87 protein-coding genes, 3 rRNA genes and 1 pseudogene (2 of these 91 only partly in view) are annotated in these 115,343 nt (G+C 70.3%); 69 read left to right on the top strand and 22 right to left on the bottom strand.

Translation table 11 applies throughout. The annotated features are described in order from the left end of the window. The 7 genes from lepB to ACQEU8_RS10095 form a co-directional block, all read left to right on the top strand. Nucleotides 1–96, top strand: the end of a protein-coding gene (gene lepB, locus ACQEU8_RS10125; protein ID WP_433099048.1) for a signal peptidase I. 636 nt of this gene lie to the left of the window's left edge; the window shows 96 of its 732 coding nt (coding positions 637–732); the start codon falls outside the window, past its left edge; its stop codon occupies nucleotides 94–96. A gap of 39 nt (nucleotides 97–135) precedes the next feature. After that, nucleotides 136–459: a DUF2469 domain-containing protein gene (locus tag ACQEU8_RS10120; protein ID WP_027735391.1), complete on the top strand. Its 324-nt coding sequence runs from the start codon at nucleotides 136–138 to the stop codon at nucleotides 457–459. A gap of 403 nt (nucleotides 460–862) precedes the next feature. Beyond that, entirely contained in the window at nucleotides 863–1,198 is a 336-nt protein-coding gene (locus ACQEU8_RS10115) for a YraN family protein (protein WP_433102287.1), read from the top strand. Continuing rightward, the gene (locus ACQEU8_RS10110) at nucleotides 1,198–2,814 is read left to right on the top strand and encodes a YifB family Mg chelatase-like AAA ATPase (RefSeq protein WP_433099046.1); all 1,617 of its coding nucleotides are present in this window, start codon (nucleotides 1,198–1,200) and stop codon (nucleotides 2,812–2,814) included. The genes ACQEU8_RS10115 and ACQEU8_RS10110 overlap by 1 nt, the downstream gene beginning before the upstream one ends. Before the next feature lie 263 nt (nucleotides 2,815–3,077). After that, nucleotides 3,078–4,235 (top strand): DNA-processing protein DprA, encoded by a 1,158-nt coding sequence (dprA, locus tag ACQEU8_RS10105; RefSeq protein ID WP_433102285.1) that lies wholly within the window; start codon nucleotides 3,078–3,080, stop codon nucleotides 4,233–4,235. 310 nt (nucleotides 4,236–4,545) lie between these two features. Then, nucleotides 4,546–5,400, top strand: coding sequence for an RNA polymerase sigma factor WhiG (gene whiG / locus ACQEU8_RS10100; RefSeq protein ID WP_099884626.1), 855 nt, complete (start codon nucleotides 4,546–4,548; stop codon nucleotides 5,398–5,400). A gap of 100 nt (nucleotides 5,401–5,500) precedes the next feature. Continuing rightward, nucleotides 5,501–6,040, top strand: a complete 540-nt coding sequence (locus tag ACQEU8_RS10095; protein ID WP_433102283.1) for a TetR/AcrR family transcriptional regulator — start codon at nucleotides 5,501–5,503, stop codon at nucleotides 6,038–6,040. Nucleotides 6,041–6,296: 256 nt separating this feature from the next. On the opposite strand, the pseudogene ACQEU8_RS10090 reads toward ACQEU8_RS10095, so the two are convergent. Further along, nucleotides 6,297–6,941 (bottom strand): annotated as a pseudogene (locus ACQEU8_RS10090) (murein hydrolase activator EnvC family protein); the annotation flags it as partial. Between the two features lie 612 nt (nucleotides 6,942–7,553). Between ACQEU8_RS10090 and rpsB the strand changes: the two are divergent. The 9 genes from rpsB to ACQEU8_RS10045 all read left to right on the top strand — a co-directional run bounded on the left by rpsB (nucleotide 7,554) and on the right by ACQEU8_RS10045 (nucleotide 17,611). Beyond that, nucleotides 7,554–8,468, top strand: a complete 915-nt coding sequence (rpsB, locus tag ACQEU8_RS10085) for a 30S ribosomal protein S2 (protein WP_433099043.1) — start codon at nucleotides 7,554–7,556, stop codon at nucleotides 8,466–8,468. Between the two features lie 148 nt (nucleotides 8,469–8,616). Beyond that, entirely contained in the window at nucleotides 8,617–9,453 is an 837-nt protein-coding gene (tsf, locus tag ACQEU8_RS10080) for a translation elongation factor Ts (protein ID WP_433099041.1), read from the top strand. Between the two features lie 197 nt (nucleotides 9,454–9,650). Further along, nucleotides 9,651–10,406 carry a UMP kinase gene (gene pyrH, locus ACQEU8_RS10075; protein ID WP_433099039.1) on the top strand — a complete coding sequence of 252 codons (756 nt, stop codon included), beginning with the start codon at nucleotides 9,651–9,653 and terminating at the stop codon, nucleotides 10,404–10,406. Between the two features lie 226 nt (nucleotides 10,407–10,632). Further along, nucleotides 10,633–11,190, top strand: a complete 558-nt coding sequence (frr, locus tag ACQEU8_RS10070) for a ribosome recycling factor (RefSeq protein WP_433099037.1) — start codon at nucleotides 10,633–10,635, stop codon at nucleotides 11,188–11,190. A gap of 39 nt (nucleotides 11,191–11,229) precedes the next feature. Further along, entirely contained in the window at nucleotides 11,230–12,417 is a 1,188-nt protein-coding gene (locus ACQEU8_RS10065; RefSeq protein WP_433099035.1) for a phosphatidate cytidylyltransferase, read from the top strand. Between the two features lie 68 nt (nucleotides 12,418–12,485). After that, nucleotides 12,486–13,592 carry a 23S rRNA (adenine(2503)-C(2))-methyltransferase RlmN gene (gene rlmN, locus ACQEU8_RS10060; protein ID WP_433099033.1) on the top strand — a complete coding sequence of 369 codons (1,107 nt, stop codon included), beginning with the start codon at nucleotides 12,486–12,488 and terminating at the stop codon, nucleotides 13,590–13,592. 177 nt (nucleotides 13,593–13,769) lie between these two features. Next, a complete protein-coding gene (locus tag ACQEU8_RS10055; RefSeq protein WP_433099031.1) occupies nucleotides 13,770–14,843 on the top strand; it encodes a thiamine ABC transporter substrate-binding protein in 1,074 nt (357 codons plus the stop codon). Then, a complete protein-coding gene (locus ACQEU8_RS10050) occupies nucleotides 14,819–16,525 on the top strand; it encodes an ABC transporter permease (RefSeq protein ID WP_433099029.1) in 1,707 nt (568 codons plus the stop codon). The genes ACQEU8_RS10055 and ACQEU8_RS10050 overlap by 25 nt, the downstream gene beginning before the upstream one ends. Next, nucleotides 16,526–17,611 (top strand): ABC transporter ATP-binding protein, encoded by a 1,086-nt coding sequence (locus ACQEU8_RS10045; protein ID WP_433099027.1) that lies wholly within the window; start codon nucleotides 16,526–16,528, stop codon nucleotides 17,609–17,611. Here the strand turns inward: ACQEU8_RS10045 and ACQEU8_RS10040 are convergent. After that, complete coding sequence (locus tag ACQEU8_RS10040; RefSeq protein ID WP_433099025.1) at nucleotides 17,598–18,524, bottom strand: NADP-dependent oxidoreductase; 927 nt, start codon at nucleotides 18,522–18,524, stop codon at nucleotides 17,598–17,600. The genes ACQEU8_RS10045 and ACQEU8_RS10040 overlap by 14 nt on opposite strands. 148 nt (nucleotides 18,525–18,672) lie before the next feature. Between ACQEU8_RS10040 and ACQEU8_RS10035 the strand changes: the two genes are divergently transcribed. Beyond that, on the top strand, nucleotides 18,673–19,371 hold the full coding sequence (locus ACQEU8_RS10035) for a TetR/AcrR family transcriptional regulator (RefSeq protein ID WP_433099023.1): 699 nt from the start codon (nucleotides 18,673–18,675) through the stop codon (nucleotides 19,369–19,371). Nucleotides 19,372–19,509: 138 nt separating this feature from the next. Here the strand turns inward: ACQEU8_RS10035 and ACQEU8_RS10030 are convergent, their stop codons facing one another. From ACQEU8_RS10030 to ACQEU8_RS10015, 4 genes are all read right to left on the bottom strand, one after another. Further along, on the bottom strand, nucleotides 19,510–20,763 hold the full coding sequence (locus tag ACQEU8_RS10030) for a hypothetical protein (protein ID WP_433099021.1): 1,254 nt from the start codon (nucleotides 20,761–20,763) through the stop codon (nucleotides 19,510–19,512). Beyond that, a complete protein-coding gene (locus ACQEU8_RS10025; RefSeq protein ID WP_433099019.1) occupies nucleotides 20,745–21,524 on the bottom strand; it encodes an ABC transporter ATP-binding protein in 780 nt (259 codons plus the stop codon). Before ACQEU8_RS10025 ends, ACQEU8_RS10030 begins: the two co-directional genes overlap by 19 nt. 169 nt (nucleotides 21,525–21,693) lie before the next feature. Further along, on the bottom strand, nucleotides 21,694–23,100 hold the full coding sequence (locus tag ACQEU8_RS10020) for an aspartate aminotransferase family protein (protein ID WP_433099017.1): 1,407 nt from the start codon (nucleotides 23,098–23,100) through the stop codon (nucleotides 21,694–21,696). Next, nucleotides 23,085–23,564, bottom strand: coding sequence for an Lrp/AsnC family transcriptional regulator (locus tag ACQEU8_RS10015; RefSeq protein ID WP_433099015.1), 480 nt, complete (start codon nucleotides 23,562–23,564; stop codon nucleotides 23,085–23,087). Before ACQEU8_RS10015 ends, ACQEU8_RS10020 begins: the two co-directional genes overlap by 16 nt. 180 nt (nucleotides 23,565–23,744) lie before the next feature. On the opposite strand from ACQEU8_RS10015, the gene ACQEU8_RS10010 reads away from it, so the two are divergent. Continuing rightward, nucleotides 23,745–25,178 (top strand): gamma-aminobutyraldehyde dehydrogenase, encoded by a 1,434-nt coding sequence (locus tag ACQEU8_RS10010; protein WP_433099013.1) that lies wholly within the window; start codon nucleotides 23,745–23,747, stop codon nucleotides 25,176–25,178. A gap of 87 nt (nucleotides 25,179–25,265) precedes the next feature. Here the strand turns inward: ACQEU8_RS10010 and ACQEU8_RS10005 are convergent, their stop codons facing one another. The 3 genes from ACQEU8_RS10005 to ACQEU8_RS09995 all read right to left on the bottom strand — a co-directional run bounded on the left by ACQEU8_RS10005 (nucleotide 25,266) and on the right by ACQEU8_RS09995 (nucleotide 27,480). Next, a complete protein-coding gene (locus tag ACQEU8_RS10005; RefSeq protein ID WP_433099011.1) occupies nucleotides 25,266–25,625 on the bottom strand; it encodes a zinc-ribbon domain-containing protein in 360 nt (119 codons plus the stop codon). Between the two features lie 71 nt (nucleotides 25,626–25,696). After that, nucleotides 25,697–26,446 carry a glycerophosphodiester phosphodiesterase gene (locus tag ACQEU8_RS10000; protein ID WP_433099009.1) on the bottom strand — a complete coding sequence of 250 codons (750 nt, stop codon included), beginning with the start codon at nucleotides 26,444–26,446 and terminating at the stop codon, nucleotides 25,697–25,699. Then, nucleotides 26,443–27,480 carry an adenosine deaminase gene (locus tag ACQEU8_RS09995; protein ID WP_433102282.1) on the bottom strand — a complete coding sequence of 346 codons (1,038 nt, stop codon included), beginning with the start codon at nucleotides 27,478–27,480 and terminating at the stop codon, nucleotides 26,443–26,445. The genes ACQEU8_RS10000 and ACQEU8_RS09995 overlap by 4 nt, the downstream gene beginning before the upstream one ends. Nucleotides 27,481–27,617: 137 nt before the next feature. Here ACQEU8_RS09995 and ACQEU8_RS09990 point away from each other — a divergent pair, with 137 nt between their 5' ends. The 7 genes from ACQEU8_RS09990 (at nucleotide 27,618) to ACQEU8_RS09960 (ending at nucleotide 36,014) form a co-directional block, all read left to right on the top strand. Further along, nucleotides 27,618–28,307, top strand: a complete 690-nt coding sequence (locus tag ACQEU8_RS09990; RefSeq protein WP_433099007.1) for a DUF4190 domain-containing protein — start codon at nucleotides 27,618–27,620, stop codon at nucleotides 28,305–28,307. Nucleotides 28,308–28,617: 310 nt separating this feature from the next. Continuing rightward, the gene (locus tag ACQEU8_RS09985) at nucleotides 28,618–30,141 is read left to right on the top strand and encodes a gamma-aminobutyraldehyde dehydrogenase (RefSeq protein ID WP_433099005.1); all 1,524 of its coding nucleotides are present in this window, start codon (nucleotides 28,618–28,620) and stop codon (nucleotides 30,139–30,141) included. 100 nt (nucleotides 30,142–30,241) lie between these two features. Beyond that, entirely contained in the window at nucleotides 30,242–31,483 is a 1,242-nt protein-coding gene (locus tag ACQEU8_RS09980) for a polyamine ABC transporter substrate-binding protein (RefSeq protein WP_433099003.1), read from the top strand. A 74-nt stretch (nucleotides 31,484–31,557) separates the two neighbouring features. Beyond that, nucleotides 31,558–32,706: an ABC transporter ATP-binding protein gene (locus tag ACQEU8_RS09975; protein WP_433099001.1), complete on the top strand. Its 1,149-nt coding sequence runs from the start codon at nucleotides 31,558–31,560 to the stop codon at nucleotides 32,704–32,706. After that, nucleotides 32,703–33,674, top strand: coding sequence for an ABC transporter permease (locus ACQEU8_RS09970; protein WP_433098999.1), 972 nt, complete (start codon nucleotides 32,703–32,705; stop codon nucleotides 33,672–33,674). The genes ACQEU8_RS09975 and ACQEU8_RS09970 overlap by 4 nt, the downstream gene beginning before the upstream one ends. Then, entirely contained in the window at nucleotides 33,674–34,522 is an 849-nt protein-coding gene (locus tag ACQEU8_RS09965; RefSeq protein WP_433098997.1) for an ABC transporter permease, read from the top strand. Before ACQEU8_RS09970 ends, ACQEU8_RS09965 begins: the two co-directional genes overlap by 1 nt. Nucleotides 34,523–34,589: 67 nt before the next feature. Continuing rightward, the gene (locus ACQEU8_RS09960; RefSeq protein ID WP_433098995.1) at nucleotides 34,590–36,014 is read left to right on the top strand and encodes an NAD(P)/FAD-dependent oxidoreductase; all 1,425 of its coding nucleotides are present in this window, start codon (nucleotides 34,590–34,592) and stop codon (nucleotides 36,012–36,014) included. A gap of 24 nt (nucleotides 36,015–36,038) precedes the next feature. Here ACQEU8_RS09960 and ACQEU8_RS09955 read toward each other — a convergent pair whose 3' ends face one another. Together ACQEU8_RS09955 and gabT are read right to left on the bottom strand one after the other, a co-directional pair. Next, nucleotides 36,039–36,608 (bottom strand): phosphatase PAP2 family protein, encoded by a 570-nt coding sequence (locus ACQEU8_RS09955; RefSeq protein ID WP_433098993.1) that lies wholly within the window; start codon nucleotides 36,606–36,608, stop codon nucleotides 36,039–36,041. 532 nt (nucleotides 36,609–37,140) lie between these two features. Continuing rightward, on the bottom strand, nucleotides 37,141–38,499 hold the full coding sequence (gene gabT / locus ACQEU8_RS09950; protein WP_433098991.1) for a 4-aminobutyrate--2-oxoglutarate transaminase: 1,359 nt from the start codon (nucleotides 38,497–38,499) through the stop codon (nucleotides 37,141–37,143). Between the two features lie 295 nt (nucleotides 38,500–38,794). Between gabT and ACQEU8_RS09945 the strand changes: the two genes are divergently transcribed. The 11 genes from ACQEU8_RS09945 to ACQEU8_RS09895 all read left to right on the top strand — a co-directional run bounded on the left by ACQEU8_RS09945 (nucleotide 38,795) and on the right by ACQEU8_RS09895 (nucleotide 54,662). Next, complete coding sequence (locus ACQEU8_RS09945; RefSeq protein ID WP_433098989.1) at nucleotides 38,795–41,071, top strand: ATP-binding protein; 2,277 nt, start codon at nucleotides 38,795–38,797, stop codon at nucleotides 41,069–41,071. 73 nt (nucleotides 41,072–41,144) lie between these two features. Further along, a complete protein-coding gene (locus ACQEU8_RS09940) occupies nucleotides 41,145–43,175 on the top strand; it encodes a PucR family transcriptional regulator ligand-binding domain-containing protein (protein ID WP_433098987.1) in 2,031 nt (676 codons plus the stop codon). A gap of 218 nt (nucleotides 43,176–43,393) precedes the next feature. Beyond that, nucleotides 43,394–44,848 carry an aldehyde dehydrogenase family protein gene (locus tag ACQEU8_RS09935; protein ID WP_433098985.1) on the top strand — a complete coding sequence of 485 codons (1,455 nt, stop codon included), beginning with the start codon at nucleotides 43,394–43,396 and terminating at the stop codon, nucleotides 44,846–44,848. A 145-nt stretch (nucleotides 44,849–44,993) separates the two neighbouring features. Beyond that, nucleotides 44,994–45,584 (top strand): TetR/AcrR family transcriptional regulator, encoded by a 591-nt coding sequence (locus ACQEU8_RS09930; RefSeq protein ID WP_433098983.1) that lies wholly within the window; start codon nucleotides 44,994–44,996, stop codon nucleotides 45,582–45,584. A 29-nt stretch (nucleotides 45,585–45,613) separates the two neighbouring features. After that, on the top strand, nucleotides 45,614–46,507 hold the full coding sequence (locus ACQEU8_RS09925) for a phosphotriesterase family protein (protein ID WP_433098981.1): 894 nt from the start codon (nucleotides 45,614–45,616) through the stop codon (nucleotides 46,505–46,507). A 178-nt stretch (nucleotides 46,508–46,685) separates the two neighbouring features. Continuing rightward, nucleotides 46,686–47,453 carry a metallophosphoesterase gene (locus ACQEU8_RS09920; RefSeq protein WP_433098979.1) on the top strand — a complete coding sequence of 256 codons (768 nt, stop codon included), beginning with the start codon at nucleotides 46,686–46,688 and terminating at the stop codon, nucleotides 47,451–47,453. Between the two features lie 114 nt (nucleotides 47,454–47,567). After that, entirely contained in the window at nucleotides 47,568–47,714 is a 147-nt protein-coding gene (locus tag ACQEU8_RS09915) for a hypothetical protein (RefSeq protein WP_433098977.1), read from the top strand. A 333-nt stretch (nucleotides 47,715–48,047) separates the two neighbouring features. After that, entirely contained in the window at nucleotides 48,048–49,367 is a 1,320-nt protein-coding gene (locus ACQEU8_RS09910; RefSeq protein ID WP_433098975.1) for a sensor histidine kinase, read from the top strand. Nucleotides 49,368–49,389: 22 nt separating this feature from the next. Further along, nucleotides 49,390–50,079 carry a response regulator gene (locus tag ACQEU8_RS09905; protein WP_433098973.1) on the top strand — a complete coding sequence of 230 codons (690 nt, stop codon included), beginning with the start codon at nucleotides 49,390–49,392 and terminating at the stop codon, nucleotides 50,077–50,079. Nucleotides 50,080–50,434: 355 nt separating this feature from the next. Beyond that, entirely contained in the window at nucleotides 50,435–52,360 is a 1,926-nt protein-coding gene (locus ACQEU8_RS09900; RefSeq protein ID WP_433102280.1) for an acyl-CoA dehydrogenase family protein, read from the top strand. Between the two features lie 76 nt (nucleotides 52,361–52,436). Beyond that, nucleotides 52,437–54,662: a hypothetical protein gene (locus ACQEU8_RS09895; RefSeq protein WP_433098971.1), complete on the top strand. Its 2,226-nt coding sequence runs from the start codon at nucleotides 52,437–52,439 to the stop codon at nucleotides 54,660–54,662. Here ACQEU8_RS09895 and ACQEU8_RS09890 read toward each other — a convergent pair. Continuing rightward, nucleotides 54,659–56,371 carry a translation initiation factor 2 gene (locus ACQEU8_RS09890; RefSeq protein WP_433098969.1) on the bottom strand — a complete coding sequence of 571 codons (1,713 nt, stop codon included), beginning with the start codon at nucleotides 56,369–56,371 and terminating at the stop codon, nucleotides 54,659–54,661. The two genes, ACQEU8_RS09895 and ACQEU8_RS09890, sit on opposite strands and share 4 nt — an antisense overlap. 275 nt (nucleotides 56,372–56,646) lie before the next feature. Here ACQEU8_RS09890 and dxr point away from each other — a divergent pair, with 275 nt between their 5' ends. The 6 genes from dxr to ACQEU8_RS09860 all read left to right on the top strand — a co-directional run bounded on the left by dxr (nucleotide 56,647) and on the right by ACQEU8_RS09860 (nucleotide 64,172). Continuing rightward, complete coding sequence (gene dxr / locus ACQEU8_RS09885) at nucleotides 56,647–57,942, top strand: 1-deoxy-D-xylulose-5-phosphate reductoisomerase (RefSeq protein WP_433098967.1); 1,296 nt, start codon at nucleotides 56,647–56,649, stop codon at nucleotides 57,940–57,942. Beyond that, nucleotides 57,939–59,243 (top strand): M50 family metallopeptidase, encoded by a 1,305-nt coding sequence (locus ACQEU8_RS09880; protein ID WP_433098965.1) that lies wholly within the window; start codon nucleotides 57,939–57,941, stop codon nucleotides 59,241–59,243. The genes dxr and ACQEU8_RS09880 overlap by 4 nt, the downstream gene beginning before the upstream one ends. 169 nt (nucleotides 59,244–59,412) lie before the next feature. Continuing rightward, entirely contained in the window at nucleotides 59,413–60,570 is a 1,158-nt protein-coding gene (gene ispG, locus ACQEU8_RS09875; protein WP_433098963.1) for a flavodoxin-dependent (E)-4-hydroxy-3-methylbut-2-enyl-diphosphate synthase, read from the top strand. Between the two features lie 276 nt (nucleotides 60,571–60,846). After that, nucleotides 60,847–61,692: a GNAT family N-acetyltransferase gene (locus tag ACQEU8_RS09870; RefSeq protein ID WP_433098961.1), complete on the top strand. Its 846-nt coding sequence runs from the start codon at nucleotides 60,847–60,849 to the stop codon at nucleotides 61,690–61,692. Between the two features lie 75 nt (nucleotides 61,693–61,767). Next, nucleotides 61,768–62,337, top strand: a complete 570-nt coding sequence (locus ACQEU8_RS09865; RefSeq protein ID WP_433098959.1) for a GNAT family N-acetyltransferase — start codon at nucleotides 61,768–61,770, stop codon at nucleotides 62,335–62,337. A 125-nt stretch (nucleotides 62,338–62,462) separates the two neighbouring features. Continuing rightward, complete coding sequence (locus tag ACQEU8_RS09860; protein ID WP_433098957.1) at nucleotides 62,463–64,172, top strand: proline--tRNA ligase; 1,710 nt, start codon at nucleotides 62,463–62,465, stop codon at nucleotides 64,170–64,172. Between the two features lie 59 nt (nucleotides 64,173–64,231). On the opposite strand, the gene ACQEU8_RS09855 is transcribed toward ACQEU8_RS09860, so the two are convergent. From ACQEU8_RS09855 to ACQEU8_RS09845, 3 genes are all read right to left on the bottom strand, one after another. Then, complete coding sequence (locus ACQEU8_RS09855) at nucleotides 64,232–65,185, bottom strand: aminoglycoside phosphotransferase family protein (RefSeq protein ID WP_433098955.1); 954 nt, start codon at nucleotides 65,183–65,185, stop codon at nucleotides 64,232–64,234. Nucleotides 65,186–65,246: 61 nt separating this feature from the next. Beyond that, on the bottom strand, nucleotides 65,247–65,726 hold the full coding sequence (locus ACQEU8_RS09850) for a ferritin-like domain-containing protein (RefSeq protein ID WP_433098953.1): 480 nt from the start codon (nucleotides 65,724–65,726) through the stop codon (nucleotides 65,247–65,249). After that, the gene (locus ACQEU8_RS09845; protein ID WP_433098951.1) at nucleotides 65,723–66,472 is read right to left on the bottom strand and encodes a hypothetical protein; all 750 of its coding nucleotides are present in this window, start codon (nucleotides 66,470–66,472) and stop codon (nucleotides 65,723–65,725) included. Before ACQEU8_RS09845 ends, ACQEU8_RS09850 begins: the two co-directional genes overlap by 4 nt. Nucleotides 66,473–66,860: 388 nt before the next feature. Between ACQEU8_RS09845 and rimP the strand changes: the two genes are divergently transcribed. The 9 genes from rimP to ACQEU8_RS09800 all read left to right on the top strand — a co-directional run bounded on the left by rimP (nucleotide 66,861) and on the right by ACQEU8_RS09800 (nucleotide 78,886). Beyond that, on the top strand, nucleotides 66,861–67,421 hold the full coding sequence (rimP, locus tag ACQEU8_RS09840) for a ribosome maturation factor RimP (protein WP_433098949.1): 561 nt from the start codon (nucleotides 66,861–66,863) through the stop codon (nucleotides 67,419–67,421). 2 nt (nucleotides 67,422–67,423) lie between these two features. After that, the gene (gene nusA / locus ACQEU8_RS09835) at nucleotides 67,424–68,446 is read left to right on the top strand and encodes a transcription termination factor NusA (protein ID WP_433098947.1); all 1,023 of its coding nucleotides are present in this window, start codon (nucleotides 67,424–67,426) and stop codon (nucleotides 68,444–68,446) included. 104 nt (nucleotides 68,447–68,550) lie between these two features. Then, the gene (locus ACQEU8_RS09830) at nucleotides 68,551–68,838 is read left to right on the top strand and encodes a YlxR family protein (RefSeq protein ID WP_433098945.1); all 288 of its coding nucleotides are present in this window, start codon (nucleotides 68,551–68,553) and stop codon (nucleotides 68,836–68,838) included. A gap of 154 nt (nucleotides 68,839–68,992) precedes the next feature. Then, complete coding sequence (gene infB / locus ACQEU8_RS09825; protein WP_433098943.1) at nucleotides 68,993–72,046, top strand: translation initiation factor IF-2; 3,054 nt, start codon at nucleotides 68,993–68,995, stop codon at nucleotides 72,044–72,046. Nucleotides 72,047–72,244: 198 nt separating this feature from the next. Beyond that, nucleotides 72,245–72,541: a DUF503 domain-containing protein gene (locus ACQEU8_RS09820; RefSeq protein WP_433098941.1), complete on the top strand. Its 297-nt coding sequence runs from the start codon at nucleotides 72,245–72,247 to the stop codon at nucleotides 72,539–72,541. A 132-nt stretch (nucleotides 72,542–72,673) separates the two neighbouring features. Continuing rightward, nucleotides 72,674–73,165: a 30S ribosome-binding factor RbfA gene (gene rbfA / locus ACQEU8_RS09815; protein ID WP_433098939.1), complete on the top strand. Its 492-nt coding sequence runs from the start codon at nucleotides 72,674–72,676 to the stop codon at nucleotides 73,163–73,165. Nucleotides 73,166–73,169: 4 nt separating this feature from the next. Next, the gene (gene truB / locus ACQEU8_RS09810) at nucleotides 73,170–74,096 is read left to right on the top strand and encodes a tRNA pseudouridine(55) synthase TruB (protein ID WP_433098937.1); all 927 of its coding nucleotides are present in this window, start codon (nucleotides 73,170–73,172) and stop codon (nucleotides 74,094–74,096) included. Nucleotides 74,097–74,405: 309 nt separating this feature from the next. Next, nucleotides 74,406–77,789, top strand: a complete 3,384-nt coding sequence (locus tag ACQEU8_RS09805) for a serine protease (RefSeq protein WP_433098935.1) — start codon at nucleotides 74,406–74,408, stop codon at nucleotides 77,787–77,789. Between the two features lie 152 nt (nucleotides 77,790–77,941). Further along, a complete protein-coding gene (locus ACQEU8_RS09800; RefSeq protein WP_433098933.1) occupies nucleotides 77,942–78,886 on the top strand; it encodes a bifunctional riboflavin kinase/FAD synthetase in 945 nt (314 codons plus the stop codon). Between the two features lie 176 nt (nucleotides 78,887–79,062). Here the strand turns inward: ACQEU8_RS09800 and ACQEU8_RS09795 are convergent, their stop codons facing one another. From ACQEU8_RS09795 to eccE, 3 genes are all read right to left on the bottom strand, one after another. Then, nucleotides 79,063–82,728: an SCO5717 family growth-regulating ATPase gene (locus ACQEU8_RS09795; protein WP_433098931.1), complete on the bottom strand. Its 3,666-nt coding sequence runs from the start codon at nucleotides 82,726–82,728 to the stop codon at nucleotides 79,063–79,065. Nucleotides 82,729–82,887: 159 nt separating this feature from the next. Further along, entirely contained in the window at nucleotides 82,888–83,592 is a 705-nt protein-coding gene (locus tag ACQEU8_RS09790) for a hypothetical protein (protein WP_433098929.1), read from the bottom strand. After that, the gene (gene eccE / locus ACQEU8_RS09785; protein WP_433098927.1) at nucleotides 83,592–84,971 is read right to left on the bottom strand and encodes a type VII secretion protein EccE; all 1,380 of its coding nucleotides are present in this window, start codon (nucleotides 84,969–84,971) and stop codon (nucleotides 83,592–83,594) included. Before eccE ends, ACQEU8_RS09790 begins: the two co-directional genes overlap by 1 nt. Before the next feature lie 250 nt (nucleotides 84,972–85,221). Here eccE and eccB point away from each other — a divergent pair, with 250 nt between their 5' ends. The 6 genes from eccB to ACQEU8_RS09755 all read left to right on the top strand — a co-directional run bounded on the left by eccB (nucleotide 85,222) and on the right by ACQEU8_RS09755 (nucleotide 92,957). After that, nucleotides 85,222–86,730 carry a type VII secretion protein EccB gene (gene eccB, locus ACQEU8_RS09780; RefSeq protein WP_433098925.1) on the top strand — a complete coding sequence of 503 codons (1,509 nt, stop codon included), beginning with the start codon at nucleotides 85,222–85,224 and terminating at the stop codon, nucleotides 86,728–86,730. Between the two features lie 86 nt (nucleotides 86,731–86,816). Further along, nucleotides 86,817–88,133 (top strand): type VII secretion-associated serine protease mycosin, encoded by a 1,317-nt coding sequence (gene mycP / locus ACQEU8_RS09775; protein WP_433102278.1) that lies wholly within the window; start codon nucleotides 86,817–86,819, stop codon nucleotides 88,131–88,133. Nucleotides 88,134–88,372: 239 nt separating this feature from the next. Then, nucleotides 88,373–88,912, top strand: coding sequence for a hypothetical protein (locus ACQEU8_RS09770; protein ID WP_433098923.1), 540 nt, complete (start codon nucleotides 88,373–88,375; stop codon nucleotides 88,910–88,912). A 1,926-nt stretch (nucleotides 88,913–90,838) separates the two neighbouring features. Beyond that, complete coding sequence (locus ACQEU8_RS09765; RefSeq protein WP_433098921.1) at nucleotides 90,839–92,074, top strand: S8 family serine peptidase; 1,236 nt, start codon at nucleotides 90,839–90,841, stop codon at nucleotides 92,072–92,074. A gap of 80 nt (nucleotides 92,075–92,154) precedes the next feature. Next, nucleotides 92,155–92,538, top strand: a complete 384-nt coding sequence (locus ACQEU8_RS09760; protein ID WP_433098919.1) for a WXG100 family type VII secretion target — start codon at nucleotides 92,155–92,157, stop codon at nucleotides 92,536–92,538. Nucleotides 92,539–92,633: 95 nt separating this feature from the next. Next, a complete protein-coding gene (locus ACQEU8_RS09755) occupies nucleotides 92,634–92,957 on the top strand; it encodes a WXG100 family type VII secretion target (protein WP_433098917.1) in 324 nt (107 codons plus the stop codon). A 101-nt stretch (nucleotides 92,958–93,058) separates the two neighbouring features. Here ACQEU8_RS09755 and ACQEU8_RS09750 read toward each other — a convergent pair whose 3' ends face one another. Beyond that, entirely contained in the window at nucleotides 93,059–93,322 is a 264-nt protein-coding gene (locus tag ACQEU8_RS09750) for a DUF397 domain-containing protein (protein ID WP_433098915.1), read from the bottom strand. A 90-nt stretch (nucleotides 93,323–93,412) separates the two neighbouring features. Then, nucleotides 93,413–97,384, bottom strand: a complete 3,972-nt coding sequence (gene eccCa / locus ACQEU8_RS09745) for a type VII secretion protein EccCa (RefSeq protein ID WP_433098913.1) — start codon at nucleotides 97,382–97,384, stop codon at nucleotides 93,413–93,415. 221 nt (nucleotides 97,385–97,605) lie between these two features. On the opposite strand from eccCa, the gene eccD reads away from it, so the two are divergent. The 6 genes from eccD (at nucleotide 97,606) to ACQEU8_RS09715 (ending at nucleotide 104,818) form a co-directional block, all read left to right on the top strand. Next, entirely contained in the window at nucleotides 97,606–99,132 is a 1,527-nt protein-coding gene (gene eccD / locus ACQEU8_RS09740) for a type VII secretion integral membrane protein EccD (RefSeq protein ID WP_433098911.1), read from the top strand. A gap of 93 nt (nucleotides 99,133–99,225) precedes the next feature. Next, nucleotides 99,226–99,516, top strand: coding sequence for a 30S ribosomal protein S15 (gene rpsO / locus ACQEU8_RS09735; protein ID WP_016470189.1), 291 nt, complete (start codon nucleotides 99,226–99,228; stop codon nucleotides 99,514–99,516). Between the two features lie 341 nt (nucleotides 99,517–99,857). Continuing rightward, nucleotides 99,858–102,104, top strand: coding sequence for a polyribonucleotide nucleotidyltransferase (locus ACQEU8_RS09730; RefSeq protein ID WP_433098909.1), 2,247 nt, complete (start codon nucleotides 99,858–99,860; stop codon nucleotides 102,102–102,104). After that, entirely contained in the window at nucleotides 102,101–103,495 is a 1,395-nt protein-coding gene (locus ACQEU8_RS09725) for a M16 family metallopeptidase (protein ID WP_433098907.1), read from the top strand. Before ACQEU8_RS09730 ends, ACQEU8_RS09725 begins: the two co-directional genes overlap by 4 nt. A gap of 43 nt (nucleotides 103,496–103,538) precedes the next feature. Further along, entirely contained in the window at nucleotides 103,539–104,291 is a 753-nt protein-coding gene (gene dapB / locus ACQEU8_RS09720) for a 4-hydroxy-tetrahydrodipicolinate reductase (RefSeq protein WP_433098905.1), read from the top strand. Between the two features lie 23 nt (nucleotides 104,292–104,314). After that, nucleotides 104,315–104,818, top strand: a complete 504-nt coding sequence (locus ACQEU8_RS09715; RefSeq protein ID WP_433098903.1) for a hypothetical protein — start codon at nucleotides 104,315–104,317, stop codon at nucleotides 104,816–104,818. 27 nt (nucleotides 104,819–104,845) lie between these two features. Here ACQEU8_RS09715 and ACQEU8_RS09710 read toward each other — a convergent pair whose 3' ends face one another. Continuing rightward, complete coding sequence (locus ACQEU8_RS09710) at nucleotides 104,846–105,415, bottom strand: hypothetical protein (RefSeq protein WP_433098901.1); 570 nt, start codon at nucleotides 105,413–105,415, stop codon at nucleotides 104,846–104,848. Between the two features lie 133 nt (nucleotides 105,416–105,548). Continuing rightward, entirely contained in the window at nucleotides 105,549–105,785 is a 237-nt protein-coding gene (locus ACQEU8_RS09705; RefSeq protein WP_433098899.1) for a hypothetical protein, read from the bottom strand. A 286-nt stretch (nucleotides 105,786–106,071) separates the two neighbouring features. Here ACQEU8_RS09705 and thyX point away from each other — a divergent pair, with 286 nt between their 5' ends. From thyX to rrf, 6 genes are all read left to right on the top strand, one after another. Next, nucleotides 106,072–106,809: an FAD-dependent thymidylate synthase gene (thyX, locus tag ACQEU8_RS09700; RefSeq protein WP_433098897.1), complete on the top strand. Its 738-nt coding sequence runs from the start codon at nucleotides 106,072–106,074 to the stop codon at nucleotides 106,807–106,809. A gap of 244 nt (nucleotides 106,810–107,053) precedes the next feature. After that, nucleotides 107,054–107,953, top strand: a complete 900-nt coding sequence (gene dapA / locus ACQEU8_RS09695) for a 4-hydroxy-tetrahydrodipicolinate synthase (protein ID WP_433098895.1) — start codon at nucleotides 107,054–107,056, stop codon at nucleotides 107,951–107,953. Nucleotides 107,954–108,127: 174 nt separating this feature from the next. After that, nucleotides 108,128–109,813 (top strand): ribonuclease J, encoded by a 1,686-nt coding sequence (locus ACQEU8_RS09690; protein ID WP_433098893.1) that lies wholly within the window; start codon nucleotides 108,128–108,130, stop codon nucleotides 109,811–109,813. A 419-nt stretch (nucleotides 109,814–110,232) separates the two neighbouring features. Continuing rightward, nucleotides 110,233–111,763 (top strand): 16S ribosomal RNA (locus tag ACQEU8_RS09685). Nucleotides 111,764–112,073: 310 nt separating this feature from the next. Then, nucleotides 112,074–115,198 (top strand): 23S ribosomal RNA (locus tag ACQEU8_RS09680). A gap of 87 nt (nucleotides 115,199–115,285) precedes the next feature. Next, nucleotides 115,286–115,343, top strand: a 5S ribosomal RNA gene (gene rrf / locus ACQEU8_RS09675) (it continues 59 nt past the right edge of the window). Together the 16S, 23S and 5S rRNA genes form the textbook arrangement of a ribosomal RNA operon.

Here is a 115,343-nt window from a genome sequence, read left to right as displayed (position 1 = left end):
GCCGTGATCGTGGGCGCCGTTCTGGTGCTGGGCGGTGCCGCGTACGGGCCGCTCGCGCGGCGCCGCGCAACTTCGGCCCGACGCCGCCCGGGGTGACGCACAATGGGGGGACGCACGGCTGAAGGGGAACATGCCATGAGCGCCGAGGACCTCGAAAAGTACGAGACCGAGATGGAGCTCAAGCTCTACAGGGAGTACAGAGATGTCGTCGGGCTGTTCAAATATGTGATCGAGACCGATCGGCGTTTCTATCTCACCAATGACTACGAGATGCAGGTCCACTCGGTTCAGGGCGAGGTTTTCTTCGAGGTGTCGATGGCGGACGCCTGGGTCTGGGACATGTACAGGCCGGCCCGGTTCGTCAAGCAGGTACGGGTGCTCACGTTCAAGGACGTGAATATCGAGGAGCTCAACAAGAGCGAGTTGGATCTCCCGGAGGACTCGGGCTTCAAGGGCTGAGCGAAGGCGCCAAGGCGGAGCCGAAGGCTTCAAAGGCTGAGCTGAACCGTTCCGCTGCCCTCCTTGCGGGGGTCGGCTGCTGGGTTCCGTATCGGTGGGCCTTACCCGGGCCCTCTCCGGGGCCGTCACCCGGTCGGGTGGCGGAGTTGTCCACAACCGCCGGGTTCTCCACAGAAAAAGAGCAAGATCCCTGAGCCGCCTCCGGTGCCGCCACAGTCGGTGTCGGAGGTGGTGCCGTATGAGTACCAGCGAAGTGCGGAGCAGCACACGTCCCGGCACGGAGCCGCGGGGCACTGGACACCGGGGCACGGGCCGACGGAGCGCCCGGCCGAGGAATACGGAAGGGCGAAGGCCGCCGGCCCCGGGCTGCGCGAAGGGCGGGCTCGGGCGGTACGGAGAGGACCTGGCGGCGCGGCGGCTGCGCGAAGCGGGCATGGCGATCCTCGAACGGAATTGGCGCTGCGCCGAGGGCGAGATCGACATCATCGCGCGGGACGCGGACGCCGTCGTGATCTGCGAGGTCAAATCACGCAGGGCCACCCCCTTCCAGCACCCCATGGAGAGCCTGCCGCCCGCGAAGACGGCCCGGCTGCGGCGGCTGGCGGCGCGCTGGCTCAGCGAGTGCTGGCTCGCCCGCTACGGACGCCCGCCGACCGGCGGAGTGCGGATCGACCTCGTCGGCATCGTGCTTCCGGACCGCGGTGCGCCCGTGGTGCAGCACGTACGGGGGGTCGGCTGATGGGATTCGCCCGCACGTGCGCGGTCGCACTCGTCGGGGTCGAGGGTGTCCCGGTCGAGGTCCAGGCCGATCTGGAGCCGGGTGTCGCTGCCTTCACCCTCGTCGGACTGCCCGACAAGAGCCTGACGGAGAGCCGGGACCGGGTGCGGGCGGCGGTGGTGAACTCGGGGGTGCCCTGGCCGCAGAAGAAGCTCACCGTCGGTCTCAGCCCGGCCTCGGTGCCCAAGGGCGGCAGCGGCTTCGACATCGCGGTCGCCTGCGCGGTGCTCGCGGCGGCCGAACGTATCGACCCGCGGGAGATCGCCGGGGTGATGATGATCGGCGAACTGGGGCTGGACGGCCGGGTGCTGCCGGTGCGCGGCGTCCTCCCCGCCGTCCTGGCAGCCGCCGACGCGGGGTACCGGCAGGTGGTCGTCCCCGAGCAGACGGCGGCGGAGGCGGCGCTGGTCCCGGATGTCTCCGTGCTCGGAGTACGCAGCTTGCGCCAGCTCATCGCGGTGCTGACCGACGGGCCGGTGCCCGAGGAGCCCGACCGTGGCGACGAGGGCCGGCTGGGCACCGTCCACGCAGGGCTCGCCGGACTGCCCGCTGCGGCACCCGGTCTGACCGGACTGCTGGGTGAGGAGCGCCCGGTCGACCTCGCCGATGTCGCAGGACAGCACCATGCGCGCCGTGCCCTGGAGATCGCCGCGGCCGGACGGCACCACATCTATTTCAAGGGGCCACCCGGCGCGGGGAAGACAATGCTCGCCGAGCGGCTGCCTGGGCTCTTGCCGCCGCTGAGCCGGAAGGAGTCGCTGGAGGTGACGGCTGTGCACTCGGTCGCGGGCGCGCTGCCTCCGGGGCAGCCGCTCGTCGACCGGCCGCCGTACTGCGCGCCCCACCACTCGGCCACCATGGCGGCGCTCGTCGGTGGCGGCTCCGGCCTGCCTCGTCCAGGTGCCGTCTCTCTCGCTCATAACGGCGTGCTTTTTCTGGACGAAGCCGCGGAGTGCGGGGCCCAGGTCCTGGACGCCATGCGGCAACCGCTGGAGTCGGGGTACGTCGTCGTGGCGCGGGCCGCGGGGATGATGCGCATGCCGGCCCGGTTTCTGCTCGTGCTGGCCGCGAACCCGTGTCCGTGCGGGCGGCACGGCAGCGACGGTGGTGGGTGCGAGTGTCGGCCCGCCTCGGTACGCCGTTATCGGGCGCGGTTGTCGGGCCCTCTGCTGGACCGCGTGGACCTCCGCGTCAACGTGGAGCCGCTTGCCCGCTCCGAACTGGCGGCGTTGGACGGCCGGGCGGAGTCCACCGCGGTGGTGGCCGGCCGGGTGCTGGAGGCCAGGGAGCGCGCCGCGGCGCGCTACGCGGACACACCGTGGAAGACCAACAGCGAGGTCCCGGGCCACGTTTTGCGCACCCGTCACCCGGCTCTACCCGGAGCGCTCTCCGACGCCGAGGACGATTTGGAACGCGGTCTGCTGACCGCACGGGGCCTCGACCGGGTGCTGCGGGTTGCCTGGACGGTCGCCGACCTCGCCGGTCACGCCAGGCCCACTCGGGATGACGTCAACTTCGCCCTGGAACTGAGGACCGGCATCCGCCGGGGCGTCCTGGTACCGGAGATCCCGGCATGACGGCCGAGCACGGGCGACCCGCTGCCCCGCTCGCGGGGTCGGAGAAAGGGAGCGTTCCCGGGCGCCGACGCGTTGTGGCGGAACCCCGGGGGCGCGCTGCCGGACGCCCCGCGCCGGCCGCGCAGCGCAAGGGGAAGTCTCGGGCCGGAGGTACGCGGACGGCTGCTCCGGTTCACCGGGAGCCCGCCGAGGCGCCGGGACCCTCGCAACCGGCACGGGCACCAGCATCGGCACATGTACCGGCTCAGGCTCCGGCGCCGGAGCTGGGGCCGACCCCCGCGGAGCCGGGGCAGTTCGAGCCCGAGCGTCTCGCGCGAGCGGCTCTTACCCGGATCGCCGAGCCGGGCGATGAACTCGTCGGGCGGTGGGTCGCCATATACGGGGCGTGCGAGGTGGTGGAGGCGTTGAGTGGGAATGGGCCGTCGCTCACCGGCGCCGGGGAGCGACGGTGGGCGGGTCTGCGGCTACGGGCCACTCGCGCCCGGCCGCACGGGGACCTGACCGCTATTGCCGGGATCGGAGGCCGCTTCGTCTGTCCGGGTGATGCCGAATGGCCGCGCCAGCTCGATGACTTGGGGCATGCCAGACCGTTCGGGCTGTGGGTGCGGGGCGCGCCGTCGCTGCGGGTGTGGGCACTGCGTTCGGTCGCCGTTGTCGGTGCCCGGGCCTGCACCGAATACGGCGCACACTGCGCGACCGTGCTGGGCGCGGGGCTCGCCGAACAGGGCTGGACGGTCGTGTCCGGCGCCGCCTACGGCGTCGACGCCGCCGCCCACAGGGGAGCCCTGGCCGCCCGGGGACCCACGGTCGGTGTGCTGGCGTGCGGAGTCGATGTCGGCTACCCGCCGGGCAACCAGGAGCTGATCCGCGCGCTGGGCGAGCGGGGGTTGCTGGTCGCCGAGCTGCCGCCGGGGGACCATCCGACCCGCAGCAGGTTCGTGCTGCGGAACCGGGTGATCGCCGCCCTCACCCGGGGAACGGTTGTGGTAGAGGCGGCCCTGCGCAGCGGGGCGCTGGTCACAGCCCGCCGTGCCCTCGGGCTTGGCCGGCATCTGATGGGGATGCCGGGCCCGGTCACCTCCGGGCTCTCCCAGGGCGTGCACCAACTACTGCGCGGCGAGGCCACAGTGGTCACCGACGCCGCCGAAGTGATCGAGCAGGTGGGCATGATGGGCGAACTGGCCCCTGAACGGCGCGGACCCGCCGTGCCGCGCGACGCGTTGAGCCCGATAGCGGCGCGAGTACTGGAAGCGCTGCCGGGCCGCGGGGCGAGCGATCCAGCGCGCATCGCATGCTCCGCGGGCGTCCCACCGGGCGAGGCCCTCGCCCGCCTTCACGAGCTGCGGGCGCTCGGCTTCGTCGAACGCGAGGGCGACCGCTGGCAGTTGACCCCGCGCCGCAAGGGGCACTCCATCGGGTGATGAGGCGGTGCTTGACCTGGGGCTATCGGGTGAAAGGCTGAGCTGTGCGCGCTCGCCGGGGCGGCACCGGGGCGGCACAGGCCCGGCAGGGCACCGCGCCCCGGCCCCGTGCCCGGTCATCCGCACCGCGTCTGCTTCCGGCCCTGGCGAGCCACCGCGGAAAGAAGCACGCCAGCGCAGAGGAGAATGAACAATACGTCGCACACTGCGACGTTGCGGTCACGCTACGCTCACATCATCTAGCAACGAGACGCACGATTCCGCACACCGACAGACCACCACTACCCAGCAGAACGGCTCAAGGCGACGTATGCCTCAGCACATCTCCGGGCCCGACCGCACCGCCGCAGCGGCCGCCGCAGCCGCGCGCACCGTGGTCGACGACGACACGCCCAGGACTGCGCCCAGCTCGCTGGATGAACTCTGGCGGTCCTACAAGGCGACGGCGGACAGCAGGCTGCGCGAACAGCTGATCCTGCACTACTCGCCGCTGGTCAAGTACGTCGCGGGCAGGGTGAGTGTCGGGCTGCCGCCCAACGTGGAGCAGGCCGACTTCGTCTCCTCCGGGGTCTTCGGACTCATCGACGCCATCGAGAAGTTCGACCCCTCCCGCTCCATCAAGTTCGAGACATACGCCATCACCCGCATCCGGGGCGCGATGATCGACGAACTGCGGGCGCTGGACTGGATCCCCCGCTCGGTACGGCAGAAGGCCCGCGCGGTGGAGCGCGCCTACGCCACTCTCGAGGCCCGCCTCCGCCGCAGCCCCTCCGAGGCGGAGGTCGCCGAGGAGATGGGCATCGAGACGGAGGAACTGCACGGCGTCTTCAGCCAGTTGTCGCTGGCCAACGTCGTAGCGCTGGAAGAGCTGCTGCACGTCGGCGGCGACGGCGGTGACCGGCTCAGCCTGGTGGACACCCTGGAGGACACCGCCGCCGACAACCCCGTCGAGGTCGCCGAGGACCGCGAACTTCGCCGACTGCTCGCGCGCGCCATCAACACCCTGCCCGAGCGCGAGAAGACCGTCGTGACGCTCTACTACTACGAAGGTCTCACCCTCGCCGAGATCGGCCAGGTGCTCGGCGTCACCGAGAGCAGGGTCAGCCAGATTCACACCAAATCGGTTCTGCAACTCCGCGCGAAGCTCGCCGACGCGGGCCGCTGACCTAGCCGGTCGCCCCGGAGCCGTGCAACTCTCGACCTCCTCTCCGTAAGCTAGTGACGTGCCCAGGATTCGAGCGGCCTCTGTGGCCGAGCACCGGAACATGCAGCGCGCGGCCCTGCTGGACGCCGCCAGGTCGCTGCTGTCCGAGGGTGGTACGGAAGCCCTGACCTTCCCCGCCCTCGCCCAGCGCACCGGCCTCGCGCGCTCTTCCGTCTACGAGTACTTCCGCTCCCGCGCCGCGGTCGTCGAAGAGCTGTGCGCCGTCGACTTCCCGGTGTGGGCCGCCGAGGTCGAGTCCGCCATGCGGGCGGCTGCGACGCCGGACGGCAAGGTCGAGGCGTACGTGCGCAGGCAGCTCGCCCTGGTGGGGGACCGCCGCCACCGCGCCGTCGTCGCGATCTCCGCCGGGGAGCTGGACGCGGGGGCCCGCGAGCGGATCCGCGCCGCACACGGCGGGCTGATCTCCATGGTCGTCGAGGCACTCGGCGAGCTCGGCCACGACCAGCCCCGGCTCGCCGCGATGCTGCTCCAGGGCGTCGTGGACGCGGGCGTGCGCCGTATCGAGCTCGGAGCCGCCGAGGATCCTGAGCAGATTGCCGAAGCCGCTGTCTCCATGGCGCTGAACGGCGTCCGGGGCTGACGGCCGAAGGCTGACCTCCCACTTCGCGGACACCGGCCGTCTCGGGGTCGCCGACGGCTCCGGCCACCCGCGCCGGGCCGCGCAGCCGCCGGTGCGCCCAGACAGCGCCCAGCGCGAGCGCGGACGCCGCCAGCCATCCGCTCGGTCCGCCTCCGGACCGGGGACCGCCCCCGGCCGCAGCCCACGACTCCGCGGTGAGCTCTTCTCTCTCCGTCCGCTCTCCCCTACCGGTGTCGGACCGGCCGGTGTCGGATCCCGGGATCGGCACTCCGCGGACCGGCAGCAGCCGGGAGGGGCCGCCGAGGAGGGCGGCGGGCAGGAGGGAGAGCGGGTCGAGATAGCGCTCTCCGCGCAGCAGCCCCCAGTGCAGGCAGGTGTGCGGACAGTGCCCGCCGCTCAGGACGGTGCCCACCCGCTCGCCGGCCCGCACCCGGTCGCCCTTGCGCACAGAGGGCCGTACCGGTTGATACGTCGTCCGCAAGGGCGGTCGCCCCGTCCCCGCGATCTCGATGGACACCACCCCGCGCCCCGCGACCCGGCCCGCGAAGGACACCCGGCCGTCCGCCACCGCACGCACCGGCCGACCCGGGACGGCCGCGAGGTCGACCCCGCGGTGACCCGCCCCCCACGGCTCGGGCGGCGGATCCCAGCCGCGGGACACCCACGGCCGCCGCGCCCCGTGAGCCCCCTCGACCGGCCAGGCCCGCCCGCCCACGGGGCGCCTGTCGGCGCGGTCCTCGGCGTGACCGCTGGCCGCCCGGTTGTGGTCAGCTCCCGCACCCGCGGGCGTGAGGAGATCATCGGGTGCGGGAGGTTCCATGGCCCAGGCCCTGTCGGGCAGGGCAGCCGCTCCCGTCGGCAACAGGGCGCCCAGCAGCGCCAGCAGCACGGTGACCAGCATCGCCCCGCACCGGGCGACGGCGGGCGCCACCCCGCAGCTGTCGGCGATCCGCAGCGCCCCGCCCCGCAGTGCCCCGCGCCAGAGTGCCCCGCGCCGTGGTGGGCCGTGCCGCCAGGAAGAACGGAGGCCGAAGCTCGCCCCGTCGTCCGGGAGCCTGTGCAGTTCCATGCGGAGAACGGTGGCGCGGTTTGCCGTCCCACGGGGATCTTGGCCAGGATCCGTGGATAACTGCCCGGTTGTGGACAACGCCGTCACCCGTGAGGGGACATAAGGGGCTCGCTGGCCGCCCGCCGAACCCGACCCCGCCGCCTCGGCCCCGGCTGGCCCCGACTCCGCCCCAGCACCTCGTCCCCGACTCCCCGCAGGCCAGCCAGGCTCCGGGCCCCCGCAGGGCACGGTGCCCCTCCCCGGTCCCGTACACTGCTGGTGCGGCCCGGGTGACCGGGCTGACTTCGCACGCTCCGCCACCCTCACCCGGTGGCCGCGCATCTCGGTCCCAGGAACGGTCCCGGTCCCCAGCCGGAGTTCCAGGGCGGCGCGCCAGGGGCGTCAGGCAAGCGGGGGCCGTCCGGCCTCCGCTGACGACAACCGAGTAACTCAAGGAGAACGGCCATGGCCGTCGTCACGATGCGGGAGCTGCTGGAGAGCGGCGTCCACTTCGGGCACCAGACCCGCCGCTGGAACCCGAAGATGAAGCGCTTCATCTTCACCGAGCGCAACGGCATTTACATCATCGACCTGCTCCAGTCGCTGTCGTACATCGACCGCGCCTACGAGTTCGTCAAGGAGACCGTCGCCCACGGCGGCTCCATCATGTTCGTCGGTACCAAGAAGCAGGCCCAGGAGGCCATCGCCGAGCAGGCCACCCGCGTGGGCATGCCCTACGTGAACCAGCGCTGGCTCGGCGGCATGCTGACCAACTTCTCGACGGTCTACAAGCGGCTGCAGCGCCTCAAGGAGCTGGAGCAGATCGACTTCGAGGATGTGGCCGCCTCCGGCCTCACCAAGAAGGAGCTGCTGGTCCTCTCCCGCGAGAAGGCCAAGCTGGAGAAGACCCTCGGCGGTATCCGCGAGATGCAGAAGGTGCCCAGCGCCGTCTGGATCGTGGACACCAAGAAGGAGCACATCGCCGTCGGCGAGGCGCGCAAGCTCAACATCCCGGTGGTCGCGATCCTCGACACCAACTGCGACCCCGACGAGGTCGACTACAAGATCCCGGGCAACGACGACGCGATCCGCTCCGTCACCCTGCTGACCCGCGTGATCGCCGACGCCGTGGCCGAGGGCCTCATCGCCCGTTCGTCGGGCGGCGCCGGTGAGGGCAAGGGCGAGAAGGCCGCCGGTGAGCCGCTGGCCGAGTGGGAGCGCGACCTCCTGGAGGGCGAGAAGGCCGCCGAGAAGCCGGCTGCCGAGGCCGAGAAGCCCGCCGAGGCCGAGGCCCAGCCCGCCGCTGAGGCGCAGCAGCCCGCCGCTGAGCCGCAGGCGGGCGAGGGCGAGCAGGCGGCGGCCCCCGCCGAGCAGGGCTGACCCACGGGCCACGTGGATCACGCGGGCCCCACTGGTTCACGGTGAGACGGCGGGGGCCGGGTGCCCCCGCCGTCCAGCCGTGAGCTGAGCCGGCCCCGCGTGACTCCGATCCAACCTCATCGACTTTCCGAGAAGAGATTCACAGACCATGGCGAACTACACCGCCGCCGACGTCAAGAAGCTCCGGGAGCTGACCGGCGCCGGCATGATGGACTGCAAGAAGGCGCTGGACGAGGCCGAGGGCAACGTCGACAAGGCCGTGGAGATCCTGCGCGTCAAGGGCCAGAAGGGCGTCGCCAAGCGCGAGAGCCGTACGGCCGAGAACGGCGCGGTCATCGCCCGGATCGCCGACGACAGCACCGCCGGTGTGCTGGTCGAGCTCAAGTGCGAGACGGACTTCGTCGCCAAGGGCGAGAAGTTCCTCGCCGTCGCCGAGGCCATCGCCACGCACGTCGAGGCCACTTCCCCGGCCGACATCGACGCGCTGCTCGCCTCCGAGATCGAGTCCGGCAAGACCGTCCAGGCGTACGTCGACGAGGCCAACGCCAGCCTCGGCGAGAAGATCGTGCTGGACCGCTTCGCCCAGTTCTCCGGCGCCTACGTCGGCTCCTACCTGCACCGCACCAGCCCGGACCTGCCTCCGCAGGTCGGCGTGCTGGTCGAGCTGGACGGGGCGAACGAGGAGATCGCCAAGGACGTCGCGCAGCACATCGCCGCCTTCGCGCCGGCGTACCTGACCCGCGAGGACATCCCGGAGGAGACGGTCGCCAACGAGCGCCGTATCGCCGAGGAGACCGCCCGCGAGGAGGGCAAGCCGGAGCAGGCCCTGCCGAAGATCATCGAGGGTCGGGTCAACGGCTTCTTCAAGGAGAACACCCTCCTCGACCAGCCCTTCGCCAAGGACAACAAGAAGTCCGTGCAGAAGGTCCTGGAGGAGGCCGGTGTCTCGCTGAAGCGCTTCGCCCGCTTCCGCGTCGGCGCCTGAGGATCCCGTTCCCGACGCATCCCGCAGGCCGGTTCTGTTCGCTCAGAGGTGGAGTACACCGAGCACCGCGCACAGAACCGGCGCGGGCCCGATAAGGTCGGGCACAGGGCAGTTGTGACGAGGAGGCCATTGCCGCAGAGGGAACCGTGAGGATCCGACGGCAATGGCCTCTTTCGTATGTGCACGAGGAGATCTCCATGACCTGCAATGACACCGGCAAAGACAGTGACAGGCGCCGGCGCTTCCTGCTGAAGCTCTCCGGCGAGGCGTTCGCCGGCGGCGGCGGACTCGGTGTCGACCCCGACGTCGTGCACAAGATGGCCCGGGAGATCGCCTCGGTCGTCCGTGACGGTGCCGAGATGGCCGTCGTCATCGGGGGCGGCAACTTCTTCCGCGGCGCCGAGCTCCAGCAGCGCGGTATGGACCGGGCGCGCTCCGACTACATGGGCATGCTCGGCACCGTGATGAACTGCCTGGCGCTCCAGGACTTCCTGGAGAAGGAGGGCATCGACTCGCGCGTCCAGACCGCCATCACCATGGGCCAGGTCGCGGAGCCGTACATTCCGCTGCGGGCCATCCGGCACCTGGAGAAGGGCCGCGTCGTCATCTTCGGCGCCGGTATGGGCATGCCGTACTTCTCCACCGACACCACCGCGGCCCAGCGCGCCCTGGAGATCAACGCCGAGGTGATGCTGATGGGCAAGAACGGCGTGGACGGTGTCTACGACTCCGACCCGGCGCGCAACCCGGCGGCGGTGAAGTTCGACGCGCTCGAGTACGGCGAGGTCATCACCCGCGACCTCAAGGTCGCCGACATGACCGCGATCACGCTCTGCCGCGACAACAAGCTGCCGATCCTCGTTTTCGAGCTGCTCGCCGAAGGCAATATCGCCCGTGCGGTCAAGGGTGAGAAGATCGGCACTCTGGTGAGCAACCAGGGCACCCGGGTCTGACCGGCTCGCCGACGGCCTCGTGGGCCCGGCAGGCCTGTGTTCGTACGGTGCCGTCGGCAACACCGTGGCGTAGGAACGGCACGGTACGGGGATGGACAACAGCCTGCCGGTCGGACACCGTGCAGGAATCAGGGCATCGCGGGGGCCGGGGCGGCCCGCGGGGCGGCCGTCAGCTCACAGCCCCGGATGAAGCAGTCAGGCTCATTCATCGAACCAGGAGCACGTGGTGATCGAAGAGACCCTCCTCGAAGCCGAGGAAAAGATGGAGAAGGCGGTCGTCGTCGCCAAGGAGGACTTCGCCGCTATCCGCACCGGCCGTGCGCACCCGGCGATGTTCAACAAGATCGTGGCGGAGTACTACGGCACGATGACGCCGATCAACCAGCTCGCGTCGTTCTCCGTCCCGGAGCCCCGGATGGCCGTGGTGACTCCGTTCGACAAGAGCTCGCTGCGCAACATCGAACAGGCCATCCGCGACTCGGATCTGGGCGTCAACCCGTCGAACGACGGCCATATCATCCGGGTGACGTTCCCGGAGCTGACCGAGGAGCGCCGCCGGGAGTACATCAAGGTCGCCAAGAACAAGGGCGAGGACGCCAAGATCTCCATCCGCAGCATCCGGCGCAAGGCCAAGGAGACCATCGACAAGGCCATCAAGGACGGCGAGGTCGGTGAGGACGAGGGCCGCAGGGGCGAGAAGGAGCTCGACGACACCACCGCCAAGTACGTGGCACAGGTGGACGAGCTGCTCAAGCACAAGGAGTCCGAGCTGCTCGAGGTCTGAGCTCACCGTCTCAAGGTCCGAGGTCGAAGGCTGCTATCTGTGAACGACTCATCCTGGGGAGTGCCGCAACCGAACGCGGGATACTGGGGTCCTCCCGACCAGGGCTCCGCCCCTTCGGCGATGCCCCGCCCGGGCGATGGTCAGATGTCCGCTTACGACGTGAGCGTCCCCGTGCACGGTGTGGGCGGCGACGCGTCGCAGACTCGGCCTATGCCCATTGTGTCCGACCCCGGAGGCCCCGGCGGTGCGGGAGACGGCCGCGACGGCCGGCGCCGTCCCGAAGGTCCCGGTTTCACAGATCCCGCCGGTCCTCCCGGTGATCCGCAGTCGCACGGCCGGCAGGGACCGGAGCACACCCCCCGGCAGCCGGCCGCCCCTTCGCCCGCCCCCGCACCGTCGGGGGAGGGCAAGAAGCGTGCGGGGCGGGATCTGCGCGCGGCGATAGGAGTCGGGCTGGGACTCGGCGCGGTCATCCTGGCCGCGCTCTTCTTCTACAAGCCGGCCTTCCTCGGCGTCATCGTGGTGGCGGTCGTGGTCGGGCTGTGGGAGCTGTCCTCCAGGCTGCGGGAGCGCAAGGGCATTCGTGTCCCGCTGGTGCCGCTGGCCCTCGGCGGCGCGGCCATGACCATCGCCGGATATGTACGCGGCGCGGAGGGCGCGTGGGTGGCCATGGCGCTCACGGCCCTCGCCGTCCTCGCGTGGCGGATGACCCAGCCGCCGGCCGACTATCTGCGCGATGTGACAGCAGGGCTCTTCGCCGCCTTCTACGTGCCTTTCCTCGCCACCTTCGTGGCTCTCATGCTGGCCGCGGACGACGGGCCCCGGCGGGTGCTGACGTTTCTGATCCTCACCGTGGTCAGCGACACCGGCGCCTACGCGGTGGGCTGGCGTTTCGGACGGCACAAGCTGGCTCCCCGGATCAGTCCGGGCAAGACCCGCGAGGGTCTGATCGGTGCGGTGTCCTTCGCCATGGTGGCGGGGGCGCTGTGCACCCAGTTCCTGATCGAGGACGGGATCTGGTGGCAGGGCCTGCTGCTGGGCCTGGCGGTCGCGGCCAGCGCCACCCTGGGCGATCTCGGTGAGTCGATGATGAAGCGGGACCTGGGCATCAAGGACATGGGCACCCTGCTGCCCGGCCACGGCGGCATCATGGACCGCCTCGACTCCCTGCTGCCGACGGCACCGGTGGTGTGGCTGCTGTTGGTGATCTTCGTCGGCGCGGGCTGAACCCTCCCGGGAGGGCTCCCACCGGCGAGGGCCGGGGGAGTCCGCGCGTCTGCGACACTGGTACGGCTATGCCTGCACCCGGAGAATTGACGTTCGTCGCCCCGCGCGGCGCGAAGAAGCCGCCCCGGCACCTTGCCGACCTCAGCCCTCAGGAGCGCCGGGAGGCGGTCGCGGAGATCGGGGAGAAGCCCTTCCGTGCCAAGCAGCTCTCGCAGCACTACTTCTCGCGGCTGGCGCACGACCCGCAGCAGTGGACCGACATCCCGGCCGCTGCGCGGGAGAAGCTGGCGGCAGGACTGCTGCCCGAGCTGATGAGTGTGGTGCGGCACATCAGCTGTGACGACGACACCACCCGCAAGACGCTGTGGCGGCTGCACGACGGGACGCTGGTGGAGTCCGTGCTGATGCGGTATCCGGACCGGGTCACCATGTGCATCAGCTCGCAGGCGGGCTGCGGGATGAACTGTCCGTTCTGCGCCACAGGCCAGGCCGGGCTGGACCGGAATCTGTCCACTGCTGAGATCGTCCACCAGATCGTCGACGGCATGCGTGCCCTGCGCGACGGCGAGGTGCCCGGCGGGCCGGCGCGGCTGTCCAACATCGTCTTCATGGGCATGGGCGAGCCGCTGGCCAACTACAAGCGGGTGGTGGGCGCCATCAGGCGGCTGACCGACCCCGAGCCGGACGGCCTGGGGCTGTCGCAGCGCGGCATCACCGTCTCCACCGTGGGCCTCGTGCCCGCGATGCTGCGGTTCGCCGACGAGGGCTTCAAATGCCGGCTGGCGCTCTCCCTGCACGCGCCCGACGACGAACTGCGCGACACTCTCGTACCGGTGAACACCCGCTGGAAGGTGCGCGAGGTGCTGGACGCGGCCTGGGAGTACGCGGCCAAGTCCGGGCGCCGGGTCTCCATCGAGTACGCGCTGATCAGGGACATCAACGACCAGGCATGGCGGGCCGACCTGCTCGGGCGGCTGCTCAAGGGCAAGCGGGTGCACGTCAACCTCATCCCGCTCAACCCGACCCCCGGCTCCAAGTGGACCGCCTCCCGGCCGGAGGACGAGGCCGAGTTCGTACGGACGCTGGAGATGCACGGTGTACCCGTGACCGTACGGGACACCCGGGGTCAGGAGATCGACGGTGCGTGCGGCCAGCTCGCGGCGACCGAGCGCTGACGTCTGGCCGAAGGTGCCTGACTGGTAGTGTTCGAACGGGCCGCCCATGCGGCCCGTGACAACCGAACAGCCGACAGGGGAGCGCTCACAGCGCTGAGAGTGCGGCCGTGCGTCCCGTACGCGCCGCAGACCCTCGAACCTCGCCCGGGTCATGCCGGGTAGGAAGTCGATGCACTGATGAACAAGCACGCGCGGCGCGCTGCCGCCGCAACCACCGCTGTCCTCACCCTCGCACTTCTCGCCACCGCCTGTGGCGGCTCGGGCGGCAGCAAGGACTCCAAGTCCGTCACCCTCGTCACCCACGACTCGTTCGCCGTCTCGAAGTCGGTCCTCAAGGACTTCGAGAAGCAGAGCGGTTACAAGGTCCATGTGCTGCGCGGCGGTGACGCGGGAGCCGCCGTCAACCAGGCCGTGCTCAACAAGGGCAACCCCCAGGGCGACGTCTTCTTCGGAGTCGACAACACCCTCCTCTCGCGCCCCCTCGACAAGGGCGTCTTCGCCCCGTACAAGGCCAAGGGGCTCGACAAGGTGCCCGCTCGGCTCCAGGCCGACCCGGACAAGCACCGGGTCACCCCCGTCGACACCGGCAATGTGTGCGTCAACTACGACCGCAAGTGGTTCGCCGACAAGAAGCTCGACCCGCCGCGCACCATGCAGGACCTCACAAAGCCGCGCTACAAGAACCTGCTGGTGACCGAGGACGCCGCCAGCTCCTCGCCCGGTCTTGCGTTCCTGCTGGCCAGCGTCGCGGAGTCCGGTGAGAACGGCTGGCAGGGCTACTGGAAGAAGCTGCGCGGCAACGGGGTGGAGGTCGCCAACAGCTGGGAGCAGGCGTACTACGACCGCTTCACCGGCTCCCGCGAGGGCAAGGGCGGCGACAAGCCGCTCGTCGTCTCCTACGCCTCCAGCCCGCCTGCTGAGGTCATGGGCGTCAAGAACCCGCCGGCGAAGGCGCCGACCGGTGTCGCCAAGGGCACCTGCTTCCAGCAGACGGAGTACGCCGGGCTGCTCAGCGGCGCCAAGAACACCAAGGGTGGCAAGGCGCTGCTGGACTTCCTGCTCAGCAAGCGGTTCCAGGAGGACCTCCCGCTGAAGATGTTCGTCAGCCCGGCCCGCGAGGACGCCCGGCTGCCGGAGCTGTTCACCAAGTACGGCGAGACCGTCGACGACCCCGCCACCGTCGCGCCGAAGAAGATCGCCGAACACCGTGAGCAGTGGATCAAGACATGGACCTCGCTCGCCGTGAAATAGCCGTCACCCAGGGGCGCGGCAGCGCTGCGCCCCGCCGGGGTGGCGGCAGCTGGGTGCGGCTCGGCCTGATGGCCGGGCCGGTGGCCTTCTTCGCGGTCTTCTTCGGCTACCCGGTGGCCGCCATCGTGGGCCGCGGACTGCGTGAGGGCGGACAGTGGCAGCTGGGCCGGATCGGGCAGGTGCTCACCGATCCCGACATCCTGCAGGTGCTCTGGTTCACCCTCTGGCAGGCCGCGGCCTCGACCGCGCTGACGCTCGCGCTGGCGCTGCCCGGCGCCTATGTGTTCGCACGGCTCGACTTTCCGGGCAAGCGACTGCTGCGCGCGGTGGTGACCGTGCCGTTCGTGCTGCCGACAGTTGTGGTCGGCTCCGCCTTTCTCGCGCTGGCGGGGCGCGGCGGGGTGCTGGACGGGTGGGTCGGGGTACGGCTCGACACCAGCGTGTGGGCGATCCTGCTGGCGCACGTCTTCTTCAACTACGCGGTCGTCGTGCGCACTGTCGGCGGCCTGTGGTCCCAGCTCGATCCGCGTCAGGAGGAGGCCGCGCGGGTACTGGGTGCGGGCCGGTTCGCCGCCTGGCGGCGGGTCACCCTGCCCGCACTCGCGCCGTCCGTGGCAGCAGCCGCGCTGATCGTGTTCCTGTTCACCTTCACCAGCTTCGGCGTCATCCAGGTGCTGGGCGGCCCGCGCTACGCCACGCTGGAGGTGGAGATCTACCGGCAGACGGCCACCCTGCTGGACCTGCCGACAGCGGCGGTGCTGACGCTCACCCAGTTCGCCGCGGTGGCCGCGCTGTTGGCGGTGCACGCCTGGTCGCTGCGCAAGCGGGAGACGGCACTCAGCCTCGTCCCCGCGGAGCACACCGCGCGGCGTCCGACGGGTGCCGGGCAGTGGGCGGTGCTGTGTTCGGTGCTGGGCGTGATGGCGTTGCTGACTGTTCTGCCGCTACTGGTGCTGATCCAGCGGGCTTTCGACGGGCCGGGCGGATACGGGCTCACCAATTTCCGTGCACTGGGGGCGCAACAGCCGGACAGTGCCACGTTTGTCGTCGCGCCTGTGGAGGCCATCGGCAACTCACTGACGTACGCCGCAGTTGCGACCGTCATCGCTCTGGTGGTGGGCGGGCTTGCTGCTGCTGCGCTGACGAGGCGCGCGGGGCGGCTGGTGCGTGGTTTCGACGCACTGCTGATGCTGCCGCTGGGCACCTCTGCCGTCACCGTCGGCTTCGGCTTCCTTGTCGCGCTGGACGAACCGCCGCTCGATCTGCGGTCCAGCTGGATCCTCGTGCCGCTCGCGCAGGCACTGGTGGGCGTGCCTTTTGTCATCCGCACCATGCTGCCCGTACTGCGCGCTGTGGACGTACGGTTGCGCGAGGCCGCTGCTGTGCTGGGTGCCTCGCCACTGCGCGCCTGGCGGGAGGTGGACTTTCCGCTGGTGCGACGGGCGCTGCTGGTGGCCGCCGGGTTCGCCTTCACTGTCTCGCTGGGGGAGTTTGGCGCGACCGTGTTCATCGCCCGCCCCGACACCCCGACCCTGCCGGTCGCGGTGGCCCGGATGCTGGGCCGGGCGGGGGAGTCCAACTACGGCCAGGCAATGGCTCTGAGCACCATCCTGATGCTCGTGTGCGCGGGCGTGCTGCTCGCGCTGGAGCGTGTCCGAACCGACCGCCAGGGGGAGTTGTAGATGCTGCGGCTGGACGGTGTGACCGTACGGTTCGGCGAGCGGACCGCGCTGGAGGCGGTCGACCTGGAGGTCGCCGAGCACGAGACGGTGTGCGTCCTGGGGCCCAGCGGCAGCGGGAAGTCCACCCTGCTGCGCGTCGTCGCCGGGCTGCAACAGGCCGACGCCGGCAGGGTGCTGCTGTCGGAACGGGACCAGACCGGGGTGCCGCCGCACCGGCGGGGCGTCGGCCTGATGTTCCAGGACCATCAGCTCTTCCCCCAGCGCGACGTCGCGGGGAACGTCGCCTTCGGCCCGCGCATGCACGGGATGAGCCGCACCGGGACCGAGCGGCGGGTCGCCGAACTGTTGGAGCTGGTGGGGCTGCCAGGCGCCGGGCGGCGTGCCGTCACCGCGCTGTCCGGCGGTGAGCAGCAGCGCGTCGCCCTGGCCCGCGCACTGGCGCCCGAGCCGAAGCTGCTGATGCTGGACGAACCACTGGGGCAGCTGGACCGCGGACTGCGCGAACGCCTCGTCGTGGAGTTGCGCGATCTCTTCCAGCGACTGGGCACGACAGTGCTCGCCGTCACGCACGACCACGGGGAGGCGTTCGCACTGGCCGACCGGGTCGTGGTCATGGAGGGCGGCCGCATCGCACAGACGGGCACCCCGCTGGAGGTCTGGCAGCGCCCTGCTTCGCCGTTCGTGGCCCGTTTCCTGGGCTTCGACAACATCACCGCGGCCACCGTCCACGGCGACACCGCGGTCACGGCCTGGGGCAAGCTCACCGTCCCGCAAGGCACCCCGCAGGGCACCACCCTGCTGCTCGTACGCCCAGGAGGGGTGCTGCTGCGCTCGCCGGCCGAGGGGCTGCGCTGCACGGTGGAGACCCGGACCTTCCGTGGCGGGGACGCCTCCACGGTCACCGTGCTGCTGCGCCCCCATGAAGGCCCGCCCCTGGAAGCAGCCTGCACACTGCGGGACGCTCCGGAAGTGGGCGCCGAAGTGGGGGCCATCTTCGACGCGCGGGAAGTGGTCGCACTGGGCGGCACGGACGAGGACGAGCCGAGCACCCTCAGCCCGGCCGCAGGACATATCACGGCACAGTGAGGACGATCTTGCCGCGTGCGTGGCCGCCCGCGCTGACCTCATGGGCCGTGGCGATCTCCTTCAGCGGGAACACCGCGTGCAGCGGCACGGTGAGGCGGCCGCGGTCGGCAAGCGCAACAGCCGTCGTCAACCCTGTCCAGCCGGGCGGCTCTTCGCCTCCCGAGTGGGAGAGCCGCACCCCGTGCCGGGCAGCGTCCAGATCGGCGACGGTCACCACGCGGTGCGGATCACCGGCGAGGGCCACCAGTTCGGGGAGGGAGCCTTTGCCCGCCGCGTCCAGCACCACATCGACACCGCGCGGAGCCAGCGGGGCCAGCCGGTCGGCCAGCCCTGGCCCGTAGGTGACCGGTACGACGCCGAGTCCGTCGAGGAAGGCGTGATTGCGTTCGCTCGCGGTACCGATGACAGTGAGGCCGCGCGCCTGGGCCAGCTGCGCGGTGATGGTACCGACGCCTCCGGCGGCACCGTCGATCAGCAGGGTCATGCCCTCGGCGGCACCCAGGGCGTCCAGCACTCGCGTGGCCGTCTCGATGTTGGCCCCGGCGCCGCCGGCTTCCTCGAAGCTCCACGACAGAGGCTTCGGCGCCCAGGCCTCCAGAACCGCGTACCGGGCCGCCGCACCTCCCAGTTCGGCGAACGGGACGACGCCGAAAACGGCGTCCCCCATGGCCGTGCCGGTCACCCCGTCGCCCACCTCGTCGACGATTCCGGCGGCATCCATTCCGGGGATGTGCGGGAATCGCAGGGGGATGAGTTCACGCAGCATCCCCGAGCGCAGATACCAGTCGGCAGGGGTGACACCGGTGGCTCGCACGGCGATCCGGATCCGGCCGGGGCCGGCGTGCGGCTCTTCGGCCTCTTCCAGGGAGAGCACCTCGGGGCCGCCGTAGCGGTGGTACTGCACAGCGAACATCGGACTGGCCTCCGTACGGGGGGAGTTCGGAAAGGGCTCGCAGCTGTCACCGCTGCGGAAGGCTGCCGCCTCAGTCGGGAGCAGCACCTACGACCGACGCTAACCCGCTAAATGGACGGTGCCTTCCACTTGTGGTCAAGTGAGAGACATGCCAGCCCAGTCGTCTCGGAAACCGGCCTCGTCCTCGTCCCGCACCGGCGTCCCGAAGCAGCGGGCGGACGCGCGGCACAACCGGGCCCGCATCCTCAGGGCCGCCCGCGAGGCGTACACCCGCGAGGGGACCGACGTACCCGCCAGCACGATCGCCCGCAGGGCAGGTGTGGGTGCTGCCACTCTCTACCGGCACTTCCCGACCCGCGACTCACTGATCGCGGAAGCGTTCTCCGAGCAACTCGCCCAGTGCGTCGCGGCACTCGACGACGCCCTTCGGGACGACGACCCCTGGCGCGGCTTCTGTTCCGTCCTCACCAAGGTGTGCCGAATGCAGGCTCAGGACCGCGGTTTCAGCGCCGCGTTCCTCTCGCAGTTCCCCGACACGGCCGACTTCCACCGTGAACGTGCCCGCGCCGAGAGGGGTTTGGCCCGGCTCGTGCGGCGCGCCAAGGATTCGGGGCAGCTGCGCGAGGACTTCGACCAGAGCGACGTCACCCTGCTGTTGCTGGCCAACAACGGAGTCGTGGGGCAGCCTCCTGAGGTCGCCATGGCCGCCTCGCGCCGGCTGCTCGCCCACTTTCTCCGCTCCTGCCGGGCGAGGGGCCAGGAAGCTGCGCTGCCGGAGCCTCCCGCGCCGCTGCGGCTTGACGACCTCCACGGCCATGCATACCGGCCGCCACATGGGACCGGCTGAGGGGCCGGCCGCCCCAGGGCGCAGACTGCCCAAGCGCAGCAGGGGGTGCCCCTGTCCGACGCTTGCGGGCTGCGGGTGGGTTGTGGCTGGTCGCGCAGTTCCCCGCGCCCCTTCGGGGCGCGCGCAGCGCCCGGAGCCTCACCGCGGCGGCACCGCCGCGAGCAGCCCCGCGGTCACGGCGAGCGCCGCGAACAGCACCGTGACGACAGCACCCCGCAGCAGCGTCACCGCCCGCCCCAGCCGCCGGGGCGCCCCGATCCGGTCCAGCAGCTCCCTCAGCGGGGCGCGGCCGCGCCGGGTCCTGGCGAGGGCTGCCAGCACGGCGCCGCCCACACAGCACCCGGTCAGCACGGCCGCCAGCCCCACCAGCGGGCCGGGAGCGGGTGTTCCGTCGTCGGCGAGCCGCGCACGGGCGAGGGCCACCAGTGCCGCCGCCACCGCGCTCAGTGCGCCGAGTGGCCGTCCCAGCAGGGGCGCCTCGCGGATCAGTGAGCGCCCCGCCAGCAGCCGTACCAGCCCCGGCCGAACCGAGCCCAGCAGATGCCCGCTCAGTGTCGTCAGGCCGGGACCGGCCAGCACCAGCCCGAACGCGGTGAGCAGCCACCCGGCGGCAAGCGGTGAGGCCGCCAGATCCTCGGCGCGTACCGCCCATCCCTCCGCCGCTCCGGCCCGCGCGGCGTAGGCGGCCAGGAGCAGGCCCCCGGCCGTCAGTGTGGTGCCGCACAGCAGCTCCGCCCAGCGGGAGGCGGCGGTCCAGTCCCGCCGCTCGGTGGCGGTCGCCTCGCCGACCCCGGCCCGTGTCTTGGAGCCCCGTGTCGAAGCCGGGACCGCAGTCGGGGCCAAGGAGTCCTCCGGTCCCGGAGCGCCCGCCCTCGCTCCCCGGGCGGCCGCGAAGGCGGCCAGCAGCGGGACGGCGCTCAGCAGGGTCACAACGGCGGGCGCAGGCAGCGGCTGCCCCGGCAGCGGGAGCCCGGCGGAGGGGCCGGGCAGCGCCAGCCCGTGCGCCGAGTCGTCGGCGCCGCCGATACCGCCGACGCCCCGTACGGTCACCAGCAGTGCCACCGCGCTGCCCGTCACGCTGGGTGCCGCGGTGGTGCGTGCGGCCAGCAGCGGCAGCCGGGCGGGACCCAGTCCGGCAGCGTCCAGCCCGGAGCGGGCCGCGGCCCGGGGCTCGGTACGCCCGAGGGCAGCGGCCAGCTGCGCGGTGACGGCGAGCGGGACCGTGCACCACAGCAGCCGTACCAGGGCAGCCGCCCGGTTGTCGGGGTGGTCCAGGGCGTAGGAGAGCGTCGCGAGCAGCAGCAGGCCGACGCCTGCGGAGGCGCACAGGAGCAGCAGCCGGAGCAGCAGCGCCAGAGGCGGCGCCGCGAGGGTCAGACGGAGAGTGAGCACGCTGCCGCGCCTTCCGGTCCTGCGGACGGTGCGGCCGGGCCGCCGGGGGTGGGAGTGCGTGCTCGCCGCCCGTCGGTGAGTGCGACGATGCGGTCGGCGAGCGCGGCGCCGGTCGCGTCCGCGGTGCGTGCTGCCTGGTCGAGCGTGAAGTCGTGGCTGGCGAGGAGGACGGTGATGCCGTGCGAGCGGGCGGCCGCAGTGAGCGCTCGCAGCACCTGGGCGCGGTCGCCCTGGTGCAGCGGCGCTGTCGGCTCGTCGGCGAAGACCACGTCGGGGGAGTGGACCAGTGCGCGGGCGACGGCGACGCGCTGCCGCTGTGCCTGGCGCAGTACTGCGGGCCGCTTGCCCGCGCAGTCGCCGACATCCAGCCGCTCCAGCCAGGCCCCTGCTGTGCTGCGGGCGGCGCGGTAGCCGCTGCCGTGCAGCAGGAGGGGGAGCGCGGCGTTCTCCCAGACGGTGAGTTCGGGAACGAGACGGGGGCTGCTGTCGATCCAGCCGAAGCGGTGCAGCCGCAGCCGCTCGCGGGCTGCCCGGCCGAGGGTGTGCACGGGGGAGCTGTTGAACCACACCTCGCCCTTTTCCGGCAACAGTTGTCCGGACAGACAGCGCAGCAGTGTGGATTTTCCGCTGCCCCGGGGGCCTGTGACGGCGAGGATCTCGCCTTCCCGGACACCGATCGAGACGCCCTGTAGCGCGGGCGAGCCGTCATAGGCGTAGTGCAGTCCTCGCGCCCAGAGCACGTCGTCCGGCGGGGCGGCCATGGGGCACCTCCACTCAACATCGCGGGCCGTCGTTCCCTCCGGAGGGTGAAACGAGGGGCGGGGGCATCGGTCACTGAACCGATGCCCCCGCCCCTCGTGCGGCCGTGTGGTGCGCTGGCCTGGGCTTCAGGCGTGGAGGCGCACTGCTGCGCTCTCGCCCGAGTGCGGCCTACAGCTTCGTCCAGGCCTCCGTCAGTACGGAGCGCAGGATCTGCTCGGCCTCGTCGAAGACCTTCTGGTCGGAGATCAGCGGCGGGGCGAGCTGGACCACCGGGTCGCCCCGGTCGTCGGCGCGGCAGTAGAGGCCGTTCTCGTACAGCGCCTTGGACAGGAAGCCGTACAGGACCCGCTCGGACTCCTCGTCCGTGAACGTCTCCTTGGTCGCCTTGTCCTTGACGAGTTCGATGCCGTAGAAGAAGCCGTTGCCGCGTACGTCGCCGACGATCGGCAGGTCGTGCAGCTTCTGGAGGGTGCTGAGGAAGTTGCCCTCGTTGTCGAGCACGTGCTGGTTGAGGCCCTCGCGCTCGAAGATGTCGAGGTTGGCCAGGGCGACGGCGGCCGAGACGGGGTGGCCGCCGAAGGTGTAGCCGTGCAGGAAGGTGTTGTCACCCTTGTAGAACGGCTCGGCGACGCGGTCGGAGATGACGGCGGCGCCTATCGGGGAGTAGCCGGACGTCATGCCCTTGGCGCAGGTGATGATGTCGGGCACGTAGCCGAACTTGTCGCAGGCGAAGATCGTGCCCAGCCGGCCGAAGGCGCAGATGACCTCGTCGGAGACGAGCAGCACGTCGTACTGGTCGCAGATCTCGCGGACCCGCTGGAAGTAGCCGGGCGGCGGCGGGAAGCAGCCGCCCGCGTTCTGCACGGGCTCCAGGAAGACCGCGGCGACGGTCTCCGGGCCCTCGAAGAGGATCTGCTGCTCGATCTGGTCGGCGGCCCAGCGGCCGAACGCCTCGGGGTCGTCGCCGTGGATCGGGGCGCGGTAGAAGTTGGTGTTGGGCACCTTGTGCGCGCCGGGGACCAGCGGCTCGAACGGGGCCTTGAGGGCGGGCAGCCCGGTGATGGACAGGGCGCCGTGCGGGGTGCCGTGGTAGGCGACGGCCCGCGAGATGACCTTGTGCTTGAGCGGGTTGCCGGTCAGCTTGTGGTACTGCTTGGCCAGCTTCCACGCGGTCTCGACGGCCTCGCCGCCGCCGGTGGTGAAGAACACCTTGTTCAGATCGCCGGGGGCGTGGTGCGCCAGCCGCTCGGCCAGCTCGACGGCCTTGGGGTGCGCATAGGACCAGATGGGGAAGAAGGCGAGGTCCTGGGCCTGCTTGTTGGCGGCCTCGGCCAGCTCGGCGCGGCCGTGCCCCGCCTGGACGACGAACAGGCCCGCCAGACCGTCGAGGTAGCGCTTGCCGTCGGTGTCGTAGATGTAGACGCCCTCACCGCGGGCGATGGTCGGAACCGGCGCGTGCTGGTACGACGACATGCGGGTGAAGTGCATCCACAGGTGGTCGTTCGCGGTACGGGAGAGGTCCTTGCTCCCCTGGCTGGCGTGACTGTCCTTGCTCACTTTTATCGCGTTCCCCATGTGTAGGTCTGCTTGCGCAGCTTGAGGTAGACGAAGCTCTCCGTCGACCGCACGCCCGGCAGGGTCCGGATGCGCTTGTTGATCAGTTCGAGGAGATGGTCGTCGTCGTGGCACACGATCTCGACCAGCAGATCGAACGAGCCCGCCGCGATCACGACGTAGTCGACCTCGTCGATCTCGGCGAGCGCGTCGGCGACCGGTTCGACGTCCCCGTCGACCGTGACGCCGAGCATCGCCTGGCGCATGAAGCCGACGGTCAGCGGATCGGTCACCGCGACGATCTGCATGACGCCCTGCTCCTGGAGTTTCTGGACGCGCTGGCGTACGGCCGCCTCCGACAGGCCCACGGCCTTGCCGATGGCGGCGTACGGACGCCGTCCGTCCTCTTGGAGCTGTTCGATGATTGCCAGGGACACGGCGTCCAGGGAGGAGGAGCCGGTTGTCTTCTTCGAGTCGCGAGCCACGGTTGCCACTGTGCATGAGACATCCTCCGTCGCGCAACCCTTCAGCGATGTAATCCGCAGCCAATCGGCTCACGAAAAACTGATTCCGTTGTTCGGCGACGTCAGGCGTATCGAAAACGTTGCTCTGCCGGTTAGGGTGGCAGTCTCACCCAATGGACAACGAAGCAGGAGGGGTGCGAAGTGACCACCGAGCTGCGTCGACTGCGCAACTACATCGACGGGGAGTTCAGGGACGCCGCTGACGGCCGGACCACCAAGGTGGTCAACCCGGCGACGGGTGAGGCGTACGCCACGGCACCACTGTCCGGCGCCGCCGACGTCGACGCCGCGATGGCCGCGGCCGAGGCCGCCTTCCCCGCCTGGCGGGACGCCACGCCCGGCACCCGTCAGCAGGCCATTCTCAAGATCGCCGATGCCCTGGAGGCACGCGCCGACGAGCTGCTGGCCGCCGAGTGCGAGAACTGCGGCAAGCCGCTGGAGCTGACCCGGCAGGAAGAGCTGCCGATGATGCTCGACCAGATCCGCTTCTTCGCGGGCGCCGCGCGGATGCTGGACGGCAAGTCGGCCGGCGAGTACATGGAGGGCCTGACCTCCTTCGTACGGCGCGAGCCGATCGGGGTGTGCGCCCAGGTGGCGCCGTGGAACTACCCGGCGATGATGGCCGTGTGGAAGTTCGCCCCCGCACTGGCGGCGGGCAATACCGTCGTGCTCAAGCCGTCGGACACCACGCCGGCCTCCACGGTCTTCATGGCCGAGGTCATGGGCGAGATCCTGCCCAAGGGCGTCTTCAACGTGGTGTGCGGCGACCGGGACACCGGCCGGCTGCTGGTCGAGCACAAGACCCCGGCGATGGCCTCGATCACCGGGTCGGTCCGGGCCGGCATGGAGGTCGCGGCCAGCGGCGCCAAGGACCTCAAGCGCGTCCACCTGGAGCTGGGCGGCAAGGCCCCCTGTGTGGTGTTCGACGACGCGGACATCCCGGCGGCCGTCGAGGGCATCAGGGACGGCGGCTTCTTCAACGCCGGACAGGACTGCACAGCGGCCACCCGGGTGCTCGTCCAGGAGGGCGTCTACGAGGAGTTCGTGCAGGCCCTCGCCAAGGCAGCCGCCGAGGTCAAGACCGGTGACCTGAGCGACGAGGACTGCTTCTACGGCCCGCTGAACAACCCCACTCACCTGGAGAAGGTGGAGGGCTTCATCAACCGCCTCCCGGCACACGCCAAGGTCGAGGCGGGCGGCGAGCGGGTCGGCGACAAGGGCTACTTCTACGCGCCGACCGTCGTCTCCGGGCTCAAGCAGGACGACGAGATCATCCAGAACGAGGTCTTCGGCCCGGTGATCACCGTCCAGAAGTTCACCGACGAGGCCCAGGCGGTCGAGTGGGCCAACGACGTGGAGTACGCGCTCGCGTCGTCGGTGTGGACGACCAACCACGGCACCGCCATGCGGATGTCCAAGGCGCTGGACTTCGGCTGCGTGTGGATCAACACCCACATCCCGCTCGTCGCCGAGATGCCGCACGGCGGCTTCAAGAAGTCCGGCTACGGCAAGGACCTGTCGACGTACGGCCTGGAGGACTACACGCGCGTCAAGCACGTGATGACGGCGCTGTGAGCCGGTCCCCTCGCTGAGAGCGGACACGCATCGGGGCCCGCATCCCACCGGGATGCGGGCCCCGTCGTACGAGTGCGAGCCGTTGACTCAGGACTGGTACGGGTTCTGTGGCTGCTGACCCGCGAAGGGGTTGCCGCTCTGTGCGCCCGGCTGCTGCGGGACGCCGCCCGTGCCCTGCCCCGGCGCCGGCTGCCCGGCCGGGGGCGCGCCCTGGGCCTGGGCCAGCATCTGCTCCGCGTTCTCCTTGGACACCTCGGACTGCGCTCCGCAGAAGGTGCACTGGAGCGAGTGCTTCGCAGGTGCGATCGGGAAGAGCGGAATGAAGAAGAGCGAGAACTTCGTCACGCGCTTACGCAGTGCGTGTGCAGCCGGGTTGCCACAGAAGCCGCAGAGCAGGTTCAGCATGGCCAGCTGCACCAGCTTGCTGCTGGTACCGAAAATGATCATGGCGGTTCCTTCACGAGTGCGTAGACGGCGAGTATGAGCCAATCACTCGTATGTGCCCGCCGAAAGCCACATCATGTAACAGCCCTGCCCCAACCCCGTTCACCGGGCGGCGACTCCAGGGCACTCACCAGTCGGTCGATGTGGTTGGTGGTGATCGCGTCGACGCCCATGGCGGCGAGCCGGCGCATGGTGCGTACCCGGTCGGCCGTCCACGCGGAGACCAGCCTGCCGTCGGCGTGCGCACGGGCGACCAGTTCCGAGGTGAGCAGCCCGAAGCCGTAGTTGAGCCAGCGGGGCCGAAGATCCGCCAGCAGCGTCGGCCGCACCGGGGCCGCGCGGTCCCAGCTGAGCGCCACCTCGGCGTCCGGTTCGGCCGCCCGCACCCGCCGCATCGCCTCCGGGCCGCCGCAGTAGTAGACGCGCTCGGTGGCGTCCGCCGCGCGCACCGCCGCGGCGGTGGCCCGTACCGCCGCCGGGTCGGGCAGGTCGATCAGCGTACGGACCGTACGTGTGACGGCCAGCGCCTCCGTGAGCGAGGGCACACCGTCGGCCAGCTCGGTCAGCCGCTCGTGGGTGAGGCCGGAGACGGCGGCGTCGTGCCGCCACAGCCGCTCCAGTGTGCGGTCGTGCAGCACCACGGGGACCCCGTCCCGGGTGAGCCGTACGTCCAGCTCCACCGCGTCGGCCCCGGCGGCCACGGCGGCGCGGAACGAGGGCAGGGTGTTCTCGCGTGCCACGAAGGGCGCGCCCCGGTGCGCCACCGCGGCCGGCCTGCCGCGCGGGGGGTACGGGGGTGGTGCCGCTGCTGCCTCGTCGGTCACCTGGGACGCTGCCAGGCGGCCAGATAGGTGTCGATCTCCTCGCACAGCCGGGCCTTGCCCGTCTCGTCCAGGAAGGACACCTTCACGGCGTTCCTCGCGAGCGTCGCGATGCCGGGGGCGTCCAGGCCCAGCAGCCGGGCGGCGATGCCGTACTCGGTGTTCAGGTCGGTGCCGAACATCGGCGGATCGTCGCTGTTGACGGTGACCAGGACGCCGGCCTTGACCATCTCGCTGATGGGGTGGCTCTCCAGTGTCTCCACGGCGCGGGTCGCGATGTTCGAGGTGGGGCAGACCTCCAGCGGGATGCCGCGTTCGGCCAGGTGCTCCAGCAGCCGGGGGTCCCGGACGGCGCTGGTGCCGTGGCCGATGCGCTCGGCACGCAGCGAGGTGAGCGCGTCCCAGATCGTCTCCGGGCCCGTGGTCTCGCCCGCGTGCGGGACGCTGTGCAGTCCGGTGGCCAGCGCGCGGTCGAAGTACGGCTTGAACTGCGGCCGTGGGACGCCGATCTCGGGCCCGCCCAGACCGAAGGAGATCAGCCCGTCCGGTGCCATCTCGGTGGCGATCCTGGTGGTCTCCTCCGCCGCCTCGAGACCCGCCTCGCCGGGGATGTCGAACGTCCAGCGCAGCACCACGCCCAGTTCCCGCTCGGCGGCGCGGCGGGCGTCCTCGATGGCCTCCAGGAAGGCGCCGTCCGGAATGCCGCGGCTCACGGAGCTGTAGGGGGTGACGGTCAGTTCCGCGTACCGGATCGACTGCCGCGCCATGTCCCGGGCGATCTCGTACGTGAGCAGACGTACGTCCTCGGCGTCCCTGATCAGGTCCACGACCGACAGATAGACCTGGATGAAGTGCGCGAAGTCGGTGAACGTGAAGTACTCGGCCAGCGCTTCCGGGTCGGCCGGCACCCCCGCCTCGGGGTGGCGTGCGGCGAGCTCGGCAACGATCCGGGGCGAGGCGGAGCCGACGTGGTGCACATGCAGCTCGGCCTTGGGCAGCCCGGCGATGAAGGCGGCCAGGTCGGAAGGAGCGGCCAGGTCGGAAGGATGGGACAAGAGAGACCTCCGGCTGAATTGCGGGTCCGGATCATCGTAGGCGTCCGCCGTCAGGAGCGGTGTCCGAGCTGCGGCATAGCATGAAGGGCAGGGAACGGGAGGAGAGGAGAGGGGACGCGATGGACGAGGGGGCAGGGCATCTGCCGCCTGCCGGAGCGCCCGGGCAGGCGAGCGGGGGGAGTGGTAACGGGCCGGGGGAGGAGAAGCCGCCCCCGATACCGCCCGCGCCGGACGGGCCGGGCCGCTCCTACGGCGCACAGCCCCCGCCCGGGTACGGCCGGCAGGGCGGCCAGTCCGGACAGGGGGCGCAGGGCGGATACGGCGGCGGACCGGCCGGTTACGGGGCAACCGGTGGGTACACGGGCTACAGCGGCCAGGCGGGCTACGGCGGCTATGGGGGTTACGGCGGTTACGGCGCCGGGGCGTACCCACCGAGCGGATACGGGTGGCAGGGGCCGCCCCCGCCGGTCGGCAAGTCCGTGGCTGCCATGGTGGTCGGCATCGCCAGTGTGGTGCTGGTGGTCACCTGCTGGGGCAGCTTCCTGGCGGTCTTCTCCTCCGTCGTCGCGCTGTGCCTGGGGGTCAGCGCCCGGCGCGGAGTGGAGCGGGGAGAGCTGGGCGGCGGCGGACAGGCGACGGCCGGGTTCATCCTCGGCATCGTCGGGCTGGCGCTTTCGGTGATCGTCAGCACGCTGCTTGTCCTCAGCCTGACGGTCTGGTCGGAGGACTCCTCAGGCGGCTCGGACGGGGGCAGCGGTGACTCCTACAACGCGCGGGGCTCGCACACACCGGTGCTGCTGACTCACTGAACGCCTCTTGGGGGCACGACAGTTCGGACAGGGCGGCCTTCCGCGGGATGCGGAAGGCCGCCCTTCGCCATGCTCTTCGGTCGGGCTCCGAGGCCGCCCCGCACGGGGCTCTCCCATCGCGAGGCGAAACCCACGCCGGAGTATCGATTCCGTGGCGTAATCAAAAGATAACTACGGAATCCCTTGTTGGATGGTCGAACGCCTGCCAGGATCAGCTGCCAACAGTGGCCTGGGCCACGGTGCCGCGTCAGCCGGTCCGTGCCCCCGAGCCACCGGAGTACGCCGCACGCAGTAGTGGTCAGGAGTCCCGATGGTCCAGCGCTTCGATGTGTCCGAACGGTTCGCCGCGGGCGCCCAATACGTCGCGGGCAGGCTCGGGCCCGGCACCTCGGGCCGCTCGCACGCGGTCGTGGACCCCGCGACCGGCGGAGAGCTCCACACGTTCGAGCTGGCGAGCGCCTCCGACGTCGACGCCGCTGTCCGCGCGGCCGACGAGGCCCTTCCCGGCTGGGCGGGTGCCACCCCCGCAGAGCGGTCCGAGGCCATGCACCGCTGGGCGGCTCGGCTGACCGAGCTGACGGACGAGTTCGTGTACGCCGAGTCGCTGCAGTGCGGCAAGCCGCTCAAGCTCTCCGCCGAGTTCGACGTCCCCGGCTCCTTCGACAACGTCGCCTTCTTCGCGGGTGCCGCCCGCCACCTCACCGGCGCCGCGGCAGCCGAGTACAGCGGCGAGCACACCTCGGCCGTCCGCCGTGAACCGCTCGGCGTCATCGGCTCCATCGCCCCGTGGAACTACCCGCTCCAGATGGCGGCCTGGAAGATCCTCCCGGCCGTGGCGGCGGGCAACACCATCGTCCTCAAGCCCTCCGAGCTCACCCCGTTCACCTCCCTGATGTTCGCGCAGGCCGCATACGAGGCGGGTATCCCGGCCGGCGTCATCAACATCGTCACGGGAGCGGGCCGGGACGCGGGAGAGGCGCTCGTCGCCCACCCCGGCGTGGCCATGACCTCGTTCACCGGCTCCACCGCCGTCGGCAGGCGCGTCGCCGAGATCGCCACCACCGCGTCCCGGCCCGCCAAGCGCCTCCACCTCGAACTGGGCGGCAAGGCGCCCTTCCTGGTGTTCGACGACGCCGACCTGGAGGCCGCGGCACACGGCGCGGTCGCCGGTGCGCTGATCAACACCGGCCAGGACTGCACCGCGGCGACCCGGGCCTACGTCCAGCGCCCGCTCTACGACGCGTTCGTCTCCGCCGTCGCCGACCTGATGAACGAGGTGCGCGTCGGTGACCCGTTCGCCGAGGGAACGGACCTGGGGCCGCTGATCTCGCACGCGCAGCGCGACCGGGTGGCCGGTTTCGTGGACCGGGCCCGCTCCTACGCCACCGTCGTCACCGGTGGCCGGGCGCCGGGCGGAGAGCTCGCCAAGGGCGCGTACTACCGGCCGACGCTGATCACCGACGCGCCGCAGGACAGTGAGGTCGTCCAGCAGGAGATCTTCGGACCCGTCCTCGTCGTCCTCCCCTTCGACACCGATGACGAGGGCATCGCCCTGGCCAACGACACCCCCTACGGCCTCGCCGCCTCCGCCTGGAGCCGCTCCGTCTTCCGCACCGGACGAGCCGCGCGGGAGCTCCAGGCCGGTTGTGTGTGGCTCAACGACCACATCCCGATCATCAGCGAGATGCCGCACGGCGGCTACAAGGCGTCGGGCTACGGCAAGGACATGTCCGCCTACTCCTTCGAGGAGTACACCCAGATCAAGCACGTCATGTCGGAGACGACCGGCGTCGTGCGCAAGGACTGGCACCGCACGGTCTTCGGCGACCGCTGAGCGCCCGTACGCACGACCCCGCCGTACCCCCGTCCCCTCCTCCGCACAACCCCCACACCCCCCACCCCTTCCCCGTTCTCCTTCCAGGAAGGCGGTCCCCATGGACCTGTACGAAGGACTGCCGGAGCCCGTCGCCAAGGCGTGGGAACGCGGTCTGACCAGTGGCCGCGCCGCGATGTCCCGGCGCAGGCTGCTGCAAGCCGCCTCCCTCGCCGCGGCCGGTTCCACCCTCGCCGCCTGCGGAATCCCGCCCGCGGCAGGCAGCAAGGGCGGCGAGGCCCCTGAGGACACTCCCGACCACTCCCGCAAGGAGAAGGTCCTCAACTTCGCCAACTGGCCGCTCTACATCGACGTCGACGAGAAGAACAAGAAGAAGCGCCCCACCCTCGACCGCTTCGAACGCGAGAGCGGCATCAAGGTCAAGTACGTCGAGGACATCAACGACAACAACGAGTTCTACGGCAAGATCAAGCCGCAGCTCGCAGCAGGCCAGGACACCGGCCGCGACCTGGTGTGCCTGTCCGACTGGATGGCCGGCCGCGTCATCCGGCAGGGCTGGGCGCAGCGCCTGGACCCGGCCAATCTGCCGCACGCCGTCACCAACCTGGAGGACCGCTTCCGCGCAGCGGCGCACGACCCCGGACGGCAGTACAGCTATCCGTGGGCGGGCACGGCCTGCATCGTCGCGTACAACAAGAAGGCCACCAAGGGGAAGAAGGTCACCAGCGTCACACAGCTGCTGGAGGACGAGTCCCTCAAGGGCCGGATATCCATGCTGACGGAGATGACCGACACCATCGGGCTGACCATGCTCGACATGGGCGTCGACTCCGAGCACTTCACCGAGGACGACTTCAACGCCGCGATCGCCCGCATCCAGAAGGCCGTCGACCGCAAACAGCTGCGCCGCTTCAGCGGCAACGACTACATGGACGAGCTCAACTCCGGCGACATCGCCGCCTGTCTGGCCTGGGCCGGTGACGTGGTGCAGCTCCAGCTCGACAACCCAGATGTGGAGTTCGCCGTCCCCGCGCGCGGCTACCTCTTCGGCACGGACGACCTGCTGGTACCCGCCAAGGCCCGGCACCGCGGCAACGCCGAGGCGCTGATCGACTACTACTACCAGCCCAAGGAAGCCGCCGAGCTGGCCGCGTGGGTCAACTACATCTGCCCGGTCTCCGGCGCCAAGGCCGAGATGGAGAAGATCGACAAGGAGCTGGCCGAGGCTCCGCTGATCTTCCCCGACGAGCGCATGATCGCCAAGGGCAAGAACTTCCGGCCGATGAGCGCCAAGGAAGAAGCACGGTACGAGGAGAAGTTCTCCAAGCTCATCGGGGCCTGAGCCGCCCGCGTCCCTGCCCGCCGGGCCTGCTCCCCTCCGCTGTGGGACCAGCCCCGCCTCCCCGAGGACCGGCCATGACCATCACTCTTTCCGGTATAGCCAAGACCTTCGGCGACTTCACCGCCGTCCACCCGCTAGACCTCACCATCCCGGAGGGCTCGTTCTTCGCCCTGCTGGGGGCCTCCGGCTGTGGCAAGACCACCACCCTGCGCATGATCGCGGGGCTGGAGGAACCGACGTCCGGCAGCATCCTGCTGGGCGACGACGACATCACCCATCTCCCGCCCCACAAGCGCCCCGTCAACACCGTCTTCCAGAACTACGCGCTCTTCCCACACCTGGACGTCGCCGAGAACATCGCCTTCGGACTGCGCCGCCGCGGGGTGAAGTCGGTGCGCAAGCAGGTCGAGGAGATGCTCGACCTCGTCCAGCTGGGCGATATGGCCCGCCGCAAACCGCGGCAGCTCTCCGGCGGCCAGCAGCAGCGCGTGGCCCTCGCCCGCGCGCTGATCAACCGCCCCCGGGTGCTCCTCCTCGACGAGCCGCTCGGCGCCCTCGACCTGAAACTGCGCCGCCAGATGCAGCTGGAACTCAAGCGCATCCAGACCGAGGTCGGCATCACCTTCGTGCACGTCACCCACGACCAGGAAGAGGCCATGACCATGGCCGACAGCGTCGCGGTGATGTACGGCGGACGCGTCGAACAACTGGGGGCGCCCGCCGAGCTGTACGAGAACCCCCGCTCGACATTCGTCGCCAACTTCCTTGGCACCTCGAACCTGATCGAGGCGGAGGTGGTCTCCCGCGACGCCGCCGACGCGGACCAGGTGCGCGTCCAGGTGGTGGGCGCCGACGCCACGCTCCGGCTGCCGACCGCCCGCTGCGCCGTCGAGGGCGTCGACGCGGGCACGAAGGTGCTGGTCGGCGTGCGGCCGGAGAAGATCTCCCTCACCCACACCGACGACCCGGACTCCGTCCCCCGGGACGTTCCTGCGGACCGCAACCGGCTCATCGGCCGCATCACGGACGCCAGTTACCTGGGAGTCTCCTGGCAGTACCTCGTCGAGACCCCGGCCGGCACCAGTCTCACCGTCTACGAGCAGAACGTCTCGCGCGACAGCAGGCTCACGCCCGGCTCACACGTCGTACTGCACTGGCGGCCCGCGCACACCTTCGCGCTGGACGCGGCCCAGGACGCGGCGGCCGGCGAGGAGGCCGTATGACTGCCGTAGCACCTCTCTCGTCCTCGGGACCCGCGTCGTCCGACGCCGCTCCCGGCACGGGGCACGACCCCGACGGTGCGGTCACCGACTCCGGTGCCGGACGCACCCGCCGCGGGCTGACCCCCTACTGGCTGCTGCTGCCCGCCGGGCTCTGGCTCGCCGTCTTCTTCGTCGCCCCGCTCTTCTACCAGGCGTCCACCTCCGTGCAGAGCGGCTCGCTGGAGGAGGGCTTCCGCGTCACCTGGCAGTTCTCGAACTACACCGACGCGCTGGGGACCTACGGCGAGCACTTCGTCCGCTCGTTCGGGTACGCGGCCGTCGCGACGGCGCTCTGCCTGCTCATCGGCTATCCGCTCGCCTACATGATCGCCGTACGGGCCGGCCGGTGGCGCAATCTCCTCCTGGTCATGGTGATCGCCCCGTTCTTCACCAGCTTCCTCATCCGCACCCTGGCCTGGAAGACGATCCTCTCCGACGGCGGCCCGGTCGTGGGCGCCCTCAGCGCCCTGCACGTCCTCGACGTCACCAGCTGGCTGGGACTGACCGGCGACGAGCGCGTGCTGGCCACCCCACTCGCGGTGGTCTGCGGACTGACGTACAACTTCCTGCCGTTCATGATCCTGCCGCTCTACAGCTCGCTGGAACGGATCGACACCTCGCTGCTCGAAGCCGCCCGCGACCTGTACGCCAAGCCCGCCACAGCGTTCCGGAAGGTGACCTTCCCGCTCTCGCTGCCCGGCGTGGTGGCCGGCACGCTGCTCACCTTCATCCCGGCGTCCGGCGACTACATCAACGCCCAGCTGCTGGGCTCGCCCAACGAGCAGATGGTCGGCAACGCCATCCAGAAGCAGTTCCTCAACGTCCTCGACTACCCGACGGCGGCGGCGATGTCCTTCATCCTGATGGCACTCATCCTGATCATGGTCAGTGTCTATATGCGCAAGGCCGGAACGGAGGAGCTGGTCTGATGTCCACCACCGCCCAAGCCTCTCCCCGCTCCGGTGCCCGCTCCCCGGCAGCCGCACCGGTGCGCTGGCTGCGCAGGAACGCCGTCGTACTGGTCGGGTGCCTCGCTCTGGCGTATCTGCTGGTCCCCAACCTGGTCGTCCTGCTGTTCTCCTTCAACAAACCCGCCGGCCGCTTCAACTACGCGTGGCGCTCCTTCTCGACCGACGCCTGGACCGACCCCTGCGGCGTCGCCGACATGTGCGGCTCGCTGGGGCTCAGCCTCCGGATCGCGCTGTTCGCCACGCTGCTGGCCACGGTGTTCGGTACGTTCGCGGCCTTCGCGCTGGCCCGCTACCGCTTCCGCGGCAAGAGCACCACCAACGCGCTGATCTTCCTCCCGATGGCCATGCCCGAGGTGGTGATGGGTGCCTCGGTCGGCACCCTCTTCCTCAACACCCGCATCGAGTTCGGCTTTGTGACCATCCTGATCGCGCACGTCATGTTCTGTCTGAGCTTCGTCGTGGTCGCCGTCAAGGCCCGCGTGATGAGCATGGATCCCCGCCTCGAAGAGGCCGCACGCGATCTGTACGCCGGTCCGTTCCAGACGTTCTGGCGTGTGACGCTGCCGCTCGCGGCGCCCGGCATAGCCGCCGGCGCCATGCTCAGCTTCGCCCTGTCGTTCGACGACTTCATCATCACCCAGTTCAACGCGGGTCCCTCGACAGTGACCTTCCCCATGTTCGTCTGGGGCGCGGCGCAGCGCGGGGTGCCGGTGCAGGTCAACGTGATCGGCTCGGCGATGTTCGTGCTGGCGCTCGCCATCGTGCTCGGAGGGCAGATCGCGGCCAATCGCCGCAAGAAGTCGTGAACGCGGGCGGGCCCCCTTCCGCGGCCCGCCGCCGTTCCCTCGTACGTACAACAAGGAGCCGATATCCGTGAGCGATGCCGTGGCTTCCCCAGCTGCCCTCCGCTCTCTCGCCGACGCCCGGCCGACCCCGTACTGGCTGGACGACCCCGACCACCGCCCCGCAGCCCGCCCCGCACTCGTCGGCGACGAACAGTGCGACCTGCTGGTCGTCGGAGGCGGCTACAGCGGACTGTGGACCGCGCTGGTCGCCAAGGAGCGCGACCCCGACCGTGACGTGGTGCTCGTCGAGGCGGAGGAGGTCGGCTGGGCCGCCTCGGGGCGCAACGGCGGCTTCTGCGCCGCCTCGCTCACCCACGGCTTCGGCAACGGCCTCGCCCGCTGGCCGGACGAACTCGAACAGCTGGAGCGGCTGGGGCTGCGCAACCTCGACGCCATCGAGGAAGCCGTCGCCCGCTACGCCATCGACTGCGATTTCGAACGCACCGGTGAGATCGCCGTGGCCACCGAGCCCCACCAGGTCGCCGAACTGGAGGAGTGGGCGCAGGGGGCACGCGCCCGCGGCATGGGGGAGGGGCTGACCCTGCTGGACCGCGACGCGGTGCGGGCCGAGGCCGACTCCCCGACATTCCTGGCCGGACTCTGGGACCGCAACGGCGTGGCCATGGTCAACCCAGCGCGGCTCGCCTGGGGCCTCAAGCGCGCCTGCGAACAGGCCGGCGTCCGCATCTACGAGCACACTCCGGCCACCCGGCTGGGCACCCGCGACGCCGAGGTCGCCGTCGCCACCCCGTACGGCCGGGTGTACGCCCGGCACATCGCCCTCGGCACCAACGCCTTCCCGTCGCTGCTGCGCCGGGTGCGGCACTACATCGCCCCCGTCTACGACTACGCCCTGATGACCGAGCCGCTCAGCGAGGAGCAGCGGGCCGCGATCGGCTGGCACAACCGCCAGGGACTCAGCGACAGCGCCAACCACTTCCACTACTTCCGTATCACCGTCGACAACCGCATCCTGTGGGGCGGTTACGACGTCCTCTACCACTACGGCAGCCGCATCTCCCGCGACTACCACCAGCGTCCCGAGACCTTCGCCAAGCTCGCCCGGCACTTCTTCCGCTGCTTCCCCCAGCTGGAGGGGCTCCGTTTCACCCACACCTGGGGCGGCGTCATCGACACCTGTTCGCGCTTCTCGCCCTTCTTCGGCACCGCCATGGACGGCCGCGTCAGCTACGCGGCCGGCTTCACCGGGCTCGGCGTCGGCGCCTCCCGCTTCGGCGCGGAGGTGATGCTCGACCTGCTCGCGGGCGAACGGACGGAGCGCACCGAACTGGAAATGGTGCGCAAGAAGCCGCTCCCCTTCCCCCCGGAGCCGGTGCGGTGGGCCGGGATCGGCCTCACCCAATGGTCGCTGGCCCGCTCCGACGCCCAGGCGGGACGGCGCAACCTGTGGCTGAAGGCGATGGACAAGGTGGGGATGGGCTTCGACAGCTGACCGGTGGTCATTCGCTGGGCGGTCTCATTTGCTGGGCGGCTGTCGCCCGGCGGGCAGCTGTCGTGCGCCGGGCCTGCGGTGGGCGGTGGCGGTGGCAGCGGCCAGCAGCAGTACGCCGAGGCACCAGCCGGCCGCCACGTCCAACGGCCAGTGGTAACCCCGCCACACCAGGCCGAGCCCGTTGCCGACGACGAGCGCGGCGACGAGCGTCCATACCGACGTCCGGGCAGCGCGCGAGAGCACCGCGTACAACAGGAGCAGCGCGCTGCCGAGTGCTACCGCTGTGGTGGCCGCGTGGCCCGACGGGAAGTAGCCACCGCCGCCCAGCGGGCCGGTGCGGTCCGTCCACGCCTTCAGGCCGACCACCAGCGGCGCCATCAGCCCCATGGCCACCGCGTAACAGAGCACCGGCCACCAGCTGCGGCCCCGCGAGCGCAGCAGCGACAGTGCCATCGCGACGGCGAGCAGCGGCAGGGCCACCGCCATGTTGCCCAGATCCGCCAGCGCCTCGGCGAGGGCCTGCGGCGGCCCCGCACGACGCATGGTCGTACCCAGCTCCTCGTCCCAGCCGATCAGCGCGCCCCGGGCGAGCACCTGCCAGGTGGCCAGTACCAGGACTAGACCGCACAGGCAGCAGGCCCACAGCAGCGGTGCGGAACGGGCTGTGCCGCGGACAGAACCGGTCGTGGACGTGGCCGGCCGCCCGGGAACCGGGGGGACAGTTCCGGGGCGGCCGCGTCGACCGGGTTTCCGCGGGCCCCGGGGGGTGTGGGACAAGCGGCTATCCGATCGGTGAGGAACGTGCGCGAGGGCACGACCGGGCCTGTCTTGGGGAGAGACCGGCTCGGGCCGGGATGCTGGAGGTGGCCCTCCGTACCTCCCGGCGATTGAGGAAACCGTACGGCAGCGGGACAGGGCCCGACAGGCGCATTACGCACCGGACATGGGCCCCGCACACATTCTTCACCGGTACCGCTCCCATGCTGGTCACAGCCCACTTTGCCGGCGCTCGAGCGGGCGTGCGCGCCCTCTGTCGCCGCCCTACGTTACAGGCCCGGGAAACGCGGAAGTGCGGGCGCCGGAACGCCCGCACTTCACTGGGACGGAGCTCGATGGAGCCCGTCGTTCACAGACCGGTGATGGCCTCCTCAAGGACGTCGAGGCCCTCGTTGAGCAGGTCCTCGCCGATGACCAGCGGCGGCAGGAAGCGCACGACGTTGCTGTAGGTGCCGGTCGTCAGGACGAGCAGGCCCTGCTGGTGGCACGCCTTGGCGAGCGCAGCGGTGGCCTCCGGGTTGGGCTCCTTGCCGCCCGGCTTCACCAGCTCGATGGCGAGCATGGCGCCGCGGCCGCGGACGTCGCCGATGATGTCGGACTTCTCGGCCAGCTTCTCCAGCCGCGGCTTCATGATGTCCCCGATGCGCCGGGCCTTGGCCGGCAGGTCGAGCTCGCGCATCGTCTCGATGGAACCGAGCGCCGCGGCGCAGGCCACCGGGTTGCCGCCGTAGGTGCCGCCCAGGCCGCCGCTGTGCGCGGAGTCCATGATGTCGGCCCGGCCGGTGACGGCGGCCAGCGGCAGACCGCCCGCGATGCCCTTCGCGGTGGTGATCAGGTCCGGGACGAGACCCTCGTCCTCACAGGCGAACCACTGGCCAGTACGGCAGAAGCCGGACTGGATCTCGTCCGCGACGAAGACGATTCCGTTGTCCCGCGCGAACTGCTGGATCCGCGGCAGGAAGCCCTTGGCCGGAACGATGAACCCGCCCTCGCCCAGCACCGGTTCGATGATGATGGCCGCGACGTTGTCCGGGCCGATCTGCTTGGTGATCTGGTCGATCGCCTGGGCCGCGGCCTCCTCGGCGCAGTTCTCCGGGCCGGTCAGCCAGCGGTACGGGTAGGCGACCGGAACGCGGTACACCTCGGGCGCGAACGGGCCGAAGCTGTGCTTGTACGGCATGTTCTTGGAGGTGAGCGCCATCGTCAGGTTCGTGCGGCCGTGGTAGCCGTGGTCGAAGACCACGACGGCCTGCCGGCCGGTGTGCGCCCGAGCGATCTTGACGGCGTTCTCCACGGCCTCAGCGCCCGAGTTGAACAGCGCGCTCTTCTTCTCGTGGTCGCCCGGCGTGACCTTGGCCAGCTCCTCACAGACCTGCACATACGGCTCGTAGGGGACGACCATCGCACAGGTGTGGGTGAAGTCGTTCAGCTGCTCCGTCGCCCTGCGTACCACGGCCTCCGCACTGTTGCCGACCGAGGTCACGGCGATGCCGGAGCCGAAGTCGATGAACGAGTTGCCGTCCACGTCCTCCAGGACACCGCCGCCGGCCCGCCGTGCGAAGACCGGCAGCACCGTCCCGATGCCGTTGGCGACCGATGCCTGCTTACGGGTCATCAGCTCCTGCGACTTGGGCCCGGGGACGGCGGTGACGACACGCCGCTCCTGGGGGAGGGCAGGCCCTCCGGACAGTTCCGTCTTTCCGGTCATAGCGCTCTCCTCGGGAGGAACGGGGGTCTGGCACTTCGCAGGCTAGGGGTACCCACGCGACCGACACATGCACCGCTCCGGAGAAGTACGGGGTGCGTGTTGGCCACAGCGGATATAGGGGGCTTGGGGGGAGGGGGTGGGGAGGGTGGGGGAGCGGGAGCAGGAGCGCCGGGCCGTTGCCGAGGACAGGCTGCGGCCGTGGGCCAACTGACGTGGTCGGCCGCTAGATTGGGTGCAGGAGGGTGTCGGCCCGGCAGGGTCGGCGCGTCGGGGCGTCAGGGAGCTGAGGCAGCACATGGACATGGGGCTTCCCCACCGGAAGCAGGGCACCGGCAGCACGCACCACACTGCCCCCATCCCCACCGATCACCCCCCGGAGCCCCCCGCCTCCGCCACGCCGTCCACCCCCTCCGCGCCGCCACCGCCCGCCGCCCCACCCGGCGGAAGCAGCGGCATTCCAGCCCCGCGCGGAGTGGAGGCCGGACCGCCGCCCATGCCGCCCAGCGCTCCCCAGGCCGGCCCCCCGCTGGCCGACTGGCTGCGACTGCCCCGCCCGGACGCCGCTCCCGGTATCTGGCGCTGCGGCTACACACCACGCCCCCCGGAAGACCCGGACCGCACCCCGGCCCGCCAACTCATCAGCGGCGCGCTGATCTCGTTCCTGATGGGGTGGCTGCTGTGGTCGCTGCTGTGGAACGGGTATCTGGGCAGCTATTGGAAGTGGCCCCTGCTTGCGGTCACGCCGGAGTCATGGAGGGAAGGGGAAGGCGACAGGGACCTGTTCCGCTGGGCGACGTCGCTGTACAGCGGCGCACTTCTCCTTGGCCTCGCCATCTTCTTCGGCCGCGTAGGCCGCTGGGACGAGCTCGCCCGCCGCGCCTGGGCCCGCATGACGGGCCAGGGCGGGCGGCAGTCGGGCGGGTTCGTGCCGGACGAGATGGCGGCGGGGCCGGCACAGGCGCCCGCCCCGCCACCCCACCTCGACCCCGTCACATGGCCGGAGCTGCGCTCCGGGGGCGCGAGTGAGGCGGCCGAGCGGCTGGCGGAGGAGTTGCGGGCGGGGCGGATGACGGATGTCGACCACGCCCGTATCGACCGGGCGTGGCAGACCGTGCGGGCCAGGCCGCAGCGGCTGGAGGCGTTCGTCGAGAGCGTGCTCGCGGAAGGCGCCGCGGCGTGCGGGCACCCCTCGGGCGCCCGGGACCTTCCGGTGCGGGCTGCCCGGCATGACTTGTCGCTGCGCCAGGTCCGCATCGGCCGGGCGGCCGACTCCGAGCGCAATCCGCACGAGTACCGGGGCGCGGGCATCGCGCTGGAGCCCTCGCTGCTGGGCACGTCGGCGCTGGCTGTGGGGCCGCCGGGGACGGGCAAGACGAGCAAGCTGGCCCGCCCGGTGGTGGAGTCCCTCTGTCTGCAGGCGCTGGCCGGGCAGGCGGCGGTGATCGCGGTGAGTCCGGCGGGCTCGCACTTCGTGCCCGATGACTCGTTCGACCTCGTCATCCGGCTCGGGCACCCCGCCTCCACCCACGATCTGGATCTCTACGGCGGTACGACCGACCCGGACGAGGCCGCCGGGATGCTCGCCGAGGCGCTGGTGGGTGACCTGGCGGCGACGCTGCCGGGCGGCGACAGCCGGCGTGCCGCGACGTCGCTGGCCCAGCTGATCGGCCCGTTCGCCGCGGTGCACGGCCGTTTCCCGACCGTTCCCGAGCTGCGCGAGCTGCTGGACGGTGCTCCCGGTGCCCTCGACGCGCTGCGGGACGACCTGCGCGCGGACGGGCAGCAGGCCCAGCTCCGGGAGCTCGATGCCTTCGAGCGGCAGTCCGGGCGGGCCGGGGACATCGCCGCGCTGCTGGCGGACCGGATCGCGCTGCTGGACAGGCCCGCTTTCGCCGATTTCTTCCTGCCGGAGGGCAGCCCCAAGGCGGACGGGCGGCGTCCGTTCTCGCTGCGGGCACTCGAACATCCGCTGCGGGTCCGGATCGATCTCCCGGAGCGGGGGCACGCGGAGGCGTCGCGCATTCTGGCCCGGCTGGTTCTGGCCCAGTTCACCGAGTGCGCGGTGGCGCGCGCTGACCAGTCGCTGTTCGCCTGTCTGGTGCTGGACGACGCCGCCCAGACCGTCACCCCGCAGGCGCTGCGCGGTCTCCAGCGGCTGCGCTCGGTGCACGCCGGCGTACTGCTGACACTGCGGGCGCTCGATGATGTGCCCGAGCCGCTCCGCGGTCCGCTGCTGGGCGCGGTGGGCTGCCGGATGGTGTGCGCCGGGGTCACGCCGTGGGACGCCGAACGGTTCGCGGAGGTGTGGGGCACCGAGTGGGTGCAGACCCGTACCGTCACCAACCGGCAGCTGGTCTCGGACGAGCCCGTCACCCGCGTCCTGCACGCGGTGCGGCGGCTGGCGACGGGGAAGCATGTGACGGCCGAGTCGGTGACCGTGCGCAGCGAGCAGCGGGAGCGCTGGTCGGCCTCCGACCTGGCGAATGAGCTGCAGCCCGAGCACGCGGTGCTCTCCGTCACCACGGTGCGTGGGGAACGTACGTCGCCGATCCTGACAAAGCTGGGGGAGTGATCCCCGGCCGGGAGCCGGTGCCGGAAATGTGAGGGACCGAATACCGGCCGACGGCTGTACGGTGAAGTGCGTTATGCCACCGACTCTTGCCACGCTCGTCCAGAACTCCGCGCTCCGCCTCTCCGTGCTCGCGGGGCACCACCGGCTGGACGCCGCCGTGCGCTGGGCGCACGCGAGCGAGCTCGCCGACCCGACTCCCTACATGGACGGCGGGGAGCTCATCCTCTTCACGGGTCTCAAGCTGGACGCGGACGACCCGGCGGCAATGCGCGCCTACGTGGAGAAGCTGGTCGGCAAGGGCGTGATAGGTCTCGGCTTCGCGGCGGGCGTCAACTACGACGGGGTGCCGAAGGCCCTCATCGACGCCTGCCGGGAAGCGGATCTTCCGCTCCTCGAGGTGCCCAGACGAACCCCGTTCATCGCGATCAGCAAGGCGGTCTCCGCTGACATCGCCGCCGAGCAGTACCGCGCGGTGACCGCCGGGTTCGACGCCCAGCGGGAGATGACCCGCGCCGCACTCTCCCGTGAGGGGCCCTCCGCGCTGCTCGCCCGGCTGGCCTCGCAGGTCGACGGGTGGGCCGCGCTGTACGACGCCTCCGGCTCGGTCGTCGCCACGGCTCCGGCTTGGGCGGTGCGCCGTGCGGCCCGTTTCGTCGGTGACGCCGAGCGGCTGCGGGACCGGCCGGCGCCCGCCAGCGCGGTGGTCAGCGAGGCGGACGCCGGGGACGACCGGGTCGAGCTCCAGTCGATCGGCAGCGGCAGACGCGCCAAGGCGGTACTGGCGGTGGGTACGGCAGCGCCGCTCGGTACGGCCGAGCGGTACGCCGTGAACTCGGCCATCGCCCTGCTGACCCTCACCATGGAGCGCTCACGTGCGCTGCAAGAGGCCGAGCAGCGGCTGGGTGCCGCTGTGCTGAAGATGCTGCTCGTCGGCGAGGGCGAGCACGCGCGCGCTGTGGCCGGACAGCTCTACGGAGGGCTGCTGGACGCCCCGATGCGGGTGATCGTCGCCGAACCGGCCTCGGCCGCGGCTGCGCGCTTCGCCCAGGAGGGCATCGCGGCGGCCCATACGGCGCAGGCGGCGCAGCAGTCGGCGGGGGCGCCCTCGGTGCCTGCGGCCGCCACCGTGCGTCCTTCGCCGCAGCCGCCCAGCGGCTACCTCGCCCGTGCCGGCGAGCCGTGCGGGCTGGCCGACCTCGCCGCCACGACCGGTACGCCCACCGCTGTCACGGCCTCGTCCGAGGCGGCGACGACCGCCGTGCCGAAGCAGTCCGTGAAGCCGTCCGCCAAATCGTCGCCGAAGCCGCCCGCTGCGCGGTCCTCGGCAGCGCAGTCGCCGACCGCGAAATCGTCCGCGAAGACCTCCGTGTCGCAGTCGCCCGCCACTGTCACCTCCGTCACGCCCGGCGCCTCGGCGTCGTCCGGAGTGGTGGTCGGCGGCGGTCCGCAGGCCGAAGGCCCCGACACCGGACGGCTGGGCCGAATTGTCTGGCCGCTGGAGGAACTCGCCGACGCGATCGAGACCGCCGCAGCCCGCAATGGCGAGGCGGTGCTCGTGGTGCCCGACGGGGCGCGACTGGTCGTGCTCGCGTCGGATGGCGGTGCCGCGGTGGCCGCGTGCGCGGAGTTCGCCGCGACGTCCTCCGCCGCGCAGCCCGGCCGCCGCCCTGGTGGCGGTGGCGAGGAGGGGCTGGCGATAGGTGTTTCGGCGCCCGTCGGGCTGTCCGCTGCCGCCGTCGCCTTCAAGCAGGCCGACCAGGCGCTGTCCGTCGCCAGGCGGCGCGGGGTGGCCCTCGTGGAGCACGAGGATGTGGCGGCCGGGTCGGTGCTGCCGCTACTGGCCGACGACGCCGTACGGGCCTTCGCCGACGGACTGCTGCGCGCCCTGCGCGAGCACGACGCGAACGGCCGGGGCGATCTGGTGGCCTCGCTGCGGGCCTGGCTCTCCCGGCACGGCCAGTGGGACGCTGCCGCCGCCGAGCTCGGTGTGCACCGTCATACGCTGCGGTACCGCATGCGCAGGGTGGAGGAGATCCTGGGCCGCTCCCTCGACGACCCGGACGTGCGCATGGAGCTCTGGCTGGCCCTGAAGGCCACGAGCTGAGGTCCCGCAGCGTACGGAAAGGGACGTACGAGCCCGGGCAGGGGAGCACCCAGGGGCGAATCACGTCCCGGCTGTACGTACGGGACAAGCCGTACAGCGACAATTCGTAGCACGGCGCCGCGCAACTACTACATCCCGGCAAAGAAGCGGGCGGGCTTCCACGCCCTACCGTGGAGCTGGAACCGAGCCACTCTCCCGCATCCGGAAGGCGATCCGCAGTGACGACAGCGACTTCTCCTCACGCATTCTGGCTCGCCGGCCGTAAGGCCACCGGCGACAGCACGCTCGACGTCACCTCGCCCTGGGACGGCAGGCACGTCGGCACCGTCAGCATTCCCACGTCCGAGCAGGTGGAGGAGGCCGTGGCCGCTGCCGCCGCGGTCGCAGACGAGTTCTCCGCCACCCCCGCGCACGTCCGCGCCGCGGCGCTCGACCACGTCACGCGCCGCCTCGTGGAGCGCACGGAAGAGATCGCCCAGCTGATCTCCGCGGAGAACGGCAAGCCCATGAAGTGGGCGCGCGGTGAGGTCGGCCGCTGCATCTCCGTCTTCCGCTGGGCCGCGGAGGAGGCTCGCCGCTTCAACGGGGGCGAGGCCCAGCGTCTCGACTCGGACGCGGGCGGCACCGGCAGGCTCGCCTTCACCCGCCGCTTCCCCTACGGCCCGGTGCTGGGAATCGCGCCGTTCAACTTCCCCCTCAACCTGTGCGCCCACAAGGTCGCCCCGGCGCTCGCCGTCGGCACCCCGATCATCCTCAAGCCCGCGCCCGCCACTCCGCTGTCCGGGCTGATCCTGGGCGAGCTGCTGGCCGAGACGGAGCTGCCGGCGGGCTCGTGGTCGGTGCTGCCGGTGCCGAACGACCAGATGCCTGGCCTGGTGCAGGACGAGCGGCTGCCGATCATCTCCTTCACCGGTTCGGCGCCGGTCGGCTGGTCCATCCTGGACTCCGCGCCGCGCAAGCGCGTCACCCTGGAGCTGGGTGGCAACGGCGCGGCTGTCGTACTGGCCGACTACGCCTCCGAGGCGGACCTGGACTGGGCGGCGCAGCGCATTGCCACCTTCTCCAACTACCAGGCCGGCCAGTCCTGCATCTCCGTGCAGCGGGTCGTCGCGGACGCCTCGGTCTACGACCGTCTGGTGCCCAAGGTCGTGGCGGCCGTCGAGGCGCTCAACACCGGTGACCCCTCCGACGAGTCCACCGATGTGGGTCCGCTGGTGAGCGAGGACGCGGCGCGCCGTGTCGAGTCCTGGATCGGCGAGGCCGTGGCCGCCGGGGCCAAGGTGCTGACGGGCGGCAAGCGGGACGGTGCGACAGTCGAGCCGACGGTGCTGGAGAACGTGCCCGCGAACACCCAGATCGGCTGCGAGGAGGTCTTCGGGCCCGTCATGTCGTTCGTGAAGGTGAACGGCGAGCATGAGGCGTTCGCAGCTGTCAACGACTCCAAGTACGGCCTGCAAGCAGGTCTGTTCACCCACGACGTGCAGGCTGCCTTCCGTGCGCACCGGGCGCTGGAGGTCGGCGGTGTCGTCGTCGGCGACGTACCGTCCTACCGCGCCGACCAGATGCCCTACGGCGGCGTCAAGGACTCCGGCGTCGGCCGCGAGGGTGTGCGGTTCGCGATGGAGGACTACACCTACGAGCGCGTCATGGTGCTCACCGGCCTCGACCTCTGAGCCTGTTCGCCTCTTCCGGAGGCGCACACTGCTGCCGGGCATCCCGCACAGCGCACAGCTGTCGGGGCGCCCGGCAGCGGCGTTTTTCCGGGCGCCTCCGGGGGCGGCCTGGATTTGTGTACCTACCAGTATGTACAGTACTGCCATGAGCGGTGCTGACACGGCCCACAAACTGATCGAGGCCACCCAGGAACTCCTGTGGGAGCGCGGTTACGTGGGCACGAGCCCCCGTGCCATCCAGCAGCGGGCGGGTGCCGGCCAGGGCAGCATGTACCACCACTTCGGCGGCAAGCCCGATCTGGCGCGGGCCGCGGTGCGCAAGAGCGCCGAGGAGATGCGTACGACAGCCGACGCGGATCTTTCCCGCGCGGGGAGCGCCCGGGATCGGGTACGCGCCTATCTGCGGCGGGAACGCTCGGTGCTGCGCGGCTGCCGGATCGGCGGGCTCGCCCAGGACCCGGATGTGGTCGCGGATCCCGAACTGCGCGCCCCTCTGCGGGAGACCTTCGACTGGCTGCGCGCCCGTCTGACGGGGGTGCTCGAGGAGGGGCGGGCGAACGGCGAGTTCGGACCGGGCTTCGATCCCGCCGGTACGGCCGCCACCATCGTCGCCGTCGTGCAGGGCGGCTATGTGCTCGCCCGCTCGGCCGGGGATCCAGGGCCGTTCCACGAGGCGGTCGACGGCCTGCTGCGGCTGCTGGACGCCCACGCGGCCGAACCCGGCTCCCCCTCGTGACGCGCGGCGACGGGGCAGCGGCCCCTGCCGTGCGCACCGTGGAGGGTGATCTGCCCGGCGCGGAGCTGGGCGTCTGTGACGCCCACGACCATCTGTTCCTGCGCAGCCCCCGGCTGCCTGGCGAAGAACTGTCCGACGCGGACGCCGCCGAGCAGCAGTTGCGGGCGTACGCCGAGCACGGCGGACGCGGCCTCGTGCAGTGGACGCCCTACGGACTGGGCCGCCGTTCCGGAGCACTGGTGGAACTCGCCCGGCGCACCGGAGTACGGCTGGTGGCCGCCACCGGGCTGCACCAGGCACAGCACTACGCCGAGGAGCCGCCGTCCGATCCGGCGGAACTGTTCGTGCAGGAGCTGACCGTCGGCATGCGGGGTGGTGTCTGCGGTGAGTCGCCCCGAGCGGGACTGATCAAGGTCGCGGGTGACTTCCACGGCCTCGGCCCGTACGCACGGCGGTCGATGGCAGCCGCAGCCGAGGCGCACCATGCCACTGGTGCGCCCATCGCCGTACATCTGGAACTGGGCACTGCTGCAACGGACGTACTGGCGTTTCTGTGCGACCAGCGGGAAGTGCCGCCTTCCAGTGTGCTGTTGGGCCATCTGGGGCGCTGCCCGGATGTGCGGATGCAGCGCGAGGCGGCGCGGTCCGGGGCGTGGCTGGTCTTCGACGGGCCCTCGCGCACACACCACGCCACTGACTGTCGCCTCTTCGACAGCCTGGCCGATCTGGTGCAGCAGGGCCATGGAAACCAGGTGCTGCTGGGCGGCGACACGGTCACCGCGACGGCCCGCGCGGAAACCGGGGTGCCGTATGTGACCCGCGTACTGCGGCCGCGCGTCGCCCGAGAGTTGGGCGAGCAGGTGGCCCGGCAGTTCTTCGTGGGCAACCCGGCACGCGCTTTCACCGTCCAATGGAAGAGCTGAGTACGACGGTGGATCCGCAGGGGTGTGACCCGGCGCCGGCCCTGGAAACCACGTCAGCAGACAGCCGGCACAGCAGCACCCGGCAGGGGCCGACAGGGCCCGCGAGCAACGGCGGACGCCGCCCGGACAGTACGACAGAGCCCGCAACAGCCATACGACGGAGCGAGGAACCCATCCGATGTTCGTCTTCGCGCAGTTCAGCGATATCCACCTCGGCCAGGACCGGGGCGACGGCGGCGCCCGCGCCCGTGAGCGCACCGAACGTGTGCTGGCCTACCTCGCCGGTCTGCCCGGCGAACTCGACGCCGTCCTGCTCACCGGGGACATCGCCGATCACGGCGAGGAGGCCGAATACACCCTCGCGGCAAAGCTGTTCGCCGATCACGGGGTGCTTCCGCTCATCTGCCCCGGCAACCACGACGCTCGCGGGCCCTACCGCTCCGTGCTGCTGAACGGTGACGCCTCCGATGTCTCGCCGGTCAACCAGGCGCACCAGTTGCTGGGTGCCACGTTCCTGATGTGCGACTCCAGCGTGCCGGGCAAGGGACACGGCTACCTCGACGACGCCACCCTCACCTGGCTCGACCAGGCACTGGCCGGGGCGCCCGAGGACAAGCCCGCCTTTGTCTGCTTCCACCATCCGCCGGTCGCGCTGCACGGCCAGTACGTCGACCCGATCCGGCAGTTCGGCGAGGAGCGGCTGGCGGAGGTCGTCGGCAGGCACCGCAATGTGGCGGGGCTGGTGTGCGGCCACAGCCACACCCCGGCAGTCACCACTTTCGCGGGGTTGCCGCTGGTCGCGGCGCCCGGCGTGGTCTCCACCCTGAAGATGCCCTGGGAGGGCGAGGAGGGCGGGCCCATCGACTACGAACTGCCGCCGATGGTCGCCTTCCACGTGCACGACGACGAGGGCAGGCTGACGACCCACTTCCGCGTCGTCCCCTGAGCCGTTTCGCCGTCCCGCGCCCCTGTGTGCCGTTCGACAGCACTACAGTGCCTTGAGAACGTGATTCCGGGGGACTCGTGTGCGATCCGCGAGTCCGACGTCCAGGGGGTGTGTATGCGTCTGCGCGAGGAGTGGCAGCGTCGCCGGATGGGCCGCACCCTGACTGTCGTCGTGGCGGCTCTCGCACTGCTGCTGTTGGTCGTCACTGTTGTGCTGATGCTCAGCGGCCACTCATCAGCGGCGACCAGTGCGCCGCGATGAGCGCAGCAGTGGCACGTTGTGAGTGCAGCAGTGCCATGCCATGAGTGCAGCAGTGCCATGCCGTGAGCCGAACAGCGCCACGCCCCGGGGCTGCTTTGCGGCCACGGCTCCCCCTGCCCGTCGCCGGCCCCCCGTCCCCCGGGCGTGGCGCTCTTCGTGACACCTGAAGTTACGCCGTCTCCGCCCGCAGGTCGTCACCGTACGGCGGTAAGTGGAAGCTGTCCTTCTGCGGTAGCGGACCACCCGTGTCGTACCAGAGAGGTAGGCAGCAGGCGCACTACACAGCGCGTCCGGTGGATGAGGCCGCCACCGACGGGTGGCTACCCTGCGACGATGCGGAGCACGACGGTCTGGACCCGACTGCGCGACGGAGCCGAGCGTGTGCCGGCCTGGGCATACGACAGCGCCATCGCGCTCGCCATCACGGCCGTCAGCCTGCTGCTGGGCAACGACCGGGTCCCGGCGGGCTGGTCGGGTCTGGACGGCCTGGGCGTGGCGCTGACCTGCGCGGTGAACCTGCCGCTCGTGGCCCGCAGGCGCATCCCGTTCGCGCTGTCCCTGGGGGTCTTCGCCATATGGACGGTGTATGTCGCGCTCGACTACTGGCCCGTCGTCAACACCCTGGGCCCGCTTCTCGCCCTGTACACCGTCGCGTCCATGCGGCCGCTGCGCGAGGCGGTGCTGTGCGCGGTGCTGCTGGCAGCGGTGTGGAACTTCGCGGGGACGACGGGGCAGGAGAGCTCCTGGGCCACCGTGCTGGGGCAGAGCGTGCTCTACACCTGTGTCATCTGCGGTTTCGGCTACCTGGCGCGCAAGTCGGCGCAGCGCAACGTGGAGCTGGCCCGGCTGACCGGCCAGCTGCGCCGTGAACGGGCGGGCGCCGAGCGGCGTGCCGTCGCCGAGGAGCGGGTCCGGATCGCCCGCGAGCTGCACGACGTGGTGGCACACCACATGTCGGTGATATCGGTGCAGGCGGGACTGGCCGGCTATGTCTTCGACACCGACCCGCAGACCGCGCGCGGCGCGCTCGGCACCATAGCCGACACCTCCGGGGAGGCCCTGGCCGAACTCCGCCGTCTGCTGGCCGTATTGCGGGTCGAGGGCGGCGACCGGCCGGGGGACGACGGCCCGCAGCTCGTCGGGGGCATTGAGGACCAGGCCGAGTTCGGCCCGGCACCCGGGCTCGACCAACTGCCGGACCTGACCGAACGGGTACGCGGCGCCGGCGTCCCCGTACAGTTCACCGTCACCGGCGAGCCCCGCCCGCTCGCGCCCGGCGCTGGACAGTGCGCCTACCGCGTGGTCCAGGAAGCCCTCACCAATGTGCTCAAGCACGCCTACCCCGCCGAAGCGGCCGTCACCGTCGCCTACGAACCCCGGCAGCTGACCGTGACGGTCACCGACGACGGGCGGATGAGCGCGGCCGGCGGGAAAGGGCGCGACAAGGGCGGCGAGAAGGGCCGCGAGCGGAGCACGGGCGGCGCGGACGGCCCGCGCACCCGGGGTCCCGTACCGCAGGGCGGCGGCTCGCCCCCTCCCGGCGGGCACGGCTTGATTGGGATGCGGGAGCGCGCAAGGATCTACGGGGGCCGGCTGGACGCCGGGCCACGGGCGAGCGGTGGATTCGAGGTACGGCTGATCCTCCCCGCCTGACGGCCGGAGGGGGACACACACGGTGACGACCAGGGTGCTCGTCGTCGACGATCAGGTGCTCATCAGGGCAGGCGTCGCCGCTCTGCTGCGTGCCGCACCGGACATGGAGGTCGTCGGCGAGGCGTCCGACGGCGACGAGGCAGTCCAACTCGCCGCCGAGCAGCGGCCCGACGTCATCCTCATGGACATCCGGATGCCCGGCACCAGCGGTATCACCGCGACCGAGCGGATCCTGGCGGCGAGCCCCGACCCCCGCCCCCGCATCCTGGTGCTGACCACCTTCGATCTGGACGAGTACGTGTACGCGGCACTGCGCGCCGGGGCGTGCGGTTTCCTGCTCAAGGACACCGGGCCGCAGCGGCTGCTGGCGGCCATCGCCGCCGTCGCGGAGGGCGACACCCTCTTCTCGCCGAGCGTCACCCGCCGCCTCATCGAGGCCTACGCCCCGCAGCCCGACCCCGCCACTCCGCCGCCCGAGACGCTCGACGTGCTCACCAGCCGGGAGCTGGACGTGCTCCGCCTGGTGGCGGGCGGCCTGTCCAACCTCGAGATCGCCGAGACCCTGGTGATCAGCGAGTCGACCGTCAAGACGCACCTCAACCGCACGATGGCCAAACTGGACATCGGCAGCCGCGCCCAGGCCGTCGTCCTAGCCTACGAAACCGGCCTGGTCACCCCGGGCCGCGGCCGAACAGGGGGCTGCGCCCCGTAACCGGCCAGGGGACGGGCCCCGTACCGGGCAGGGGAGACGCGCCCCGAAGGGGCGCGGGGAACTGCGCGAGCAACCACAAGCCCACCCGCAGCCTGCGTGACCGGGGCAGGCGCACCCCCTACTCAGCACAGGGGACCGGGCAGGGGCACCCCTACTCAGCACAGGTGAGGGGACCACAAGAGGCGCCGGGCAAGCACTGGCAGCGGCGCACGCGGAACCGCGTCTGTGCGCGGCGTCTGGTACGCCCCGCCGGAATCGGGTACATACGACCGAGTAGCACCCGTCGGTAGCCGTCAGTCGGCCGTCACCGTCCCGCACCGCGTATCCGCCTCCACACCGTTTCGAGGTGAGCGAGATGACCGTCTCCGAGCGTGAAGCACGCGAAGTCGCCGAGGCAGCCCGAGAGAAGGACTGGCGCAAGCCCAGTTTCGCCAAAGAGCTGTTCCTCGGCCGCTTCCGCCTCGATCTCATCCACCCGCACCCGGAGCCGTCGGCCGAGGATGTCGCACGCGGCGAGGAATTCCTGGCGAAGTTGCGCGAGTTCGCCGAGGCCAAGATCGACGGCGCGCTGATCGAACGCGACTCCCGCATCCCGGACGAGGTGCTCGCCGGCCTCAAGGAGCTCGGCGCGCTCGGCATGAAGATCAGCACCGAGTACGGCGGCCTCGGCCTCACCCAGGTCTACTACAACAAGGCGCTGGCGCTGGTCAGCTCCGCCAGTCCCGCAGTCGGCGCCCTGCTGTCCGCGCACCAGTCCATCGGCGTACCGCAGCCGGTGAAGCTGTTCGGCAGCCAGGAGCAGAAGGACGCCTTCCTGCCCCGCTGCGCGCGCAGCGACATCTCCGCCTTCCTGCTGACCGAGCCCGATGTCGGCTCCGACCCGGCCAGGCTGGCGACCACGGCCGTGCCGGACGGGGAGGACTACGTACTCGATGGTGTGAAGCTGTGGACCACCAACGGGGTGGTCGCCGATCTCCTGGTCGTCATGGCACGCGTCCCCAAGCCCGGCGCCGACGACCCGCGGCGGGCCGAGGGCCACAAGGGCGGCATCACGGCCTTCATCGTCGAGGCCGACTCCGAGGGCATCACCGTGGAGAACCGGAATGCCTTCATGGGGCTGCGCGGCCTCGAGAACGGCGTCACCCGCTTCCACCGGGTGCGGGTCCCGGCCGCCAACCGTATCGGCCCTGAGGGCGCGGGCCTCAAGATCGCGCTGACCACCCTCAACACCGGCCGGCTCTCGCTGCCCGCCACCTGCGTCGGTTCCGGGAAGTGGTGTCTGAAGATTGCCCGCGAGTGGTCGCAGGCGCGCGTCCAGTGGGGCAAACCGGTCGCGAAGCACGAGGCCGTCGGCAGCAAGATCTCCTTCATCGCGGCGACGACGTTCGCCCTGGAGGCGGTTGTCGATCTGTCCTCCCAGATGGCAGACGAGGACCGCAACGACATCCGTATCGAGGCAGCGCTCGCCAAGCTCTTCGGCAGTGAGATGGCCTGGCAGATGGCGGACGAACTGGTGCAGATCCGGGGCGGCCGCGGTTTCGAGACCGCCGAGTCCCTCGCGGCGCGCGGCGAACGCGGCGTCCCCGCCGAGCAGTTGCTGCGCGATCTGCGGATCAACCGCATCTTCGAGGGCTCGACGGAGATCATGCATCTGCTGATCGCCCGCGAGGCCGTGGACGCGCATCTGTCGGTCGCCGGCGACCTGATCGACCCGGACAAGACTCTCGCCGACAAGCGCAAGGCGGCGGTCGCCGCGGGCACCTTCTACGCCAAGTGGCTGCCCAAACTCGTCGCGGGCCCCGGCCGGCTGCCGCGTACGTACGCCGAGTTCGACAGCCTCGCCGCGCATCTGCGCTACGTCGAGCGCACGGCACGCAAGCTGGCCCGCTCCACCTTCTACGCCATGTCCAGGTGGCAGGGCCGGATGGAGACCAAGCAGGGCTTCCTCGGCCGCATCGTGGACATCGGTGCCGAACTGTTCGCGATGAGCGCCGCCTGCGTACGGGCCGAGAAGCTGCGGCGGGAGGGGACCGACGGGCAGGCCGCACACCAACTGGCCGACGCCTTCTGCCGGCAGTCCCGCATCCGGGTCGAAGAGCTGTTCGGGCGACTGTGGACCAACACCGACGAACTCGACAACAAGGTTGTCCGCGAGCTGCTGGACGGCTCCTATACCTGGTTGGAGGACGGCGTCATCGACCCCTCCATCGAGGGGCCCTGGATCGCCGACGCCACGCCCGGACCCGCCACGAGGGAGAACGTGCACCGCCGCATCCCGTAACCCGCTTCCCGATGCTCCCCTGGCGGCGCACCGGTGCACCCTGCCCATCACCGCTCACCCGCCCTAGAGTTGGGGCGTGAGCGAGAACCCGCGCAACACCGTCGACGGGCAGGTCAGCACCGGTGCGATCGTCCAGGCGGCCAGTATCGGAGCCGTGCACCACCACACGCACGCCGCACCGCAGGAGCCGACCGTGCCGCCGGTGCAACTGCCGGTCGAGGCGGCCTATTTCGAGGACCGGGACGCCGAGCGGGCCAGCGTCGCACAGGCGCTCGGGCAGCGCCGCGGGCGCCCCGGAGTGGTGCGGCCGCTGGTCGTCGCCGTGAGCGGGATCGGCGGCGTCGGCAAGAGCGCACTGGGGCTGCGGCTCGCGCACGAGACATACCGCGAGCGGGGGTGCGGCGCGCTGTACGTCGACCTGGACGACGTACGCCGGGACGGTGCCGTGGCCCCCGCGGACGTACTGGCAGTGCTGCTGCGCGCGCTGGGTGTGCACGAGCCGTGGCTGGCCAAGGACTTCGCGGGGCGCCGCCGTCAGTACGAGGAGCGCACCGCACGCCGCGAACTCGTCGTCGTCCTCGACAACGTCGCCTACGGCAGCGAGGTCGAACCCCTGCTGCCGGTCTCCTCCGAGAGTGTCGCCATCGTCATCAGCCGCAAGCGCCTGGTGGATCTGTCCGGCGCACTGGAGGTGCCGCTGGGCCCGCTGCCCGGCCAGGCGGCGGAAGGACTGCTGCACGCCGTACTGGACGGGACCCGGCCGGCCGGCGGTCCTGGCACGGTGGCCGAGATCGCCCGGATGTGCGGCGGACTGCCCGCTGCGCTGCACGTCGCGGGCCGGTATCTGCGCACCCACCGGCGCAGGCCGCCCGAGCGGCTGGTGGCCGCGCTGCGGACCGAGCTCGACGAGGAGGGCCTGCCCGTGGTCGAAGCCGTCTGGGACGCCGCCTACCGCGAGCTGAGCGCCCCCGCGGCCCGCCTCTACCGGCTGCTCGCCACACACCCGGGGCCGTCCTTCACCGCCGCGTCGGCCACGGCGCTGCTCGGCGCCCCCGACCCGGACACCGCCTACGACGCGCTGGGCGAACTGGAGCACGCCAGCCTGGTCGCCGTCTGGGACCGCGCACGGGAGGACGACAGCGCGGCACGGGACACCAGCGCGACGGAGCGCAACAGTGCCACGGAACGCGGCGGCGCCGACGACTCCGACAGTGCGACAGAACGCCTCCGTATGCACGATCTGCTGCGCGCCCACGCCCAGCGGCGCGCCCGCCGCGACAGTGACCCGGAGGAGGCGGCAGCGGCCCTGCGCCGGGTGGTGCGCTGGTACCGGCGGCAGGCCGAGCGCGCCGACGCCCTGCTCGCCGGCGGCCGGATGCGCTTCGCCACCCCCGTGCCCCCGCTGCCGTACGCGCCTGATGTGCCCTTCGCCGACAAGGCGGACGCGGCCCGCTGGATGCGGGCCGAAGAACCCGCGCTCTACGCGTGCGTGCACCTCGCGCACAACAGCGGCGACGGTGGCGACCCGGAGGGTGACGCCGACGCCTGGGGTCTGTGCGAGCCGATGTGGACGCACTTCATGGACCACCGGCACCACGCCGAGGCCATCGACGCCTTCCGCGCCGGGCTCGCCTCGGCACAGCGCGCGGAGCAGGTGGCGGCACAGGCCCGGATGCGCTGCCAACTGGCCCGCGCCCTGTGGGAGGTGGGCAGGCTGCCGGAAGCCCGCACCATGGTCGACCACGCCGTGCAGGCTGCGGCGATGCTGGAGGGGGAGCCCAAACTGCGCGCCTCCACGCTGGAATTCCGCGGACTGCTGCACTGCGCGGAGGGCGACCTGACGCGCGCGACAGAGCAGTTCATGGCGTCCCGCCGCATCCATGAGGAGATCGGCAACCCCTACGGCGTCCTGCTGCAGAGCTACCTGCTCGGCAAGACCCTCACCGACCAGGGCGAGCCGCAGCGCGCTGTCGAAGCGCTCGAAGGGGCTCACCGGATGGCCCTGGAACAGGACCGCGAGCGGATGACGGGGCTCACCGCCTACGAACTCGCCCGCGCACTGCGCCGGCTGCACACTGCCGCTGACGACGGGCGGGCTGCCGACAACGACCGGGTACGGGCGCTGTACGAGCGCGCACTGGCCAGCGCCCGCATCCGTGGCGCCGACCACGACGAGGCCGCGGCCCTGCACGCACTGGCCGACCTCGCCGCGGCGACGGGGGAACGGGAGACGGCCGAGGCGCACCGCGCCCGGGCCCACGCCATCGAGGCCCGCGCGGGCGGCCTGGTGGAGCACGGCTAACCGGTCAGCCCCTCGACGGGCGCTTCCGCGCCATCCGGTACGGGCTCCAGTACCGCGACCGCATGCTGTCCGCCCACCTCGCACCGCACCCGCTGCCCGCGGGGCACGCCAGTACGCCGCTTGGCGAGCCACATGTGCACCCCGCACAGCACCGCGACCGGATCGACGCCTGCGGAGACGGACTCCAGCCGTACGTCCAGCAGCCCGCCGCCCCGTACCCGCAGCACACACCGGTCCTCCGCCACCACCGCGGCGGCCGTACGGCACCCCGGGTACGCCGCGAGCACGCCCGCGCTCCACTCCGGAACCCCGGCAGTGCTCCGGTCCCAGTGCCGGTACAGCAGCCCGGCGCTCTGCACATGACGCAGCCCCGCCCAGTCCTCCTCGGCCGCCAGATGGTCACCAGGGCGGCCCGAGACCGGCCGCCGCACCACCCGCACGGTGCCCCCGCCCGCGTCACCGTCCGCGTCCAGAACCACGTCACCCTCCACGGCGAAGGCCCACGGCGCGGGTGACCGTCGCACCACCTCGGCCGGCAGCGGCAGCGGCTCCGGTTCGGCGGGCAGCGGAGGCGGGGTGAGGTCCAACAGCTCGTACAGGCGACTGCGCAGCTCCCGCACCGCGCTCCCATGCCCCGCGAACGCGTCCGCCGCCACCGCCAGCACGGTCTCGCACCGGTGCTCCGCCAGCGCCCGGTCGAGCTGGCTCCCGTACGGCAGCTGCTCGTCCAGCTGCGGCGCCGCGTCCAGCAGTCGCGCCATGGGCGTACCGGGCAGCAGCTCCGTCCCGCCGTCGTAGGCGCCCAGCACGGGGAGGCCAAGTGCCGCCGCGTACAGCGCTGTCGAGCCGTGGTCGGTGATGACGCAGTCCGCGGCGACCAGCAGCGCCCCCCACTCCTGGTACGGGCGGGGCAGCAGTACCCCGGCTTTCCGCTCCGGTGTGAGGTCCAGGCTGAGCCCGAACTGCTCCTTGCGCGCGTGCTCGTTCGGGTGCAGCACCAGTGCCGTCTGGTAGGCGTCGTACGGCAGTTCCGTCGCCAGCCGCAGCGGCAGTCCGGGGCGGCGCTCCAGCAGCGACTCCCGGCCCCAGGTGGAGAGGGTCACCACCAGCCTCCGCCGGCCGGTCCCCAGGGCGCGCCGGTAGCGGTCCCGGCGCGGTTGCGACTCCAGCAGCCGGTCCAGTGTCGGATCACCCACGAGGGCGGCGGGCTCGGCCGCCCGTGGCGAATGCGCGGCGAGCCGGTCGAGCTGACCGGGATGGGCCAGAGCGTGCAACTGGGCGAGCGGGGCGCCGTCGGGGCGCAGCAGCTCGTCGGGGTGGAGTCCGTTGGCCGCGTCGTCCTCCGGCTCACCCGGTACGGCAGGCATCCGCTTGCTGAAGCCCGCGCCGTGCGGCAACAGCGTCAGCGGGCCGCGCAGCCGGTGCAGTTCACCGCGCGCGGACGCCGCCAGTATCAGCCCGAACGTCCGCCGGGTGGCCTCCTCCCAGGGCAGGTGCAGCGCCCGCAGCCCCTCGAGCGCGGCGAAGGCGTCTGCGCCGAACTCCGAACCTGGCACCAGCGTGACGTACGGCCGGATCCGCCGGTCGCCCGCGAGGGCAGGGGCGGCGTCGAGGAGCCGGTGCAACGTGGTCGCCGTCCTGACGACGAACAGCACACTCCGGGCTTCCGGCTTCCGGCTCCCGGCTCCCGGCTCCCGGCTCCCGGCCAAATGCTCGATCTTAGTGGGCCCGACGCGATCGTGTATGCCACTTCGCTGACTGGGCTGATCGAATGGCAGCCCGTTCTGATCGCAAGGCGGCATGAGCGTGATCGTACTCGGCATGAAAGACGACATCAGGCGGTGCCCGCGGCATACGGAAACCCCCGCCGCTGCCGCCGGTGTGCCCCCACCGCGCCCCCACCCGCGCGCCCGCTGCCGCGCACACCCGGCCTCGCAACCGGTGCGCTGTCCGGTCGGGTCCGGGGAGCGGACACAATGGGGGCATGACCGACTCCCTCGCTGACCCGCATCTGCGCTACCCCGGCACCGAGCCATCCGGCAACGGCAGTGGCACGGCAGCAGAGCCGCAGGCGGGCGCACCGCGCGACATCGTGATCCTCGGCTCGACCGGTTCGATCGGCACGCAGGCCGTCGACGTCGTGCTGAAGAACCCCGGCCGTTTCCGGGTCACCGCGCTGGCCGCCTCCGGCGGCCGGGTCGAGCTGCTGGCCGAGCAGGCGCACGCGCTGCGGGTGCGCACGGTGGCCGTGGCCCGCGAGGAGACGGTGCCCGCGCTGCGGACGGCGCTGCGGGACGAGTACGGCACGAACGAGCCGCTGCCCGAGGTGCTGGCGGGCCCGGACGCCGCGACGGAACTGGCCGCTTCGCCCTGCCACACGGTGCTCAACGGCATCACCGGCTCGATCGGTCTCGCACCGACCCTGGCCGCGCTGGAGGCGGGCCGGGTGCTGGCGCTGGCCAACAAGGAGTCGCTCATCGTCGGCGGGCCCCTCGTCAAGGCGGTGGCCGAGCCCGGCCAGATCGTGCCCGTCGACTCCGAGCACTCCGCGCTCTTCCAGGCCCTCATGGGCGGCACCCGCGCCGAGGTGCGCAAGCTGCTGGTCACCGCCTCGGGCGGCCCGTTCAGGGGCCGGAGCAGAGCGGAGCTCGCCGATGTGACCCCGCAGCAGGCGATGGCCCATCCCACCTGGGACATGGGCCCGGTCATCACCGTCAACTCGGCCACCCTGGTCAACAAGGGGCTCGAGGTCATCGAGGCGCATCTGCTCTACGACATTCCGTTCGACCGCATCCAGGTGGTGGTCCATCCGCAGTCCGCCGTCCACTCGATGGTGGAGTTCACGGACGGATCGACCCTCGCCCAGTGCGGCCCGCCCGACATGCGGCTGCCGATCGCGCTCGGCCTCGGCTGGCCGGAGCGGGTGCCGGACGCCGGACCGGTCTTCTCCTGGACCGAGGCGATGTCCTGGGACTTCTACCCGCTGGACGAGGAGGCGTTCCCGTCCGTCCCGCTGGCCTGCCGGGTCGGAGCGCTGGGCGGCACGGCCCCCGCCGTCTTCAACGCGGCGAACGAGGAGTGCGTGGAGGCGTTCATGGCCGGAAGGCTGCCGTTCACGGGCATCGTGGATACGGTGGCGGCTGTGGTCGAAGAGCACGGCACACCGGACGGAACCGGGCTGGCCCTTCCCGATGTCCTCGCCGCAGAGACCTGGGCGCGCGCCCGCGCCCGTGAACTGGCGGCACGTACCGCCACAGCAACAGCGGAGGCCCGCGCATGACGACGTTCATGACCATCCTCGGCATAGTCGTCTTCGTCGTCGGCCTGCTGTTCTCCATCGCCTGGCACGAGCTCGGCCATTTCTCGACGGCCAAGATGTTCGGCGTGCGGGTGCCGCAGTTCATGGTGGGTTTCGGCCCCACCCTGTGGTCCAAGCGCAAGGGCGAGACGGAGTACGGCGTCAAGGCGGTGCCGCTCGGCGGCTACATCCGCATGATCGGCATGTTCCCGCCGGCCGACGACGGCACCGTACGGCAGCGCTCCTCCTCGCCGTTCCGCGGCATGATCGAGGACGCCCGCGCTGCCGCGTACGAGGAGCTCCAGCCCGGTGACGAGCACCGGATGCTCTATACGCGCAAGCCGTGGAAGCGCGTCATCGTGATGTTCGCCGGGCCGTTCATGAATCTGGTGCTGGCCGTGGTGATCTTTCTGACGGTGCTGATGACGTTCGGGGTCAACACCCAGACGACCACCGTCTCCACGGTCTCGGAGTGCGTGATCCCCGCCTCGGCGCAGACCGACAAGTGCCCCAAGGACGCCAAGGACTCCCCGGCCAAGGCGGCGGGCCTGAAGCCGGGCGACAAGATCGTCTCCTTCGACGGGCAGCGCGTCGAGGACTGGGGCGCCCTCCAGCAGCACATCCGCGACACCACGGGCCCCGCCACCCTCACCGTCGAGCGGGACGGCGCCCGGCACACGCTGCACGCCAACCTGATCGAGAACAAGGTCGCCAAGTCCGACGGCCGTGGCAGCTACGTCCCCGACGAGTACGTCACGGCCGGCTTCCTCGGCTTCACCCCGGCCAGCGGCATCGTGCAGCAGTCCTTCCCGCAGGCCGTGGACCGGATGGGCGACATGATGGCCAACGGTGTGGAGGCCCTGATCGACCTGCCGGGCAAGGTGCCCGACCTGTGGAACGCGGCCTTCGACGGCGCGGAGCGCAAGCAGGACTCCCCGATGGGCGTGGTGGGCGCCGCCAGGGTGGGCGGCGAGGTCTTCTCGCTCGACATTCCGCCGAGCCAGCGGGTGGCGACCATGCTCTTCCTGGTCGCGGGCTTCAATCTGAGCCTGTTCCTGTTCAACATGCTGCCGCTGCTGCCGCTGGACGGCGGGCACATCGCCGGTGCCCTGTGGGAGTCGCTGCGGCGGAATCTGGCCAAGGTCTTCCGGCGCCCCGACCCCGGCCCCTTCGACGTCGCCAAGCTGATGCCCGTCGCCTATGTGGTGGCCGGAATCTTTCTGTGCTTCACCCTGCTGGTGCTGGTGGCCGACGTGGTGAATCCGGTCAGACTCACCGGCTAGCCGGACCCGTGTTCCAGGCTGTGACGCCCGTGCGATTCCTGCACGGGCGTCACCATTTGCGGCATTCTCCAGTGAACGATGTGCTCCGCGCGAGGCTGGTGCCGTAATCTCGGGGATCTGGAGCCCGTCGAACCCGGGACTTGAACGACACCGTTGGGGTTGCACGCTGATGACAGCGATTTCGCTCGGAATGCCGGACGTTCCGGCCAAGCTCGCCGACCGCAGGGTCAGCCGGAAGATCCAGGTAGGGACGGTCGCGGTCGGTGGGGACGCGCCCGTGTCCGTGCAGTCCATGACCACGACCCGCACCTCGGACATCGGCTCGACGCTGCAGCAGATCGCCGAGCTGACGGCGTCCGGCTGCCAGATCGTCCGTGTGGCATGCCCCACACAGGACGACGCCGACGCGCTCGCCACGATCGCCCGTAAGTCGCAGATCCCGGTGATCGCAGACATCCACTTCCAGCCGAAGTACGTCTTCCAGGCCATCGACGCGGGCTGCGCCGCCGTCCGCGTCAACCCCGGCAACATCAAGCAGTTCGACGACAAGGTCAAGGAGATCGCCACCGCGGCCTCCGCCGCCGGCACCCCCATCCGGATCGGCGTCAACGCGGGCTCGCTGGACAAGCGCCTGCTGGAGAAGTACGGCAAGGCCACGCCCGAGGCGCTGGTCGAGTCGGCGCTGTGGGAGTGCTCGCTCTTCGAGGAGCATGGCTTCCGCGACATCAAGATCTCGGTCAAGCACAACGACCCCGTCGTGATGGTCAACGCCTACCGGCTGCTGGCCCAGCGCTGCGACTACCCGCTGCACCTTGGCGTCACCGAGGCCGGCCCCGCTTTCCAGGGCACCATCAAGTCGGCCGTCGCCTTCGGCGCCCTGCTCAGCGAGGGCATCGGCGACACGATCCGGGTCTCCCTCTCGGCACCGCCCGCCGAGGAGGTCAAGGTCGGCATCCAGATCCTGGAGTCCCTCGGCCTGCGCCAGCGCGGCCTGGAGATCGTCTCCTGCCCCTCCTGCGGCCGCGCCCAGGTGGACGTCTACAAGCTCGCCGACGAGGTCACCGCAGGGCTCGAAGGCATGGACGTCCCGCTGCGCGTCGCCGTCATGGGCTGCGTCGTCAACGGCCCCGGCGAGGCCCGTGAAGCCGACCTGGGTGTCGCCTCGGGCAACGGCAAGGGCCAGATCTTCGTCAAGGGCGAGGTCATCAAGACCGTCCCCGAGTCCAAGATCGTCGAGACCCTCATCGACGAGGCCATGAAGATCGCCGAGCAGATGGAGAAGGAGGGCGTCGCCTCCGGTGAGCCGGTGGTGACAGCGGCGGGCTGATCCGTCGCCCACCCGGCGGGCTGATCCCTCGCCCACGGAACGCCTGCGGAACGCCGCGGAACCGGTCCGCGGTGCTCTCCCCGGACACCGTCCTCCGTCCCTCCGCAGCCACCATCACCTGCGGAAATCCGCGACACTCAGCCGCGGGAACCAGCACCCAAGCAACCGCCGCGCGGCCGGGGACGGCCGCGCGGCGGCGGCGTTCTGTGCGCACAGGTACAGTGCCAGCAGATCGTTCCTTACGCCCACGGGCCGCACGGTGAGGCACCGAGACCGTTGTTGACCACCACCTCCACCAAGGTCGTCGAACCGGCCGAGTTGCAGGACGCGCTCGCCGTTCTGCGCCGGGAGCCGGTCAACAACGCATTCGTCGCCGCCCGGGTGCAGAACTCCGGACTCGATCCCTGGCGCCTCGGCGGCGAGATGTGGGGCTGGTATCTGGACGGCCGGCTGGAGGCCCTCTGCTACAGCGGCGCCAACCTCGTCCCGCTGTGCGCGGGCCCCGAGGCCGTCCGCGCGTTCGCCGAGCGGGCACGCCGCCAGGGCCGCCGCTGCTCGTCCATCGTCGGCCCCGCAGGTCCCACGGCGGCCCTGTGGTCGTATCTGGAGCCGCACTGGGGCCCTGCCCGCGAGGTGCGCCCCAACCAGCCGCTGCTGGTCACCGACCGGGTGCCGTACGACATCGAACCCGACCCGCTCGTCCGGCGGGTGGCCAAGGACGAGATGGATCTCGTACTGCCCGCCTGCGTGGCGATGTTCACCGAGGAGGTCGGCATCTCCCCGCTGGCTGGTGACGGCGGGCTGGTCTACCAGGCGCGGGTCGCCGAGCTCGTCAGCACCGGGCGCTCCTTCGCGCGCATCGAGGACGGCCGCGTCGTCTTCAAGGCCGAGATCGGCGCCGCCACCCCCTACGCCTGCCAGATCCAGGGCGTCTGGGTGGCCCCCGAGCGGCGCGGGGAAGGCCTCTCGAAGGCCGGAATGGCCGCCGTCATCGGCTACGCGCTGCGCGAGGTCTCGCCGCTCGTGAGCCTCTACGTCAACGACTACAACGCCCCAGCGCGCGCCGCCTACCAACGCGTCGGCTTCCAGGAGGTCGGCGCGTTCATGAGCGTGCTGTTCTGAGGCCGTACGGCCCCGGATTGCCGCGCTGCGCCCGCCTCTTCGCGCGGACACGGCCGAGGAAGTAGCCTCCCCGCCATGCCGCACACAGCCGGGGGACAGCTCCCGGACCCCCGGAGAGTGGTCACCGGCCCGCTCGACCTCGCAGCGCGCGTCGACGAGGCGCTCGCCGTCCAGGCTCTCGCCTTCGGGCTGACCGACGAGGAGATCGGCGTACGCAGGCACATCGTCCTGCGCCATATGACCTCGCCGGGTGCGCGGGCGCTGGGCGCCACCACCGAGGAGGACCGCCTCGTCGGCTTCGTCTACGGGATGCCGAACGACCGCTCCCAGTGGTGGTCGACGGTGGTCGAGCCGTATCTGCGCCAGCAGGGCCACGAGGACTGGCTGGACGACACCTTCGTCATCACCGAGCTGCATGTGCACCCCGCCTTCCAGCGCCGCGGCATCGGACGCGAGCTGATCACCCGTCTCACCGACGACGCCACCGAACCCCGCTCCCTCCTCTCCGCCCTCGACACCGACAGCCCGGCCCGCGCCCTGTACCGCCGCCTCGGCTACCGCGACCTGGCCCGCCGAGTGCAGTTCCCCAGCGCGGCGCAGCCGTATGTGGTGATGGGGGCGTGGTTGCCGCTGGCGCGGGGGTGACCGGGAGCGTGGCTACCGCTGCAGTAGCGGTGGCTCTCGTTTCCGTGCTCCGGGTCCGGGCGGTTAGGCTCCGCATCGACGTGTTCCGTCACTCATCGCGAGTACAGCCCCGAGCAGGAGTCCCCATGGCAGCCCGTGTCCAGCGTTTGTCCAGGTCGATGCTGAAGACGCTGCGTGACGACCCGGCCGACGCGGAGACGCTCAGCCACAAGCTGCTGGTCCGCGCCGGATATGTGCGCCGTACCGCCGCGGGGATCTGGACGTGGCTCCCGCTCGGCAAGCAGGTGCTGGAGAACGTCACCCGCGTCGTACGCGAGGAGATGGACGCCATCGGCGGCCAGGAGGTGCTGCTTCCCGCGCTGCTGCCCAAGGAGCCCTACGAGGTGTCCGGCCGCTACGAGGAGTACGGCGACCTGCTCTTCCGGCTCAAGGACCGCAAGGGCGGCGACTACCTCCTCGGCCCCACCCATGAGGAGATCTTCGCGCAGGTCGTCAAGGACCAGTGCACCTCCTACAAGGACCTCCCGGTCACCGTCTACCAGATCCAGACCAAGTACCGGGACGAGGCCCGCCCGCGCTCCGGCATCCTGCGCGGCCGTGAGTTCACGATGAAGGACTCCTACTCCTTCGACGTCTCCGACGAGGGCCTGGCCGAGTCCTACGCCGCGCACCGCGTCGCCTACAAGCGCATCTTCGAGCGGCTCGGCCTGGACTACCGCATCGTCTCGGCCGTCTCCGGCGCCATGGGCGGTTCCGCGTCCGAGGAGTTCCTGGCCCCTGCCGCGGCCGGCGAGGACACCTATGTGCAGTGCCCGCAGTGCGGCTACGCGGCGAACACGGAGGCGGTCTCCGTCACCGTGCCGCCGGCCTCCGTCGAGGGACACGACCCGGTGGAGAAGCTGGACACCCCGGACACCCCCACCATCGAGACGCTGGCCGAGTACCTGGGCGTGCCCGCCTCGGCCACGCTGAAGAACCTGCTGGTGAAGGTGGACGGCGAGATCACCGCGGTCGGCGTGCCCGGCGACCGCGAGGTGGACCTGGGCAAGCTCGGCGAGCAGTTGGCGCCCGCCACGGTCGAGCTGGTCACCGCCGAGGACTTCGAGGGCCGCCAGGACCTGGTCCGCGGTTACGTGGGTCCGCAGGGCGGCATGGCGGGCAAGGCGTTCCGCTACCTCGCCGACCCGCGGGTGGCGCCCGGCACCTCATGGATCACCGGCGCCAACGAGGAGGGCAAGCACGCCCGCAACGTGGTGTGCGGCCGGGACTTCGAGGTCGACCAGTACCTCGACGTCGTCGTGGTCGAGCCCGGCGACCCCTGCCCGAACTGCGGCGCAGGCATCGAGCTGGACCGCGCCATCGAGATCGGTCACATCTTCCAGCTGGGCCGCAAGTACGCCGACGCGTTCGAGCTGGATGTGCTCGGCCAGGACGGCAAGCCGGTCCGCGTCACCATGGGCTCCTACGGCATCGGCGTCTCGCGCGCTGTCGCCGCGCTCGCCGAGCAGCACGCCGACGAGCAGGGCCTGTGCTGGCCCCGCGAGGTGGCGCCCGCCGATGTGCACGTGGTCGCGGCGGGCAAGGCGCAGCAGACCGAGGCCGCGCTGGAGATCGCGGACCGGCTCGGCGAGGCGGGAGTGCGGGTGCTGGTGGACGACCGTACGAGCGTCTCCCCGGGCGTGAAGTTCACCGACGCCGAGCTGATCGGCGTGCCGACGATCCTGATCGCCGGACGGGGCATCAAGGACGGCCGCGTGGAGCTGAAGGACCGGCGTACGGGCGAGCGCGAGGAGCTGCCGATCGACGAGGCGGTCGCGCGGCTCACCCAGGGCTGAACACCCACAGCCTGAAGCCGGTGCGGAGAGGGCCCCTGCGACAGCGGGGGCCCGCAGCCTCACAGCCAGGCCGCGAACTCCAGCAGCATCTCCGCGTCCGCTGTGCTGCCGCCCGCGTACTGCCGGCACGCGGACTCGACCGCGCGGTAGAGGGTCCACTGGCGCACCCGTTCGCGCGGGACGTCCAGTGAGTCGGCGAGCTTGTTGACGCGGCGGCGGGTGGCGGCGGCCGCTCCGGTGGACGCCATCAGGTCGTGCAGCCGGTCCCGTACCAGCCGCGCCAGGTCGTAGGCGGGCTCGCCCACCACAGGGTCGGGTCCTACGGTCAGCCAGTGCGCCCGTTCACCGCGTTCGGAGGCGGCCAGCACGGCGCCCTGTCGGAAGTCCCCGTGCAGCAGCACCGGATCACTCTCCGGAGGTTCGGCCAGCATCGCCTCCCGGGCCTCCAGCGCGGCGGCTACCAGTGGTTCGGCATCCGGCGGCACCGAGGAGCGCATCTGTGCTGCCTCCACGCCGGTGTGCTCGGCGACCGTCTCCAGGCCGTGGCCCGCGGGCGGCGGCACCCATAGGCGCCGCAGCACGGAGACCGCCTCCAGCGTCGCCTTGGCCTCGGGCAGCGACCGCAGCGATACCTCGCACCGCAGCCGCTCCAGCAGCAGCACGCCCTCTTCCGGCGCTGCCCGCAGCACCCGTACGGCGCCGAGCCCGTGCCAGGCGGTCAGCGCCTCGTACTCGCGCGCTGCCCGCACCGGCGCAGGCGCACCGTCGGGGGCGAGCAGCTTGAGTGCGGCAGGCGTACCGTCCGCCTGCCGCACCAGAACCACCACACTGCTGCGCCCGCCCGGTGTCACCACTCGTTCTGCTACCAGCTCCCACTGCTGAAGCCACCGCTCCAGCAGTGCGGAGATTCCGTCCAGCCAGTCCTGCGCCATGGTGGCCGCGGCGGTGCCCTGCTGGGCCGCCAGCGCGCGCAGCAGCCGCTGCGGGGGTTCGAGGGGCAGCACGGAAGCCATTCCGGACGGGCCTTTCGTCAGCACTTCGAAGGAGCGCGTACGGCGTACGCGCCCGGCGGGGTCACAGCGTGCCGGGGGCGCTGGAGCCGTCCGGCGCTCCGGAGGGGGAGGCGGGCGAGTCCCCGGCGCCCAGTTCGGTGAGGCCCGGGAAGGCCACGCCGCTGCCCTTCCACCGCACCGAACGGACGGCGGCCTCACGCAGCGCGTCGGCAGCCGAGCGGCGCCGCGCCCCCTCGCTTGCCCGCACCAGATCCGCGTACACCCCGGCGACCCGGTCCTCCAGCTGGGCCGCGAGCCGTACGGCGGCCTCGCTGTCGGGCACGGCGAAGGGCAGCGCATAGGCGGCGGCGGCCGGCTCGGGCTCGCCGCCCAGCGAGCGGACGGTGCGCCGCAGTGCGTCCCGGCGTGCCCGGTGTGCCGCGAAGCACTCGCGCACCTCGCTCTTGCGGTCCTCGTCGATCCGCCCGCCGACGACCCCGTAGCCGTAGACGGCGGCGTGCTCGGCGCGCAACGCGGCCTGGACGGCGTCCAGTTCCTTCATCCGTCCACCGCCCCCTCGCCGTTTCCGCCGTTCTCCTGGGCCATGCCGTGCTCGCCGTTCTTGCCGTCGCCGCCCGGGCTCTCGTCGCCGTCGGCGCTCTTCTCGTCGTCCGCCTTCTTGCTGTGTTCGTCGAGGAGGTACCCGTGCGCCGACCCGCAGGCGGCCACCGATGCCAGCAGTCTGGCGAACTCGGGTGGCGCGCCGCCCAGTGCCTTTGTCCGTGCGGCGGCCAGCTTCCGCTCCGCCTCGGCCAGTGCGGTGAGTGCCGCCTTTTCCGTCCCGGGGACGGACGCGGTGTCCGGTTTCGGCGGCCGCTCGGAGGGGCTGTCCGGTCCGCCGTCCGGCTGTCCGGAGCGCGTCGGGGCGGGCGAGGCGGACGGCGGCCGGGAGCCCCGCGAAGCGGACGGTGCGGGGGAGGGCGCCCGGGTACCCGACTCGCTGCCGCGCAGCACCCGTACATGGCGGGCGACCTCGTCGCGCAGCGGGCGCAGCCGCGCGGCGAGCGCCGCGTGCACCTCGACCGTGCCCTCGTAACGTGCCAGCAGGTGCTCGCTGTCGCGGGCGGCACTTCTGCGCAGCCTTCGTGTCGCGTCCGCGCGCTCCCCGTCGGCGCTTCCCCGTGTTTCCTCGTCCGAACAGGCCGCGACGAGCGGCAGCCCGAACGCCGCTCCCGTGGCGCCTAGTGCGCCGGTCAGTACCGACCTGCGGCGTGGTCGTGCCGCCGCCGGTGACGGCGTGAGCGACATGTGCACTCCCTGGGTGTGGGCGAACGAACGGCCAGACGGACTGCGGCCTCGCCCGGACTTGTGACCGCAGTAGGGCGCTGGTCACGCCCCGCGAGGGTACCCGGGCTTCTTCCCGCGGCTGCCCGGGGCCACCCCTGCCCGGCAGGTCCGCACCCGGACGCCGGACAGCGGCGCCGCACAGTGAGCCCGGATGGTGACGCCGAACCGGGGCACCCGGCAGCGGTGCCAGGACAGCGCCCTCGCGACGACACAGCTGTATACAGCCGCACACAGCCGTGCGTTCCGCGACCGGGTCGGCGCAGCCCGCCACAGGCGATAGGCTTGGTCGGCGACACGCCCCTGTCACAAGGCCCCCTACAACAGCACACGCGGCCGAGGAGTCACCCGGATGAGCACCACCCAGAGCGAGAGGCTGCGCGGACTGCTGGAACCGCTCGTCAGCAAGAGGGGGTTGGATCTCGAAGAGATCGAGGTGACCCCGGCCGGAAAGCGACGCGTGCTGCGTGTCGTCGTGGACGCTGATGACGGGGTCCAGCTGGACACCTGCGCGGAGCTGAGCCGCGCCTTCTCCGAAGTGCTCGACGAGAGCGACGCGATGGGTGGCGCCCCGTACGTGCTGGAGGTCACCTCCCCGGGGGCCGACCGCCCGCTGACCGAGCAGCGGCACTACCGCCGCGCCGTCGGGCGGCTCATCAAGGCCCAGCTCACCGAGGCGGCCGGCGGCGGCGAGCTGACCGCCCGCATCACCGCCGTCGACGACGAGGGCGTCGACCTGGAGGTGCCCGGGGTCAAGGGGCGCAAGCCCACCGCCCGCAGACTCGCCTTCGACGGGATCGCCAAGGCACGGGTGGAAATCGAATTCAACCGCAAGGCCGCGGAACAGCCGCGGCGCACCTCCGCGGCCGGCGACGCCGAAGCCGCCGGGAACGAGAACGAGGAGGAGGCGTAGCCGTGGACATCGACATGAGTGCCCTGCGCGGGCTGGTCAGGGAGAAGGAGATCTCCCTGGACCTGCTGGTCGAGGCGATCGAGTCGGCCCTCCTCATCGCGTACCACCGCACCGAGGGCAGCCGGCGGGATGCGCGCGTCGAGCTGAACCGGAAGACCGGTCACGTCACGGTGTGGGCCAAGGAGAGCCCCGACGAGCTCGAAGAGGGCGCGGAGCCGCGGGAGTTCGACGACACCCCGACCGGCTTCGGCCGGATCGCCGCGACGACGGCCAAGCAGGTCATCCTGCAACGGCTGCGGGACGCCGAGGAGGAGGTCACCTTCGGCGAGTACGCGGGCCGCGAGGGCGACGTCGTGGCGGGCGTCGTCCAGCAGGGCAAGGACCCCAAGAGCGTGCTGGTGGACATCGGCAAGCTGGAGGCCATTCTGCCGCCGCAGGAGCAGGTCCCCGGCGAGGACTACGCGCACGGCACCCGGCTGCGGACCTATGTCGTCCGCGTCGCCAAGGGTGTGCGCGGTCCTTCGGTGACGCTTTCGCGCACCCACCCCAACCTGGTCAAGAAGCTCTTCGAGCTGGAGGTCCCGGAGATCGCGGACGGCTCGGTGGAGATCTCGGCCATCGCCCGTGAGGCGGGCCATCGCACCAAGATCGCCGTACGGTCCACCCGCTCCGGGCTCAACGCCAAGGGCGCCTGCATCGGCCCGATGGGCGGCAGGGTGCGGAACGTCATGGCGGAGCTGCACGGCGAGAAGATCGACATCGTGGACTGGTCCGAGGACCCGGCCGAGCTGGTCGCCAACGCCCTCTCCCCGGCGCGGGTGAGCAAGGTGGAGATCATCGACCTGGCAGCCCGCTCCGCGCGGGTCACCGTGCCCGACTACCAGCTGTCACTGGCCATCGGCAAGGAAGGCCAGAACGCCCGGCTCGCCGCCCGGCTGACAGGCTGGCGTATCGACATCCGCCCGGACACCGCCGAGGCAGCCGGGGACGGCCAGTCCCAGGGCCGCTCCGCCGAGCAGGGCTGAGCCGTCACAGTACGCGGTCGGAGGTTTACGGCCCGGCCGCGAATGAGTAACGGGGCCCTTACCCCGCACGGGGTTTCGGGGCTTCGGGGAGGTAGACTTAGGCAGTGTCTGGCCGGACGCGTGGTCGGGCGTGCCCTCAGCGGACCTGCGTGGGCTGCCGGGAGCGCGCCGACAAGGATGTTCTGCTGCGAGTGGTGCATATCGGGGGCAGCCTGATCCCCGATCTTCGCGGTAGGCTGCCCGGTCGGGGTGCTTATGTGCACTCCGTTCCGTCCTGTCTCGAGCAGGCCGTCCGTCGCCGGGCATTCAACCGGGCCTTCAGGGGCCCGGGTCCGTTCGACCTCGCAGAGCTGCGGGAGCACGTGGAGCGGAACGCACAGCAAGCACCGTAAGAGAGCCCGTACGGAACCTCCGTGCGGGGAGAGGTACCTCGCGAGTGGGAAGTAGGTCGAGATTGCGATGAGCACTCGATGAGTACGCGATGAGTACGCCCATGCATCAGTAGCGAAGGTCCGGCGGACGATCCCCCGGGCCGTAAGGAGCGAAGTGGCTAAGGTCCGGGTATACGAACTCGCCAAGGAACTTGGAGTGGAGAGCAAGGTCGTCATGGCCAAGCTCCAGGAACTAGGCGAATTCGTCCGTTCGGCGTCCTCGACAATCGAGGCGCCGGTAGTCCGCAAACTGACAGACGCATTCGACGCGGGCTCCGGCGGTGGCGCCAAGAAGTCCGCAGCGAAGCCGGCGGCGCCGAAGAAGGCAGCCGCCAAGCCCGCCGCGCCCAAGCCGGGTGCGAGCGCGCCGAAGCCGGGAGCACCGAAGCCCGGTGCCCCCAAGCCGGGTCCCGAGGCCCCGGTGACCCCTGCCCCGAGCCCTGCACAGGGTGAGTCGGGCGCTGTCGAGACCCCCAGGTCCGGCGCCCCGAAGCCCGGTGCTCCCAAGCCGGGGCCCGCACAGCCCGCAGCGCCCGCGAAGCCGGACTTCCAGGCGCCGCCCGCAGCGCCGGGCGGCCCCAAGCCGAGCCAGGCACCGCGTCCCGGCGGCCAGGCTCCGAAGCCGGGCCAGGCACCCAGGCCGGGCGGCCAGGGCCGTCCGCAGGGCGGTGCCCCCAAGCCGGGTCAGCCCGCCAAGCCGGGTGCGCGTCCCTCCGGGCCGCGTCCGGGCAACAACCCCTTCACCTCCGGTGGCTCCACCGGTATGGCGCGCCCGCAGGCGCCCCGTACCGGCGGTGCCCCCAAGCCGGGCGCTCCGAAGCCTGGTGCTCCCAAGCCGGGCCAGGGTCCGGGCGGCGCCGGTCAGGCGGGTCCCCGTCCGCAGGCTCCGGGTGGCGGCCGTGCCACGCCGGGCAACATGCCCCGTCCGCAGGCCCCGCAGGGCGGCGGTCCGCGTCCGGGTGGCGGCGGCGGTAACCGTCCGAACCCGGGCATGATGCCGCAGCGTCCTGCCGCGGGCCCGCGTCCGGGTCCCGGCCGTGGCGGTCCCGGTGGCGGTGGCGGTGCCCGTCCGGGTGGCGCCGGTCGTCCCGGTGGCGGTGGCGGCGGCTTCGCCGGTCGTCCCGGTGGTGGCGGCGGTGGCCGTCCCGGCGGTGGCGGCGGCGGTGGTTTCGCCGGCCGTCCTGGCGGCGGTGGCCGTCCCGGTTTCGCCGGTCGTCCGGGTGGTCCCGGTGGCCGTGGCGGCACACAGGGCGCGTTCGGCCGTCCCGGCGGTCCGGCCCGTCGTGGCCGCAAGTCGAAGCGGCAGCGGCGCCAGGAGTACGAGCAGATGCAGGCGCCGTCCGTCGGCGGTGTGATGCTGCCGCGCGGCAAGGGCGAGACCGTCCGGCTGTCGCGTGGTGCCTCGCTCACGGACTTCGCGGAGAAGATCAACGCCAACCCGGCGTCGCTGGTCCAGGTGATGTTCAACCTGGGCGAGATGGTCACCGCGACCCAGTCGGTCTCCGACGAGACGCTGCACCTGCTCGGCGACGAGATGAACTACGTCGTCCAGATCGTCAGCCCGGAGGAGGAGGACCGCGAGCTTCTCGAGTCCTTCGACATCGAGTTCGGCGAGGACGAGGGCGGCGAGACGGCGCTCATGCCGCGTCCGCCGGTGGTGACCGTCATGGGTCACGTCGACCACGGTAAGACGAGGCTGCTGGACGCGATCCGGAAGACCAACGTCATCGAGGGCGAGGCCGGCGGCATCACCCAGCACATCGGCGCGTACCAGGCGTCGACCGAGGTGAACGACGAAGAGCGCAAGATCACCTTCATCGACACCCCTGGTCACGAGGCGTTCACCGCCATGCGTGCCCGCGGTGCCAAGTCGACCGACATCGCGATCCTGGTGGTCGCGGCGAACGACGGCGTGATGCCGCAGACCGTCGAGGCGCTCAACCACGCCAAGGCGGCTGACGTGCCGATCGTCGTCGCGGTCAACAAGATCGACGTCGAGGGCGCCGACCCGACCAAGGTCCGCGGCCAGCTGACCGAGTACGGGCTGGTGGCCGAGGAGTACGGCGGCGACACGATGTTCGTCGACATCTCCGCGCGCCAGGGCCTGAACATCGACGAGCTGCTGGAGGCCGTGGTCCTGACCGCGGACGCCTCGCTCGACCTGCGGGCCAACCCCGACCAGGACGCGCAGGGCATCGCGATCGAGGCCCACCTCGACCGCGGCCGCGGCGCCGTGGCGACCGTGCTGGTCCAGCGCGGCACGCTGCGGGTCGGCGACACCATGGTCGTGGGCGACGCCTACGGCCGGGTGCGCGCGATGCTCGACGACAAGGGCGAGAACATCAAGGAAGCGGGTCCCTCGACCCCCGTCCTGGTGCTCGGTCTCACCAATGTCCCGGGCGCCGGCGACAACTTCCTGGTGGTGGACGAGGACCGCACGGCACGGCAGATCGCCGAGAAGCGCGCGGCGCGCGAGCGCAACGCTGCCTTCGCCAAGCGGACCCGCCGCGTCTCCCTGGAGGACCTGGACAAGGTGCTCAAGGCGGGCGAGGTGCAGCAGCTCAACCTCATCATCAAGGGCGACGCGTCCGGTTCGGTCGAGGCCCTGGAGTCCTCGCTGCTCCAGCTCGACGTCGGCGAAGAGGTCGACCTGCGCATCCTGCACCGCGGCGTGGGTGCGGTCACCGAGACCGACATCGACCTGGCGACCGGCTCCGACGCCATCGTCATCGGCTTCAACGTCCGCGCCGAGGGGCGCGCGACGCAGCTGGCCGAGCGCGAGGGCGTGGACGTCCGCTACTACTCGGTGATCTACCAGGTCATCGAGGAGATCGAGGCGGCCCTCAAGGGCATGCTCAAGCCCGAGTACGAAGAGGTCGAGCTGGGTACGGCGGAGATCCGCGAGGTCTTCCGCTCCTCCAAGCTGGGCAACATCGCCGGTGTCATCATCCGCTCCGGCGAGGTGCGCAGGAACACCAAGGCCCGCGTCATCCGGGACGGCAAGGTCGTGGCGGAGAACCTCACCATCGAGGGCCTGCGCCGCTTCAAGGACGATGTCACCGAGATCCGCGAAGGCTTCGAGGGCGGTATCAACCTCGGAAACTTCAACGACATCAAGGTCGACGACGTCATCGCGACGTACGAGATGCGGGAGAAGCCGCGCGGCTGACCCTCATTGAGTACAGCCCGCGCGAAGCGCGGTCCATCAGGGGTGGTGGTCGGGCGACGGGCGGGCCGGGGCCGACCGGCGGAGGATATTTCCGTCGATCGGCCCCGGCCGTTGCGTGTACGGTGCCAGTGACTCCTACGCCCCCAGCCACCGCTGGGCGGCGACCCAAGGCCCCACGGGTGGCATGACCCGCACTGTATGTACGTAGGGACGCTGTCCTTCGATCTGCTTCTCGGCGACGTGCGGTCGCTCAAGGAGAAGCGCTCCGTCGTCCGCCCCATCGTCGCCGAGCTGCAACGCAAGTACGCGGTCAGCGTGGCGGAGACGGGCCAACAGGACCTCTACCGCAGAGTCCACATCGGCCTGGCGGCGGTGTCCGGGGACGCGGGGCACCTCAGCGACGTGCTGGACCGCTGCGAACGGCTGGTCGCCGCGCGTCCTGAGGTGGAACTGCTGTCCGTGCGGCGGCGGTTCCACGGCGACGACGATGAATAGACGCACTGCTGCGACGAACGCAACAGTGACACGAACACAGCAGCGACAGCAGCGCAGCAGTGGCAGAAAAGCAGCAACGCAAAAACGCAGCAGCGCGCGTGAGCGCATGGCGCAGAGCAAGGAGACGGACCAGTGGCCGACAATGCGCGGGCGAAGAGGCTGGCGGACCTCATCCGTGAGGTGGTCGCCGAGAAGCTGCACCGGGGGATCAAGGACCCGCGGCTCGGCACCCATGTGACCGTCACGGACACCAGGGTCACCGGCGACCTGAGGGAAGCAACGGTCTTCTACACCGTCTACGGCGACGAGGAGGACCGCAAGGCCGCCGCCGCGGGTCTGGAGAGTGCCAAGGGCGTGCTCCGCTCCGCCGTGGGCTCGGCAGCCGGTATCAAGCACACGCCGAGCCTGACGTTCGTGGCGGACGCGCTGCCGGAGACGGCCAAGACCATCGACGAGGCGCTGGCCCGGGCCCGCGCCGCCGACGAGGAGGTCCGCAAGGCGTCCTCCGGTGCCGCGTACGCCGGTGAGCCCGACCCGTACCGCAAGCCGGGCGAGTCCGCCGTCGAGGACGCGGATGTCCCGGACGGCGCGGACGCTTCCGACGGCGAGGACGAGAGCGCCTGATTCCGTGGCACGTAAGAGAGACAGCGGCCCCGGCGGGCTGATCATCGTCGACAAGCCCGCCGGGTTCACCTCGCACGACGTCGTGGCCAAGCTGCGCGGTATGGCCCGCACCCGGCGCGTCGGACATGCGGGGACCCTCGATCCGATGGCGACCGGTGTGCTGGTCGTCGGCACCGAGCGGGCCACCAGGCTGCTCGGCCATCTCGCGCTGACGGAGAAGGAGTACGTCGCCACCGTCCGGCTCGGTCAGGAGACCGTGACGGAGGACGCCGAGGGCGAGATCACCGCCTCGCGGGGCGCCAAGGACCTGGAGCGGGAGCGGGTGGACGCCGCCGTGGCCGCGCTGACCGGTGAGATCTCGCAGATCCCGTCGGCCGTCAGCGCCGTCAAGGTGGACGGCAAGCGCGCTTACGCGCGGGTGCGCGAGGGCGAGGTGGTGGAGCTGGCCGCGCGGCCGGTCACCGTCTCCTCGTTCGCGGTGCACGACGTGCGGGAGGAGACGGCCGAGGACGGCACACCGGTCACCGATCTGCTGGTGTCGGTGGTGTGCTCGTCCGGCACCTATGTGCGCGCCCTCGCCCGTGATGTGGGCGCGGCACTGGGCACGGGCGGCCATCTGACCGCACTGCGGCGCACCCGGGTCGGCCCGTACGGGCTGGACGGCGCGCACACACTGGAGCAGTTGCAGCAGTTCGTTGACGCCGAAGAACCGCTGCCCGTCCTGCCGTTGGGCGAGGCGGCGGCCGCCGCGTTCGCCCGCTGGGACGTCGACGAGGAGCAGGCGCGCCGTATCGGGAACGGCGTCCAGCTGCGGATGCCGACGGATGTCGTCGGACCCGGCCCTGTGGCGGTCTTCGGACCCGGCGGGCGGTTCCTCGCGCTGGTGGAGGAGCAGGGCGGCAGGGCGAAGAGCCTCGCTGTCTTCGTGTGAGGGACGTCTGCTGTTCCATGGTTCCAAGGTTCCAAGGGAGGGGCTGGGGCCGTCTTCGTGTGGGTGACGGTCCCGGTGGCGTACGGCTGACTTCCGCGTTTCCCGGCGGGTGACGCACCCGGGATATCCCTGTACGCCGGTGCGTTCACCCGGGTGGCCAGGCGCTCGGGGTGAAGCGCGGGCGCGGGTGGGGGCGCGTTCGGCGCCGGGCCTGTTGCCGCTGATCAACGTCGCTCTACGGTCGACGCGGCGGTGTGGGCCAGCGCGGAGGTTCGAGTGATGTCGGCGGTGTGCGGGAGACCCACGCTGGTGCGCCTCCGCGATCTGGCGGGGCGGCCACGCGGCCTCGGCTTCGTCGCCGACGGCCTCGGCACCGTGGTGACCAGCCACGAAGCGGTGGACGGACTCGGCAGAGCTGTCCTGCACGCGGGAGAGAGCTCGCTCCTCGTGCCGAGCTGCGACATCACGCCACTGCCCGAGTCGAACCTGGCGCTGATCCGCACGGCGGGGCTGCACCTCGACCCACTGGTCATCGGCCGGGACCGCCCCTACCCGGGCACCCGGGCCGTGCTCCTGACCGAGGACGAGGCCCTCCCCGCCACCCTGACCGGTACCGTGCTGGCCACCTACACCTCGACCGCCCGCTATCACGCCTTGGAGCGGGTGCTCCAACTCGAACTTCCGGAGTCCGTCGGCGTTCCGCTGCGGCTGTGCCGGAAGGCTTCGGGTGCGCCCGTGCTGGACGCGGCGACCGGGGCCGTCCTCGGCGTCCTGGGCACCGCACTGCACGCGACGTCCGGGCGGTCCGGGCCGTTCGCGGTACCGCTGTACGCGGCGGGTGTGCCGGCGCCCGACGGTCCGCTGGGCGTACTGCTGCGGCGCAACGGCGCCGCCGCGCCCGGGTTCGGGCCCGATCTGAATCTGGCCGGGGTGCTGCGGCTGGCCGAGGCCTCGGTGGGGCCTGCGGTGGAGCGGTGTGCACATGCGGTCACCCGGCCCGAAGTCGCCGAACACTTCGATTTGTTCGCACACAGCGGGGCCTCTGTCATCGCTCTGGTGGGCGCTCCCGGTTCGGGCCGCACCACCGAGCTCGCGACTGTCGCGGCCCGCCGGGCGCGTGCGACGGCGCCCGCGCCGAGCGTCTGGCTGCGCGGCGCCGAGCTGCGTCCGCAGGACGCGGGGCTCCGGGAAGCGGTCGGGCGTGCGCTGGAAGCGTCTGACCGGGCCGTCGCGGATTCCCGTACGCAGGGCGGCGGCGCTGACCGCCCGGTCGATCCCGATGTGGTCGCGCGCCTCGCGTGCGCTGCCGGGCGGCCGCTGCTCGTCCTGCTGGACGCGCCGGAGGAGATGCCGCCCGACTGTGCGCGCACGCTGCGGCAGTGGACCGTCCGCACGGCGAGCTGGCTGCGGGCCACCGGTGCGCGGCTGGCGGTCGCGTGCCGGCCCGAGTACTGGGAGCGGGCGGCCGCGCTCTTCCCCGACGACATGCTCTACGCGCTCGCCGGGACCAACGGCAGCGTGCGAGTTGGCGATCTGCCGCCCCGGCAGGCAACACGGGCGCAAGCCGCCTACGGCCTGCCGGACGGTGCCCTGGCCCCCGGTGACGCCGGGCACCCGCTGGCGATGCGGATGCTCGCCCAGGTGCGCGCCGCGCAGGGTGCTCTGTGCGGGCGAGAGGTACGGCGGGCGCGGTGCGGGCGGGAGGCGGATCCGGCGGACGGGGTGAACCCGGCGGATGCGGCGGACGGGGCGGGCGAGGCGGCCGAGGCGGAGGAGCCGGGCCCGGAGGAGCCCGCCCCCGCCCGGCACGAGATCTTCTCCGCTTTCCTCGACCTGCTGTGTCTGCGTATCGCCCAGCGCCTCACCTCCCGCAGCCAGGAGGAACGGAACGCTGGATCACCGCGGGCGCGGCGGGCGGCAGGCACAGCGGCCGGTGGCGAAACCGGGGACCTGGGTGCCGTACGGCGTCTCGCTGCCCGCGTCGCCGGACGGCTGCACGAGGCCGCGCGCCGCTGTCTCGGCTCCGGACAGGGCGAGTTGAGCCCCGCAGCGTTCGACGAGCTCTTTCCCTGGTGTGACGGCTGGGCCTCCGCCGTACTGGCAGAGGGCGCGCTGGCCCCGGCGGGCGAGGGCTACAGATTCGTGGACGAGGAGCTCTCGGACTGGCTGCAGGGCAACCATCTCGACCTCGACGTGGCGTTGGACGCACTGGTGCCGCGGAACCGGACCGGAGACGATCCGCTTCCGGTGCCCCGCCATCGCGCCGGACCTGTCGTGCAGGCGCTGCTGCTGTGCGACCGACGCGACGGGGCGGAGATCCTCACCCCGCGGCTACGACGGCTGGTCGACGCCCTGGGCGAGGCACTGGATCACGGCGCGTCGCACAGCGAGACCGGGTGGTGGGCTGTGCACCTGTTGCGCGAGACGCTGCCGCGGATGCCGGACGCGCGCCCGTATACGTACGTGCTGCGTGGCCTGGCCGCGCGGGTGGCGGAGCGGCCGGAAAGCGCCATGCTGCGGGACGCCTTCGGGCCCTGCTTCTGGCGCGGGCTCCCCCTGGAAGCGGCCGAGAAGGCGGAACTGCTGCGACATCTGCTGCCGGCCGACACTCCCGCGGACCGGCCGTGCGAACGGGGCCGCTATCTGGACGTACTCGAGGAACTGCTGACTGCCGAACCCCGCACCGTGCAGCCGTTGTTGTGCGAGTGGTTCAGCGACCTGCGGCCCCTACGGCGACGTACCGATGCGGACAGCCGGACAGTGCCCACTGTTGCCACCGCCGCGCAGGCACTGCTGTACACTCACCGGCACCTCGCCGTGGACCGACTGGCCGACGCCCTCGTGGACGCCGCCCACCCGCGCGCCGACGAACTCCTCGCCGAGCTGCTGCGCGATGAGCTCCCCGCCATGTGCCGAGCTGTCGAACGGTGGGCACACGACACCCGCGCCGACGGGCGCGGGGCGGCCGCTGCCGTCTACGGGGTGCGGGTGGCGCGCCGGGTGGCTGCCGACGCCGACCGCAAACTGCTGCGGTCAGCCGCCCTCGCACTGCTGCACCGCCCCACAGCCCGGGCACTGCACACGGCGGCCCTCGCCATCCTCGTACGCGACCCGCACAGCCGCTCCCGGCATATGACGGCTGCGCTGCGCCGCTTCACCGAGTCCGGCGACGCGGAACTGGTGGCGGCACTGGGCACCGCGGTGGGCACCCACCCTGAGCAGGTGTTCGCCGCCTTCCGGTCGCTGCTCTCCGGGCCGGCCGACCCGGAAGCACAGTCGCAGGCCGTACGGGCGCTCGCACGGCTGCGTATCCCTGCGCTGGCCCGGCCTGCTGCTGCGCTCGTACGCGAGCACGCCGTGCTCCGCCCCTGGCGAGCCCGGGACGACGTCGCCGCCTTTGTGGGACACCGCCTGCGCCACGGCCCGGGTGCCCGCGCTGTGCTGCGTCCCCTGGTGGCGGAGCTGCTGCGCGAACAGGAGCCCGCCTTCCGGGCGCCCCTGGCCCGGGTGCTCGGCGCGGGGGAGGGACCGCTGCGCGATGAACTGCTGGACCTCCTGCCCACCCACGAGCGCGACCCGTCCGTTCGGGAGGCCGCCGTCAGTGACTGGGTGGCGCGGGAGCCGGAGGCGTGCACGGCGGTGGTGGGGCCACGCGCCCGCCGCGTGTACGACATGCTGGACGAACGCGTCTGACGTCGCGGTCGGCGCCAGCCCCGCCGCCCGGCGCCCGGAGGTGGGTCCGTGCGGGCCGGGACGCCGGGGCATGGCACCCTTGGACCGGCGAGACCCGTCATCATCACCATCGGCACAGGCACTGGCGAACTAGGTAGCGACGAGGAGCAGACGTGCAGCGCTGGCGTGGCTTGGAGGACATCCCCGAGGGCTGGGGGCGCAGCGTCGTCACCATCGGCTCGTACGACGGGGTGCACCGGGGGCACCAGCTCATCATCGGCAAGGCGGTGGAGCGCGCCAGGGAGCTCGGTGTCCCCGCCGTCGTCGTCACGTTCGACCCGCATCCCAGCGAGGTCGTCCGGCCGGGCAGTCATCCCCCACTGCTCGCACCGCACCACCGGCGTGCCGAACTCATGGGCGAACTGGGCGTGGACGCCGTTCTCGTACTGCCCTTCACCTCCGAGTTCTCCAAGCTGTCGCCCGCCGACTTCGTGGTGAAGGTCCTTGTCGACAAGCTGCACGCACGCAGCGTCGTCGAAGGTCCCAACTTCCGCTTCGGCCACAAGGCGGCAGGCACCGTCGAGTCCCTCGCCGAGCTGGGGGAGACGTACGACTACGACGTGCTCGTCGTCGATCTGGTCGAGCGGGCGGAGAGCGGCGAGCCGTTCTCCTCCACGATGGCGCGCCGACTGGTGGCCGAGGGCGATGTACGTGGCGCGAGCGAGGTTCTCGGCCGTCCGCACCGTGTCGAGGGCATCGTGGTGCGCGGAGCGCAGCGCGGCCGCGAGCTCGGCTTCCCCACGGCGAACGTCGACACCCTGCCGCACACCGCCGTCCCCGCCGACGGCGTGTACGCGGGCCTGCTGACGGCGGAGGGCGAGGCGATGCCCGCCGCGCTCTCCGTCGGCACGAACCCCCAGTTCAACGGCACCGAGCGCACCGTCGAGGCGCACGTCATCGACCGCTTCGACCTGGATCTGTACGGGCTGCACGTGGCCGTGGACTTCATGGAGTACATCCGCGGGCAGGAGAAGTTCGACACTCTCGACGCGCTGAAGGCCCGGATGGCACAGGACGTCGAGGAGACCCGGCGTCTGGTTGTGCAGACGGAGGGCTGAGCGAGGCCGGCCCGAGCGGTCGGCCCGGCCCCGGCAGACCGGGCGGGCAGCCGAGCAGGAGCACGGCGGAGGGGCGGCGGACACTGTCCGCCGCCCCTCCGGCTGTACGAGCACGTAGGGCCACCGCTACGGATTGTCGGCTGTCCGCTGTCGGCTAGACCGTTGTGCTGCTGTCCTTACTGCTGCCAGCCGCTGCCGGGCTGCGGCTGCCCCGGGTGGCCGGGATGCCCTGGGTGTCCGGGCTGCGCGGGGCCGGGGTACCCGTAGCCGCCGCCCGCTCCGTACGGCGGCTGGGGCTGCTGCTGCGCAGGCGGCGGACTGGCAGCTGCGCCGGGGTGTCCAGGCTGAGCGGCCTGTCCCGGTATGCCGCCCTGGCCGGGCATCGGCGGTGCGAGCTGCGGCGGCGGGTTGCCGTCGGCCGTCCACAGACCCTGCTCCTGCTGGGCCCGTGCGAAGTCCTCGGCGACCATCGCGGACAGGTTGAAGTACGCCTCCCGTGTCCGCGGCCGCATCATGTTCAGATCCAGCTCGGCGCCCGCCGACAGGTGCTCGTCGAACGGGACGGTGATCACGCCACGGCACCGGGTCTCGAAGTGCGCCACGATGTCCTCGACCCGGATCATCTTCCCGACCTCGCGCACCCCGGAGATCACCGTGATGCTGCGCTGCACCAGCTCCGAGTAGCCGTGCGCGGCCAGCCAGTCGAGCGTCGTACTGGCGCTGCTCGCACCGTCAACGGACGGCGTGGAGATGATGATGAGCTGGTCGGCGAGGTCCAGGACGCCGCGCATCGCGGAGTAGAGCAGGCCCGTCCCCGAGTCCGTCAGGATGATCGGGTACTGCCTGCCCAGTACGTCGATCACGCGGCGGTAGTCGTCGTCGTTGAACGTCGTCGAGATCGCCGGGTCGACATCGTTGGCCAGGATCTCCAGCCCGGACGACGCCTGGGAGGTGAACCGGCGGATGTCCATGTAGCTGTTGAGGTACGGGATCGCCGAGACCAGGTCCCGGATGGTGGCGCCGGTCTCGCGCCGCACCCGGCGGCCGAGCGTGCCCGCGTCCGGGTTGGCGTCGATGGCGATCACCTTGTCCTGCCGCTCGCTGGCGAGCGTCGAGCCCAGTGCGGTGGTGGTCGTCGTCTTCCCGACCCCGCCCTTGAGGCTGATGACGGCGATCCGGTAGCAGGACAGCACCGGCGTACGGATCACTTCCAGCTTGCGCTGCCGCTCGGCCTCCTCCTTCTTGGCGCCGAACTTGAAGCGAGAGCTCTTGCCCGACTGGGGACGCGGCTTCTTCTTGTTGTTGATCAGCCGGTCCGAGGACAGCTCAACTGCCGCCGTATAACCCAGCGGTGAGCCCGACTGGTCCACCCGACGCGGGTCCACAGCACCGGGGTGCGGTTGCAACGGCTGCTGTGACTGGGCGGGTGGCTGGTTCTGGGCGGGCTGTTGGGCGTGGGCCGGGGGCTGTTGTGCTTGCGCGGGCTGCTGCGCCTGTGCGGGTGGCTGAGCCTGCGATGGTGTCGGGGCCTGGGGCAGCTGAGCCTGGGGTTGCTGCGGTTGGCCCTGGTACGGGGCAGAGGCGGGTAGCTGTCCCTGCCCGGGGGTCTGGGCCTGTGGGAGCTGCCCCTGTTGCGGCTGCCGCCCCTGCTGGAGGGCGTCGGGCTGGTGTCGGCCGGCGTGCGGTTGCGGGGTGTGTTGGGCGGGGAGCCCGCCCGGGGCAGCCTGCTGCTGTCCGTGCGGGGGCTGCTGTCCGTGCGGCGGCACCGGCTGGTCCCGTCCGGGCTGGTACTGCTGCCCGGGCTGGGCCTGGCCGGGTACTGGGTGACCTGGCTGCTGCTGCGCGGGCGGCATCCCGGCGCCGGCCTGGGGCTGTTGCTGCCCTGCCTGCGGGTAGCCATAGCGGCTCTGCGGCGCCTGCTGGCCGGGCTGCTGTCCCTGCGCCTGCTGCGCCTGCTGTGAGGGCTGTGCCTGTTGCGGAATCTGCGGCGCCTGTGGGGCCTGCGGTGCCTGCTGGTGCTGCGGGTTCTGGTTCTGGCCCTGGCTCTGGCTCTGCGGAGTGTGGGGCTGCTGCGGCGCGTGTGGTGCCGCGGGCAGCGCCTGGGTGGCCGGCGGCTGTGCTGGTGCCTGTCCCTGGTCACGGCTCTCATCGCGGCCCTGCTGCTGTGCCGGGATCCTGCCCTCCCCGGCACCCTGCCCCGGCTCCTGGCCATGCCCCTGAGGGGCCGTACCCGGCCATGCGGCGCCGGACGACGGTGTGGTCGCAGCGGGCTGGAAGTCCGGCGGCAGCGGGGGCAGTTCCTGCCCACTCCCTGCGGTGCTGCCGCTGCCCTCGCTGGCCGCGGCTGCCCACGGGGGCGCGTCCTGCGGCGGAGTGGGGGAGAGGGGATGGGGCGGCACCGCGTCCTGCGGCTCCGCGTCCCGGGGCTCCACCGGCGCCTGCGCGGGCGGAGCCTCGGCGTACCGGCGCTCGCTGGAGGGGGCGTCCAGGCCGAAGTCGTACGTGGCGGGGATCGCATCCCGCGGCTCAGGCGCTTCAGCCGGTCCCGCCGGTTCCGTACGACTGTCCGCGCGATCGCCGTCCTCTGCGTCCGACGCGGCCGGGGCGTCCGCAACCCGTCCAGGAGTCACCCCATCTGCCGGGCGGTCCACCGGCTCGGCCGACGAGCGGTCCGTGTCTCGCTCGTCGTCGCCCTCCTGCTGCGCGTTCGCGGCGGCTGCGTCGCTCTCGCGCTCCTCCTGCGCGGCGTACGCGGCGATCTCGCGGCGCAACGCGGCTGCGGAGAACCGCATGGTGGCGCCGTCCTCGGCACCGCCTGAAACCGGCGGCTCCTCCGGGACGTCCGAGGCCACTGGTGTCATGTCCGAGGCCTCCGGCGCTTCCGATGCTGTCGGTTCCGGCGTCGCCTCCACCGACTCCGGCTCCACGGATTCCGGCTCCGCCGACTCCAGCTTCACCGACTCCCGCTCCGGCCGGGACTCCGACTCGGACTCGGCCACAGACGGCGCTCGCCAGCTCGGCGAGGCGGCACCCTGAGGCGTCTTCTCGTCTCCGCCCCCGCCGACTTCGTACCGGCCGTCTTCGCGTTCGTATCCGCCGTCCTCGTGCCGGTCGTCCGACGGGGCCGCGTCCGCACCGAAGGAGTCGGGTCCGAGGTCGTCGGCCGCGCCGGTCACCGGCTTGCTGTCCGGCTCGCTGTTCAACTCCTCGTACGGCGCGGCGGAAGTTTCCACCTCGGCCGGGGCATTCACGTCCACCGGCGCGTCCACATCGGTCGACGCGGTCGCGAAATCGGTCGACGTGGCCGCGAACTGCTGCTCCCGCTCGTCCCCGTAGCCCCCCGATTCCGGCGCTCCCGCTGCCTCTTCCGTTTCCTCTGCCCGCTGCTCGCTGAACGGCTTCAGCGAGGGGAAGGCGGGCAGGTCGGTCGACGGGGCGTCGCTCTCGGACGATCCGGAGCTACCGGACGACCCGGCGGCTTCAGGGGACTCGTACGCGGGCCGCGGCGGGACGTCCGCCGCCGAGGGGACCGAAGGAGCCGACGGAGCCGGTGAACTCGCCCACCAGTCATCGTTGTTGGTCCGTGCAGCACCGAAGTCCGAACCGGCTGCCGAGTGGCTTTCCTGTCCCGGTCCTGACGTCGGCGCGGGCGCGCTCGCGGGCGGCGCCTCCTGGGGCTCCGGCCTGCTGGCCGCATCCTGCGTGTACCAGGCAGGCGGCGTGTAGTCGATGGTGAACTGGCCCGTCGACTCCGTCTCGCTCTCGGCATCCGCTTCCGCGTCGAGCTGGTCGGAGCCGGGCATGGTCCCGCGGACGCGGATCTCGTCCCGGTCGCTGCTCACAATGCCTCCTGCTGTGGTCATTCACCCCGGTTTGCCGCGCGTCCGCCCACGCGCGTAAGTCCAGCCTAATCATCGCAACTGTCACTCGGGCAGGGCGGTCCTGCGACGGCGGCCGGTTCAGCTCCGGCGACCGGCGTTGCTCCGGTTCCCCAGCCGGCGTCAGTCCAGCCGTCGCGGCGTCCCCAGCAGCCCCGACTCCGCGTCGGTCGGCTGGGTGAGCGCGTACTGCCTCTCCCGCCGGGTGCACCACAGCGTGACACCGTCGCCCAGGGTGGAGAGTGCCTCCACCTCCTGGGGCGGCAGTTGCATGATGCGCCCTATCTGCTGCGCCTCGTCCGGCGAGACCCGCTGGACACCGACCAGTGCCGCGCCGCGCAGCAGCCGGGGAGCGACCGGGCTCAGATACGGCAGCAGCGTCAGCACCGACTGCCACGGCATCGAGGCGACCCGGCCCCGCGGAGGCCGCATTCCGCAGTCCCGGATGACCAGCACCGGACTGCTGACCGTGGGCCCCATCGGCGGCACGCGGCCCACGTCGTAGAGCGTGATGCACTCCTGCCCGGCGCCCGCCGCCTGCACCAGGGTCGTCCACGCCTGGGCCCGGCCTGTCTCCACCGCGACCCGCGTCCCCGTTCCGGCCAGTCGCAGCGCCAGCACCTGGGCCGTCCACAGGCCGCCGATGAGCACCACGTCGTACGACGTCGGATGGTGGAAGCCGATCACCTGCGGACGGCCCTCCGCGTCGTTCCCGACCACCACACCGTCGTCCCCGATGGGCAGCGACAGCGCGCCCAAGTGGTCGGCGGGCACGGCGTGTTCCGTACGCCGCGGGCCCAGCAGCCCCTGTGTGTAGCGGCTCGCCATCAGCGCACACCCCCCAGCGGCAGCGTCGCGAGAGCGCCCGGCAGCTGCTCCCGGTCCAGCCGCACCAGCCCGACCCGCGCCGAGCGTGCGGACCGCTCCAGTTGCCGCCGGGCAGCCGCCAGCTCGTTGTCCGAACGGCCCGTCAGGCGCACATGGCCGCTGACCGTGACCGCGCTACGCCGCGTCGAGCGGCCCAGCGTCAGGCTGAACGTCGTCGTGAGCGTCGGCGCGGAGGTCAGCAGCGCGACCAGGCGCGGCAGCGGCGTCGCTGCGCGCCCCAACTCGGGCCAGCGGCCGATGCCGTACGAACTGTGCCACCGGTCGTCGCACCGCCAGGCGCGCGAGGTCTCGGCAGTGCGCCGCGCGGGAGTGGCGTCCGGCCGGCTCGCCCTGGCCGTGGCCGCCGGGCTCACACAGGCCGAGGTGGCCACCGCGGATATCAGCTCCTGCTCGTTGAGCACCGTCGCCACGAATCCGGCGCCGGTTACCCGGCTGGCCAGATGGTCGGCGGCGCGCACCAGACAGCGCTGTGCGCCCTCCAGTCCGCCCCCGCGGGCCTTGACCGCCTCAGGGCACAGCTCCGGGTCGAACTTCAGCGCCACCCAGGTCAGCCGCAGCGCAGGCGACCCCGTCTGCTCCTGCAGCGGCCCGTAACTGCGCCGTGCCACCGCCTGCTCCGGCAGATGGGGCGCGGGCGCCGGCTGCACGTGCTGCACCACCTGGACGGACTCCAGCGCGATGCCGTCCACATCCAGCGCATCGTGCATCAGCTCCAGCGGCAGGGCCCGTGCCCCGAAAGCCGGGCGCAGCGCGCTGGGCGCTGCCTCTATCCGCACCAGAGCCGTCAGGAACGTACCGTCGCCCAGCATCCCTATGGTGCGCCGCTTCTTGTCGAGGTAGGCGTACGTACGCAGCGCGGGAGCGCACTCCACCAGCGGGAGGAAGCTGGCGTCGACCCGCTCCCCCTCCTCGTCCAGCACCATGGCGGGTGTCAGCGGCTGGGCCGCGGTGCGCCTGCGGGCCCGCAGCGCCAGCAGGGTGCTGAACCAGTCGTGGACCGAGCGCTGGTGCCTGCGCATCACCGCCAGCGTTACCAGCGCGGCGGCGACCACCACGGCGGGCACCAGCATCAGCCGGTCGACGGCGGCCGCGATCAACAGCACCGCGGCGGCCAACTCCAGCAGCACCAGCTGTTGCAACTGGAGCGGCCCCAGACGGCTGGTGCGCGACTCGGTGCGCAGCGTCGTCGAGGCGGGGACCCGGGGCCTGGGCTGGGACGACCGGGCTGCGGGCGCGGCGGCTCCCGGGCGCCGGGACGCACCCGGCCCAGAGCGCCCCGTGGTGCCGGCCGCACCCCGCGCGCGCGTCGCAGATCCCATCCGAGAAGGCCCCCTCATGTCCGAATTCGCCCCACTCGTCGAGGGCGTTGGGCGGGCGATCACGATACCGGAGCGGCACAAGGCGATCCCCAACCGGCATAGTAGGGGCCCGGTCCGACAATCGGCAGCGCTCGCGAGCGTCGCGCGGACCGGTGAGCGGTACCGTTCCGGACCGGCCGGGGCCGTCAGGGCCCGTCAGGACCGGACGGTGCGGGGGACAGCAGGGACTTCAGGGGAGCGTCTTTCACTCATGGCATCACGGCGCGACGAGCTCAATGCCTATACCTTCGCGAAGAAGCGGTTGGTGGCGGCGTTTCTCCAGCCGTCACCGACAGGCACCGAGGAGGGTGCCCCCCGCCCGTTGCGCGGCATTCTGCCCGGCATTGTCGTCGGCGTGCTGATCCTCGTCGGGTTCGGCGCCTGGGGCATGTTCAAGCCGAAGGCTCCCGAAGGCTGGGACACCCCCGAGGAAAAGGTCATCATCGGCTCCGAGTCCACCACCCGCTACGTGGTGCTCAAGACCAACGGCAAGGCCCAGCTCCACCCGGTGCTCAATCTCGCCTCCGCCAAACTGCTGCTCGATCCCGGCAAGGGCGAGGTCATCAAGGTCGACGAGAAGATCCTCGACAAGGGCGACATCCCGCACGGCGCCACCCTCGGCATCCCCTACGCGCCCGACCGGCTCCCCGAGGGCCAGGAGGCGGGCCAGAAGAAGCGCTGGGCGGTCTGCGAGCGGCCCAGCCAGGGCGATCGCGCCGTCCAGAAGGCTGCCTTCGTACTGGCCGATCGCGACAAGGACAAGGTCGAGGGTGAGAACCGGCTGCGCGGCGGTGACCTCGCCTACGTCCAGGGCCCCGACGACCGGCTGTACGTCGTCGACAAGTCCGGCTGGAAGTACCGCCTGGCGGAGGACGAGACACTGCTGCGCGTCCTGGTGGGCGATCGCAAGCCCCAGCGCGTCTCACGGGAATGGCTGGCAACGCTGCACACCGGCCAGCGCATCTCCTTCCCCCAGGTCCCCGGACGGGTCGGCACGGACGCTGGAGTCCCCGGACTCGACCCGAACACCAACCAGGTCGGCACCGTGATCCAGTCGACCTCCGGCAACCACATGCAGCACTACGTCGTTCTGTCCGGCAAGGTCCTGCGGATCACCGACTTCATGGCGCAACTGCTGCTCTCCTCCAAACAGCTGCTGCCGCTGAACCAGGACGGCGAGGCCATCAAGGTCAACGCCAGCGCCTTCTCCCCGTCCGGCTCGTTCGGCTACTCCCTCAAGTGGCCCCGGGAGCGCGGCGGCGTCGTCAACTCCGTCAGCGCCGGCCGCGACGTCGCCTGCAACGTACTGCGCAAGGTCGATGGCAAGAGCGGTGCCACCACGCTCAGCACCTGGGTGGGCGACAAGTTCCCCGAGCAGCTCCCCGCAGGCACTTCCAGCGCCTACGTCACCCCCGGAACCGGCCAGCTCTTCCGCCAGTTCAAGGGCCGCAGCCCCCGCTCCGGCGGCGTCTTCCTGGTGACCGACACCGGGCTGCGCTACGCGATGCAGAACAACACCGACAGCGAGCAGGGCGACTCGGGCATCGGCAGGGACGGCAAGAAGTCCCAGCAGGAGCAGCAGTCCGAGGGACAGAACGCGCAGCGCAGGCTCGGCTACGAGAACGTCAAGCCCGCTCCCATCCCGGCCGAATGGGCCGCGTTCCTGCCGACAGGGCCGCGCCTGTCCACCGGCGACGCGCAACAGCCGCAGGGCTCCTGAGGGGGGTGACGACGATGCGCAGCAGTACGAACACAACGGTGCGCAGCAGTACGAAGGCGACGATGCGCAGCAGTGCGACGGCGACGATGCGCAGCAGTGCGAAGACGGCGCCCAACGGCAGCACGCGGCGCCGCACCACCGGACCGCGTGGTCTGCGCCGCCTGGCGGCGACCGCCGCCGCGACGGCCGTGACCGCCTCCACCCTGACAGTCACCGTCGCCCCGCCCGCCGCCGCGGACGTCAGCACCCAGTGCAGCTTCCCCGCCAAGCCGTACGAGGGCCGCCCGTGGTCGTTGCAGAGGGTCCTCCTCAACGAGCTGTGGAAGGACACCAACCAGGGCGCCGGTGTCCGGGTCGCCGTGATCGACACCGGTGTCGACATCGCGAACAAGCAGCTCACGGACGCCGTCGACGCCAAAGCCGGCAAGAACCTGCTCCCCAAGAAGCCGAAGAAGGACGAGACGGGCGCCGCCACCCCCCGTGGAAAGGCCAACGGCACCACGGACGAAGTCGGCCACGGCACCAAGGTCGCGGGCATCATCGCCGCCCGCCCGGCCGAGAACACCGGCTTCGTCGGGCTCGCGCCCAAGGCGACGATCATCCCGATCAAGCAGAACGACGCCAACGGCAGCGGCACGGCTGCCAGCCTCGCCGACTCCATCGACTACGCGGTGAAAGCCGGCGCGGACATCATCAACATCTCCCAGGACACCGCCGAGGCCCTGAAACCGGACTCCTCGCTCGAACTCGCCGTACAGCGCGCTGTCCAGGAGGACGTCGTCGTCGTCGCCTCCGCCGGCAACGACGGACTGGGCGGCAAGGACAAGAAGACCTACCCCGCCTCCTACCCCGGCGTCCTCGCGGTCGCCTCCTCCGACCGCAACAACGAGCGCGCCCCCTTCTCCCAGGCGGGTGACTTCGTGGACGTGGCAGCCCCCGGCGTCGACATGGTCTCCACCGTCCCCAAGGGCGGCCACTGCATCGACAACGGCACCAGCTTCTCCGCCCCCTACGTGGCGGGCGTCGCGGCACTCCTCCGCGCGAAGCACAACAAGGGCCCCGGCAGGTGGTCCCAGCAGAACATCGTCGCCCAGATCGAGCAGACCGCGGAGCGCTCGATCCCCGGCCACGACCGCCTCGTCGGCTGGGGCGTCGTCGACCCGGTGGCCGCCCTGACCGAGGACGACAAACGCATCGATCGCCCCGTGGCCGAAGAAGGCGTCGAAACAGGCGAAAAACCGACACCGGCCAAACTTCAGCTGGGAGAAACCGAGCAAGAACGGAACGAGAGGCTCGGAACCTACGTCCTTGTGGGAGGCGGCACCCTCGTGGCGGTGGTGGCAGGCACCTCGCTCGTCTACCGCGACTGGCGCCGCCGCAAGCACCCGAAGGCAAGCCGCTGACGGCCTCCCGTCGGGTTCACCGACGGGTCGGTGTCAGTGCCCGTTGGTAGAAAAGAGGTATGTGCCAGCAGGCGTGTCACACGTTACGGTCCTGCTACGAGCAACTGTCAGCAGCCAATTTGCAGTTGGGATCGACCGGGTCCAGCTACTACAGTGACCTGAGCGCTGTTCGACGCGACCACGTCAAGCACCGAGACCGTCGAGCAAGCGCCTGAAGGCGGGGCAGAAGGGGGGAGCCCATGGGGCAGTTGGGGCCGGACGGCAAGGAGACACCACCACCAGTCCTGCCGGCGAAATCGTCGCCGCACTCCAAGGGAGACCTGGAGCGGCGCGTGGAAGCGCTGAAGAAGCTGAAGAAGCGCATCGACGGGGTCATCACGCAGTTGGACGGGTCCCCTGGGGCGAAGCAGAACATTGCCGCCAAACGCCTCACTAGGAATGCTCTCAGCGGCGCGGGTGCCCTCTTCTTCGAAGCCGACGACCTCTTCACCAAATACAACGAGGTGCACGACACCCTCACCACTCTTTCGCAGAATCTCCGGGATCAGATCGACGCGATGAGCATCGCCGTCAAGTTCGCCGACGGAGGCTTCGATGCGGTGGAAGACGAAGAGAAGCGCCGGTTCTGGGAGATCTACAACAAGACGGCGGCCCTCGAAGAGAAGGCGAAGCAGCACGGCAAGGGCCAGCACGGCGACGGGGACAAAGGTCACCACAAGGGTGACGACGAGCCCAAGGGTGGAAAGCCCAAGGGCGACGCTGACAAGACCGGTTTCTGACTGCTTGCTCTCACCCGGGAACAGGAGGATGCATGGGTGGCAAAGGCGACGACAAGAACGAGTCGCTTGACCCGTATTCCGGGAAGGGCTATTCGGCTGACGAGATGCCGAACGACGCCTCCGTCCCGATGGAGTACAACCCTCTCTGGCAGCCGGACCAGAACCCCCTGCTCCCATATTCGGCCGGCGCTCCCCTGTTGCTCGCGCCCAACATCCCCAAGAGCCCTGTCACGCCCTTCGACAGCTACCGACTCAACCAGCTGGTGGATCTGGTCGAGGACTCCGTCCCCCAGGACCTGGAGGACGTCGGGGAAGCTCTGTGGGACGCAGCCCGCGCCATCAAGTCGGCCGAGAGGGAGTTGAAGACTCACTTCGACGAGGCCGAGGCCTCCTGGGAGGGAGAAGCGAAGAAGGCCTTCCATGACTGGGGAAAGGATCTTCGCAAGAACACCCTGAAGCTCAGCGAGTACGCGGCCACGGTCGGTTCGCACCTCAAGGGTGCCGGCATCGGCCTGGCCATGGTCAAGGCCTCGATGCCGAAGCGGGACCCGGGCGACGACAAGGCCGCGCAGAAGGGCGGCAAGGGTCTCCCTCCCCACGTCGCCCCCGACATCGTCGACAAATCCACGCCGGAAGGCCGTAAGCGGGAGAAGCACCGCCAAGAGGCCATCACCCAGATGACCAAGCTGGGCTCCTATTACCAGGTGGCGCTCCAGCACATCCAGACGGCGGAGAAAGACAAGCCGGTGTTCTCCGCGGTCCCGGATGTGGGGATGCCGCCGGCGCCCCAGAGCCCGATCGACCCTTCCAGTGGAGGTGCCGGTCAGGGTGCTGGCCCGGAGTCGGCAGCAGTAGCCCCCCATGCAGTTGGAAGCCCTTCCTCCGGAGGGCCCGCTCACTCGACACCGGCTTATGTGCCCGCCAACGACGGCGCGATCGGCAGGGCCGAGTCCACCCCGAACCCCGCTCTCCCCCCGGACCCTGTCCGTCCGGGCACGTCTGTTGCTACGGACCTCGACAGTGCCCCACCTGCTCCTGTCGTGCAGCCGGTGGACCCTGGCACCCCGCCTCACATGCCTCCGACGGCCCAGCCCGGCCTGCCGCCTGGCGGCCCACCGCCCAGCCCTGGCCCTGTCGTTGTCCCGCCGGGGCCCAGTCGGCTGGTGCCCGGCTCCGGACCACCTCGGCCCGTCGTGCCGCCGCCGACCACGGCTAGCACCGGCCCGCAGCGCCCGTTCGTACCGCCGCCCCCGATGGGGCGTACCGGACCGACGGGGCCGAACGGTCCTGTCGCGCCCCCCGGAAGGCCAGGCCCTGTCGTCGGCCCGGGGGTCCCTGGACCGACAGGCCAGCAAGCCGGTAACAACGCAAACCGCGGACTCGGGCGCCCCGGAATGATGGGCGTTCCCCCAGTCACCACCGGGCCGACCACCGGGGGGCGCGGAACGAACTCCACCGCCCGGGCTGTCCAACGCGGCGGAATTGTGGGCGGTACTCCCAGTCAGCCTGTATCCGGCTCGAAAGCGTCGGGTTCGCGGGTGCCGCGGGGCACGGTCATCGATGGACAGGGCTCGACGGCCGCTCAGCGCCCAACGGGCGCGGTCCCACCGGTCAGTGGTTTGGGCGCAAGAGGAGCAACCGGCACTGGCGGCGGAGAAGGCCCTTCCGGTCGCAAGGCAGTAACCAACCGGGATGGCATCGTCGGGGAGCCTCGCAACGGCGCTTCAGAGCAGGAGCGTGGCTCGGCCGGTTTCATCCCCGGAGGCGGAGGGCTGGTCGTCGGCGGACAGGTTCCCCCTTCCTCTCAGCGCGAGAAGCGCGAGCGTAGGCGTCGCCCGGACTACCTGACGGAAGGCAGGCAGAACGAGTCGGCTGAGCGGCGTGGCAGTGTACCGCCGGTAATCGAGTAATCCAGTGAGAGCGACCATGACGGCAGTTCCTCGAAAGCAACAAACAAAGCGCCGTCTCCTCACCGGATTTGCGGCAGTCGGAGCCTGGACGGCCTGCCTGGTCGGGCTGGCTCCGGCTGCACACGCGGATGGCGTTCAGTCCCAGCAGTGGCATCTGAAGGCCATGCAGGCCGAGAAGGTGTGGAAAGTGAGCACCGGTAAGGGAATCAAGGTGGCTGTCATCGACACCGGGGTCGATCCGTCCACTCAGTCACTCCGAGGCCGCGTGCTTCCAGGGAAGGACGTCTCCGGCGCTCCGGGCGACGAAACGCGGGATGACGTCGGCCATGGGACGACGATGGCCGAACTCATCGCAGGCTCCGGAAAAGACGGAACCCTGAAGGGGCTCGCACCAGGCGCAAAGATCATCCCGATCCGGACCAGTTTGAAAGGCGTGAAAGGCGCCGACATGACGAAGGAGCATCTCGGGGAAGCCATCAAGGCGGCTGCTGACAGCGACGCACGGATCATCAGCATGTCTGTCGGAGGGGCTCCCCATCCTGCCGTCAAGGAGGCGGTGGAGTATGCGGCGAAGAAGGGAAAGCTCCTGTTGGCCGGCACGGGGAATGACGCGAAGAAGGGTAATCGCGTCAACTACCCTGCTGCTTACCCCGATGTCGCGGGCGTAGCGGGTGTCGACAAGAACGGCAAGGTCGCTGACTATTCCACCCACGGCGACCAGACAATCCTTTCCGGTCCGGCAGTAGGTCTTCCCGGATGGTGCGACGGGAAGAAGGAGAGGTACTGCACCAAGGGCGGCACCAGCGCCGCCACCGCCATCGCCTCGGCCTCCGCAGCCCTGATCTGGTCGCATCACCGGGACTGGACGGCGAACCAGGTTCTCCGCGTGCTGATGAAGACGGGAGACCTGGCAGACCGACCCAGCAAGTACGTCGGCTACGGAGCCGTCCGCCCCCGCATCAATCTCCTGGAGAACAAGGGCGATCCCGGCGATCCGGACATCAGTCCGCTCACCGGCGAGCGGACGCTGCACACCAAGTCGAAGTCATCGTCGAAGTCGTCGAGCTCGGACGCCAAGGGCGAGGGCAAAGAAGACTCGAACAAAGAGGCTGCCCCTGGTCAGGCAAAGGTGGCAGACTCGAAGTCCGAGAAGAAGGACGGTGGTTGGCTCCTGCCCGCCACCGGCATCGCGGCAGGAGTCGTCGTCCTCGCCGGGTGTGGCTTCGCTGTCGTACGTATGAGGCGGAACTAGGCAAGTGACGGCGGGCGTCATAGTCGTAGACGAAAGCGGCGATATGACGAAGTTCAGAACTCACGAAGGGGACGAGGGTCATGGCGGACCAGAAACTCGATGATGCGTCACTCCGGAAGAAGGAGGAGTGGCTCGTAGCGAAGATCGGCAACATCAACGGGCAGGTCAAGGGACTTCAGGGTGTCATCGACTCGATCGAGACGCACTGGAGGGGCATTGGTGCTGGTGCCTTCAACGCGAAGCAGACCCAGATCAACAACCACATGGCCTCGCTGAACCGGTTGCTGGCCTACTTCCTCGAGGGTATCGAGGCCGCCCGCAAGGCGTCCGGGCTCAACGAAGACGACATCGCGCAAGCCCTTCGCGGTATCGACGTGGCCGACAACAGCAGCGGATACGGTGTGGGTCCAGGGGGACAGCCCGGCTCCAAGCTCGACATGTACTCGGCTCCACCGTCGAACTGAGGCATAGCTCAAGGGTCTTTCAACCGCTCGTGAGATGAGGCGCCGCGTCGGCGGTTTTCACGGACGGTACAAAATCATCTCAGGGAGGAAGGGTAATGCCGAACCCGAACACGTACGAGGAAGGGCTGAAGGTAAGTTATGCCAGCCTGGATGCTGCGGCTGATGCCATCGACAAGCAGGCGAAGAACCTGAAGGGCGACCTCGACGAGATCGAGCGGGAGGTCAGGGAGATCTCCGCGGTGTGGGAGGGCGAGGCGAAGACTGCCTACCAGGCGACGATGAAGAAGTGGGAAGCGGAGGTCTCCGCTGTTCATCTCAACCTGATGCAGATCGCCCAGGCCGTGCGTCTGAGCAAGGACGGCTACCAGGCGACAGACATGAAGTCTGCCAAGTGGTTCCAGGATCAGGGCAGGATCTGACGCCCAAAATCAGGGTCAGAATCCGTCACACACTGAGGGTGGGTTTCCGCGGAAACCCACCCTCAGTGTTTTCTCAACCGCGCGGACACAGCGCGGAGCGACTATTGCTGCGGTCGGCCCCCATTGTGCGGCATCGGCTCCAGATCGAACTCCCCGTCCCGCGCCCCCAATACAAACGCCTCCCACTCCGCCGCCGTGTACCGCAGCACCACGTCCGGCTCTTTCGAGTTGCGCATGGCGACGGCGCCGCCGGGGAGGTGGGCGATCTCGACGCGTTCGTCCTCGGGGCTGCCGGGGGCGCTCTCCCATACCGCGTCGGAGATGTCCATGGCGTACAGCTCTTCCTTTTCCTGCTGAGTACCCACAGCAGTTCTCCTTTCTCCGGCCTCCGGCTTCGGAGTGTCAGCCTACGTGGACGCGGCGCAACCATGCACCGCGTCCGGTGAGCAGGCCGCTCAGCTCTCGTCCGGCATCCAACCCAACTGCACCAGCGGCGTTCCCCGTTTGCGGGAGACGAAGAAGCCGCGGCCGGGGGGCATGGGCCGGGGGCGGACGTTGCCGAGCAGATCGCCTTCGTTGGGGTCGCCGGAGAGGACGACGCCCTGGGCGCCGAGCTCCTTGATACGGGTCATGAAGGACTCGAACATCGACCGAGAGGCGCCGGCGGAGCTGCGGGCGATGAGGAAGCGGACACCCACATCGCGGGAGAAGGGGAGGTGCTCGGTCAGGACGGCCAGCGGGTTGCCGCTGGAGGTGGCGACCAGCTCGTAGTCGTCGACGACGATGAAGATCTGCGGGCCCGTCCACCAGCTGCGGTCACGCAACTGCTGCGGCGTGACATCGGAGGACGGAGCGCGCCGGTCCATCAGATCGCGGAGCGCGTTCATATGCGTCTCCATCGTGTTGGACATCGGCGCGTACTCCAGCAGATGGCTGTCCGGGATGGCGCCGAGCAGCGAGCGCCGGTAGTCGCCGACGACGATCTTCGCCTCGTCGCCCGAGTACCGCTCGGTGATCTGCTTGACGAGCAGCCGCAGCAGCGCGGTCTTGCCGGACTCGCTCTCACCGAAGACGAGGAAGAACGGGTCGGTCTCGAAGTCGACGAAGACCGGCTCCAGATTGTTCTCGTCGATGGCGAAGGCGACGCCTCGTTCGGGGTGCGCGCCGCCTCCGGGAAGGCGGGCGGCCGGGAGCTCGCGGGGCAGCAGCCGCACCTGCGGCGCGCGGTCGCCGCGCCAGTGGGTGCTGACGGTGTTGCACATCTCGGCGCCGGCGTCGGCGAGTTCGTCGTCGGAGCCGATGCCGTCGATGCGCGGAACGCCGGCCATGAAGTGCAGCGCGTCCATCGTCTGGCCGCGTCCGGGCACGCCCGGCGGGACGTTCGCGGCGACCTTGCGGTTGAACTCGGAGTCCATGGTGTCGCCGAGCCGCAGCTCCAGCCGGTTCATCAGCAGGTCCTTCAGAGCCGCCCGCACCTCCATGTTGCGGGAGGCGGTGATGGCCAGGTGGACGCCGTAGCCCAGACCGCGGGCCGCGATGTCGTTGACGATGTCGCCCAGGCCCTCGTAGTCGTTGCGGAAGTTGCCCCAGCCGTCGATGACGAGGAAGACGTCGCCCCACGGCTGGTCGGTGATCTCACCGCGGGCGCGCCGCCTGCGGTAGGTCGAGATGGAGTCGATGTTGTTGGCGCGGAAGTACTCCTCGCGGCGGTTGAGGATGCCGTAGACCTCGGCGACCGTACGGCGTACCCGTTCGGGATCGAGGCGGGAGGCGATGCCGCCCACATGCGGGAGTCCGGCGATGGACGACATGCCGCCACCACCGAAGTCGAGCCCGTAGAACTGCACTTCCGCAGGGGTGTGGGTGAGAGCGAACGACGAGATCAGGGTCCGCATCAGGGTGGACTTGCCGGACTGCGGGCCGCCGACGACCAGCATGTGGCCGGCGGCGCCGGAGAAGTCCAGGTACAGCGGGTCGCGGCGCTGCTCGAACGGCTTGTCCACCAGTCCGACCGGGACGACCAGCTGCCCTTGCCGCGGGTAGTCGGCGGCGGTCAGGCCGCGGCCCTCCACGGGAGACAGCGGCGGCAGCAACTCGTCCAGCGGCGAGGCGCTGTCCAGCGGGGGCAGCCACACCTGGTGGGCCGGTGTGCCCTGGCCCTCCAGGCGCCGTACGACCACGTCCAGCACGGTGTCGGCGAGTGCGTCGTCGTCGGGGTTGGTGGTGGGCTGTGCGGGGACGGGCGCGGCGTCCGGGTCGGGCTGCTGCACCGGCACCTCGGCGGCGGTGAACAGGACGGGGCGCCGGTTGGGGGCCAGCGGTCCGGCCCGCATGTCGTCGCTGCCCGCGCGGTAGACGCCGGAGACGTAGGCGGCCTTGAAGCGGGTCATCTCGTCGGTGCCGAACTTGAGGTAACCGGAGCCGGGCACCGAGGGCAGGTGGTAGGCGTCGGGGACGCCCAGCGCGGCACGGGACTCGGCGGCGGAGAAAGTCCGCAGACCGACCCGGTAGGAGAGATAGGTCTCCAGGCCGCGCAGCCGGCCTTCCTCCAGCCGCTGCGAGGCCAGCAGCAGATGCACACCCAGCGAGCGGCCGATCCGGCCGATCTGGATGAACATGTCGATGAAGTCGGGCTTGGCGGTGAGCAGCTCGCTGAACTCGTCGATGACCAGGACGAGCGACGGGATGGGGGAGAGCGGGGCGCCGGCGGCGCGGGCCTTCTCGTAGTCGTGGATGTTGGCGTAGTTGCCCGCGTCGCGCAGCATCTCCTGGCGCCGGTTGAGCTCGCCGCGGATCGAGTCGCCCATCCGGTCCACGAGGGTCAGATCGTCCGCGAGGTTGGTGATCACCGCGGCGACGTGCGGCATCTGCGCCATACCGGCGAAGGTCGCACCGCCCTTGAAGTCCGCGAGAACGAAGTTCAGCGTCTCCGAGGAGTGGGTGACCGCCAGGCCCAGCACCAGGGTGCGCAGCAACTCCGACTTACCGGAACCGGTCGCGCCCACGCATAGCCCGTGCGGCCCCATACCGTCCTGCGCGGCCTCCTTGAGGTCGAGCATCACCGGCTGGCCGTCCTCGCCCACACCGATCGGCACCCTGAGCCGCTCGGCCTGCGAGCGCGGCCGCCAGGTGCGGGAGACGTCGACCGCGGCGGCGTCGCCCAGGTTGAGCAGGTCGGTGAACTCCAGCTTGGCCAGCAGCGGTTCGTCACCGTCGTCACCGGAACCGACCCGCAGCGGCGCGAGCTGCCGCGCCACCGCCTCGGCCGCCTCGTAGGAGAGCGTGTCCGGGGTGCCCTCGTAGACCATGCCGGGGCCCGATTCGAGGCGCAGGCTGCGCGGGTTGACGACGACCGACAGGCCGCCGCGTGCCACATCGACGTCGCCGGGGACGATTTCGACGATGGTGACGCCCTGCAAGCCCTCCGGTGCGGCCAGCAGCGAGTTGGGCAGCACAGAGGTGCCGTCCAGCACGACGACTATGTGCGGCTGTTCCATCACCGGGTCGGCGGCGCCGTTGAACCGCGGCCGCCCCTCCAGCCGGGCGGCCAGCAGCTCCTCCAACTCGAGGGTGTTGCCGACGATCAGCCGCCGTGCCCCCGCACCGTCGGCCAGGTCCTTGGCCTGGGCGTGCGGCAGCCACTTGGCCCAGTCCCAGGCGGGGTAGGACTCGCGGGTCGCGGCGACGGCGATGACCAGGTCCTCGGGGGAGTGCATCGCGGCGAGCGAGCACAGCAGGGCGCGGGCCTCGGCGTACACCGAGTCGGGGTCGCCGCTGACGGTCACGTGGTAGAAGGCGCGCAGCGACACGGCCATGGGCAGCCCGTCGATGGTGGCGTGGGTGTTGATGAACTGGTGCATCGCGCCGACCGTCAGCGGCTCCAGCTCGTCGACCGGCGCCGTTTCCGGACTGATCAACGGGGTGGCCAGCTGCTGTACGCCGAGGCCGACGCGGACCTGCCCGAAGTCCTCGTCCGAGGGGCGCCGCTCCCACACCCTGCTGCCCTCGGCCACCAGGGACCACAGTTGGTCGGGCGCGGGGTGCAGATAGAACTGGGCGTCGCGCTGCTTGAGCGCCGTCTTGCGGACCGTGCGCCGGGTCTGTGCCAGGTACTTGAGGTAGTCGCGCCGCGTCTGCGCCATCTCGCCCTGGGTGCCCCGGCGCATCCGGACCACCATGGCGATGACCATGGCGAGCGTCGAGAACAGCATCAGGACACCCATGATCTTCATCATCGGGTGGGAGTTCATACCGGGCATGAGGAAGTACACGCTGGACCCGCCCATGCCGAGCATCGGCAGAACCTGCATCCACATGCCCTCCTGCTGGCCCTTGGGCAGCTCGGGCGGTGGCTCCAGCCGGAGCTCCTCGGCGGGCACATCGGGAGGCAACGCCCTCGGCGGACGCTTGACGACGATCTGGGTCACTCGCGCACCAATTTCCCTTGCGTTCCCTTAAGTTCCCTGTGTCCCTGGTGCGGAAGGGACGTTCGGTACCGTCACCCGTGGCGACGGCCCCTCCTGGACGGTCCCCCTCCGTGGCTGGCGATCCTAGTGGCACAGTGAGTTGACCGGGAGCGGTAGGGTGTCGCGCGCTGCCGCCATGACTGCGGCAGCTGCCCAGCAGGCTCTTCGAGGGGGACACACAGGTGAGTACGACGGCTTCCGCCGCGGCCACCGGATCCGGCGGGCAGCCGGGATCCGGCGGTGCCCGAGGTGCGGCCGGTCCGTCCGGCCGGGCGGCCGGGTCGGCCCTGGACACCGGCTTCAGCCGGGTGACCATCGTCGCGCCCGACAGCCGGATCGACGTCGCGCTCCCGGAGGACATCCCGGTCGCCGATCTGTACCCGGAGATCCTGCGGCTCTCCGGCCAGAGCCCCGCCGAGGGCGCCCCCGTCGGCTATCACCTGGTGCGCCGCGACGGCACGGTGCTGGACAGCTCCCGCTCGTTCGCGGCCCAGCGCATCCTCGACGGCGAGGTGCTCAGCCTGCGCCCGTTCGCCGAGTCGCTGCCGCCCGCCGTCTTCGACGACGTCTCCGACGCGGTGGCCTCCGCCGTCACCCGCGACCGCAGGCTGTGGGGCGACGACATGCTGCGCGCCGCCGGGCTGATCGGCGGCGGTGTGCTGCTGTCGCTGATGGCCGTCGTGCTGTGGTTCTCCGACCCGGCCGGGCACGACATGCACGGACTGGCGGGCATCCTGGCGGGCGTCACCGGTGTGCTGCTGCTGGCGCTGTCCGCCGTACGGGCGCGCGTCTACGACGACCGGCCCACAGCCGTCACGCTCGGACTGGCGGCCATGCCGCATCTGATGGTGGCGGGCAGCGGCCTGCTGCCCCTGGAGGACGGGGTGGGCGTCGGCAGGCTCCAGTTCCTGCTCGGCTGTGTGGCCGTGCTGCTGGGCTCCGCCATCCTGATCGCGCTCACCCCGAACGGGGACGGCCCGTTCGTCGCCGCCGCCTTCACCGCGACCATCGGCACCCTGATCACCTTCATCGCGATCGTGTCCGACCTGCCCCCGGTGGATACGGCCGCCATCTGCGCGCCCGTCGCCGTCGGCCTGCTCGCCTTCCTGCCGGGACTCTCGACCCGCTTCGCGCGGCTGCCCATCGGCTTCGAGGCCACCCGCACCCGGATGAGCGACTACGACGCCGACCCGGACGCCACACCGGAGACCCATGGGCCGATCGACGCCGAACGGATCGCGGCGCAGGCACGGCGCGGCCACGAGCTGCTGGTCGGCCTGGTCGGCGGCTGCGCGGCCGTGGTCGTCGTCTCGGCGGCGGTGCTCAGCTTCTCCGCCTCCGGCTGGGGACAGCTGCTCACCCTCGCGACGGGCATCGCGATGCTGCTGCGCGCCCGCCTCTTCCGCTACACCTCACAGGTCAGCAGCTCCCTGGTCGCCGGTCTCGCGGCACTGCTGCTGCTGGGCGCCGGCCTGGCGGGGGACTTCCCGTCCGGCGGGGACGCGCTGCGCACCGTATGGCTGAGCGCCGCGCTGGCCCTGACCGCGATGCTGGCCGTCGCCATCGGTCTGGCCGTTCCGAACAAGGGCGTGACCCCCTTCTGGGGCCGGTTCCTGGAGATCCTGGAGACATTCGTCCTGCTCACGCTGGTGCCGCTGTGCCTGGCGGTGATGAACGTCTACTCGGCGGCCCGCAGTCTCACCAGCTAGCCACTGATACCCTGTACCAGCCTCCCGAGTATCGAAGACTCCCCTGTGAAGAAGACCAGGGGCGCTCGGCGGCCAGAAACCCGAGGAGTACGAGTGTCGTCTCTCGACGCCGCGACGAAGAAGCAGATCATCTCCGAGTTCGCCACCAAGGAGGGTGACACCGGCTCCCCCGAGGTCCAGGTGGCGCTGCTCTCGCGTCGCATCAGCGACCTGACCGAGCATCTGAAGACCCACAAGCACGACCACCACTCGCGCCGTGGCCTGCTGCTGCTGGTCGGCCAGCGTCGCCGCCTGCTGCAGTACCTCGCCAAGAAGGACATCCAGCGCTTCCGAGCGCTTGTCGAGCGCCTCGGCATCCGCCGCGGCGCGGCGGGCGCCCGCTAGTACGTGACGAAGGGAGCGGTTCCCGGACCCGGGGGCCGCTCCCTTCGCCGTATCGCAGTACGGCCGCTCGCCGTATCGCAGTACGACGCATCTCGCGGAACGTCGAAGCTTTGTAGTCTTGTCACGCGAGACAGAACCGCGAGACAAAGCAGTAAGCACAACCGACAGCAGAGACAAGGAGCGCGCCCGAGACGCCGGTCCTCGGTAGTGGCCCCCGGACCCGTGGAAACCCCGCGGAGGCACCGGGAGCTTCGATCGAAGACCGGCCCGCACCGGGAGCGCTCCTGAGTACACAGTCCGCCGCAGACCGAGCAGCGGACGCAGACGAGGAGATTTTCCTGGTGGAGAACGAGACCCACTACGCCGAGGCCGTCATCGACAACGGCTCCTTCGGCACCCGCACCATCCGCTTCGAGACCGGCCGGCTGGCCAAGCAGGCCGCCGGTTCGGCCGTGGCCTACCTGGACGACGACACCATGGTGCTGTCGGCCACCACCGCCTCGAAGCAGCCCAAGGAACAGCTGGACTTCTTCCCCCTGACGGTCGACGTCGAGGAGCGGATGTACTCGGCCGGCAAGATTCCCGGCTCCTTCTTCCGGCGTGAGGGGCGGCCCTCCGAGGACGCGATCCTCACCTGCCGCCTGATCGACCGGCCGCTGCGCCCCTCCTTCAAGAAGGGCCTGCGCAACGAGATCCAGATCGTCGAGACGATCATGGCGCTCAACCCCGACCACCTCTACGACGTGGTCGCGATCAACGCCGCGTCCTGTTCCACGCAGCTGGCGGGCCTGCCCTTCTCCGGCCCGATCGGTGGCACCCGTGTCGCCCTGATCAACGGCCAGTGGGTTGCTTTCCCGACCCACACCGAGCTGGAGGACGCCGTCTTCGACATGGTCGTCGCCGGCCGCGTGCTGCCCGACGGCGACGTGGCTGTGATGATGGTCGAGGCCGAGGCCACCGAGAAGACCGTCGAGCTGATCAAGGGCGGCGCCGAGGCTCCGACCGAGGAGGTCGTGGCCGCCGGTCTGGAGGCCGCGAAGCCCTTCATCAAGGTGCTGTGCAAGGCGCAGGCCGACCTCGCCGCCAAGGCCGCCAAGCCCACCGGCGAGTTCCCGATCTTCCTGGACTACCAGGACGACGTCCTGGAGGCCCTCACCGAGGCCGTCCGCGACGAGCTCGCCCAGGCGCTGACCATCGCGGGCAAGCAGGAGCGCGAGACCGAGCTGGACCGCGTCAAGGCGCTGGCAGCCGAGAAGCTGCTCCCGCAGTTCGAGGGCCGCGAGAAGGAGATCTCCGCGGCCTACCGGTCGCTGACCAAGACCCTGGTGCGCGAGCGCGTCATCAAGGAGAAGAAGCGCATCGACGGCCGCGGCGTCACGGACATCCGTACGCTGGCCGCCGAGGTCGAGGCCATCCCGCGGGTGCACGGCTCGGCGCTGTTCGAGCGCGGCGAGACCCAGATCCTGGGCGTCACCACGCTGAACATGCTCCGCATGGAGCAGCAGCTGGACACCCTCTCGCCGGTGACCCGCAAGCGCTACATGCACAACTACAACTTCCCGCCCTACTCCACCGGTGAGACGGGCCGCGTCGGCTCGCCCAAGCGCCGCGAGATCGGACACGGCGCGCTGGCCGAGCGCGCACTGGTGCCGGTGCTGCCGACCCGCGAGGAGTTCCCGTACGCGATCCGGCAGGTCTCCGAGGCGCTGGGCTCCAACGGCTCGACGTCCATGGGTTCGGTCTGCGCCTCCACGATGTCGCTGCTGAACGCCGGTGTGCCGCTGAAGGCCCCGGTCGCCGGTATCGCCATGGGTCTGATCTCCCAGGAGATCGAGGGTGAGACGCACTATGTGACGCTGACCGACATCCTCGGCGCCGAGGACGCGTTCGGTGACATGGACTTCAAGGTCGCCGGCACCAAGCAGTTCGTCACCGCGCTCCAGCTCGACACCAAGCTGGACGGCATCCCGGCCTCCGTGCTGGCCGCGGCCCTCAAGCAGGCCCGCGACGCCCGTCTGCACATCCTGGACGTCATGACGGAGGCCATCGACACCCCGGACGAGATGTCCCCGAACGCGCCGCGGATCATCACCGTGAAGATCCCGGTGGACAAGATCGGTGAGGTCATCGGCCCCAAGGGCAAGATGATCAACCAGATCCAGGAGGACACCGGCGCCGACATCACCATCGAGGACGACGGCACCATCTACATCGGTGCCGCCGACGGCCCGGCCGCCGAGGCAGCCCGCGCCACCATCAACGGCATCGCCAACCCGACGATGCCCGAGGTCGGCGAGCGCTACCTGGGCACCGTCGTCAAGACGACCACCTTCGGCGCCTTCGTCTCGCTGCTGCCCGGCAAGGACGGTCTGCTGCACATCTCGCAGATCCGCAAGCTGGCCGGCGGCAAGCGAGTGGAGAACGTCGAGGACGTCGTCGGCGTGGGCCAGAAGGTCCAGGTCGAGATCGCCGAGATCGACCAGCGCGGCAAGCTCTCGCTGATCCCCGTCCTGGACGAGACCGAGTCCGACAGCGGCGAAGCGGCCGAGGCCGGCTCCGACGAGTCCGAGGACGAGACCGCGAAGTGACGCGTACGTTCCGTACGACGGCCCGCCCCGCCATCCCGGCAGGGCGGGCCGTCGCCCGTACCAAGACCCGCACCGAGACGCTGATCGAGGGGAAGAACGGCGCGGGCACCGTCCGCAAGAGCGTGCTCCCCGGCGGGCTCCGGGTGATCACCGAGACCCTGCCGACGGTCCGCTCCGCGACGTTCGGCATCTGGGCGCACGTCGGTTCCCGCGACGAGACGCCCGCGCTGGGCGGCGCCACGCACTATCTGGAGCATCTGCTCTTCAAGGGCACCGAGCGGCGCAGCGCGCTGGAGATCTCCGCGGCGCTGGACGCGGTGGGCGGCGAGATGAACGCGTTCACCACCAAGGAGTTCACCTGCTACTACGCGCGGGTGCTGGACGCCGATCTGCCGCTGGCCATCGACGTCGTCTCCGACATGCTCACCAGCTCCGTCATCGACCCGGCCGAGGTGGAGTCCGAGCGCGGCGTCATCCTCGAAGAGATCGCGATGACGGAGGACGACGCGGGCGACTGCGTCCACGATCTGTTCGCGCACACCATGTTCGGCGACACCCCGCTGGGCCGCCCCGTGCTGGGCACCGTCGACACCGTCAACGCGCTCACCCGCGACCAGGTGGCCCGCTTCTACAAGAAGCACTACGACCCCACCCGGCTGGTGGTCGCAGCCGCCGGAAACCTCTCCCACACCACGGTCGTCAACCAGGTCCGGGCGGCGTTCGAGAGGGCGGGAGCCCTCGACCGGACCGCGGGAGTCGACCCGGTCGGACCCCGCTCGGGCAACCGCGCCCTGCGCACCAGTGGCCGCGTCGACTTCCTCGACCGGCCCACCGAGCAGGCGCATCTGGTGCTCGGCATGCCCGGCGTCTCCCGGCACGACGAGCGCCGCTGGCCGCTCGCGGTTCTCAGCACCGCGCTCGGCGGCGGCATGAGCTCCCGGCTCTTCCAGGAGATCCGCGAGCGGCGCGGCCTGGCCTACAGCACCTACGCCTACACCTCCGGTTACGCCGACTGCGGCCTGTTCGGCGTCTATGTGGGCTGCCGTCCCAGCCAGGTGCCCGACGTGCTCAAGATCTGCCGCGAGGAGCTCGACAGCGTCGCGCGGCACGGACTGAGCGACGACGAGGTTCGCCGCGCCGTCGGCCAGCTCTCCGGCTCCACGGTGCTCGGTCTGGAGGACACCGGAGCGCTGATGCACCGCGTCGGCAAGAGCGAACTCTGCTGGGGCGAGCAGATGTCCACGGACGACATGCTCGCCAAGATCTCCGCGGTCACCCCCGACGACATCCGCGAGGTCGCCCGCGAGGTACTGGACCGGCGCCCCTCGGTGGCTGCCATCGGACGGCTCACCGACCGCCAGACCGCCCATCTGCACGAGGCCGTGGCCTGACGGGCCGACGGCCCCTCCCTCTCACACGTAAGGAACGAGCACAATGAGCAAGCTGCGGGTAGCCGTCCTCGGCGCGAAGGGCCGGATGGGCTCCGAGGCCGTACGGGCCGTCGAGGGCGCCGACGACATGGAACTGGTCGCGGCCCTCGGCAGCGGCGACCCGCTCAGCAAGCTGACCGAGGCGGGCGCTCAGGTCGCCGTCGACCTGACCCGCCCGGACGCCGTCCTGGGCAACCTGGAGTTCTGCCTGGCCAACGGCATCCACGCCGTCGTCGGCACCACCGGCTGGACGGACGAGCGGCTGGCGACCGTACGCGCCCAGCTCGCCGATTCGCCCGGCACCGGTGTGCTCATCGCCCCCAACTTCGGCATCGGCGCCGTGCTGACGATGCGCTTCGCGCAGCAGGCTGCCCGCTTCTTCGAGTCCGTCGAGGTCGTCGAGCTGCACCACCCCGGCAAGGTCGACGCCCCCAGCGGCACCGCCGTCCGTACCGCGCAGCTCATCGCCGAGGCCCGCGAGGCAGCCGAGCTGCCCGCCCAGCCGGACGCCACCAGCACGTCACTGGAGGGCGCCCGCGGCGCCGACGTGGACGGCGTTCCCGTGCACGCCGTACGGCTGCGTGGCCTGGTCGCGCACCAGGAGGTCCTCTTCGGCGACGAGGCCGAGACCCTCACCATCCGCCACGACTCCCTGCACCGCAGCTCGTTCATGCCTGGCGTGCTGCTGGGCGTACGCAAGGTGCCCGGCACCCCGGGCCTCACTTTCGGGCTCGAACACTTCCTCGACCTGGACTGACCGCACCGACGGAGCACAGCAGCATGCGCGCGAAGATCACCTACTTCCTCCTGGCCGCCGTCCTGGTCGTCTACTTCGTCCTGGTCGGCAGCCGGGGTGTGCTGCTGATCGAGCAGGGCACCGCCATCACCGTCACGTTCGGCATCGCCGTACTGGTGCTGCCGTTCATCGGGGCGTGGTTCCTGTGGCACACCACGCGCTTCGCACGCCGTGCAGGACGGCTGGCGCGGCAGCTGGAGGCGGAGGGCGGGCTGCCCGTCGACGACCTCGAACGCACCCCCTCGGGGCGCATCGACCGCGACTCGGCGGACGCGGTCTTCGCCCGTCGCCAGGCCGAGACGGAGCAGAACCCGGACGACTGGCGCTCCTGGTTCCGCCTCGCCGTGGCCTACCACGACGCCCGCGACACCCCCCGCGCCCGCAAGGCCATGCAGCACGCCATCGCGCTGCACCAAGCGGACAGCGCCCCCTCCGGCCACAACTGGGGGAACGCACGGCCGCAGGCCGGGGGCGAACAAGCACGATGAAGAGGGTTCGGCGGCGCTTCGACGGGCTCAGCCGGAACCTTCCGCCGCTTCGGCTGCCCAGCCCTCTATGACGTCGGCCGCGCGGTCGAAAGCCCGCGGCCGGGAGAGGAAGTCGGCGTTGTGGTCGGTGAGCAGCACCCGCTCACTGTCGACCGCCGCCGCCCCGCGCGGGACGAGCGTCAGCGCCTCGCCCTGCACCGTACGGGGCAGCCCCAGCCACCGCACAGGCCGCTGCACCGTACGCAGCGACCCCACCTCGCCCCACTGCAGCGTCGTCGTACGGAACAGCCCTGCCCGGCGCAAACCATGCGAGCTGACCCACACTCCGGCGCGCAGCAGCCGCACCGCGAGGACGATCAGCAGTACGCCGCAGGCCGCGCATATCGCTCCGCTCGGCACGCCGCCGGCCAGGGCGATGACGAGCGCGGAGAAGAGTACGTACGACGCGAGAAGCAGCAGCAGCGCGCCGCCGCCGACCCGCCAGGGGCCCGGGGAGTAGGGGCGCCGCCACAGATCACGGTCGGCCTCGGCGAGAGTCACCGACTGGGCCGCGTGCACGGCGTCCTCGCGGTCGGCTGTCACAAAGGGCAGGGGCACGGCAGGGTCCTCGCTCGCTCACGACAGGGGCTTGGCCCGCGGCTGCACGCCGCAGCGGTGTGAGCGGTGACATTAGCGAGGTGGGTTGGACCCGGCCACCCCCGGGTGCCGTTCCCGGGGGTGGCCCTCAGGGTCAGCGGCCCTCGGCCGCTGCCGGATGCTCGTGCGACGGCGTCTCGTTGTCGCTGAGTGCCGGCAGTCCGATCAGAACCGATCCCACGAGCCCGGCGACGATGGTCAGCCCCACCAGGGCACTGCCCGCGACCTGGCGGAAGCTGCGACGGGCAGGGGGCGGCGGGGTGACATTGCTGCGGAACCGATCTGCCTCGGCTATGAAGGCGAACGGGACTGATTCTCCGCGGCGGGACATGAAGGTGCGCTCCTGCGTGATCGTTCTGGGTTGGTTATGAGGTGAACGTCCGGGTCGGCGGCAGAGTGCCCGCAACCGACGAACGCATGTGAAAAATATCAACCGGGACGAAGAGGTTTGTCACCGGGGTCGCGTTTCTTCGATCTGAGGCTCGTTTGTCCGGTTAAGGACGCGCAAAGCGGACTATTCTCCCTGCCTCTCCCCGCCTCTCCCCGCTACGGTCCGCTGTCGGACCCTCCCCTTAGGCTGGCTCCGCTCTGGCAGACGTACGTGGAAGGACCAGCCGGTGACCGAAACCCCCGCCCCGCCCGCCCCCAGTTTCCGCAGCGATATGACGGTCGAGCTGGTCAAGCACAGCGCGTCCGACACCGATGTGCTCTGGGCGGCCCGGGTCTCCACCGCGGGCGAGCAGTCCCTGGAAGAGCTGAGCAAGGACCCGGAGCGCTCCAAGGGTCTGATCAACTTCCTGATGCGGGACCGTCACGGCAGCCCCTTCGAGCACAACTCGATGACCTTCTTCATCAGCGCCCCGCTCTTCGTCTTCCGGGAGTTCCACCGGCACCGCGTCGGCTGGTCCTACAACGAGGAGTCGGGCCGCTACCGCCGGCTGCAGCCCGTCTTCTATATCCCGGACGCGTCCCGCAAGCTCGTCCAGCAGGGCCGCCCGGGCAAGTACGAGTTCGTGGCGGGCACCCAGGAACAGCACGAGCTGATGAGCCGCTCCATGGCGGACGTCTACCGGAAGGCGTACGAGACGTACGAGGAGATGCTGGCGGCCGGTGTCGCCCGGGAGGTCGCCCGCGCGGTGCTGCCGGTCGGGCTCTACTCCTCGATGTACGCCACCTGCAACGCCCGCTCGCTGATGCACTTCCTCGGGCTGCGCACCCAGCACGAACAGGCCAAGGTGCCCAGCTTCCCGCAGCGCGAGATCGAGATGGTGGGCGAGCTGATGGAGGAGCAGTGGGCCAAGCTGATGCCGCTGACCCACGCGGCGTTCAACGCCAACGGCCGCGTCGCGCCCTGACCGCTACCCGCCGGTCGGCGGGGTGCCAGAGGTGTCCGTATTGCGGCGTTTGAAGAAGTTCATCTAGGGTGATTGTGCGGTCCCGGCACTGCCTGAACCCCCGAGCAGGCAGTGCCGGGGCCCCTCATCACTCGCACCCGGTTCCGGCCCCCACCGCCCTCCCGGCGGTTCCCGTGGCGGATCGGCGCCGCATCAGCAGCCCCGAGGGAGCATCGCGGGGTGCGCTGCGAGTAGCGTGGACCCTATGGCTCCGACCTCCACACCGCAGACGCCCTTCGGGCGGGTCCTGACCGCGATGGTCACGCCGTTCACCGCGGACGGCGCGCTCGACCTCGACGGCGCGCAGCAGCTCGCCGCCCACCTGGTGGACGCCGGCAACGACGGCCTCGTCGTCAACGGCACCACCGGTGAGTCCCCGACCACCACCGATGCGGAGAAAGCCCAGCTCGTCAAGGCGGTCGTGGAGGCCGTGGGAGACCGGGCCCATGTGGTCGCAGGAGCCGGCACCAACGACACGGCGCACAGCCTCGAGCTGGCCCGCGGCGCGGAGAAGGCGGGTGCGCACGGCCTCCTGGCAGTGACGCCGTACTACAGCAAGCCCCCCCAGGAGGGCCTCTACCGGCACTTCACCGCGATCGCCGACGCCACGGAGCTCCCGGTGATGCTCTACGACATCCCGGGCCGCAGCGGTGTCCCCATCAACACCGAGACGATCGTCCGTCTCGCCGAACACCCCCGCATCGTCGCCAACAAGGACGCCAAGGGCGACCTCGGCCGCGCGAGCTGGGCCATCGCCACCAGCGGCCTCGCCTGGTACAGCGGCGACGACATGCTCAACCTTCCGCTGCTGTCCGTCGGCGCCGTCGGTTTCGTCTCCGTGGTCGGTCACGTCGTCACGCCCGAGCTGCGCGCCCTGCTGGAGGCACACCTGAGCGGCGACGTCGCCAAGGCGACCGAGATCCACCAGAAGCTGCTCCCCGTCTTCACCGGCATGTTCCGCACCCAGGGCGTCATCACGACCAAGGCCGCACTCGCCGGCCTGGGCCTCCCGGCCGGGCCGCTGCGCCTTCCGCTGGTCGAGCTGTCCCCCGAGGAGCTGGAGCAGCTCAGGCACGATCTCGCTCACGGCGGGGTACATCTGTAGGTCCCAGACTTCACAACTGCATACCGCCGGACAACGGCAGCAGTGCACAACAGTGCATGAACCTTCGGAACGAGCACGACACGTACGTACGACACGTGCGTCCGCGTGCGCATCATGAATATCGCGCGCCACGTGCCCAGGCGGGTGCGTGGCGCGCGTGGTAAGGAGAGTCTTTTGAGTCATCCGCATCCAGAGCTCGGGCCGCCCCCGAAGCTCCCCGAGGGTGGCCTACGCGTCACCCCGCTGGGCGGGCTCGGTGAGATCGGCCGCAACATGACCGTCTTCGAGTACGGCGGCAGGCTGCTGATCGTCGACTGCGGCGTCCTCTTCCCCGAGGAGGAGCAGCCCGGCATCGACCTGATCCTCCCCGACTTCACCTGTCTGAGGGACCGCCTCGACGACATCGACGGCATCGTCCTCACCCACGGCCATGAGGACCACATCGGCGGCATCCCCTACCTGCTGCGGGAGAAGGCCGACATCCCGCTGATCGGCTCCAAGCTGACCCTCGCCCTGATCGAGGCCAAGCTCCAGGAGCACCGCATCCGGCCCTACACCCTCGAGGTCGAGGAGGGGCACCGCGAGCGCATCGGTCCGTTCGACTGCGAGTTCCTCGCGGTCAACCACTCCATCCCCGATGCCCTCGCCGTCGCCATCCGCACCCCGGCGGGCATGGTCGTGCACACCGGCGACTTCAAGATGGACCAGCTGCCGATGGACGGCCGCCTCACCGACCTGCGTGCCTTCGCCCGCCTCGGTGAAGAGGGCATCGATCTGCTGCTCAGCGACTCGACCAACGCCGAGGTCCCCGGCTTCGTACCGCCCGAGCGCGAGATCTCCTCGGTGCTGCGCCAGGTCTTCTCCAGCGCCCAGAAGCGGATCATCGTGGCCAGCTTCGCCAGCCATGTGCACCGCATCCAGCAGATCCTGGACGCCGCCCACGAACACGGCCGCCGGGTCGCCTTTGTCGGCCGCTCCATGGTCCGCAACATGGGCATCGCCCGCGACCTTGGCTACCTCCGGGTGCCGGCCGGACTCGTCGTCGACGTCAAGACGCTCGACGACCTGCCGGACGACGAGGTCGTGCTGGTCTGCACCGGCTCCCAGGGCGAGCCCATGGCAGCCCTCTCCCGGATGGCCAACCGCGACCACCAGATCCGTATCGTCCAGGGCGACACGGTGATCCTGGCCTCGTCCCTCATCCCGGGCAACGAGAACGCCGTCTACCGCGTGATCAACGGCCTGACCCGCTGGGGCGCCAACGTCGTCCACAAGGGCAACGCCAAGGTCCACGTCTCCGGGCACGCCTCCGCCGGTGAGCTGCTGTACTTCTACAACATCTGCCGGCCCAGGAACCTGATGCCGGTCCACGGCGAATGGCGCCACCTGCGCGCCAACGCCGAGCTTGGCGCGGCGACCGGCGTCCCGCACGACCGCATCGTGATCGCCGAGGACGGCGTCGTCGTCGACCTGGTCGACGGCAAGGCCAAGATCACCGGCAAGGTCCAGGCTGGCTACGTCTACGTCGACGGCCTCTCGGTCGGTGACGTCACCGAGTCCTCCCTCAAGGACCGCCGCATCCTCGGCGACGAGGGCATCATCTCGATCTTCGTCGTGGTCGACAGCACCACCGGCAAGACCGTGGGCGGCCCCCACCTCCAGTCCCGCGGCTCCGGTATCGACGAGGCCGACTTCGCCGCGGTCATCCCGAGGATCGACGAGGCGCTCGCCAAGTCGGCACAGGACGGCGTCGCGGAGACCCACCAGCTCCAGCAGCTGGTGCGCCGCACGGTCGGCAAGTGGGTCTCGGACACCTACCGCCGCCGCCCGATGATCCTCCCAGTGGTCGTCGAGGTCTGACCTCCCGTCAGGGCCCCTGCCAGGGCCCACGGATGAGCGGGGCGCCTCGATTTGCCTCCAGGCGCCCCGCTCCAGTACGTTTACATCTCCACCGCATCGGGAACCCGGGGCCACTACGTCCCGGGAGCGATCGATAGCCAGGAATCCGAAATCAGCTCGGAAACGAGCCGGAAAAAGATTCTGGTAAGGTTGGAAACACCGAAAGGGCAAACGTCCGGAGGAAACCCGAGAGGGAATCCAAAGGAAGCGTCCGTTCCTTGAGAACTCAACAGCGTGCCAAAAGTCAACGCCAGATATGTTGATACCCCGACTCGCCGAAGGCGAGTTGAGGTTCCTTTGAAGAAAATTACAGCGAGGACGCTGTGGACAGTGCCCGACTATTCCTCTGGCTACTGTTCCGCTCTTCCGCGAATGAAGCATTCACGGAGAGTTTGATCCTGGCTCAGGACGAACGCTGGCGGCGTGCTTAACACATGCAAGTCGAACGATGAACCGGCTTCGGTCGGGGATTAGTGGCGAACGGGTGAGTAACACGTGGGCAATCTGCCCTGCACTCTGGGACAAGCCCTGGAAACGGGGTCTAATACCGGATACGACACGGGATCGCATGATCTCCGTGTGGAAAGCTCCGGCGGTGCAGGATGAGCCCGCGGCCTATCAGCTTGTTGGTGGGGTGATGGCCTACCAAGGCGACGACGGGTAGCCGGCCTGAGAGGGCGACCGGCCACACTGGGACTGAGACACGGCCCAGACTCCTACGGGAGGCAGCAGTGGGGAATATTGCACAATGGGCGAAAGCCTGATGCAGCGACGCCGCGTGAGGGATGACGGCCTTCGGGTTGTAAACCTCTTTCAGCAGGGAAGAAGCGCGAGTGACGGTACCTGCAGAAGAAGCACCGGCTAACTACGTGCCAGCAGCCGCGGTAATACGTAGGGTGCGAGCGTTGTCCGGAATTATTGGGCGTAAAGAGCTCGTAGGCGGCTTGTCGCGTCGGATGTGAAAGCCCGGGGCTTAACCCCGGGTCTGCATTCGATACGGGCAGGCTGGAGTTCGGCAGGGGAGATCGGAATTCCTGGTGTAGCGGTGAAATGCGCAGATATCAGGAGGAACACCGGTGGCGAAGGCGGATCTCTGGGCCGATACTGACGCTGAGGAGCGAAAGCGTGGGGAGCGAACAGGATTAGATACCCTGGTAGTCCACGCCGTAAACGTTGGGCACTAGGTGTGGGCCACATTCCACGTGGTCCGTGCCGCAGCTAACGCATTAAGTGCCCCGCCTGGGGAGTACGGCCGCAAGGCTAAAACTCAAAGGAATTGACGGGGGCCCGCACAAGCGGCGGAGCATGTGGCTTAATTCGACGCAACGCGAAGAACCTTACCAAGGCTTGACATACACCGGAAACCTCTGGAGACAGGGGCCCCCTTGTGGTCGGTGTACAGGTGGTGCATGGCTGTCGTCAGCTCGTGTCGTGAGATGTTGGGTTAAGTCCCGCAACGAGCGCAACCCTTGTCCTGTGTTGCCAGCAACTCCTTCGGGAGGTTGGGGACTCACGGGAGACTGCCGGGGTCAACTCGGAGGAAGGTGGGGACGACGTCAAGTCATCATGCCCCTTATGTCTTGGGCTGCACACGTGCTACAATGGCCGGTACAATGAGCTGCGATGCCGTGAGGTGGAGCGAATCTCAAAAAGCCGGTCTCAGTTCGGATTGGGGTCTGCAACTCGACCCCATGAAGTCGGAGTCGCTAGTAATCGCAGATCAGCATTGCTGCGGTGAATACGTTCCCGGGCCTTGTACACACCGCCCGTCACGTCACGAAAGTCGGTAACACCCGAAGCCGGTGGCCCAACCCCCTTGTGGGGAGGGAATCGTCGAAGGTGGGACTGGCGATTGGGACGAAGTCGTAACAAGGTAGCCGTACCGGAAGGTGCGGCTGGATCACCTCCTTTCTAAGGAGCATCTTTGGCCGCTTCGGCGGTCCAGAGGCCCACTACGCGAGCGAACGACTCGCGGTGGGTTGCTCATGGGTGGAACGTTGACTATTCGGCACTCTCGGTTGGTCTTGGGCTAGTACTGCTCTTCGGAGCGTGGAACGCGTAAGGCGGACTGGGGGTGTCGGGCGCGCTGTTGGGTGTCTGAGGGCACGGCCGTTGAAGGTTGTGGCTCTTGGTTGCCGGTCCCAGTGAACTCGCTCTTCGGGGTGGGGTGGTGGGTGGCTGGTTGTTGTTTGAGAACTGCACAGTGGACGCGAGCATCTGTGGCCAAGTTTTTAAGGGCGCACGGTGGATGCCTTGGCACCAGGAACCGATGAAGGACGTGGGAGGCCGCGATAGGCCCCGGGGAGCTGTCAACCGAGCTGTGATCCGGGGGTGTCCGAATGGGGGAACCCGGCAGTCGTCATGGGCTGTCACCTGCCGCTGAATGTATAGGCGGTGTGGAGGGAACGCGGGGAAGTGAAACATCTCAGTACCCGTAGGAAGAGAAAACAACCGTGATTCCGGGAGTAGTGGTGAGCGAAACCGGAGGAGGCTAAACCGTATGTGTGTGAGACCCGGCAGGGGTTGCGCATGCGGGGTTGTGGGATTCCACTTCAGTGGTCTGCCGGCTGCTGGACGAGTAAGAAATTGTCGATGTAGGCGAAGGGCATGCGAAAGGCCCGGCGTAGAGGGTAAGACCCCCGTAGCTGAAATGTTGGCAACTCGTTTGTGGGACTCCCAAGTAGCATGGGGCCCGAGAAATCCTGTGTGAATCTGGCGGGACCACCCGTCAAGCCTAAATATTCCCTGGTGACCGATAGCGGATAGTACCGTGAGGGAATGGTGAAAAGTACCGCGGGAGCGGAGTGAAAGAGTACCTGAAACCGTGTGCCTACAAGCCGTGGGAGCGTCGCGTTGCATGCTTGCATGTAACGTCGTGACTGCGTGCCTTTTGAAGAATGAGCCTGCGAGTTTGCGGCATGTTGCGAGGTTAACCCGTGTGGGGGAGCCGTAGCGAAAGCGAGTCCGAAGAGGGCGTTTGAGTAGCGTGTTCAAGACCCGAAGCGGAGTGATCTAGCCATGGGCAGGGTGAAGCGCGGGTAAGACCGTGTGGAGGCCCGAACCCACCAGGGTTGAAAACCTGGGGGATGACCTGTGGTTAGGGGTGAAAGGCCAATCAAACTCCGTGATAGCTGGTTCTCCCCGAAATGCATTTAGGTGCAGCGTCGTGTGTTTCTTGCCGGAGGTAGAGCACTGGATAGGCGATGGGCCCTACCGGGTTACTGACCTTAGCCAAACTCCGAATGCCGGTAAGTGAGAGCGCGGCAGTGAGACTGTGGGGGATAAGCTCCATGGTCGAGAGGGAAACAGCCCAGAGCATCGACTAAGGCCCCTAAGCGTGTGCTAAGTGGGAAAGGATGTGGAGTCGCAGGGACAACCAGGAGGTTGGCTTAGAAGCAGCCATCCTTGAAAGAGTGCGTAATAGCTCACTGGTCAAGTGATTCCGCGCCGATAATGTAGCGGGGCTCAAGTACACCGCCGAAGTCGTGTCACTCCAGTAATACTCCTAACGGGGGCTGGGGTGGGTAGGGGAGCGTCGTGTGCCGGGTGAAGCAGCCGTGGAAGCGAGTTGTGGATGGTTCACGAGTGAGAATGCAGGCATGAGTAGCGATACATGCGTGAGAAACGTGTGCGCCGATTGACTAAGGGTTCCTGGGTCAAGCTGATCTGCCCAGGGTAAGTCGGGACCTAAGGCGAGGCCGACAGGCGTAGTCGATGGAGAACCGGTTGATATTCCGGTACCCGCTATGCAGCGTCAAACATCGAATCAGGTGATGCTAAGTCCGTGAAGCCGCTCTGGATCCTTCGGGTGAAAGGGTTTTGGTGGAGCCGACGGCCCGAGCTTGTAGTAGGTGAGTGATGGGGTGACGCAGTGAGGTAGTCCAGCCCGGGCGATGGTTGTCCCGGGGTAAGGGTGTAGCCCGTCGGGTAGGGAAATCCGCCTGGCATGAGGGGTGAGACCTGATGCCGAGCCGTTTGTGGTGAAGTGGGTGATCCTGTGCTGTCGAGAAAAGCCTCTAGCGAGTTGTGTGGCGGCCCGTACCCTAAACCGACTCAGGTGGTCTGGTAGAGAATACTGAGGCGTTCGGGTGAACTATGGTTAAGGAACTCGGCAAAATGCCCCCGTAACTTCGGGAGAAGGGGGGCCATTTCTGGTGATCCAACATGCTTGGTGAGCTGGGGGTGGCCGCAGAGACCAGCGAGAAGCGACTGTTTACTAAAAACACAGGTCCGTGCGAAGCCGTAAGGCGATGTATACGGACTGACGCCTGCCCGGTGCTGGAACGTTAAGGGGACCGGTTAGTCAGGATTCGTCCTGGTGAAGCTGAGAACTTAAGCGCCAGTAAACGGCGGTGGTAACTATAACCATCCTAAGGTAGCGAAATTCCTTGTCGGGTAAGTTCCGACCTGCACGAATGGCGTAACGACTTCTTGACTGTCTCAACCATAGGCCCGGTGAAATTGCAGTACGAGTAAAGATGCTCGTTTCGCGCAGCAGGACGGAAAGACCCCGGGACCTTTACTACAGCTTGATATTGGTGTTCGGTTCGGCTTGTGTAGGATAGGTGGGAGACTGTGAAGCGGCCACGCCAGTGGTTGTGGAGTCGTTGTTGAAATACCACTCTGGTCGTGCTGGATGTCTAACCTGGGTCCGTGATCCGGATCGGGGACAGTGTCTGGTGGGTAGTTTAACTGGGGCGGTTGCCTCCTAAAGGGTAACGGAGGCGCCCAAAGGTTCCCTCAGCCTGGTTGGTCATCAGGTGGTGAGTGTAAGTGCACAAGGGAGCTTGACTGTGAGACTGACGGGTCGAGCAGGGACGAAAGTCGGGACTAGTGATCCGGCGGTGGCTTGTGGAAGCGCCGTCGCTCAACGGATAAAAGGTACCCCGGGGATAACAGGCTGATCTTCCCCAAGAGTCCATATCGACGGGATGGTTTGGCACCTCGATGTCGGCTCGTCGCATCCTGGGGCTGGAGTCGGTCCCAAGGGTTGGGCTGTTCGCCCATTAAAGCGGTACGCGAGCTGGGTTTAGAACGTCGTGAGACAGTTCGGTCCCTATCCGCTGCGCGCGTAGGAGTCTTGAGAAGGGCTGTCCCTAGTACGAGAGGACCGGGACGGACGGACCTCTGGTGTGCCAGTTGTTCTGCCAAGGGCATGGCTGGTTGGCTACGTTCGGGAAGGATAACCGCTGAAAGCATCTAAGCGGGAAGCCTGCTTCGAGATGAGGACTCCCACCCCCTTGGAGGGGTTAAGGCTCCCTGGAGATGACGGGGTTGATAGGCCGGATCTGGAAGCCCAGTAATGGGTGGAGGTGACCGGTACTAATAGGCCGAGGGCTTGTCCGTAGATGCTCGCGTCCACTGTGTTGGTTCTGAGACAACAACCCAAAACACACCTGTGTGGTGTGTTGCTGGTTGTGTGTTTCGCCGTGTTTCGGTGGTCATAGCGTGAGGGAAACGCCCGGTTACATTCCGAACCCGGAAGCTAAGC

Origin of the sequence: Streptomyces sp. CA-250714 (assembly GCF_050936705.1) — a bacterium.
In the GTDB taxonomy this organism is placed as follows: Bacteria; Actinomycetota; Actinomycetes; order Streptomycetales; family Streptomycetaceae; genus Streptomyces.
Note: the sequence above shows the minus strand (reverse complement) of the source record. Positions and strands in the feature narration are given on the sequence as shown.

What these genes read in the sequence shown, in the direction of transcription:
- ACQEU8_RS10120 (WP_027735391.1), top strand. Translation starts at nt 136, where the DNA reads ATGAGCGCCGAGGACCTCGAAAAGTACGAGACCGAGATGGAGCTCAAG.
- ACQEU8_RS10110 (WP_433099046.1), top strand. Translation starts at nt 1,198, where the DNA reads ATGGGATTCGCCCGCACGTGCGCGGTCGCACTCGTCGGGGTCGAGGGT.
- whiG (WP_099884626.1), top strand. Translation starts at nt 4,546, where the DNA reads ATGCCTCAGCACATCTCCGGGCCCGACCGCACCGCCGCAGCGGCCGCC.
- ACQEU8_RS10095 (WP_433102283.1), top strand. Translation starts at nt 5,501, where the DNA reads ATGCAGCGCGCGGCCCTGCTGGACGCCGCCAGGTCGCTGCTGTCCGAG.
- rpsB (WP_433099043.1), top strand. Translation starts at nt 7,554, where the DNA reads ATGGCCGTCGTCACGATGCGGGAGCTGCTGGAGAGCGGCGTCCACTTC.
- tsf (WP_433099041.1), top strand. Translation starts at nt 8,617, where the DNA reads ATGGCGAACTACACCGCCGCCGACGTCAAGAAGCTCCGGGAGCTGACC.
- pyrH (WP_433099039.1), top strand. Translation starts at nt 9,651, where the DNA reads ATGACCTGCAATGACACCGGCAAAGACAGTGACAGGCGCCGGCGCTTC.
- rlmN (WP_433099033.1), top strand. Translation starts at nt 12,486, where the DNA reads ATGCCTGCACCCGGAGAATTGACGTTCGTCGCCCCGCGCGGCGCGAAG.
- ACQEU8_RS10055 (WP_433099031.1), top strand. Translation starts at nt 13,770, where the DNA reads ATGAACAAGCACGCGCGGCGCGCTGCCGCCGCAACCACCGCTGTCCTC.
- ACQEU8_RS10050 (WP_433099029.1), top strand. Translation starts at nt 14,819, where the DNA reads ATGGACCTCGCTCGCCGTGAAATAGCCGTCACCCAGGGGCGCGGCAGC.
- ACQEU8_RS10045 (WP_433099027.1), top strand. Translation starts at nt 16,526, where the DNA reads ATGCTGCGGCTGGACGGTGTGACCGTACGGTTCGGCGAGCGGACCGCG.
- ACQEU8_RS10040 (WP_433099025.1), bottom strand. Translation starts at nt 18,524, where the DNA reads ATGTTCGCTGTGCAGTACCACCGCTACGGCGGCCCCGAGGTGCTCTCC.
- ACQEU8_RS10035 (WP_433099023.1), top strand. Translation starts at nt 18,673, where the DNA reads ATGCCAGCCCAGTCGTCTCGGAAACCGGCCTCGTCCTCGTCCCGCACC.
- ACQEU8_RS10025 (WP_433099019.1), bottom strand. Translation starts at nt 21,524, where the DNA reads ATGGCCGCCCCGCCGGACGACGTGCTCTGGGCGCGAGGACTGCACTAC.
- ACQEU8_RS10020 (WP_433099017.1), bottom strand. Translation starts at nt 23,100, where the DNA reads ATGGGGAACGCGATAAAAGTGAGCAAGGACAGTCACGCCAGCCAGGGG.
- ACQEU8_RS10005 (WP_433099011.1), bottom strand. Translation starts at nt 25,625, where the DNA reads ATGATCATTTTCGGTACCAGCAGCAAGCTGGTGCAGCTGGCCATGCTG.
- ACQEU8_RS09990 (WP_433099007.1), top strand. Translation starts at nt 27,618, where the DNA reads ATGGACGAGGGGGCAGGGCATCTGCCGCCTGCCGGAGCGCCCGGGCAG.
- ACQEU8_RS09985 (WP_433099005.1), top strand. Translation starts at nt 28,618, where the DNA reads ATGGTCCAGCGCTTCGATGTGTCCGAACGGTTCGCCGCGGGCGCCCAA.
- ACQEU8_RS09980 (WP_433099003.1), top strand. Translation starts at nt 30,242, where the DNA reads ATGGACCTGTACGAAGGACTGCCGGAGCCCGTCGCCAAGGCGTGGGAA.
- ACQEU8_RS09975 (WP_433099001.1), top strand. Translation starts at nt 31,558, where the DNA reads ATGACCATCACTCTTTCCGGTATAGCCAAGACCTTCGGCGACTTCACC.
- ACQEU8_RS09970 (WP_433098999.1), top strand. Translation starts at nt 32,703, where the DNA reads ATGACTGCCGTAGCACCTCTCTCGTCCTCGGGACCCGCGTCGTCCGAC.
- ACQEU8_RS09965 (WP_433098997.1), top strand. Translation starts at nt 33,674, where the DNA reads ATGTCCACCACCGCCCAAGCCTCTCCCCGCTCCGGTGCCCGCTCCCCG.
- gabT (WP_433098991.1), bottom strand. Translation starts at nt 38,499, where the DNA reads ATGACCGGAAAGACGGAACTGTCCGGAGGGCCTGCCCTCCCCCAGGAG.
- ACQEU8_RS09945 (WP_433098989.1), top strand. Translation starts at nt 38,795, where the DNA reads ATGGACATGGGGCTTCCCCACCGGAAGCAGGGCACCGGCAGCACGCAC.
- ACQEU8_RS09940 (WP_433098987.1), top strand. Translation starts at nt 41,145, where the DNA reads ATGCCACCGACTCTTGCCACGCTCGTCCAGAACTCCGCGCTCCGCCTC.
- ACQEU8_RS09930 (WP_433098983.1), top strand. Translation starts at nt 44,994, where the DNA reads ATGAGCGGTGCTGACACGGCCCACAAACTGATCGAGGCCACCCAGGAA.
- ACQEU8_RS09920 (WP_433098979.1), top strand. Translation starts at nt 46,686, where the DNA reads ATGTTCGTCTTCGCGCAGTTCAGCGATATCCACCTCGGCCAGGACCGG.
- ACQEU8_RS09915 (WP_433098977.1), top strand. Translation starts at nt 47,568, where the DNA reads ATGCGTCTGCGCGAGGAGTGGCAGCGTCGCCGGATGGGCCGCACCCTG.
- ACQEU8_RS09910 (WP_433098975.1), top strand. Translation starts at nt 48,048, where the DNA reads ATGCGGAGCACGACGGTCTGGACCCGACTGCGCGACGGAGCCGAGCGT.
- ACQEU8_RS09900 (WP_433102280.1), top strand. Translation starts at nt 50,435, where the DNA reads ATGACCGTCTCCGAGCGTGAAGCACGCGAAGTCGCCGAGGCAGCCCGA.
- dxr (WP_433098967.1), top strand. Translation starts at nt 56,647, where the DNA reads ATGACCGACTCCCTCGCTGACCCGCATCTGCGCTACCCCGGCACCGAG.
- ACQEU8_RS09880 (WP_433098965.1), top strand. Translation starts at nt 57,939, where the DNA reads ATGACGACGTTCATGACCATCCTCGGCATAGTCGTCTTCGTCGTCGGC.
- ispG (WP_433098963.1), top strand. Translation starts at nt 59,413, where the DNA reads ATGACAGCGATTTCGCTCGGAATGCCGGACGTTCCGGCCAAGCTCGCC.
- ACQEU8_RS09865 (WP_433098959.1), top strand. Translation starts at nt 61,768, where the DNA reads ATGCCGCACACAGCCGGGGGACAGCTCCCGGACCCCCGGAGAGTGGTC.
- ACQEU8_RS09860 (WP_433098957.1), top strand. Translation starts at nt 62,463, where the DNA reads ATGGCAGCCCGTGTCCAGCGTTTGTCCAGGTCGATGCTGAAGACGCTG.
- ACQEU8_RS09855 (WP_433098955.1), bottom strand. Translation starts at nt 65,185, where the DNA reads ATGGCTTCCGTGCTGCCCCTCGAACCCCCGCAGCGGCTGCTGCGCGCG.
- ACQEU8_RS09850 (WP_433098953.1), bottom strand. Translation starts at nt 65,726, where the DNA reads ATGAAGGAACTGGACGCCGTCCAGGCCGCGTTGCGCGCCGAGCACGCC.
- ACQEU8_RS09845 (WP_433098951.1), bottom strand. Translation starts at nt 66,472, where the DNA reads ATGTCGCTCACGCCGTCACCGGCGGCGGCACGACCACGCCGCAGGTCG.
- rimP (WP_433098949.1), top strand. Translation starts at nt 66,861, where the DNA reads ATGAGCACCACCCAGAGCGAGAGGCTGCGCGGACTGCTGGAACCGCTC.
- ACQEU8_RS09820 (WP_433098941.1), top strand. Translation starts at nt 72,245, where the DNA reads ATGTACGTAGGGACGCTGTCCTTCGATCTGCTTCTCGGCGACGTGCGG.
- ACQEU8_RS09790 (WP_433098929.1), bottom strand. Translation starts at nt 83,592, where the DNA reads ATGGCGAGCCGCTACACACAGGGGCTGCTGGGCCCGCGGCGTACGGAA.
- eccE (WP_433098927.1), bottom strand. Translation starts at nt 84,971, where the DNA reads ATGGGATCTGCGACGCGCGCGCGGGGTGCGGCCGGCACCACGGGGCGC.
- eccB (WP_433098925.1), top strand. Translation starts at nt 85,222, where the DNA reads ATGGCATCACGGCGCGACGAGCTCAATGCCTATACCTTCGCGAAGAAG.
- mycP (WP_433102278.1), top strand. Translation starts at nt 86,817, where the DNA reads ATGCGCAGCAGTGCGAAGACGGCGCCCAACGGCAGCACGCGGCGCCGC.
- ACQEU8_RS09770 (WP_433098923.1), top strand. Translation starts at nt 88,373, where the DNA reads ATGGGGCAGTTGGGGCCGGACGGCAAGGAGACACCACCACCAGTCCTG.
- ACQEU8_RS09765 (WP_433098921.1), top strand. Translation starts at nt 90,839, where the DNA reads ATGACGGCAGTTCCTCGAAAGCAACAAACAAAGCGCCGTCTCCTCACC.
- ACQEU8_RS09760 (WP_433098919.1), top strand. Translation starts at nt 92,155, where the DNA reads ATGGCGGACCAGAAACTCGATGATGCGTCACTCCGGAAGAAGGAGGAG.
- ACQEU8_RS09755 (WP_433098917.1), top strand. Translation starts at nt 92,634, where the DNA reads ATGCCGAACCCGAACACGTACGAGGAAGGGCTGAAGGTAAGTTATGCC.
- dapB (WP_433098905.1), top strand. Translation starts at nt 103,539, where the DNA reads ATGAGCAAGCTGCGGGTAGCCGTCCTCGGCGCGAAGGGCCGGATGGGC.
- ACQEU8_RS09715 (WP_433098903.1), top strand. Translation starts at nt 104,315, where the DNA reads ATGCGCGCGAAGATCACCTACTTCCTCCTGGCCGCCGTCCTGGTCGTC.
- ACQEU8_RS09705 (WP_433098899.1), bottom strand. Translation starts at nt 105,785, where the DNA reads ATGTCCCGCCGCGGAGAATCAGTCCCGTTCGCCTTCATAGCCGAGGCA.
- dapA (WP_433098895.1), top strand. Translation starts at nt 107,054, where the DNA reads ATGGCTCCGACCTCCACACCGCAGACGCCCTTCGGGCGGGTCCTGACC.